The sequence below is a fragment of the Streptomyces sp. NPDC058773 genome (assembly GCF_042746015.1).
In the GTDB taxonomy this organism is placed as follows: domain Bacteria; phylum Actinomycetota; class Actinomycetes; order Streptomycetales; family Streptomycetaceae; genus Streptomyces.
This window is the reverse complement of the sequence record NZ_JBHYPE010000016.1, coordinates 1-113,491: the sequence shown is the minus strand read 5'-3', so window position 1 is coordinate 113,491 and position 113,491 is coordinate 1. Positions and strand designations below refer to the sequence as shown.

At 72.7% G+C, this 113,491-nt stretch carries 97 protein-coding genes and 5 pseudogenes (1 of these 102 cut by a window edge); 53 read left to right on the top strand and 49 right to left on the bottom strand.

Annotated elements, in window-relative coordinates; translation table 11 throughout:
- Together ACFW5B_RS16930 and ACFW5B_RS16925 are read right to left on the bottom strand one after the other, a co-directional pair.
- A protein-coding gene (locus tag ACFW5B_RS16930; RefSeq protein ID WP_386439582.1) for a lipopolysaccharide biosynthesis protein crosses the window boundary here: on the bottom strand, positions 1-1,561 show its 5' portion. 107 nt of this gene lie to the left of the window's left edge; the window shows 1,561 of its 1,668 coding nt (coding positions 1-1,561); the start codon lies at positions 1,559-1,561; the stop codon falls past the left edge of the window.
- Positions 1,558-3,063, bottom strand: a complete 1,506-nt coding sequence (locus ACFW5B_RS16925; protein ID WP_386439580.1) for a hypothetical protein — start codon at positions 3,061-3,063, stop codon at positions 1,558-1,560. Before ACFW5B_RS16925 ends, ACFW5B_RS16930 begins: the two co-directional genes overlap by 4 nt.
- A gap of 185 nt (positions 3,064-3,248) precedes the next feature.
- On the opposite strand from ACFW5B_RS16925, the gene ACFW5B_RS16920 reads away from it, so the two are divergent.
- The gene (locus ACFW5B_RS16920; protein ID WP_386439642.1) at positions 3,249-4,469 is read left to right on the top strand and encodes a glycosyltransferase; all 1,221 of its coding nucleotides are present in this window, start codon (positions 3,249-3,251) and stop codon (positions 4,467-4,469) included.
- A gap of 40 nt (positions 4,470-4,509) precedes the next feature.
- Here the strand turns inward: ACFW5B_RS16920 and ACFW5B_RS16915 are convergent, their stop codons facing one another.
- Genes ACFW5B_RS16915 through gmd form a run of 3 tightly spaced genes read right to left on the bottom strand, consistent with a single transcriptional unit; the run spans position 4,510 to position 7,177 of the window.
- On the bottom strand, positions 4,510-5,634 hold the full coding sequence (locus tag ACFW5B_RS16915; protein WP_386439579.1) for a glycosyltransferase: 1,125 nt from the start codon (positions 5,632-5,634) through the stop codon (positions 4,510-4,512).
- Complete coding sequence (locus ACFW5B_RS16910) at positions 5,631-6,167, bottom strand: DapH/DapD/GlmU-related protein (RefSeq protein WP_386439577.1); 537 nt, start codon at positions 6,165-6,167, stop codon at positions 5,631-5,633. The genes ACFW5B_RS16915 and ACFW5B_RS16910 overlap by 4 nt, the downstream gene beginning before the upstream one ends.
- Positions 6,164-7,177: a GDP-mannose 4,6-dehydratase gene (gene gmd / locus ACFW5B_RS16905; RefSeq protein WP_386439575.1), complete on the bottom strand. Its 1,014-nt coding sequence runs from the start codon at positions 7,175-7,177 to the stop codon at positions 6,164-6,166. The genes ACFW5B_RS16910 and gmd overlap by 4 nt, the downstream gene beginning before the upstream one ends.
- Positions 7,178-7,358: 181 nt before the next feature.
- Between gmd and ACFW5B_RS16900 the strand changes: the two genes are divergently transcribed.
- Positions 7,359-8,303: a GDP-L-fucose synthase family protein gene (locus tag ACFW5B_RS16900; protein WP_386439573.1), complete on the top strand. Its 945-nt coding sequence runs from the start codon at positions 7,359-7,361 to the stop codon at positions 8,301-8,303.
- 64 nt (positions 8,304-8,367) lie between these two features.
- On the opposite strand, the gene ACFW5B_RS16895 is transcribed toward ACFW5B_RS16900, so the two are convergent.
- A complete protein-coding gene (locus tag ACFW5B_RS16895; RefSeq protein ID WP_386439571.1) occupies positions 8,368-9,867 on the bottom strand; it encodes a sugar transferase in 1,500 nt (499 codons plus the stop codon).
- Positions 9,868-10,167: 300 nt separating this feature from the next.
- Between ACFW5B_RS16895 and ACFW5B_RS16890 the strand changes: the two genes are divergently transcribed.
- From ACFW5B_RS16890 to ACFW5B_RS16880, 3 genes are all read left to right on the top strand, one after another.
- The gene (locus tag ACFW5B_RS16890) at positions 10,168-10,845 is read left to right on the top strand and encodes an AIM24 family protein (protein ID WP_386439569.1); all 678 of its coding nucleotides are present in this window, start codon (positions 10,168-10,170) and stop codon (positions 10,843-10,845) included.
- Positions 10,846-10,982: 137 nt separating this feature from the next.
- Positions 10,983-11,717 carry a ribonuclease H gene (locus tag ACFW5B_RS16885; protein WP_386439567.1) on the top strand — a complete coding sequence of 245 codons (735 nt, stop codon included), beginning with the start codon at positions 10,983-10,985 and terminating at the stop codon, positions 11,715-11,717.
- A gap of 511 nt (positions 11,718-12,228) precedes the next feature.
- Complete coding sequence (locus tag ACFW5B_RS16880; protein ID WP_386439565.1) at positions 12,229-13,101, top strand: hypothetical protein; 873 nt, start codon at positions 12,229-12,231, stop codon at positions 13,099-13,101.
- Here the strand turns inward: ACFW5B_RS16880 and ACFW5B_RS16875 are convergent.
- A complete protein-coding gene (locus tag ACFW5B_RS16875; protein ID WP_386439563.1) occupies positions 13,098-14,318 on the bottom strand; it encodes an SGNH/GDSL hydrolase family protein in 1,221 nt (406 codons plus the stop codon). The genes ACFW5B_RS16880 and ACFW5B_RS16875 overlap by 4 nt on opposite strands.
- Positions 14,319-14,431: 113 nt before the next feature.
- Between ACFW5B_RS16875 and ACFW5B_RS16870 the strand changes: the two genes are divergently transcribed.
- Complete coding sequence (locus tag ACFW5B_RS16870; RefSeq protein ID WP_386439561.1) at positions 14,432-15,403, top strand: NAD-dependent epimerase/dehydratase family protein; 972 nt, start codon at positions 14,432-14,434, stop codon at positions 15,401-15,403.
- Here the strand turns inward: ACFW5B_RS16870 and ACFW5B_RS16865 are convergent.
- Positions 15,340-17,736 (bottom strand): FUSC family protein, encoded by a 2,397-nt coding sequence (locus ACFW5B_RS16865; protein ID WP_386439560.1) that lies wholly within the window; start codon positions 17,734-17,736, stop codon positions 15,340-15,342. The two genes, ACFW5B_RS16870 and ACFW5B_RS16865, sit on opposite strands and share 64 nt — an antisense overlap.
- A gap of 353 nt (positions 17,737-18,089) precedes the next feature.
- On the opposite strand from ACFW5B_RS16865, the gene ACFW5B_RS16860 reads away from it, so the two are divergent.
- Positions 18,090-18,641, top strand: a complete 552-nt coding sequence (locus ACFW5B_RS16860; RefSeq protein WP_386439559.1) for a DUF4232 domain-containing protein — start codon at positions 18,090-18,092, stop codon at positions 18,639-18,641.
- Positions 18,642-18,723: 82 nt separating this feature from the next.
- On the opposite strand, the gene ACFW5B_RS16855 is transcribed toward ACFW5B_RS16860, so the two are convergent.
- Positions 18,724-19,680 (bottom strand): NAD-dependent epimerase/dehydratase family protein, encoded by a 957-nt coding sequence (locus ACFW5B_RS16855; RefSeq protein WP_386439558.1) that lies wholly within the window; start codon positions 19,678-19,680, stop codon positions 18,724-18,726.
- Between the two features lie 194 nt (positions 19,681-19,874).
- Here ACFW5B_RS16855 and ACFW5B_RS16850 point away from each other — a divergent pair, with 194 nt between their 5' ends.
- Entirely contained in the window at positions 19,875-20,585 is a 711-nt protein-coding gene (locus tag ACFW5B_RS16850; protein WP_386439557.1) for a TetR/AcrR family transcriptional regulator, read from the top strand.
- Positions 20,586-20,678: 93 nt separating this feature from the next.
- Here the strand turns inward: ACFW5B_RS16850 and ACFW5B_RS16845 are convergent, their stop codons facing one another.
- From ACFW5B_RS16845 to ACFW5B_RS16825, 5 genes are all read right to left on the bottom strand, one after another.
- Entirely contained in the window at positions 20,679-21,263 is a 585-nt protein-coding gene (locus tag ACFW5B_RS16845) for a hypothetical protein (protein ID WP_386439555.1), read from the bottom strand.
- Positions 21,264-21,515: 252 nt separating this feature from the next.
- On the bottom strand, positions 21,516-22,187 hold the full coding sequence (locus tag ACFW5B_RS16840; RefSeq protein WP_386439553.1) for a response regulator: 672 nt from the start codon (positions 22,185-22,187) through the stop codon (positions 21,516-21,518).
- Entirely contained in the window at positions 22,184-23,563 is a 1,380-nt protein-coding gene (locus ACFW5B_RS16835; protein ID WP_386439552.1) for a sensor histidine kinase, read from the bottom strand. Before ACFW5B_RS16835 ends, ACFW5B_RS16840 begins: the two co-directional genes overlap by 4 nt.
- Position 23,564: 1 nt before the next feature.
- Entirely contained in the window at positions 23,565-24,725 is a 1,161-nt protein-coding gene (locus tag ACFW5B_RS16830) for an acyltransferase (RefSeq protein WP_386439550.1), read from the bottom strand.
- Complete coding sequence (locus ACFW5B_RS16825; protein WP_386439548.1) at positions 24,718-25,686, bottom strand: alpha/beta hydrolase; 969 nt, start codon at positions 25,684-25,686, stop codon at positions 24,718-24,720. Before ACFW5B_RS16825 ends, ACFW5B_RS16830 begins: the two co-directional genes overlap by 8 nt.
- A gap of 395 nt (positions 25,687-26,081) precedes the next feature.
- Here ACFW5B_RS16825 and ACFW5B_RS16820 point away from each other — a divergent pair, with 395 nt between their 5' ends.
- The 9 genes from ACFW5B_RS16820 (at position 26,082) to ACFW5B_RS16780 (ending at position 37,825) form a co-directional block, all read left to right on the top strand.
- Entirely contained in the window at positions 26,082-28,658 is a 2,577-nt protein-coding gene (locus ACFW5B_RS16820; protein ID WP_386439547.1) for an AMP-binding protein, read from the top strand.
- A 408-nt stretch (positions 28,659-29,066) separates the two neighbouring features.
- Positions 29,067-29,696 carry a dihydrofolate reductase family protein gene (locus tag ACFW5B_RS16815; protein ID WP_386439545.1) on the top strand — a complete coding sequence of 210 codons (630 nt, stop codon included), beginning with the start codon at positions 29,067-29,069 and terminating at the stop codon, positions 29,694-29,696.
- Between the two features lie 286 nt (positions 29,697-29,982).
- Complete coding sequence (locus ACFW5B_RS16810; RefSeq protein ID WP_386439543.1) at positions 29,983-30,792, top strand: thioesterase II family protein; 810 nt, start codon at positions 29,983-29,985, stop codon at positions 30,790-30,792.
- Complete coding sequence (locus ACFW5B_RS16805; RefSeq protein WP_386439541.1) at positions 30,789-32,399, top strand: MFS transporter; 1,611 nt, start codon at positions 30,789-30,791, stop codon at positions 32,397-32,399. The genes ACFW5B_RS16810 and ACFW5B_RS16805 overlap by 4 nt, the downstream gene beginning before the upstream one ends.
- 279 nt (positions 32,400-32,678) lie before the next feature.
- Complete coding sequence (locus ACFW5B_RS16800; protein ID WP_386439539.1) at positions 32,679-32,942, top strand: acyl carrier protein; 264 nt, start codon at positions 32,679-32,681, stop codon at positions 32,940-32,942.
- The gene (locus tag ACFW5B_RS16795; protein WP_386439537.1) at positions 32,942-34,171 is read left to right on the top strand and encodes a beta-ketoacyl-[acyl-carrier-protein] synthase family protein; all 1,230 of its coding nucleotides are present in this window, start codon (positions 32,942-32,944) and stop codon (positions 34,169-34,171) included. The genes ACFW5B_RS16800 and ACFW5B_RS16795 overlap by 1 nt, the downstream gene beginning before the upstream one ends.
- Before the next feature lie 107 nt (positions 34,172-34,278).
- Complete coding sequence (crtI, locus tag ACFW5B_RS16790) at positions 34,279-35,814, top strand: phytoene desaturase family protein (RefSeq protein ID WP_386439535.1); 1,536 nt, start codon at positions 34,279-34,281, stop codon at positions 35,812-35,814.
- Positions 35,811-36,815, top strand: a complete 1,005-nt coding sequence (locus ACFW5B_RS16785) for a phytoene/squalene synthase family protein (RefSeq protein ID WP_386439533.1) — start codon at positions 35,811-35,813, stop codon at positions 36,813-36,815. Before crtI ends, ACFW5B_RS16785 begins: the two co-directional genes overlap by 4 nt.
- Positions 36,812-37,825, top strand: coding sequence for a DUF5914 domain-containing protein (locus tag ACFW5B_RS16780; protein ID WP_386439531.1), 1,014 nt, complete (start codon positions 36,812-36,814; stop codon positions 37,823-37,825). The genes ACFW5B_RS16785 and ACFW5B_RS16780 overlap by 4 nt, the downstream gene beginning before the upstream one ends.
- An 85-nt stretch (positions 37,826-37,910) precedes the next feature.
- Here the strand turns inward: ACFW5B_RS16780 and ACFW5B_RS16775 are convergent, their stop codons facing one another.
- From ACFW5B_RS16775 to ACFW5B_RS16765, 3 genes are read right to left on the bottom strand one after another with little or no spacing between them, the layout of a single operon-like run.
- Complete coding sequence (locus tag ACFW5B_RS16775) at positions 37,911-39,479, bottom strand: FAD-dependent oxidoreductase (protein ID WP_386439530.1); 1,569 nt, start codon at positions 39,477-39,479, stop codon at positions 37,911-37,913.
- A complete protein-coding gene (locus ACFW5B_RS16770) occupies positions 39,476-39,712 on the bottom strand; it encodes a hypothetical protein (protein ID WP_386439528.1) in 237 nt (78 codons plus the stop codon). Before ACFW5B_RS16770 ends, ACFW5B_RS16775 begins: the two co-directional genes overlap by 4 nt.
- Before the next feature lie 41 nt (positions 39,713-39,753).
- Positions 39,754-40,941 (bottom strand): lycopene cyclase family protein, encoded by a 1,188-nt coding sequence (locus tag ACFW5B_RS16765; protein WP_386439527.1) that lies wholly within the window; start codon positions 40,939-40,941, stop codon positions 39,754-39,756.
- Positions 40,942-41,151: 210 nt separating this feature from the next.
- Between ACFW5B_RS16765 and ACFW5B_RS16760 the strand changes: the two genes are divergently transcribed.
- From ACFW5B_RS16760 to tgmB, 6 genes and pseudogenes are all read left to right on the top strand, one after another.
- Positions 41,152-41,739, top strand: a complete 588-nt coding sequence (locus tag ACFW5B_RS16760; RefSeq protein ID WP_386439525.1) for a sigma-70 family RNA polymerase sigma factor — start codon at positions 41,152-41,154, stop codon at positions 41,737-41,739.
- Positions 41,736-42,482 carry an anti-sigma factor domain-containing protein gene (locus tag ACFW5B_RS16755; RefSeq protein ID WP_386439524.1) on the top strand — a complete coding sequence of 249 codons (747 nt, stop codon included), beginning with the start codon at positions 41,736-41,738 and terminating at the stop codon, positions 42,480-42,482. The genes ACFW5B_RS16760 and ACFW5B_RS16755 overlap by 4 nt, the downstream gene beginning before the upstream one ends.
- Before the next feature lie 5 nt (positions 42,483-42,487).
- Positions 42,488-42,649, top strand: a pseudogene (locus ACFW5B_RS16750) (hypothetical protein); the annotation flags it as partial.
- Between the two features lie 154 nt (positions 42,650-42,803).
- On the top strand, positions 42,804-43,508 hold the full coding sequence (locus tag ACFW5B_RS16745) for an alpha/beta hydrolase (protein WP_386439522.1): 705 nt from the start codon (positions 42,804-42,806) through the stop codon (positions 43,506-43,508).
- Positions 43,509-43,784: 276 nt separating this feature from the next.
- Positions 43,785-43,976, top strand: coding sequence for a putative ATP-grasp-modified RiPP (gene tgmA, locus ACFW5B_RS16740; protein ID WP_026169961.1), 192 nt, complete (start codon positions 43,785-43,787; stop codon positions 43,974-43,976).
- Between the two features lie 4 nt (positions 43,977-43,980).
- Positions 43,981-44,904, top strand: a complete 924-nt coding sequence (gene tgmB / locus ACFW5B_RS16735; RefSeq protein ID WP_386439519.1) for an ATP-grasp ribosomal peptide maturase — start codon at positions 43,981-43,983, stop codon at positions 44,902-44,904.
- Positions 44,905-44,936: 32 nt separating this feature from the next.
- On the opposite strand, the gene ACFW5B_RS16730 is transcribed toward tgmB, so the two are convergent.
- From ACFW5B_RS16730 to ACFW5B_RS16720, 3 genes are all read right to left on the bottom strand, one after another.
- On the bottom strand, positions 44,937-45,434 hold the full coding sequence (locus ACFW5B_RS16730; RefSeq protein ID WP_386439518.1) for a hypothetical protein: 498 nt from the start codon (positions 45,432-45,434) through the stop codon (positions 44,937-44,939).
- 182 nt (positions 45,435-45,616) lie between these two features.
- The gene (locus ACFW5B_RS16725; RefSeq protein ID WP_386439516.1) at positions 45,617-47,002 is read right to left on the bottom strand and encodes an acyl-CoA dehydrogenase; all 1,386 of its coding nucleotides are present in this window, start codon (positions 47,000-47,002) and stop codon (positions 45,617-45,619) included.
- A gap of 155 nt (positions 47,003-47,157) precedes the next feature.
- Positions 47,158-47,616, bottom strand: coding sequence for an RrF2 family transcriptional regulator (locus ACFW5B_RS16720; RefSeq protein ID WP_386439514.1), 459 nt, complete (start codon positions 47,614-47,616; stop codon positions 47,158-47,160).
- 145 nt (positions 47,617-47,761) lie between these two features.
- On the opposite strand from ACFW5B_RS16720, the gene ACFW5B_RS16715 reads away from it, so the two are divergent.
- From ACFW5B_RS16715 to ACFW5B_RS16700, 4 genes are read left to right on the top strand one after another with little or no spacing between them, the layout of a single operon-like run.
- Complete coding sequence (locus ACFW5B_RS16715; RefSeq protein WP_386439513.1) at positions 47,762-48,298, top strand: (2Fe-2S)-binding protein; 537 nt, start codon at positions 47,762-47,764, stop codon at positions 48,296-48,298.
- A gap of 1 nt (position 48,299) precedes the next feature.
- Positions 48,300-49,298 carry an FAD binding domain-containing protein gene (locus tag ACFW5B_RS16710; protein ID WP_386439512.1) on the top strand — a complete coding sequence of 333 codons (999 nt, stop codon included), beginning with the start codon at positions 48,300-48,302 and terminating at the stop codon, positions 49,296-49,298.
- The gene (locus ACFW5B_RS16705; protein WP_386439510.1) at positions 49,295-51,544 is read left to right on the top strand and encodes a xanthine dehydrogenase family protein molybdopterin-binding subunit; all 2,250 of its coding nucleotides are present in this window, start codon (positions 49,295-49,297) and stop codon (positions 51,542-51,544) included. The genes ACFW5B_RS16710 and ACFW5B_RS16705 overlap by 4 nt, the downstream gene beginning before the upstream one ends.
- Positions 51,545-51,586: 42 nt before the next feature.
- Entirely contained in the window at positions 51,587-52,246 is a 660-nt protein-coding gene (locus ACFW5B_RS16700; RefSeq protein ID WP_386439509.1) for an NADPH-dependent FMN reductase, read from the top strand.
- Between the two features lie 148 nt (positions 52,247-52,394).
- On the opposite strand, the gene ACFW5B_RS16695 is transcribed toward ACFW5B_RS16700, so the two are convergent.
- Positions 52,395-52,652 (bottom strand): WhiB family transcriptional regulator, encoded by a 258-nt coding sequence (locus tag ACFW5B_RS16695; RefSeq protein ID WP_190146001.1) that lies wholly within the window; start codon positions 52,650-52,652, stop codon positions 52,395-52,397.
- Between the two features lie 292 nt (positions 52,653-52,944).
- Between ACFW5B_RS16695 and ACFW5B_RS16690 the strand changes: the two genes are divergently transcribed.
- Positions 52,945-54,291, top strand: a complete 1,347-nt coding sequence (locus ACFW5B_RS16690) for a serine hydrolase domain-containing protein (RefSeq protein WP_386439506.1) — start codon at positions 52,945-52,947, stop codon at positions 54,289-54,291.
- 81 nt (positions 54,292-54,372) lie between these two features.
- On the opposite strand, the gene ACFW5B_RS16685 is transcribed toward ACFW5B_RS16690, so the two are convergent.
- On the bottom strand, positions 54,373-55,662 hold the full coding sequence (locus tag ACFW5B_RS16685; RefSeq protein ID WP_386439504.1) for an erythromycin esterase family protein: 1,290 nt from the start codon (positions 55,660-55,662) through the stop codon (positions 54,373-54,375).
- A gap of 309 nt (positions 55,663-55,971) precedes the next feature.
- On the opposite strand from ACFW5B_RS16685, the gene ACFW5B_RS16680 reads away from it, so the two are divergent.
- Positions 55,972-56,961 (top strand): ornithine cyclodeaminase family protein, encoded by a 990-nt coding sequence (locus ACFW5B_RS16680; RefSeq protein ID WP_386439502.1) that lies wholly within the window; start codon positions 55,972-55,974, stop codon positions 56,959-56,961.
- An 85-nt stretch (positions 56,962-57,046) separates the two neighbouring features.
- Here ACFW5B_RS16680 and ACFW5B_RS16675 read toward each other — a convergent pair whose 3' ends face one another.
- From ACFW5B_RS16675 to dacB, 7 genes and pseudogenes are all read right to left on the bottom strand, one after another.
- A complete protein-coding gene (locus ACFW5B_RS16675) occupies positions 57,047-57,613 on the bottom strand; it encodes an SMI1/KNR4 family protein (protein WP_386439500.1) in 567 nt (188 codons plus the stop codon).
- A gap of 122 nt (positions 57,614-57,735) precedes the next feature.
- On the bottom strand, positions 57,736-58,263 hold the full coding sequence (locus tag ACFW5B_RS16670; protein ID WP_386439498.1) for a hypothetical protein: 528 nt from the start codon (positions 58,261-58,263) through the stop codon (positions 57,736-57,738).
- Between the two features lie 161 nt (positions 58,264-58,424).
- Positions 58,425-58,961, bottom strand: a complete 537-nt coding sequence (locus ACFW5B_RS16665; RefSeq protein ID WP_386439496.1) for a GNAT family N-acetyltransferase — start codon at positions 58,959-58,961, stop codon at positions 58,425-58,427.
- Between the two features lie 155 nt (positions 58,962-59,116).
- Positions 59,117-60,364: a globin domain-containing protein gene (locus tag ACFW5B_RS16660; protein WP_386439494.1), complete on the bottom strand. Its 1,248-nt coding sequence runs from the start codon at positions 60,362-60,364 to the stop codon at positions 59,117-59,119.
- A gap of 112 nt (positions 60,365-60,476) precedes the next feature.
- A complete protein-coding gene (locus tag ACFW5B_RS16655; RefSeq protein WP_386439492.1) occupies positions 60,477-60,926 on the bottom strand; it encodes an RrF2 family transcriptional regulator in 450 nt (149 codons plus the stop codon).
- Positions 60,927-61,054: 128 nt separating this feature from the next.
- Positions 61,055-61,177 (bottom strand): annotated as a pseudogene (locus tag ACFW5B_RS16650) (ADP-ribosylglycohydrolase family protein); the annotation flags it as partial.
- Between the two features lie 150 nt (positions 61,178-61,327).
- Positions 61,328-62,935 (bottom strand): D-alanyl-D-alanine carboxypeptidase/D-alanyl-D-alanine-endopeptidase, encoded by a 1,608-nt coding sequence (dacB, locus tag ACFW5B_RS16645; RefSeq protein WP_386439491.1) that lies wholly within the window; start codon positions 62,933-62,935, stop codon positions 61,328-61,330.
- A 278-nt stretch (positions 62,936-63,213) separates the two neighbouring features.
- Between dacB and ACFW5B_RS16640 the strand changes: the two genes are divergently transcribed.
- Both ACFW5B_RS16640 and ACFW5B_RS16635 read left to right on the top strand, forming a co-directional pair.
- Positions 63,214-63,882: a hypothetical protein gene (locus tag ACFW5B_RS16640; RefSeq protein WP_386439489.1), complete on the top strand. Its 669-nt coding sequence runs from the start codon at positions 63,214-63,216 to the stop codon at positions 63,880-63,882.
- Positions 63,828-64,109, top strand: coding sequence for an alpha/beta hydrolase (locus ACFW5B_RS16635; protein ID WP_386439487.1), 282 nt, complete (start codon positions 63,828-63,830; stop codon positions 64,107-64,109). Before ACFW5B_RS16640 ends, ACFW5B_RS16635 begins: the two co-directional genes overlap by 55 nt.
- A 34-nt stretch (positions 64,110-64,143) precedes the next feature.
- Here the strand turns inward: ACFW5B_RS16635 and ACFW5B_RS16630 are convergent, their stop codons facing one another.
- Positions 64,144-65,964, bottom strand: coding sequence for a TIGR03767 family metallophosphoesterase (locus tag ACFW5B_RS16630; RefSeq protein WP_386439485.1), 1,821 nt, complete (start codon positions 65,962-65,964; stop codon positions 64,144-64,146).
- A 416-nt stretch (positions 65,965-66,380) separates the two neighbouring features.
- Here ACFW5B_RS16630 and ACFW5B_RS16625 point away from each other — a divergent pair, with 416 nt between their 5' ends.
- Positions 66,381-67,148, top strand: a complete 768-nt coding sequence (locus tag ACFW5B_RS16625) for an HIT domain-containing protein (RefSeq protein ID WP_386439483.1) — start codon at positions 66,381-66,383, stop codon at positions 67,146-67,148.
- An 88-nt stretch (positions 67,149-67,236) separates the two neighbouring features.
- On the opposite strand, the gene ACFW5B_RS16620 is transcribed toward ACFW5B_RS16625, so the two are convergent.
- Positions 67,237-68,100, bottom strand: coding sequence for a hypothetical protein (locus ACFW5B_RS16620; protein ID WP_386439481.1), 864 nt, complete (start codon positions 68,098-68,100; stop codon positions 67,237-67,239).
- A gap of 387 nt (positions 68,101-68,487) precedes the next feature.
- Between ACFW5B_RS16620 and ACFW5B_RS16615 the strand changes: the two genes are divergently transcribed.
- The 4 genes from ACFW5B_RS16615 (at position 68,488) to ACFW5B_RS16600 (ending at position 73,273) form a co-directional block, all read left to right on the top strand.
- Positions 68,488-70,044: an IPT/TIG domain-containing protein gene (locus ACFW5B_RS16615; protein WP_386439479.1), complete on the top strand. Its 1,557-nt coding sequence runs from the start codon at positions 68,488-68,490 to the stop codon at positions 70,042-70,044.
- A gap of 92 nt (positions 70,045-70,136) precedes the next feature.
- Complete coding sequence (locus ACFW5B_RS16610; RefSeq protein WP_386439477.1) at positions 70,137-70,658, top strand: sugar nucleotide-binding protein; 522 nt, start codon at positions 70,137-70,139, stop codon at positions 70,656-70,658.
- A gap of 176 nt (positions 70,659-70,834) precedes the next feature.
- Positions 70,835-72,742, top strand: coding sequence for a glycoside hydrolase family 5 protein (locus ACFW5B_RS16605; protein WP_386439640.1), 1,908 nt, complete (start codon positions 70,835-70,837; stop codon positions 72,740-72,742).
- A gap of 228 nt (positions 72,743-72,970) precedes the next feature.
- Positions 72,971-73,273: a hypothetical protein gene (locus ACFW5B_RS16600; protein WP_386439475.1), complete on the top strand. Its 303-nt coding sequence runs from the start codon at positions 72,971-72,973 to the stop codon at positions 73,271-73,273.
- Positions 73,274-73,299: 26 nt separating this feature from the next.
- On the opposite strand, the gene ACFW5B_RS16595 is transcribed toward ACFW5B_RS16600, so the two are convergent.
- Complete coding sequence (locus tag ACFW5B_RS16595; RefSeq protein WP_386439473.1) at positions 73,300-74,448, bottom strand: Glu/Leu/Phe/Val dehydrogenase; 1,149 nt, start codon at positions 74,446-74,448, stop codon at positions 73,300-73,302.
- Entirely contained in the window at positions 74,441-77,416 is a 2,976-nt protein-coding gene (locus ACFW5B_RS16590; RefSeq protein ID WP_386439471.1) for an FAD-binding and (Fe-S)-binding domain-containing protein, read from the bottom strand. Before ACFW5B_RS16590 ends, ACFW5B_RS16595 begins: the two co-directional genes overlap by 8 nt.
- A 156-nt stretch (positions 77,417-77,572) precedes the next feature.
- Here ACFW5B_RS16590 and ACFW5B_RS16585 point away from each other — a divergent pair, with 156 nt between their 5' ends.
- Positions 77,573-78,487, top strand: coding sequence for a LysR family transcriptional regulator (locus tag ACFW5B_RS16585; protein ID WP_386439469.1), 915 nt, complete (start codon positions 77,573-77,575; stop codon positions 78,485-78,487).
- A 79-nt stretch (positions 78,488-78,566) separates the two neighbouring features.
- On the opposite strand, the gene ACFW5B_RS16580 is transcribed toward ACFW5B_RS16585, so the two are convergent.
- Together ACFW5B_RS16580 and ACFW5B_RS16575 are read right to left on the bottom strand one after the other, a co-directional pair.
- Positions 78,567-79,964 carry an amino acid permease gene (locus ACFW5B_RS16580; protein WP_386439467.1) on the bottom strand — a complete coding sequence of 466 codons (1,398 nt, stop codon included), beginning with the start codon at positions 79,962-79,964 and terminating at the stop codon, positions 78,567-78,569.
- A 364-nt stretch (positions 79,965-80,328) separates the two neighbouring features.
- On the bottom strand, positions 80,329-81,243 hold the full coding sequence (locus ACFW5B_RS16575; RefSeq protein WP_386439465.1) for a LysR family transcriptional regulator: 915 nt from the start codon (positions 81,241-81,243) through the stop codon (positions 80,329-80,331).
- Positions 81,244-81,423: 180 nt separating this feature from the next.
- Between ACFW5B_RS16575 and ACFW5B_RS16570 the strand changes: the two genes are divergently transcribed.
- From ACFW5B_RS16570 to ACFW5B_RS16555, 4 genes are all read left to right on the top strand, one after another.
- A complete protein-coding gene (locus ACFW5B_RS16570) occupies positions 81,424-82,593 on the top strand; it encodes an NAD(P)/FAD-dependent oxidoreductase (protein ID WP_386439463.1) in 1,170 nt (389 codons plus the stop codon).
- A 29-nt stretch (positions 82,594-82,622) separates the two neighbouring features.
- Entirely contained in the window at positions 82,623-84,014 is a 1,392-nt protein-coding gene (locus ACFW5B_RS16565; RefSeq protein ID WP_386439461.1) for a 2-oxoadipate dioxygenase/decarboxylase family protein, read from the top strand.
- Between the two features lie 44 nt (positions 84,015-84,058).
- Positions 84,059-85,588: an aldehyde dehydrogenase family protein gene (locus ACFW5B_RS16560; RefSeq protein ID WP_386439459.1), complete on the top strand. Its 1,530-nt coding sequence runs from the start codon at positions 84,059-84,061 to the stop codon at positions 85,586-85,588.
- 415 nt (positions 85,589-86,003) lie between these two features.
- The gene (locus ACFW5B_RS16555; protein ID WP_386439458.1) at positions 86,004-87,791 is read left to right on the top strand and encodes a M28 family peptidase; all 1,788 of its coding nucleotides are present in this window, start codon (positions 86,004-86,006) and stop codon (positions 87,789-87,791) included.
- A gap of 309 nt (positions 87,792-88,100) precedes the next feature.
- On the opposite strand, the gene ACFW5B_RS16550 is transcribed toward ACFW5B_RS16555, so the two are convergent.
- The 3 genes from ACFW5B_RS16550 to ACFW5B_RS16540 all read right to left on the bottom strand — a co-directional run bounded on the left by ACFW5B_RS16550 (position 88,101) and on the right by ACFW5B_RS16540 (position 90,583).
- Positions 88,101-88,427 (bottom strand): hypothetical protein, encoded by a 327-nt coding sequence (locus ACFW5B_RS16550; protein WP_386439456.1) that lies wholly within the window; start codon positions 88,425-88,427, stop codon positions 88,101-88,103.
- A 265-nt stretch (positions 88,428-88,692) separates the two neighbouring features.
- A complete protein-coding gene (locus ACFW5B_RS16545) occupies positions 88,693-89,535 on the bottom strand; it encodes a DUF1206 domain-containing protein (RefSeq protein WP_386439454.1) in 843 nt (280 codons plus the stop codon).
- A gap of 154 nt (positions 89,536-89,689) precedes the next feature.
- Positions 89,690-90,583, bottom strand: a complete 894-nt coding sequence (locus ACFW5B_RS16540; RefSeq protein WP_386439453.1) for a virginiamycin B lyase — start codon at positions 90,581-90,583, stop codon at positions 89,690-89,692.
- 330 nt (positions 90,584-90,913) lie between these two features.
- On the opposite strand from ACFW5B_RS16540, the gene ACFW5B_RS16535 reads away from it, so the two are divergent.
- On the top strand, positions 90,914-91,801 hold the full coding sequence (locus tag ACFW5B_RS16535) for a SigB/SigF/SigG family RNA polymerase sigma factor (protein ID WP_386439451.1): 888 nt from the start codon (positions 90,914-90,916) through the stop codon (positions 91,799-91,801).
- Positions 91,802-91,909: 108 nt separating this feature from the next.
- Here the strand turns inward: ACFW5B_RS16535 and ACFW5B_RS16530 are convergent, their stop codons facing one another.
- Positions 91,910-93,163, bottom strand: a complete 1,254-nt coding sequence (locus tag ACFW5B_RS16530; protein ID WP_386439449.1) for a PP2C family protein-serine/threonine phosphatase — start codon at positions 93,161-93,163, stop codon at positions 91,910-91,912.
- Between the two features lie 117 nt (positions 93,164-93,280).
- The gene (locus ACFW5B_RS16525) at positions 93,281-94,039 is read right to left on the bottom strand and encodes an IclR family transcriptional regulator (RefSeq protein WP_386439447.1); all 759 of its coding nucleotides are present in this window, start codon (positions 94,037-94,039) and stop codon (positions 93,281-93,283) included.
- Positions 94,040-94,173: 134 nt separating this feature from the next.
- On the opposite strand from ACFW5B_RS16525, the gene ACFW5B_RS16520 reads away from it, so the two are divergent.
- On the top strand, positions 94,174-94,800 hold the full coding sequence (locus tag ACFW5B_RS16520) for an alpha-ketoglutarate-dependent dioxygenase AlkB family protein (protein WP_386439445.1): 627 nt from the start codon (positions 94,174-94,176) through the stop codon (positions 94,798-94,800).
- A gap of 77 nt (positions 94,801-94,877) precedes the next feature.
- On the opposite strand, the gene ACFW5B_RS16515 is transcribed toward ACFW5B_RS16520, so the two are convergent.
- The 3 genes and pseudogenes from ACFW5B_RS16515 to ACFW5B_RS16505 all read right to left on the bottom strand — a co-directional run bounded on the left by ACFW5B_RS16515 (position 94,878) and on the right by ACFW5B_RS16505 (position 96,887).
- Entirely contained in the window at positions 94,878-95,156 is a 279-nt protein-coding gene (locus ACFW5B_RS16515; RefSeq protein WP_386439443.1) for a hypothetical protein, read from the bottom strand.
- Positions 95,157-95,409: 253 nt separating this feature from the next.
- Positions 95,410-96,174 carry an ankyrin repeat domain-containing protein gene (locus ACFW5B_RS16510; RefSeq protein WP_386439441.1) on the bottom strand — a complete coding sequence of 255 codons (765 nt, stop codon included), beginning with the start codon at positions 96,172-96,174 and terminating at the stop codon, positions 95,410-95,412.
- A 105-nt stretch (positions 96,175-96,279) separates the two neighbouring features.
- Positions 96,280-96,887, bottom strand: a pseudogene (locus tag ACFW5B_RS16505) (TetR/AcrR family transcriptional regulator).
- A gap of 10 nt (positions 96,888-96,897) precedes the next feature.
- Between ACFW5B_RS16505 and ACFW5B_RS16500 the strand changes: the two are divergent.
- A pseudogene (locus ACFW5B_RS16500) lies at positions 96,898-97,320 on the top strand (alpha/beta fold hydrolase); the annotation flags it as partial.
- Here ACFW5B_RS16500 and ACFW5B_RS16495 read toward each other — a convergent pair.
- The 3 genes from ACFW5B_RS16495 to ACFW5B_RS16485 all read right to left on the bottom strand — a co-directional run bounded on the left by ACFW5B_RS16495 (position 97,316) and on the right by ACFW5B_RS16485 (position 101,147).
- Positions 97,316-98,563, bottom strand: coding sequence for a glycosyltransferase (locus tag ACFW5B_RS16495; RefSeq protein ID WP_386439439.1), 1,248 nt, complete (start codon positions 98,561-98,563; stop codon positions 97,316-97,318). The pseudogene ACFW5B_RS16500 and the gene ACFW5B_RS16495 overlap by 5 nt on opposite strands.
- A 133-nt stretch (positions 98,564-98,696) precedes the next feature.
- A complete protein-coding gene (locus ACFW5B_RS16490) occupies positions 98,697-99,755 on the bottom strand; it encodes a class I SAM-dependent methyltransferase (RefSeq protein ID WP_386439437.1) in 1,059 nt (352 codons plus the stop codon).
- Positions 99,756-99,989: 234 nt separating this feature from the next.
- Positions 99,990-101,147, bottom strand: coding sequence for an acyltransferase family protein (locus ACFW5B_RS16485; RefSeq protein ID WP_386439436.1), 1,158 nt, complete (start codon positions 101,145-101,147; stop codon positions 99,990-99,992).
- Positions 101,148-101,715: 568 nt separating this feature from the next.
- Here ACFW5B_RS16485 and ACFW5B_RS16480 point away from each other — a divergent pair.
- Positions 101,716-102,795 carry a S1 family peptidase gene (locus ACFW5B_RS16480; RefSeq protein WP_386439434.1) on the top strand — a complete coding sequence of 360 codons (1,080 nt, stop codon included), beginning with the start codon at positions 101,716-101,718 and terminating at the stop codon, positions 102,793-102,795.
- Positions 102,796-102,970: 175 nt separating this feature from the next.
- Entirely contained in the window at positions 102,971-104,827 is a 1,857-nt protein-coding gene (gene murJ, locus ACFW5B_RS16475; RefSeq protein ID WP_386439431.1) for a murein biosynthesis integral membrane protein MurJ, read from the top strand.
- 72 nt (positions 104,828-104,899) lie between these two features.
- Here murJ and ACFW5B_RS16470 read toward each other — a convergent pair whose 3' ends face one another.
- Complete coding sequence (locus tag ACFW5B_RS16470; RefSeq protein WP_386439429.1) at positions 104,900-105,331, bottom strand: protein-tyrosine phosphatase family protein; 432 nt, start codon at positions 105,329-105,331, stop codon at positions 104,900-104,902.
- Positions 105,332-105,773: 442 nt separating this feature from the next.
- Here ACFW5B_RS16470 and ACFW5B_RS16465 point away from each other — a divergent pair, with 442 nt between their 5' ends.
- The 3 genes from ACFW5B_RS16465 to ACFW5B_RS16455 all read left to right on the top strand — a co-directional run bounded on the left by ACFW5B_RS16465 (position 105,774) and on the right by ACFW5B_RS16455 (position 109,055).
- Positions 105,774-106,448, top strand: coding sequence for a hypothetical protein (locus tag ACFW5B_RS16465; RefSeq protein WP_386439428.1), 675 nt, complete (start codon positions 105,774-105,776; stop codon positions 106,446-106,448).
- A gap of 123 nt (positions 106,449-106,571) precedes the next feature.
- Positions 106,572-107,324 carry an IPT/TIG domain-containing protein gene (locus tag ACFW5B_RS16460; protein ID WP_386439426.1) on the top strand — a complete coding sequence of 251 codons (753 nt, stop codon included), beginning with the start codon at positions 106,572-106,574 and terminating at the stop codon, positions 107,322-107,324.
- Between the two features lie 159 nt (positions 107,325-107,483).
- Complete coding sequence (locus tag ACFW5B_RS16455; protein WP_386439424.1) at positions 107,484-109,055, top strand: IPT/TIG domain-containing protein; 1,572 nt, start codon at positions 107,484-107,486, stop codon at positions 109,053-109,055.
- A 166-nt stretch (positions 109,056-109,221) separates the two neighbouring features.
- On the opposite strand, the gene ACFW5B_RS16450 is transcribed toward ACFW5B_RS16455, so the two are convergent.
- Positions 109,222-110,433: an FAD-dependent monooxygenase gene (locus ACFW5B_RS16450; protein WP_386439422.1), complete on the bottom strand. Its 1,212-nt coding sequence runs from the start codon at positions 110,431-110,433 to the stop codon at positions 109,222-109,224.
- Positions 110,434-110,536: 103 nt separating this feature from the next.
- Here ACFW5B_RS16450 and ACFW5B_RS16445 point away from each other — a divergent pair, with 103 nt between their 5' ends.
- Positions 110,537-111,154 carry a PadR family transcriptional regulator gene (locus tag ACFW5B_RS16445; RefSeq protein WP_386439420.1) on the top strand — a complete coding sequence of 206 codons (618 nt, stop codon included), beginning with the start codon at positions 110,537-110,539 and terminating at the stop codon, positions 111,152-111,154.
- A 62-nt stretch (positions 111,155-111,216) separates the two neighbouring features.
- Here ACFW5B_RS16445 and ACFW5B_RS16440 read toward each other — a convergent pair.
- Positions 111,217-111,654: pseudogene (locus ACFW5B_RS16440) on the bottom strand (serine hydrolase); the annotation flags it as partial.
- A gap of 92 nt (positions 111,655-111,746) precedes the next feature.
- On the opposite strand from ACFW5B_RS16440, the gene ACFW5B_RS16435 reads away from it, so the two are divergent.
- The 3 genes from ACFW5B_RS16435 to ACFW5B_RS16425 all read left to right on the top strand — a co-directional run bounded on the left by ACFW5B_RS16435 (position 111,747) and on the right by ACFW5B_RS16425 (position 113,379).
- Positions 111,747-112,310, top strand: coding sequence for a GNAT family N-acetyltransferase (locus ACFW5B_RS16435; protein WP_386439419.1), 564 nt, complete (start codon positions 111,747-111,749; stop codon positions 112,308-112,310).
- Positions 112,311-112,473: 163 nt separating this feature from the next.
- Entirely contained in the window at positions 112,474-112,680 is a 207-nt protein-coding gene (locus tag ACFW5B_RS16430; RefSeq protein WP_386439417.1) for a hypothetical protein, read from the top strand.
- Between the two features lie 183 nt (positions 112,681-112,863).
- Entirely contained in the window at positions 112,864-113,379 is a 516-nt protein-coding gene (locus ACFW5B_RS16425; protein WP_386439415.1) for a hypothetical protein, read from the top strand.
- Positions 113,380-113,491 lie beyond the last annotated feature (112 nt).

Genomic DNA, 113,491 nt, shown 5'->3' with positions numbered 1-113,491 from the left:
GACGGCCCCGGCCGCGCTTGCGGTGCGTCGGCCCGCCGTCCGACAGCCGGCGCAGCGACGTCCCGCGGCCGCCCTTGTCCAGGACGGCCCCCAGGATGTGCCCGCCGGCGCCGGTGATCAGCTCCCACACCCGGTCCAGATCGTCCCGGCGGACCTCGTTGAGGTCACACACCACCACCACACCGGCCGCCTGCTTGGCGACCGCCAGCCCGTCCGCGTGCGACAGCAGCGGGCCGGTGACGACCACGACGTTCTCGTTCGGGCCCGACGGCGTGTTCAGCAGCCGCGCGAACTGCGGCGAGGACAGCGCACGGGCCGGATGGGGCACCTCCCGGCCGGGCAGCACATCGAACCGCCCGTCCACCCCCGCGTCCACCGCGAGCCGCTCGCCGTCGGCCCAACCGCCCGGCACCGGACGGCCGTGACCGGGGTGCAGCGGAAGCCGCTGGGCCAGCTGCGGAGTGCGCAGATCGGCCTCGACCAGCAGGATGTCATTGCCGATCTCGGCGAACGCACCGGCGAGGTTGACCGCGACCGAGACGGCCTCCTCGTGCTCCCGGGGGGAGACCACCAGCAGGCTGCCACGGCCCGCGAACCGCTGGTCGTGCACCAGCCGGAAGGCAATCGTCCGGTAGGCCTCGGCCCGGTTGCCGCGACCGGTCCGCCCGACCTCCAGCAACTCGGCACCGCCCTGCCGACGCGGCAGGATGCCCAGCACCGGCGCCCGCAGATTGTCCTGCACATCGGCCACCGACCGGACCCGCGGCTCCAGGACCGAGCGGACCCAGGCCGCCAGGATGCCCAGCACCAGACCGACCACCGCCCCGGCCAGCAGCAGCACCACGAGACCCGGGCTGGACGGGAAGGCAGGCGGATCGCCCTTGCGGACGATGTCACCGGGCGTCGTGTCGAGGGACTTCAGGCTGGAGATCCGGCCCTGGAGATCCGCTATCTCCGACACCAGGTTGCTGCGCTCGGACTCATCGGTGGCCCGCCCCCCGCTCCCGCCCGCGATCCGCCGGTCCAGCACCTTGCGCTGCTCCTGCAGCGGCTTGAGTTCGGTGCTGAGCTTGCTGACGGTCTTGTCTATCCGCTGGGTCGCGGCGCGCTGCCGGTAGTCGAGGTACGCGTGCACGAAGGCGTTGACGAGCGCGGACGCCCGGTCCGGGGAGTCCGCGTCGTACTCGAACATCAGGGTCTGGGTCTCGGGCGGATTGCTCACCCGCAGATCCCGCTGGAGCCGGGCCGGATCGGTGTCCAGCTTCAGCGCCTTGGCCGCGCCGGCCGCGACCGAAGCGCTCTGCGCGATCTGCCGCTCGGTGCCCATGCTGATCTGCTTGTCCACCGAGACCCCGCCGGCCTCGAACGGCGCCGTACTGATCGCATGCACCACGACCTCGCCGGTCGCCGTGTAGGTCGAGCCGCCGAGCAGGGACACGGCGCCACCGCCGAGCATGCCCAGCACCAGCCCCAGAACGACCAGGGCCCGATACCGGAAGAGCTGGCGCAGTTGGTCCCGGATCTGGTCCGGCTCCTCCGCGGGCTCGTCGAAGACGCTCACGTACGTGCTCCTCCTGTGGGTAGCGGCAAGGCGGCGCGGTGCGCCGGCGGGGACGAGGTGTTCCCGGGGCCCTCGTCGGACGGCGGAAGGGCCCGCCGTCCCGGTTTCCGGGTGATCAGCAGCGGGATGCAGACCAGCAGCGCGAGCGGGCCCACGATGGCCATCAAACTGCCGCGCAGCAGCACCAGTTGGTAGAAGCCGAAGGCCGGCACCAGCAGCGCCGCGAGGGTCGCCGGGCGCCGCCGCAGCCGGTGCCGCAGATCGTCGATGCGCCGCCCCACCGCGCCGATCAGGCCGAAGACGGCGATGACCGACGGGAAACCGGCCCACATGTACGACTCGATCCACAACGGCGCGGAGAGGTTCTCGAAGGTGTAGCCGGCGTGCCGGGCCAGCAGGATGCCCGCGTCATCGGGCTTGCCGGGCCAGACGGCACGCGGCACGAAGAACAGCGGGGGGCCCAGCGCCGCCGTCGGGGTGAAGCCGTGCTTGTGCACGTAGTCCACGCCCGTCTCGATCTGCTGGAAGGCGTCGTAGTCACCGTTGGAGGTGAACTGCTCGGCGAGCGAGACGACATGGACCGGTTCGCGTTTGTCGTAGCGGAAGTAGTCGCTGTACGGGAAGACCACCAGCACCACGGCCGCCACGCCCGCCGCACCGAACCGGAAGGCCCGCGGGCCGCGCAGCCAGGAGGCCCCGAAGACCAGCGCCAGCAGGACCGTACCGGCCCAGAAACGCGGCTGGCTGATCGGGTTGTTGACGACCACGTTCACCGCGACCATCAGCGGGAGCAGCAGCCACCGTAACCCGCGCAGAGTGCGGTCACCGGCGGTGAACCGCGGTACGTGCACCAGTCCCACCAGCGCCCAGAAGGCCGGCACCGACAGGGCCCAGGCGGCCATCGCCCGGTCCGCCGACGCGGCCGGCGCCGCCTGCGCCGCGGCCTCGTTGGCGGCCTGCCGGCTGAGGAAGAACGCCGACAGCCCGCCCTGCCCCGGGATCAGCGCGACCGCCAGCAGCAGCGCCGCACCGCACAGCAGCAGCACCCGCCCCGGCGACAGCCGCCGGGCCAGCACCGGTTCGAGGACCGTGGAGGTGCGCGCCGAGCGCCAGGACGCCACCGCGGACCCCGCGCTGTAGGCCAGAAGTCCCGCCTCCACCACGGCAGTTGTCGCGAACGCGGTGTGCGCGTCGACCACGAACCCCCGGGGATAGGCGTCCGTCGCCAGCATCGCCAACGGCGCGAGTCCCAGCCACACATAGGAAAACAGCCAGAAACCGAAGGCGATCAGCCGCGCCCGGACATCGGTCAGCACCCGGGCCAGCGCCCCGCCCGTGTGGATCACCACCACACACTGCACCGCCAGCGCGGCACCGAAGCGCGCGTCCAGCGACTGCAGGATCAGCACCGGAAGCAGCACCACCAGCAGCAGCGCCCAGCAGCTCAGCGCGGCGACGCCCCGCACCGGCACCGCGGTGCCCGGACGTTTCCCGTGCAGCACGGCCCACCTCCCCCCAACTCCCCACCAGCGACCACAATCTAAAGGACATCGGGAAAACAAGGTCGGCTTCGGGACACAATCGCAACTCAATTCACAACCCGCGGGCTCCGGTTGACTCCTACGATGACCGCACATCCTGAGGGGGGCCATTCGTGGAAGACTCGTTCGCGGGCCGGTGCGTGCTCCTGGTCTCGACCAATTACGCACCCGAACACACCGGCATAGGGCCGTACTCGACCCAGATCGCCGAGCACCTGGCCGCATCCGGCGCCGACACCCATGTCCTCGCGGGCATGCCGCACTACCCCGCCTGGCGGGTGGCGGACGGCTACCGCGGCCGCTGGCGCGTCCGCGAGCGCCGCGGCGGGGTGACCGTGCACCGCCGGCGGCACACCGTTCCGCCGCACCAGACCGCCCTGCGCCGGGCGCTGTTCGAGGCGAGCATCCTGGCCCACGGCGCCCTGACACCGCCGCGCATCCGGCCCGACGTGGTGCTCTCCCAGATGCCCAGCCTGGCCGGGGGAGTGCTGGGCAGCCGCCTGGCGCGGCAGGCCGGCGTCCCGCATGTCGTGGTCGTCCAGGACCTGATGGGCGCCGCCGCCGCGCAGAGCGGCATCCAGGGCGGGGGCCGGGCCGCCGCAGTGGCCGGGGCCGTGGAGGCGCGGGTGCTGCGCCGGGCGGCCGTCGTCGGCGTCGTGCACGAGTCGTTCGTGGACCGGGTCACCGCGATGGGCGTACCGCGCTCCCGGGTGCATGTGGTGCCCAACTGGACGCACGTACAGGGCCCGAGCGGCGACCGGGACCGCACCCGGGCCCGGCTGGGCTGGTCCGACGACGAGACCGTGGTGCTGCACGCCGGCAACATGGGCCTCAAACAGGGGCTGGAGGTCCTGGTCGAGGCCGCGCGGCTGGCCGGTCAGGAGGCCGCGCCGGTGCGCTTCGTGCTCATGGGGGACGGCAACCAGCGCGCGCATCTTCAACGGCTGGCCGCGGAGGTCCCCGCGCTGGCCTTCCTGCCGCCCGCCGACGCCGAGGACTTCCCCGAGGTGCTCGCCGCCGCCGATGTGCTCGCGGTGACCCAGAAGGCCTCGGTGCTCGACATGAGCCTGCCGTCCAAGCTGACCTCGTACTTCATGACCGGCCGGCCGGTGATCGCCTCGGTGGCCGCCGAAGGGGGCACGGCCCAGGAGGTGCTGCGCTCCGGCGCCGGTACGGTGCTCGCACCGGAGGATCCCAAGGCGCTGCTGGCCGAGGTCCGGGCACTCGCCGACGACCCCGGTCGGGCGGCCCGGCTGGGCGCCCGCGGCCCGGAGTACGTCGAGCAGCGGCTGAGCAGCCGGGCCGGTCTGGAGCGGATCACCGAGCTGCTGCGGACCGCCCGCGCCGGCCGGACCGCCGCACGGTAGCCGCGGGCGGCGGGGGCCGGGCCGCCCCCGCCGCCCGCGGTCAGCCGGCGCCGGGCCGGGCGAGGGACCCGTACCACTTCTCCAGCCGGTCGGCGACGGCCGCGAGGGAGAACTCCGCCTCCACGGCCGCATGACCCGCGCGGGTCACCCGCTCCCGCAGCGACGGGTCCTCCAGGAGCCGCAGCACCGCGTCCGCCAGCTGCTCCGGCGAACCGTCGGTCACCAGCGCGGCCTCGCGCCGCCGCAGCGCATCCGCGATCCCGCAGCTGTCGGTGCAGACCACCGGGGTGCCCACCGCCAGCGACTCCAGCACACTCATCGGGAACGGCTCATCGACGCTGGGCAGGACGTACACGGTGGCCCGCGCCGTCCGTCGCACCGCGGCGTCGTGGTCGAGGGCCCCGCCGTACGTCACCACCTCGCCCAGCCCCTCCTCGGCGATCAGCCGCCGGACCTCCGCCAGCCGGCCCTCGTCCGAACCGTGCAGGGTGAAGGTCACCTCGGGCCGTTTGCGGTGCACCAGCGCGGCCATCCGTACGAAGGCCTCGGGCCGTTTGCGGCTCTGGAGCCGGGCGAGGAAGAGCACATCCGTGTCGCCGCGCGCCGCGTCGGCCGGGCGGGAGCGGACCCCGTTGGGCAGTCTGACCAGCCGCGGTCCGCGGGGGCCCAGCACCCGCCGCAGCCCCGTCTCCTCCTCGTCGGTGAGCACCAGCGCCGCGGACGCCCGCCGCAGCAGCGGGACATAGACCCGGTCGAAGAGCCGGGCCACCGCCGAGCCGCGGGGCTGGACCATGCCATGAGTCTGTACGAGGAAGGGCCGGCGGCGCACCACGGCCACCGCGAGCGCGGCCAGCGACACCAGGTCCCGGCCGGCGTGCAGATGCAGTGCGTCGGCCCGGCCGGTCCGCCGCCAGAGCGTGGGCAGCAGCCCCGGATGGAACAGTCCGAGGAAGCCCTGCCCCGGCACCAGGGTGCGGGCGGTCCGGGCGCGCAGCGGCACCCCGTCCACGGACCGCGGGGCAGCGCTGCGCCCCCGCCACAGCGAGATCAGCTCCACCTCGTGTCCCCGCGAGGCCAGTTCGCCCAGCTGCCCGGTCGCCACGCTCACCGGGCCGCCGTACGCTCCGTCGTCGCTGACCAGCGTCACGACATGGGTGATCCTCATACGGCTCCCCCGGTGGTGTGTACGGCCCCGGCCGGCACATCGCGGTGCGCCACCGCCCCCGCGCCGACCACCGCACCCGCGCCGACGGTGACGCCGCGCAGCACCATCGCGCGGGCGGCCACCCAGGAACCGGGCTCCAGACGGATCGGCGCGTTGTCGAACTCGAAGGTGGGGGAGCGGCGTTGGTGGCTTCCGGTGCACAGCAGGGCACCCTGGGACACACAGACGTCGTGGCCGATGGTGATCGGCTCCAGGTTGATCAGCCAGGACTCCTCACCCACCCAGACGTCATCGCCGATCGTCAGCTTCCACGGCCACTGCACCCGCACCCGGTGCCGGATGAGCACCCGCTCGCCGACCCGGGCACCGAAGGCCCGCAGCAGCGGGGGCCGCAGCCGCGGCGGGCACCACCACTTCATGAACACGACGTTGAGCACGATGAACCAGGCGACCTGGGTCAGCAGCCCCCGGCCCTTGTCGTAGCCGGCGCCGGTGAACCCGCGCAGCCGGCGGTCGGTGGCGGTGACCGTCATCGGTCCACCCGCACCCGGTGACCGGAGAGTTCGTCCTCCAGCTGCCGTATGTCCGACTCCACCATGATCCGGGCCAGCTCGTCGAACTGCACCTTCGCCGACCAGTCCAGCAGGTTCTTGGCCTTGGAAGCGTCGCCGATGAGCGCGTCCACCTCGGAGGGCCGCTCGTACTTCGGGTCGAAGCGCACACTGCGCTCCCAGTCCAGCCCCACCGTGTCGAACGCGGCCTTCAGGAAGTCCCGTACGGTCGCCGCCACCCCGGTCGCCACCACGTAGTCGTCGGGCTCGTCCCGCTGGAGCATCCGCCACATGGCCTCCACGTACTCCGGGGCGTAACCCCAGTCGCGGACCGCGTCGAGGTTGCCGAGGTAGAGGTGCTCCTGCAGGCCCGCCTGGATGCGGGCCACCGCGCGGGTGATCTTGCGGGTCACGAAGGTCTCGCCGCGCCGCGGGCTCTCATGGTTGAAGAGAATGCCGTTGACCCCGAACAGGCCGTACGCCTCGCGGTAGTTGACCGTCGACCAGTACGCCATGACCTTGGCGCAGCCGTACGGGCTGCGCGGGTGGAAGGGCGTCGCCTCGTTCTGCGGCGGCGGGGTGGCGCCGAACATCTCCGAGGACGAGGCCTGGTAGAGCCGGGTCTGCACGCCGCTGGCGCGGATGGCCTCCAGCAGCCGTACGGCGCCCAGCCCGGTCACATCGCCGGTGTACAGCGGAGCGTCGAAGGAGACCCGGACATGGGACTGGGCGCCGAGGTTGTAGACCTCGTCCGGCTGCACATCGCGCAGCAGGTTCACCAGCGCCACCCCGTCCGACAGATCGACGTGGTGCAGCAGCAGTCGCCGGTCCGGGGTGTGCGGGTCCTGGTAAATGTGGTCGATGCGCTCGGTGTTGAAGCTCGACGAGCGTCTCATCAGCCCGTGCACCTCATAGCCCTTGCCCAGTAGCAATTCGGCGAGATACGAACCGTCCTGACCGGTAATTCCGGTGATGACCGCGGTTTTCGGCATGGCTTCCCCCCACGAGAAGTGATGTGCATCGGGTTAGAACTTGCTGGTGTGCCCACGCGCCGGCCGCACCGCGGGGGCGTGGACGCTACCCGCTCCGTCGCCCCCGGTCGAGAGCGAGAAGCGGCAGATATTTCCTGAAATAGCCGGTGGATGTATCGGGTTGACTGCCACAATCCGCCCCATGGATGACTTGCTTCCCACACCCGCCCGTGTCTTCGTCGCGGGCCACCGAGGCCTGGTGGGATCCGCCGTGGCCCGTCGGCTGTCCGCCCGGGGCTACGAGATACTGACCCGCACCCGCGCCGAGCTCGACCTGCGGGACGCCGGGGCCACCGAGGCGTATCTGCGCGCGGAGCGGCCCGATGCCGTGGTCCTGGCGGCCGCCCGAGTCGGCGGCATCATGGCCAACAGCACCTACCCCGTGCAGTTCCTCGAGGACAATCTGAGCATCCAGCTCAGCGTCATCGCGGGCGCCCACACGGCCGGGGTGCGCCGGCTGCTGTTCCTCGGTTCGAGCTGTATCTACCCCAAGCACGCCGCGCAGCCCATCACCGAAGACGCCCTGCTGAGCGGGCCGTTGGAGCCCACCAACGAGGCCTATGCGATCGCCAAGATCGCCGGGCTCGTCCAGATCCGCTCCTACCGCCGGCAGTACGGCTCCTCCTACATCTCCGCCATGCCGACGAACCTCTACGGACCGGGCGACAACTTCGACCTGGAGACCTCGCACGTACTGCCCGCGCTCATCCGCCGCTTCCACGAGGCCAAGGAGCAGGGGCTGCCGGAGCTGACCCTCTGGGGCACCGGCACCCCGCTGCGCGAGTTCCTGCACGTCGACGATCTGGCCGCCGCCTGCGAGGTGCTGCTGCGCCGCTACGACGGTGACGACACGGTCAACGTCGGCTGCGGTAGCGACCTGACCATCGCCGACCTGGCCTCCTGCGTCGCCGAGGCGGTGGGCTACGAGGGCCGGATCGCCTTCGACCCCTCCCGCCCCGACGGCACCCCGCGCAAACTCCTCGACATCAGCCGGATGCGCGCCCTGGGCTGGTCGCCCACCATTCCGCTCGCCGAGGGCATCGCCCGGACCTACCGGGCATGGCGAGCGGAGCCGGCCGCCGTGTGACCGCCCTCGCACCGTGCCGTGCGCCCGGCGCCCGCCTCGCGGCGAGGCGCCGGCCGCACACCTTCTAATAGGCACCGCGCCCGTCCACAACGGCGCGCACGGTACGGACCAGTACCTCTATGTCGCGGGCGTAGGACCAGTTGTCCACATAGCTCAGGTCCAGTGCGACGGTCTCGTCCCAGGAGAGGTCGGAGCGTCCGCTGACCTGCCACAGCCCGGTCAGTCCCGGCTTCACGGACAACCGGCGCAGCTCGGTGCCGTCGTACCGCTCCACCTCCTCCGGCAGCGGGGGACGCGGGCCGACCAAGGACATATGGCCGGCCAGGACGTTGAACAGCTGGGGCAGTTCGTCCAGCGAGAAGCGGCGCAGCAGCCGGCCCACCGGGGTCACCCGTGGATCCCGCCGCATCTTGAACATCGCCCCGTCGTGCTCGTTCGACGACTCCAGGGCGGCCCGCATCCGGTCGGCGGTGACGACCATCGTGCGGAACTTCCACATCCGGAACGGCATCAGATCCTGGCCGACCCGGATCTGCCAGTAGAACACCGGCCCGTTGGAGGTGAGCCTTATGGCGGCCGCCACCAGGGCGAACACCGGGAAGAGCAGCACCAGCAACAGCAGCGCCCCCAGCCGGTCGGTGACCTGCTTCAGCAGGACCGGCATCCCCCGCCGCGCCGCGGGCTCTATGTGCATCACCGTCAGTCCCGCTGCCTTCGCGAGCCTGACACGGTGCTGCGACACGTCGAGCAGGCCCGGAAGTATGGCCAGATTCCGCCCCCCGTCGTGCAGCGCCCAGGCGAGCCGCCGCACCCGCGCGGCCGGCAGCTGGCGCCCCGGCGCCACGAAGACGAGATCGGCGTCGAGTTCGGCGGCGCATCCCAGGACGGTCTCCCCGTCCAGCGCCGCTTCGGGAGCGTTCCCGTCGGACGCCAGCCGGGCGGGGACGGGCACCGCCGAGCCGGTGCCCTCGTCGCCGACGAGACAGCTGCCGACGATGACATACTCATGATCGGTACGGTGCGCCAGCTCCGCCAGCACCACATCGACGGCGCCCGCCTCCCCGACCACCAGCACCCGGCGCAGCGCCTGCGCCCGACGCCGGATGGCCAGCAGATACCGGTGCACGAGCCGGCGTCGGGCCACGCCCACCGCCAGGCACGGCAGCAGCGCCACGACACACAGCTTGAGCGACACCTCGACCCGCGCCGCGACGCAGACCACGGCCAGTACGCCCAGCATGGTCAGCCAGTCCCGTAAGACCGGCAGCGCGGCGTCGTCGGACGGCACCTTACGGCTGTAACGATTCTTCGACGCACCGACGGCCAGCCACGAGGCGCCCGCCAGCACCGCGGTGAGCAACGGCCGGGGCTGCTGTGTCACGGCACAGAGCAGTCCGACCGGCAGCGCGGCGCCGACCGCGTCGACGGCTAACGCCAGCTGCTGCAACCGCCGTTCAGCCGGTTCGTGCCTGCCTTTCGTCGTGCGTTCCGGTATTCGATCCACTTTGGCTGTCCCGGCAGGTGACTCGATCACCCGTGTTCCGGCAGCTTCGAACAACCCCATGGCCCCCCACTTGGTCGTCCCCTTCACTTCCGGTGCGGTTGGAGCCCCCCCGGCCACACAACCGCCCCCGTGTCGGACGTGACGCTAGAGCACGCTGAGCGCGACTGCTGCGGTTTACCTATTTTGAGTGTTCTTGTGTCCCATTGTTTACAAGCACGCGAGCACGTGATCCGGTTTCGGCCGTCGCCCGGGGACGGTGTCCGGCGCGGTGCGCGGTGCGCGGGGCGGCCGTGGCCCGCTGGTACCCGCCGCCGTAGGCTTTCCGGTGCTCCCGGCAATGCCCTGGATAGCATGCCGGCCATGAACAGTGACCTTTTCGCGTCGGAGAACATGGCCGCACCGGCCACCGCACCCGGGATGACGCAGCAGAACGCCAAATCGCTCAAGTACGCGCTGGACGGGGAGTGTTACGCCCGGCAGGGCGCGATGGTCGCGTACCGCGGTGACCTGCAGTTCGAGAAGCAGGGGCAGGGCATCGGTAACTTCCTCAAGCGCGCGGTCACCGGCGAGGGGCTGGCGCTGATGGCCGTTCGGGGCCGCGGTGAGGTGTGGTTCGCGCACGAGGCCGCGAACTGCTTCATCGTCGACCTCGCCCCCGGCGACTCCCTCACCGTCAACGGCCGGAACGTGCTGTGCTTCGACCCGTCCCTCTCCTATGAGATCAAGGTCGTCAAGGGTGCCGGAATGGCCGGCGGCGGGCTCTTCAACTCCGTCTTCAGCGGCCAGGGCAAGCTGGGCGTGATCTGTGAGGGCAACCCCATCGTCATACCCGTGTCCCCGCAGTCCCCGGTCTTCGTCGACACCGACGCCGTGGTCGGCTGGAGCAGCACGCTGCAGACCTCCCTGCAGCGTTCGCAGAGCCTGGGCTCGATGCTCCGCGGCGGCTCCGGCGAGGCCGTCCAGCTCCGCCTCGACGGTGAGGGTTTCGTGATCGTCCGGCCCAGCGAACTCCGCCCGGAGAAGGAAGCCGGCAACTGACCCGGATCAGTCCCGGACGGGCACACCGGCGGCCAGGCGCGCGTCCGTCCGGTCGACCGTGGATGCGCACGCCGGAGCGGGGCGGCCGCAGGGGCGGGCCCGCGGAGGCGGCTTCGCGCGGCGGGCCGTCGCCTGGCATGATCGCGCCCATGGCTGAACGCGTGATCGCCGCCTGTGACGGCGCCTCGAAAGGAAACCCCGGGCCCGCGGGCTGGGCCTGGGTCATCGCCGACGGTGCCGGAACCGTCGTCCGGTGGGAGGCCGGGCCGCTGGGCACCGCGACGAACAACGTCGCGGAACTCACGGCACTGGAACGTCTGCTGACAGCCACCGACCCGGCCGTCCCGATGGAGATCCGGATGGACTCCCAGTACGCGATGAAGGCCGTCACCACCTGGCTGCCCGGCTGGAAGCGCAAGGGCTGGAAGACGGCCGCCGGCAAGCCGGTAGCCAACCAGGAACTGGTCGTCGCCATCGACGCGCTGCTCACGGGCCGCTCCGTGGAGTTCCGGTACGTCCCCGCGCACCAGGTGGACGGCGATCCGCTCAACGACTTCGCCGACCGTGCCGCGAGCCAGTCCGCGACCCTTCAGGAAGCCGCCGGCAGCGCACTCGGCTCCCCGGAGCCGCCGGCGGCCCCCGACACCGTACGGCCCGCCGGCACCCGCCGCCGGACCAACGGCCCCGCGGCGAAGAAGGCCTCCGCGCCCCAGCGACGCACCACGGGAAGCTCGACGCGGACCCTCAAGGCCAAGTTCCCCGGCCGCTGCCGCTGCGGCCGCTCCTACACGGCGGGCGAAACCATCGCCAAGAACCCGGACGGCTGGGGACACCCCGACTGCCGCACGGAGGCGGGCGACGGCGCCTCCTGACTGCGGTCCCGGCGCGCCCTCAGCCGCCTTTCCGCGCTTTCCTCCCTCTCGGGCATCTCACGCTCCTCTGCCTTTAGGCGGAGGAGCTGCCCGAGAGGGTCTTGTTTTTTCCGGTGGCGGATTTCTTCCCTCCAGGTGTCTGTCCGCCGGAATTCCGCCGGCTGAACTGCAGTATGCGCCGGGCATCTCACCGGGAAAGGCCATACCTGAGGCGTAGGCCATCCGACAGATACGGCATTCGCCATTCGAGGTCGTAGTGGCAACTCGCGACACCCTGCGGAAGTTACCGGGAAGTCCGGGGAACCCGCGCTGAGCAGCCGCGCTCTCCCTATGTGCCCGAGGCAGGGAAATCTCCTTACCGCAATCTTCGGGCGAGTTCGGGAACAGGCCGGTGCATCGGCCACCCGGCGCAAGGGAGGAAGAAGAGATGTCACACGACAGAACACACTCGGCCCGCACGTCCCGGAGTGAGCCATTGGCAGGGCGGGGCCGGCGTGCGGCCCTCGTCGCCGTGACCGCGCTCGTCGCGGTCCCGCTGGCCGGCGCCCACGCCACCACGGCCTGGGCGGCCGACAGTACGACCCCCTTCTACAAGAGCGACCAGGAGGTCATCGACTACATCAGTACGTTCGCGCCCCTCAAGGACACCGCGGCCGTCCAGGGTTACCCGGTCACCGGCCAGGACGCCAAGGAAATCACGCTCGAAGACGTGAAGAAGACGGGCTATACGCCCGACCAGGCGGTCCAGGATGCCCAGCAGATGCTGAACGGCTTCACCTCCACCCCTGATGCCGAGAATTTCGGCACGGAAGAACGCCCGAGCAGTAAGGAGGACAAGGACCCCGGCTGGCTGGGCAACTGGGATGCGAAGTCCATCTGCGGTCAGCCAAGTGACCTGCTCGCGAAGCAGAACCACAAACTGACCTGTGGCTTTGTGGGAAAGATCGACAAGAAATACCCGGTGATGAAGACCACGGACCGGGTCCCCGGCGGGACGCATCTCACCTACGTGACGAATGTCAGCATCGGCACGGAAGAAAAAGAGGTCAGTGGCTGGAAGGCGGGCGGCAAGCTCACCTTCAACGCCTCGCCGGAGAACAAGGGCGGCAGCCTGGAGGGCAGCTTCGAGTACAACCAGTCGACCGAGACCACGAAGAAGTGGGCGAGCGTGGACGAGCAGCGCAGGGACTTCTCCGTCCCGAACGATGTGGCCGGTGCAGCGTTCCAGGCGCATGCGAACGCCGGGTGGTACACCGGATACATCGTTCAGAAGGTCGATGACACCGACGCGAAGGCGGAGAAGATCGTCGCGATTCCCGCACGTGTGCTCATCCAGGCGCCGACGGACGACGTTCCCCTTACGTGGGTCGGGCGCCAGACTTAGGCGGACACGCTCCGGGCCCGCTCGCCCGCGAACGGGCCGTCGGCACCGAAAGCCAGGGCGGCGAAGCGTTCGCCGATGCGGCGATGGGTGGCGGCGTCCGGGTGGAGGCGGTCGGGCAGCGGGAGTTCGGCGGCGTCCGCCTCGCCGTAGAGGGCGCGGCCGTCGAGGTGGTGCAGGTGGGGGTCGTCGGCCGCGCGCTGCTGCACGAGGCGGGACAGTTCGTCCCGGATGATGTTGAGGGTCAGCTTTCCGGCGGCCCGTTCCGCGGGGTCGCCCGCGGCCTGGAACCGGAGCTCGCCCGCGGCCAGCTCGCTGAAGTCCGGTGCGCTGGGGCCGGGGGTGTCCTCGTGGATGGGGCACAGGATCGGAGAGACGACCAGCAGCGGAGTGGTCGGGTGGCCCTCGCGGATGGTGTCGAGGAAACCGTGCACCGCCGGCCCGAAGGCGCGCAGCCGCATCAGGTCGGCATTGACCAGGTTGATGCCGATCTTGATGCTGATCAGGTCCGCCGGGGTGTCCCGTATCGCTCGGGCGGTGAACGGGTCGAGCAGGGCGCCACCGCCCAGCCCGAGGTTGGTCAGCTCCACCCCGCCGACGGCGGCGGCCAGCGCGGGCCAGGTGGCGCTGGGGCTCGCGGCATTGGAACCGTGGCTGACCGAACTGCCGTGGTGCAGCCACTTCTTGCGGCCCCCCTCCGGGAGGGGCTCGACGGGGGCATCGGTGCGCAGCGCGATCAGCTCGGTGATCTCGTTGTGCGGCAGCCAGATCTCGACGTCCTTGACGCGGTCGGGGAGACCGGTGAACCGCGCGGTGCCGGGCGGGCCGGGGCGGGTCTCCGCGGTGCCGGTGGCCATATCCATCATCAGCACGTTGCCGCCGCTCACCCCGGCCTGCCCGGTGAGCTTCCCGTCGACGAACAGGTCGTAGACGCCGTCGGGGCGGGGCGGCGCGCCCTGGTAGGCGTTCTTCGTACGCAGCGCGTCCACCTCGATGACGGTGGCGCGGGTGCGGAACACCAGCCGGACGCCCGACGGCTGGGCCTCCGCCATGGCCAGTTGCCCGTCGGCGCACTGGGCGCGGGCGCGGGCGGGCAGCCGGTGGGGAAGGATGCCGTGCCCGGTGTGCTCCAGGTCGAGGGCACCGCGCAGGAGTTCGGCGGTGACGGGTGTGGTGATCCGGCCGGTTGCGCAGGGGGCGGGGTCGTGCTGAGAACTCATGATCCCATCCTGTCAACCGGATACCTGATCCGCACATCATTTTCCGGCCCGCCGCCCGCCGCCCGCCGCCCGCCGCCCGCCTCGTGCCGTAATCGTCGGTAGCGTCGAGGACCATGCGGATTCCGGTACTGGGCGGGACACAGTTCGTGGGCCGCGCCATCGTGGACGATGCCCTGCGGACCGGCGCGGAGGTGACCTTGTTCGGCCGGGGGAGGACCGGGACCGAGCTGTTCCCCGGGGTGCCCCGGCTCATCGGTGACCGGGAGACCGGTGACTACACGGCGCTGCGCCACGGCAGTTGGGACGCGGTCGTGGATGTCAGCGGCTATGTGCCGCGGCACGTCGGGCAGGCGATGGACGCGCTGGAGGACCGGGCCGGGCGGTATCTGTTCGTCTCCAGCCACGCGGTCTACCAGCGCGCGGGGGTGGGCCCGGGAGCGACCGAGGACGCCCCGCGCCGGCCGCCCGTGCGGCACACCGAGCAGCTCAGCGAGGACACCTACGGCCCGCTCAAGGTGGCCTGCGAGGACGATGTGGTGGCCCGGTACGGCGCGCGGGCGACGGTCGTACGGCCGGGAAAGGTGGCCGGGCCGCACGACGCCCAGGACACCTTCACCTACTGGGTACGCCGGGCCGCTCGCGGTGGGCGGGTGGCACTGCCCGCCGACCCCGGGCAGCCGGTGCAGGTCATCGACGCGCGCGATCTGGCCCGGCTGGTGGTGCAGTTGCTGGCCGACGGGCGTCCCGGTGCGTTCCACGCGGTGGGGCCGGACGAGCCGACCACCCTCGGCGGGCTCATCGAGACCTGTGCGCGGGCGGCGGGCAGCGAGATCGAGATCGTTCCGGTGTCGTCCGAGGGGCGGCCGCCATTGTTCCCGCTCGTCCGGCCGGACCGGTCGACACAGCAGCGCAGTCCGGCGCGCGCCCGCGTGGCGGGCCTGCCCGCGACCCCGCTGGCGGTCACCGCGGCCGACGTCCTGGCCTGGGACCGCGGGCGGGGTGAGCCGCCGCTACAGGTCGGCTACACCCCGGAGGAGGAGCGGGCGGTGCTCGCGCGGCACGACTCCGGGGCCCTCGACGGGTGACCTGCACGGACCGGGGCGCAAGACCACCGCCCGGCGCCGCTCAGCCGGCCTTGCCCCCCCCTGGGCCCGGCCACCGGTACATCGAGCGGACGGGCCAGACCCACCACACCCTCGTCGAGCCGCTGGAGATGCCGCAGCACGCGGAAGGTGACGGTGCCTGACTGGAGCGCCCCCGAGCCGGCCGCTTCCAGCATCGCGGCGATGCTGAAACCGGAATCGATCTCGCCCTCGGTGCTCTCCTCCAGCACCCGGGCGACGAGCAGATCGATGTTCTGGCCGATGCGCCGCCCGGCGCGGGCCAGCCGCGGATCGGCCGCGACCGTCCTGCTGTACGGCACGAGTTCCGCCGTCGCCGCCAGGGAGCGGGCGTGATAGGCACAGGTCTCCAGGAGCGCCACCAGGTAGCGGACGGTCCGCCGGCGGCCGCGGAGCGGGGTGATCGGGTGCGTCAACGGCTGGGTGGAGGAGCGCAGTTCGTCCAGCGCGGTGTCCAGATCGCGCGCCTTGCCCAGCAGGTCGACGGCGGGCCCGCCGCTGAGCTGCTCCACCGCGGCGGACACCACGTCGCGCAGCCGGACCAGTACGGTGCCCAGCAGCTCGTCCGTTCGGCGGTCGGTGTGCACCGGCAGCACCACCACGGCGCCGATGATCCCGCAGGCCGCGCCCAGTGCCGTCTCCTCGATCCGCAGTACCAGTACGTCGAGGCTGTAGGTGTTGAGCAGGGTGTAGAGCAGCCCGAGCATCGCGGTGGTGAAGAAGGACATCAGCGCGTACGACAGCGGCGCGGTGAACCACATCCCGAAGATGCAGAGCAGCACCAGCGCGAACGCGGCCCAGGTGTGGTCGCCGACCAGCCCGGCCAGCGCCACACCGGCGACCACGCCGAGGACCGTGCCGACCAGCCGGCGGTAGCCCTTCACCATGATCTCGCCGGTGGACGCGGTGTTGAGGAAGACCACCCAGCAGGTCAGCACCGCCCAGTACCAGCGCTGGCTGGACAGGAACTCACCGCCGATGACGGCCAGCGTCGAGCCCACCGCGACCTGGAACGCGGCCCGGGTGGTGGGCCGTTGGAGCCCGGTACGGTCGTCCTCCGGTTCCTCGCTCTCGTCGGTCCCGACGATCGAGAGGTCCTCGGCGTCGAACTCCTCACGCGAGCGCGTGGTGGCGGGGGAGTCGTCCGACTCGTCCTGCGGCCCGTCCAGCGCCAGCCGCAGACCCAGGACGGCGCGAGCGGTCTCACCGAGGCCACGGAAGACGTCCTGGACGGCGGCCGAGGCGGGCGGCAGGTTGTCCTCCTCCCGGTAGCCGAGCAGCCGGTTGCGCACCATGGCCAGTGCGGTGCCGCGGTCGTCGGGCGCGCGCCGGGCGACCAGCAGCAGCAGCGCGTTCAGATCCCGGTGCAGGGTGACGAGTGCGTCGTCCTCGGTCCGCGTCCGCTTGGCGGTGGCCGGCACCGGGGCGTCCGGCAGATGCATGGTGATGGTGTCCGCGCGCTCGGCGGTGCGGGCGTTGAGGACCAGCATCCCCAGCCGCTCGGCGGCGATCTCGGCGTCCGCGACGCGGCGCTGCACCAGCCCCGCCGTGGCCGCGTCCCGGGTGCCCTCCTCCAGGTGCCCCTGGACCATCAGCGCCGCTTCGTGCAGCCGGGCGGTATGCCGCCGCAGGTCGTCCACGACCTCGTCGAAGTCGTCGGAGCCGGCGTCCAGCAGCTCCAAGTGGGTCGCCATCAGTTGGGCCAGACGCGCCCGGAAGGCTTCGCGCAGCCGCCGCAGGGTGCGGGTGGGGGTCTCCGGGACGACCGCGAACCGGACGACCGAGCTGCAGGCGAAGGCGATGCCCAGCGTCAGATACAGCCCTGGCAGGGCGGGGCCGGTGGCCTGCACGAACAGCGAGACGAAGTAGACCTGGAAGCCGATCAGCCCGAGCGCGGTGCCGCGGTCGCCGAACCGCCGGCAGTAGACCGCGCCGAAGATCAGCAGGACGAAGAACAGATCGCCGGGGACGACCAGGGTGTGCAGCAGCGCCGCCAGCGACATCGCGGCGAGCGCGACGGGCAGGCCCAGCGCGAGCGTGACCGCCTGGCCGCGTACCTCCTTCTCCTTGACCGCGAAGGTGGCCACCATGGCGGTCATGGCGCCCGCGACCATCAGCGTCACATCGGTGTGCAGCAGCGCCAGGACGACGAGGGTGAGCACGATGGCTCCGACCGTGCGCAGTCCCGCCATCAGCCGCAGGAGCCCTGGGTCGGATGCGGCGAAGCGCTCCCAGGTGTGCGTCCCCGTCCGACGTATCGCTGCCAGCACGCTGCCGTACACCCCAATTTTTGCCATGATCCGGAGTGCCCCAGCATCGCACGCCTGCTCGGACCGGGTTCCGGCGCACCGTCCCCGGCCCTCCCGAGAAGCCTCCCTCCGGCCCCCAACTCCCCATATACGTCTCATTGCAGGCACTCTTCGCACTCCCGCCATTCCGGGGCGTCCCGTGTTAGCGAGGCGTTAGCCGATCATCAGTGGCGGCGCCGAGGGTGGGAGGTGCACAAACGAACGAGGGTGCACCGGCCGGTTGCCCGGCCCGGCCCGGTCCGCTCCCGAACCCTTCCCGGGGTGCGGGCGGAGCCGGGGTGCGGCCGGCCGGCGTGCCGATGACGTTCTCCGGGTGCCGGAGAAGAGGGAGTTGATGACTGATGTCGATGCGTGCTCTGCGAACCGCCGCCACCGTTGCGGCCGCCGTCGTGCTGGCCGCGGGCGCGAGCGCCGGGATGGCCTCCGCCGCGGGTGCCCCGGGCGCTACGGGGGCCGGTGCCGCGGCCGCCGCGTGCGCGCCGGGGACGCTGAAGGTCACCACCACCGACGCGGGTTCGAGCCAGGCGGGAATGAACCACCAGGGCACCTATCTGCGGGTGACCAACACCGGCGGCAGCACGTGCGCGATAAGTGGCTACCCGGGGCTCGCGCTGGAGGGGGCCGGGCACACGGCCCTGAAGACCCGGGCGCAGCACGGTGACACCTACTTCGCCAAGGACCCGGGCGTGCAGCAGGTCACCCTGAAGCCGGGCAAGAGCGCCTATGCGGACCTGGTCTGGTCGCACGCCGGGCCGTCGTCCGCCCAGGCCAAGTATCTGCAGGTCTCGCCGACGGGCGGCAACGCGCACGGCGTCGTGGCGTTCGACAACGCGGTCGACGGCGGCAAGCTGGAGGTGACCGCCTGGTCCGCGACGCCCCCCGGCGCCAACTGACCGCTGCCGGAGCGCACCGAGGGCCGACGCACCACGCGTCGGCCCTCGGTGAGGTGCGGCGCCGGCCACCGGCCGGGCCGGGTCAGCTGCGGGTGCCGGCCAGCAGCGCGCGGTACCACTCGACGGTGGCGTCCAGGGTCTCGTCCAGCGGAGTCGGGCGGACGCCGAAGGCCTGCTCGAAGGCCGTGGAGTCGACGATCTGCGGCTCGGTGTGCTGGTAGAACATCTCCGCGTACTCCGCCATGAACTCCGCGTCGAACGGCCCGAAGGGGCGGGGTTCGGAGAGGACCACCCGCTGCAACGGGCGCCCCACCCGCCCCTCGATCATCGCGTGGATCTCGCGGGTGCTGACGGCGGGCGCGGTGGGCAGGTGCCAGACCCGGCCGTCGCCCTCCGGGTGCGTGCCGAGCGTGGCGAGCCCGGCCGCCACGTCCCGGATGTCCGTGTAGCTGTGCGGCAGATCGATATCGCCCATGGCGAGGACCTCGCCGCCGCTGAGCGCGGACGGGAAGACCGCACCGCCGAGCGTCGAGTTGAGCACTCCGGGACCGACGAAGTCGGCCGACCGGCCGAGGACGACCCGGGCCCGCCCGGCACCGTCGGCGGCGAGATAGCGCTCGTCCAACAGCGCCCGCATCCGCCCCTTGCGGCTCGTCGCCCGCCACGGGGTGTCCTCCGTCATCACCTCACCGTGCGTCTCGCCGTACGGATACAGCGTGTCCAGGACGACCAGCCGCGCCCCGGTCGCCTCGACGGCGCCCAGCACCGCGCACTGGACCCGGGGCATCACCTCGACCTGCAGGTGATAGGCGACATTCACACAGTGGTAGACGACCTCGGCGCCCGCGACGGCGGTCAGCGCCCCGTCGGCCGTGCTCACGTCGGCGGTGAACTGCTGGACACCCTCGGGGGCGTTCGCCGGCGCGGTGCGGCTGACCAGCCGTACGGCGTGGCCGCGGCGCGCGAGCTCACCGGCGAGCGTGGTACCTGCCGGGCCGGCGCCCAGTACGACGTGCAGCGATTCCGAGGCAACAGACATGGCCGTTCCTTCTCTCCGGGCCGAGGGGCCGCAACGCGGGTGAACGACGAGCGGGCCGGGCTTCGAGCGTTGGCCCCTCGCTTCTGTTAGGGACCATAACTCTTGTGATGAGGTATCGCAACAGATGGGTTGGCTAGGATCAGCGATGACCCTTCACGCATGCTTGAATCCGTCACGAACGCAGGAGGAGAACCATGGCCGCCGAGGCACGGAGCCCCCGGGCCCGCTACCGCGAGCAGAACCGCGCGGAGATCAAGGCGGCCGCGCTCCAGCAGCTCGCCGAGGGCGGCGTCCAGGCCGTCGCGCTCACCCGTATCGCCAAGGACATGGGGCTCTCCGGCCCTGCCCTCTACCGCTACTTCGCCGGCCGGGACGACCTGCTGAACGAGCTGATCCGGGATGCCTACGACGACATGGCGCAGGTCGTCGGGCGGGTCGGTGCGGTGCGGGCGGACGGTGCGCGCGCCGCCCTGCACGCCCTCGCCGCCGCCTACCTCGGCTGGGCCGTCGAGCAGCCGCACCGCTATCTGCTGGTTCAGGGCACCTCGCTGCCCGGATACGCGGCGCCGCCCGACACCCTGCTGCGCGCGCGGGCCGTCCTGGCGCCCTTCCTGAAGGTGTTCGCCGCGGGTGTCCCCGCCGAGGCGCTGCGGCCGCTCGTCGACGAGACGGCCGCATGGGTACGCAAGGAGCGCGACGTCGCCGACTGGCTGGCCCAGCACACCGGGCTGGCCCCGCAGGACGACGCCGCGGGGACCGCCCTCGCCGGCGCGATGCTGGTCTGGTCGCAGCTGCACGGCACGGTCAGCCTGGAGGTGTCCGGTCAGTACGCCGGGATGGGACACCGGGCGCAGACGCTGCTCGCCGCGCAGATCGACACCCTGGCCGACTCCTTCCAGCTGTAGCCGCGGGCGACGCCGGGGCGGGGCCGGGCCCCGGCGTGACACGACCACCAGGCGCCGGGCGCCTCGGCACCCGGCCCGGTCCGCGGCGGTGCCTCAGTGCCGGGCGGCCCCGCGCGGCGGCATCCAGTGGTGGACGGTGAAGTCGCCCTTCTCCAGGGTCTCGATCGGTGCCGAACTCAGGCACTTGCCCACGCTGTTCTTCGGCAGGCCGTCCACCGCCCAGCTGTAGCCCATCCGGTCCTGCTTGCCGTCGTCCAGCACGGTGAAGCCGAACCGCTTGCCCCTGAGGTCCCCGATCTTCGGCATGCCCGGTGCGTTCCGGAAGCGCATCTCGGTCACGACGCCGGTGGCGACGGCCGTCGGCCCGCCGGTCAGCAGGCAGTCGATACGGCCCTTGAAGTAGCCGCCCCACTCCTTGCCGATGTGGTGGCTGACGTAGACCGTCCCGTGCGCCCCGCCGGCGAAGCCACGGGCGGCGATGCGGAAGTGCACGTTGTCGCCGGGCTGTCGCGCGAGCTTGGCGGAGCCCGTGAGCGACGGCTCGTCGGCGGTGTGCCGGGCGGCCGTGGTCCCGGTCCCGGCCGCTGTGGCGGGACCGGTCGTGCCGGGGATCAGCGCGGTCGCGGTGCACACGGCGAGAGCGGCGGCCACCGCGAACGGGCGTCGGATGCGGGGCATGGGGTCCTCCTGCGGATGCGGTCGGCACCGGAACCGGTGCGGCAGGGCGTCGAATCCCCGCTGCTCACCACGGTCCCGTCCACCGCGCCGCCGGGCATCGCTCCCCAGGCGGGTCCCGCTCCGCCCCGTGGCGGAGCGGGAAGGGGTACCCGGGGCCGATGCCGGGCGACGTCACAGGCCGCAGGATGGCCGCCCGGTCCGGCCGCGGCGACGCGCCCGCCGGACGGCTCGGCATCCGGCCCGGGGCGCGGCTCAGTAACCGGCCGGCCGGACCAGCCCTGTCTCGTACGCGAAGACGGTGGCCTGGGTCCGGTCGCGCAGGCCCAACTTGTGCAGGATCCGGCCCACATGGCTCTTCACGGTCTGTTCCGCCAGCACCAGCCGCTCCGCTATCTCGCCGTTCGTCAGACCCTGCGCGACGAGGGACAGCACCTCCGTCTCGCGCTCCGTCAGAGCGCCGACGCGCTCCTTGAGCGGGGTGCGCGGCGAGCTGGTGACCCGGGAGAACTCGGCGATGAGGCGCTTGGTGACGTTTGGCGCGAGCAGCGCGTCGCCGGCCGCCACCACCCGTACGGCATGGGCCAGTTCGTCCGCCGAGGCGTCCTTGAGCAGGAAGCCGGAGGCACCCGCGCGCAGCGCCTCATAGACGTACTCATCGAGGTCGAAGGTGGTCAGGACGAGGACCTTGACGGTGGACCCGTCCGGTCCGGTGAGCCGGCGGGTCGCCTCGATACCGCCGAGCCGCGGCATCCGCACATCCATCAGTACGACGTCCGGCGCGAGCTGACCGACCTGGGCGACGGCGTCGAGACCGTCCACGGCCTGGCCGACGACCTCGATATCGGGTTCGGCGTTGAGCAGCACCGTGAAGCCCTGCCGGACCATCATCTGGTCGTCGGCGATCAGCACGCGGATGGTCGTCATGGGGCAGGGTCACCGGGCTCGGGATCGGCAGGCCGCGCGGCCTGGGCGGGCAGAATCGCGGTCACTTCGTAACCGCCGTCGGGGGTGGGGCCGGTGGCGAGTTCGCCGCCGAGCATGGTGGTGCGCTCATGCATGCCCAGCAGACCGTGACCGGCGCCCGGTGAGGGCGGAGTGGGCCTGACCGGCGCGGAGTTGGCGACCCGGACGGTGACACCGCCGGACCGGTACCCGATGGCCACCCGCACCTCCGCGCCGGGCGCATGCCGGATCGCGTTGCTGAGCGCCTCCTGAACGATACGGAACGCCGACAGCTCGACCCCCGGGGACAGCGGGCGCGGCTCACCGGTGACCTCGGTGCTGACCGTGAGCCCGGCCCCGCGCACCGGGCCGACCAGCTCGTCCAGCCGGGCGAGGGTGGGCTGCGGGGCGTGCCGTACCCCGTCCGCCAGGGCGTCCTCCGAGCGCAGCACGCCCAGCACCCGCCGGAGTTCGGTCAGCGCCTCGACGGCGCTGCCGCGGATGCCCGCGAGGTTCTCCTTGAGCTCGTCGGTGGGTTCCTTGACCAGATGCGGGCCGACCTGCGCCTGGATCGAAATCACCGACATGTGGTGGGCGACCACATCGTGCAGCTCCCGGGCAATTCGGTTGCGCTCCTCCAGCAGCGTGCGCCGGCCCCGCTCCTCGGCGGTGACCACCTCCAGCTCGACGAGTTGGGTACGCGCCACCCGGCGGCCTCGCAGCGAGGTGCCCACCACCACAGCGAGCACGAAGATCACGACCTCCTGGGCGACCGTCACGTCCTGGGAGGAGGTTTCGAGGACCGGAGTGGCCGCACCCGGCAGGAGGGCCTCCTCCGGTACCGGTGCCAGGAACGCCAGCGCGGCCACCGCCGCCAGGAGGGAGAGCACCAGAGCCTCGGCCGCCGCGCGGGGGCGGACCCGCAGTGCGAGCAGGAGCAGCACCAGGGCGTGCAGGGCGGTGCCCGGGACGCTCCAGGACCACAGCGGAGCGTGGCTGACCTGGAGCGTGCCGGTGTTCCTGGCCAGGAAGAGCGCGATCGTCGACAGCCACCAGGCGGGCACCGGACGGGACAGTGCAAGGACCACGGCGCCCGATTGGAGCACCGCGAGCACCAGGACGGCCGTCATCGTGGCCGGCCCGGAATACCCTTCACCCTGCACCGCGTTGAGCCAGCCCAGCAGCACCGCGGCCAGCACCACATGGGCGTGCGGCAGCCGGCCCAGCCAGCGCATCCTGGGCAGCGGGTCCCGCGCCACCGTCCACAAATCCTCGCGCAGGGTACGCGGATACCGCCGCACGGCCGCCCACAGCCGTGGCCCCCCGGTTTTCCCGCCCCCCTGGCTCACAGGGTGCATCCTAAGCACGCCGCACCGCCCTGGCCTCCACGGGACGTCCGGTACGCACCACCGTGCTGCCGGCGCGCCGCCCCTGCTCGTACATGTGGAACGCCGACCGGCACACCAGCAGCGCCAGCGCGAACACCGGGAGCCAGGCCAGCCGGGCGACGACCCAGCCCACACCGTCGGGAACGGTGTGCAGACCGGGCAGGAACCCGCCCGTGAGCAGTCCGACCGCGGTGACCGCCATCATCGCGGTCTGGTGCCACAGGAACAGCGTCATCGCCGACAGGTTCATCAGTGCCACCGCCGCCCAGACCGCCGGGCGGCACATCAGCCGCCGCAGCGGGCCGAGCAGCAGCAGCGCGGCCCCGCACTGGGCCAGACCGAAGGTGGCGGCCGCGAGGGTGGGCGGGTTGAGGTTGGACAGGGCGGCACCGGGCACCCCGACCATGGAGGCCGGGTAGCCGCCCCACAGGACGAGTGCGGCGGTGGCGACGGCGCCGCCGAGCAGCAGCACCCATCCGGTCGCCCGGCCCCGCAGCCCGCCCCGGGACCAGGCCGTACCCAGGCAGTACGGCACCAGCCAGCCGGCCGCCACATTGACCCAGCCGAGCCAGACCGGCCCGCCCAGGCCGAACCGGATCAGATCGATGTGCAGGACGACGGCGAGCGGCCACAGCGGATGCAGCCGGGCGACCAGCGGAGTCGCCGCCGTCAGCACCGCGAAGACCAACAGGAACCAGAGCGGGGACAGCGCCAGTCCGCCCAGCGCGCCGACGGTCTCCAGACCGGCCCCGGCGACGAGCAGCCCGCCCGCCACCAGACTCCAGACGACCAGTACGGCCACCACCGGCCGGAACAGCCGGGCCGTCCGGGCCCCGAGCCACCGGCGGTAGGTTCCGCCCCGGGCACGCGCTGCGGTGAAGCTCTGCGCCGCCATCCGGCCGCCCACCAGGAAGAACACCGCCAAGGTCTGGAAGAGCCAGGAGGCCGGGGTGAGTTGGGGCAGCAGGCCGAGGGGGCTGACGGCGCGCACCCGCCCGCTGTCGGCGACCAGGGCGGTCACCAGCCAGTGTCCGAGCATCACCCCGAGCATGGCGAACGCACGCAACGCGTCCACACCGCGGTCCCGGTCCTCCGGCGTCGCGGCCTCGATCCGCCTGATGAGCTCACGCATGGCGACTCCCCTCGGAGGGCGCCCGACCCGAGACGATCCGGGCGAGATTGCGCAGGGACACGGAACCGGGCCTGAGATAGTCGCTGTGGCCTCCGGGGCCCGCCGGGAAGACCCGGGCGCCGAAGCCGGGTGCCACCGGATCGGCCCCCAACCCGACCGTCCCGAACGGAAGGTGGACCTGCCCGTGCGGCACATCGGCGATCCAGTCGTCGTCACCCCGCCCGGCCCACACGGTCGCCCGGGTGTGCAGCGCCGCGACGCTGTCGGCGCCCGCGCCGGGACTGCCGAACAGCACGAGGTCCGTGGCCTCCAGCCCCGGTGCGGCCCGGCCGCAGACCACGGCCGCGTAGGAGTGGCAGAGCACCGAGATCCGGGCCGTGGGCCGGAGCGCCGCCACCGCACCGGTGAAGGCGCGCAGCCCGGGAGCGGCCTCCGCCGCGAGCCGGGGGGTGAGGACCTCCGGGCTCACCGTGCTCGGCGTCCGGTACCCGAGCCAGGCGACGACGGCGGACCGGCCGCCCAACTCCCGCTGCAGCGCCACGGCGCCGTCGAGGAGACGCTTGTACCGGTCGAGGCTGGTGTCCGAGCCCGGCACCAGTACGGCGATCCGCTCGGCCCGTGCCAGATCGCCGAAGACCTCGGTGGTACGGCCTCCGTCGCGGCCGTCGAAGAACAGGAACTGCCGCTCCGGACGGGCCATTTCGCGCAGCGCGTGGGCCCGTGCCCGGTCACCGTGGCCCTCGGCCATCCGCTCCGCAGTGCGGATGCCCGCGCGGTTGACGGCGTACCGCCCGGCGAGTGAGCCGGGCCCGGCGTCCCGCAGCGGGGCGAGGGCCCTGGGGGCAGGTGCCGGGACGGCCGCGGGACGGGCCGCACCCGAGACGGGCAGCACCACCGAGGTGACGACGAGAGCGGCGAGCAGGGTGCGCAGCGAACGGCTGCCGCGCGGGCGGGACGCCATGTGGAAGGTCCTTCCGTACCGGAAGCCGGTCGTGCTTCCGGCATTGACGTTATGGAGCCCGGTACTTGGCCGACGTCCCGCCGGGGAGCGTACTTGCGGCCTAGCTCTCAGGTATCAGGGGTAGGGGGCCGGTTCCGGGCGGTCTGTGCTCCGAACCGCTACTGGATCTTCCTTGAGGCCGATCTGCTAGCGTTTGCGTCCCGCAAGCGCAAAATGCTTGCGCGTCGGGGGCACACGAGGTCATCACCCGGAAAGCAGCCCCGCACCCTCTCCTATGCCGTGGCGCGGAACATCGCACATGACCGCATCGGTTGCCCGGCAGCCTCAGCAATGCGTGGACGGCGCCGCATGCCTCGTTCCTCCGTGACTCCCCGTCCGCGAAAGGCGAACGTCTGATGACTTCGAAAACCGGTGCCCTGCTGTCCGCCGCGATCGCCGCGCAGGCGAGCGACCGCCCCGAGAGGACCGCGCTGTCCTGCGGGGAGCACAAACTGACGTATCGTCAACTCAACAGGTCCGTGGACACCTTGGCCACCCGGCTGCGCGCGCTCGGCGTCGCGGCGGAGCAGGTGGTGGTCATCGATCTGCCGGTCGGCTTCGACACCGTGATCGCGATGGCCGCGGTCAGCCGGGTCGGCGCGGCCTTCACACTGCTGGAGCCGGATCTGCCGGACGCCCGCAGGCAGCTGATCATCGACGACTGCCGGCCGGCCGCGCTGCTCACCGAGGCGGGCCCGACGCCTGGCCCGCGGCCGGGGCCGCCGCTGGACGAACGGCTGGTCCGCCGTACCTCGCCCGCCGCGTACGTCGGCTACACCTCGGGGTCGACCGGCGTTCCCAAGGGCGCCGTCATCGAGTGGGCCGCCCTGGAGAACCACGTCCGGCGCACCATCGACCGGTACGGCCTGACCTCGGCCGACACCCGGCTGCTCTTCTCCTCGATCGCCTTCGACCTCGCCCTCGAACAGATCTGCACCACGCTGGCCGTCGGCGCGGAACTCGCCTTCCGGGACGAGGCGTTCGTCTACGGCGGCGCCGAGGACTTCCTCCACCACTGCCGCCGGCTCGGGGTCACCGTGCTGAGCCTGCCGACGGGTGTGTTCAACCGCTTCGGCGCCGAACTGGCCGGGTCCGCCGCGCACCTCGCACCGGACCTGCGGCTGGTGATGGCCGGCGGCGAGGCGCCGACCCGGGCTGCGGTGGCCTCATGGGCGCAGGTTGCGCCGGGCGGCACCCGTGTGGTGAACGGCTACGGCCCGACGGAGACGGCCGTCGTGGTCTGCTACCGGGACCTGTTGCCCGGCGACCCCATCGCGATCGGCGCACCGATCGACGGTGTCCGCTTCCGGCTGGCACCGCTCGACACGGAGGGCAACGCGTCCGAACTGGTCGTCCAGGGCGTCGCGGTCGGTCGTGGCTACCTGGGGCGGGCGTCGTCGGCGGCGGCGTTCTGTGTGCTCGACGGCGAGTGGTCCCATCGCACCGGCGACGTGGCCACCGCGCGGCCCGACGGCGGCTACGACCTGCACGGCCGGTTCGACGCCCAGGTCAAGGTGCACGGCGGTTTCCGGGTGGAGCTCGGAGAGATCGTCGCCCGGCTCCTGGCCCTGGACTTCGTCCTCGATGCGGTGGTCGTGCCGTTCGACGGGGCCGGCAGCCGGCTGCTGGCCGCGTTCGTCCGGCTCGACGGCGGACTCGCGCCGCCCCAGGACCCCGAAGCGGCCCTCGTGCGGCACCTCGCGTCCGTGCTGCCCGACTACATGGTGCCCTCGCAGGTCACCGTGCTCGACGCGTTCCCGCTGACCTCGCGCGGCAAGGTCGACCGGGCGGCGCTGACCGACCGGGCACAGCACCGGCCGGACGGGGCCGCCGAGGAGGACGCCGATCCCGCGGACGTCACCGCACAGCTGCGGCTGGCCTGGCGTCAGGTGCTGGGCAGCCCGCCGCAGGACGGGGCGACGAGCTTCTTCGCGGCCGGCGGCAACTCGGTCCGGGCGATCGAGCTGATCAGCCGGATCCGCACGCGGCTGGACGTGCGGCTGCGCGCCGCCGAGCTGTACCGGACCCCCGGATTCGACGCCCTGGCGCGGCTGCTGGCCGACCGCCGGGACGGGATACCGACCGCGCACCACACCACCGGCACCACCCTCGTCCCGATGCGTCCGGCGGGCGACGACCGGCTGTGGGTCTTCCTCCCGCCGCTGTCCGGCGCGGTCACCCGCTACGCGTCGCTGTCCCGGCTGCTGCCCGCCGACGACACCGTGTGGGCCATGGAGACCCCGCCCGAACTCTCCGGCAAGGGCATGGCGGCGCTCGCCGACGGGCTCGCCGAGGTGCTGCTCGCGCATGACGTCGACCGGTTCGGCACCATCTGTGTGTCCGGCTTCTCGCTGGGCGGGGTGTTCGGCTACGAGGTCGCCCGCCGGCTGTACGACCGCTGCGGCGACAAGGTGCGCGCCCTGCTCCTCGACCCGCCGGACCCCGGCGCCCACCGGGTGCGGGTGCAGGACGCGTTCGACATCTTCGTCCGCGTCGGCTGGTCGATCCCGGTGCCCGCCGAGCAGTTCACCGACGAGCGCGGCGGGTTCGACCTGGCCGCGGTCACCGCGGCGGCCAAGGACGCAGGGACCCTGGCGCGGGACGCCGGCCGGCAGGAGATCGAGGACGCCTGGACCGTGTACGAATCCAATGCCCGGGTTCTCGACGGCTTCGAGCTGAGCCCGCCCGGCGGACTGCCGGTGCGCATCCTCCAGGGCGACACCGGGGGCGAGATCGACTACGCCCGCCGTGGACCGACCGCGGTCGACGCCGGCGGCGACCTGCCGTGGACGGGCGGACGCGCCCTCGGCCAGTGGCGGGACATCCTGCCGGACGACGCCGTGGACCGGCTGCCGGTCGATCACTTCGCGCTGCTGGAATCACCCAACGACGAGTTGGTCCGCGACTGGCTCGACGTCCGGGCACGGGAGTGACCCGCGACGGCGGCCGCTGACGCGCGCGGGCGCACGGCCCGGGGGCGCGCCCCGGCGGGCATGCCGACGGCCGCCCGGCGCGCCGCCGGACCACGCAAGTCACCGCGGGCGTCGCGCTGGGCGGCTCCCTGCCGGCCGCGGCCGGCAGCTTCACGGCCGGGCTGCGGACCTCCATGGCCACCGGCGCGGCGGCGTATCTGACGGCCGCCGTGCTCGCGTTCCTCTGCCTCGCGCCGAAGGAGCCCCGTCAGGGCACCGGCTGACGGGCGCGGGCGCCGATGTACCGCGCCCGCGGCGACTTGTCATGGTATGTACCCAGGACCGGCCGATCGCGCGGCGAGCGATGAGTTCCCGCCGCTCCGGGAGTCACCCCTGAGACCGAGGATTCCGCACCCGAAGGGCACCACCATGAGCACACTGATCGTCACCGCGTTCGTCACCCTTGACGGCGTCATGCAGGCCCCCGGCGGCCCGAACGAGGACGTCGACAAGGGCTTCGCGCACGGCGGCTGGCAGGTCCCGTACGTCGACGAGGACTTCATGGGCCTCATGACCGGGATCTTCGAGCAGACCGCCGACCACCTCCTGCTCGGCCGCAAGACCTACGACATCTTCGCCACCTACTGGCCCCGCGTCACCGACGAGAACAACCCGATCGCGGTGAAGCTCAACACCATGCCCAAGTACGTCGCCTCACGCACCCGGAACAGCCTGGAGTGGAACAACTCCCATCTGCTGACGGGCGACGCCGCACAGGCCATCGCGCGCCTCAAGGAGCAGCTCGACGGCGTGCTCATGACGCAGGGCAGCAGCGACCTCATCCGCACCCTCCAGCAGCACGACCTCGTCGACGAGTACCGGCTGCTGATCAACCCTGTGATCCTCGGCACCGGCAAGCGGCTCTTCGCCGAGGGGGCCGCCCCCACCGCCTGGCGGCTCAGGGAATCCCGCACCACCAAAGCGGGCGTCCAGTACTGCGCCTACGAGCGGGCGGGGAAGCCCGAGTACGGCACCTTCGAGCTCGACGAGGAGGGGTGAGGACACCCGGCGCACCCGACGTGCCCCCGCTGCGCTGAGGCCCCGCGAGCGGCCGGGCCCGGCGACCCGGCTGCCGCCGTTGGTGTCAGAGGGAGGTGGCGCCGTGCGTGGTGTGTGGAGTGCGCGGGCGGCGGAGGGCAGGGTCGGCGTGGGCACCGGACCGGTGCCCGGCCGGACCTCTCCGGGCCCGTCGGCCGGCCGGGCGCGCCGCCGGCATGCCCCGGGCGCGACGGCCGCGCACGGGCGGAGCCCCGGTCAGTGGAGCGCGAGGCGAAGGGCGTGTGTCGTGGGTGTCGGATTCACAGCGGAGCCGCCGTCGGCAACGGCGTCGGCGGTGCCGGAGCGGGTCGTGCTGGCAGCCCGTCCGCAGGCGGCGCTGCGCCTGTACTGCGTGCCGCCCGCCGGGGCCGGACCGGACTGCTATCTGCGCTGGGCGCCGTTGCTGCCGTCGTGGATCGAGCCCTGCTCCGTGGCGCTGCCCGGCCGCGGCACCCGCGCCGCCGAGCCCTCGCTGACCGACCCCGGCTACCTCAGCGCCCGGCTCGCCGCGGTGCTCGACGACTGGACCGACCCCCGCCCGTTCGCGGTCTTCGGACACAGCGCGGGCGCGCTGCTGGCCTACGAGGCGACCCGCCATCTGCGGCGCACCCACGGCCGGCTGCCCTCGCTGCTGGCGGTCTCCTCGCTGTCGGCGCCGCACCTCGACGCGTACAGCGCGGGCCTCCCCCCACGGCTGACCGCCGGGCTGGACGGCATCCGCGAACTCGTCGGCCCGATCCCCGACCAACTGCTGGCCGACGCCCGCCTGATGGCCGCCGCCTGCACCCCACTGCTGGCCGACTGTCTGCTGCTCCTGCACTACCGGCACCACCCCGAGCCACCGCTCGACGTGCCGCTGGCCCTCTACGGCGGCGAAGGCGACCCCGTCACCCTCGTACCGGACCTGAAGGCCTGGAACGACCTGGTCACCACACCCGCCCCGGCCCAGCTCTTCCCCGGCGGGCACACCTATCTGCAGACGGAGACGAAGGCCCTGGTCGGCCACCTCACCGGGACCCTGGACGCTGCCCGCAACCGCCCCGTGGCGACGGCATGACGGCCGCCGCACCGGCCCGTCCCGGGGCCGCCCCCGCGCACCGCGCGGCAGCGGCCGCCGTGGTGTGCCTCGGGCTGTTCATGCTCGGCCTGGATCTGACGGTCCTCAATGTCGCGGTGCCCGATCTGCAGAGCGGCCTGGACACCTCCACCGCGCAGGTCCAGTGGATCGTCGACGGCTACGCCCTGGTCCTGGGCGGAACGGTGCTGGCCGTGGGCGCCTTCACCGACGCCTGGGGCCGGCGGCGTTCCTTCGTCTGCGGTGTGGCGGCCTGCGCGGGCGCCTCCCTGGGCGGCGCGCTGGCCGCGCAGCCGTGGCAGGTGATCGCCGCGCGGTGCACCATGGGGGCCGGGGCCGCGCTGCTGATGCCGGCGACCCTGGCGGTCCTTCACCATCTCTTCCCCGAGGCCCGGTTGCGCAGCCGGGCGATCGCCGCGTGGGCCGCGGTCGGCGGCATGGGCGGGCTGTGCGGTCCGGTCATCGGCGGCTGGCTGGTGGAGCACTTCTCCTGGCGCGCCGCCTTCTGGATCAACTTGCCGCCGGCCGGGGTCGTCATCGCCCTGGCCCTGCTGCTGGTCCCCGAGTCCCATGCGCGGCGGCGCAGCGGCTTCGACGTGCCCGGCGCCGCCCTGTCCGCCGCGGGACTGCTGGTCCTGGTGTGGTCGATCACCGAGAGCCCGCACCGCGGCTGGACCAGCCCGGCCGCCCTGACCGGATTCGCCGCCGCCGCGGTGCTGCTGGCCGCCTTCGTCCACCGGCAGCTGCGCACGCCCGCCCCGATGCTCCCGCTGTCCCTGCTGCGGGTGCCGGCCATCGGCGTGGCCGCGGCGGCCCTGGCGCTGATGTCCTTCGCCATGTTCGGGGCGCTGTTCGTGCTGACCCTCTACCTCCAGGGTGTGCTGGGCTTCAGCCCCTGGCAGGCCGGACTGCGGACCCTGCCGCTGCCGGCCGGACTGGCGCTCGGCGCGGTGTGCGCGGTGCCCGTACGGGCCCGGCTGGGCGGCCGGGTCCCCGTGGTGGGCGGCCTGGCGCTGGTGACGGCCGGCTTCGCGATCCTGGCGACCACCACCCCCGACTCGGACTACCCGCACTGCGCCGCCTTCCAGCTGGTGGCGGGCGTCGGCGCCGGGCTGGTGGCGGCCGCGGCCACCGAATCGGTGATGGGCTCGGTCGCCACCGAACGCGCCGGACTCGGCTCGGCCATCAACGACGCCACCCGCCAGGTCGGCTCCGCCCTCGGGGTGGCGGTCCAGGGCTCCCTGCTCGCGGCCGTCTTCACCTCCCGGCTCTCCGCCTCCCTCACCGATCTGCACGCCCCCGCACCCGTGGCCGCGGCGGCCCGGCACAGCATGCTGTCCGTCCCCGCCCAGGCGATGCGGCTGCCCGGCCCGCTGCGCCACAGCGTGCTGGCCGCCGCCCGCCGGGCCTTCACCGACGCCATGACGCTCACCGCCGTCGTCGCCGGAGTCGTCACCCTGCTCACCGCCGCGGCCGCCGCCCGCTGGCTCGGCCGGCCGGACCGTCCCGGCGGCGCCCACGAGGACGGCCGCGCCCGGTTCCCCGGACCGCACCTGGTACCCAGGGAAGAAGAGCGCCCGGCGCTATAGAGCGACAAGTCACTCGTTCAGAGGTGCCTTCAGGTCCCTGGCCCGCGGACCCGGTCGGCGACAGTAGACCGCGAGCCCGCCCCCTGCGCACCGGCTGCCTCCCCGCCCGTCTGGAGCCGCGATGAACCCCCCGCCCGCACCGCCACCTCTCACGGTGCCCCGGGCTCCCGCCGCGCGGACCTGCGGTGCCCGTCCGCGGCGACCCCTGGGACGCGTCTCCCCGGGACGGCGCCCCGTCCGCGGCGGCCGGCCCCACCACCCCAACCGAAGGAGTCACCCGTGCCCACCAGTGCAGAGCTGATCACCAGCACCCTCACCGAAACCTTCGACCTCGACCCCGCCGAGGTCACCCCCGAGCGCACCTTCGAGGAACTGGGCCTGGACTCCCTCGCGCTCGTCGAGATGGGCCTGATGCTCCAGGAGCGCACCGGGATCTCCCTGGACGACGTCCCGATGCGGACGACCATCGGCGAACTCGCCGCGCTGATGGACCGCAGCGAGGCCGACAAGGCCCTGACCACCGCGCCGAACAGCGGCAGCTGATGCCCGGCCCGTGCCGTGAGGTCGCCGTCACCGGCCTGGGCGTGGTCAGCCCGGCCGGGATCGGCGTGCGGGCGACCTGGGACACCCTGCTCACCGGCCGGTCCACCGCCGCCCGGGACCCGGGGCTGGCCGGACTGCCGGTGGACATCTCCTGCCGGGTGCCCGACTTCGACACCGCACGCCTGGTCGGCCGGAAGGCCGCCTGGCGGCTGGACCGCTTCGTCGCCATGGCCCTGCTCGCCGCCCGGCACGCCGTCGCCGACGCGGGCCTCGACCCCACCGACTGGGAGTCCGCACGCGTCGGAGTGGTCATCGGCACGGGCACCGGCAGCATGGAGCGCTATGCCGGCGAGTTCGCCAAGCTCGCGGCAGGCCGCCCGCTGGACATCTCGCCGCTCGCCATCACCCGCAGCGTGCCCAACATGGCGGCCGCCGAAATCGCCCTCGATCTGACCGCCACGGGGCCCAACTTCGCCGTCTCCACCGCCTGCGCCTCCGGCAGCAGTGCCCTCGGCGTCGCCCGCGATCTGCTGCGCGCCGGGACCTGCGACATCGTGCTGGCCGGCGGCGCGGAATCCGCCCGCCACCCCATCCCCGCGGCCTGCTTCCACCGCATGGGCGCGCTGTCCCGGCGTACCGACGACCCCGCGGCAGCCGGCCGCCCCTTCGACGCCGCGCGCGACGGATTCGTGCTCTCCGAAGGCGCCGCCGTCCTCGTGCTGGAGCGCCCCGAGCACGCTCGCGGCCGCGGCGCGAACCCACGTGCACAGCTGGTCGGATACGGGGCGAGCTGCGACGCCTACCACTACGCCGCCCCCGACCCCGAGGGCCGGGGCGCCGCGGCCGCCCTCACCGCGGCCCTGGCCGACGCGGAGCTGACGCCCCGGGACATCGACCATGTCAACGCGCACGGCACCGGAACCCGCCTGAACGACCTCGCCGAGGCCCGCGCGCTGCGCACCGTCTTTGCCGAACCCCCCGCCGTCACCTCCCTCAAGGGCGCGCTCGGCCACGCCATCGGAGCGGCGGGCGCCATCGAGGCGGCCGTCACGGTCATGAGCCTGCAGCAGGACACCATCCCGCCCACCGCCAACCACGAGGACCCCGACCTCGACATCGACCTGGACATCGTGGCCAAGGCCCCGCGCCGCACGCCGCTGTCCGCCGCCGCCAGCACCTCCTTCGGCTTCGGCGGCCAGAACGCGGCCCTCGTCTTCCGGTCCGCCTGACCGCCGGACCGGGGACGTACGGCCGCCGTGAGCCACCCCGTCGCACCCGACACCGCGAGCCGACCACCTCACCCGTCCCCGCCCGGGGCGACCGAAAGGGGCACCGTATGAGAACCGTCCAGGGCCCCACCGACCACGTGGTGGTGGTCGGAGCCGGTCTCTCCGGGCTGTCCGCCGCGCTCCATCTCCTCGGCGCCGGACGGCAGGTGACGGTCGTCGAGCGGGCGGCGCGGCCCGGCGGCCGGGCCGGCCGGATCGAGAGCGGCGGTTACCACCTCGACACCGGCCCGACCGTGCTGACCATGCCGCACCTCATCGACGAGGCCTTCGCCGCGGTCGGCGAACGGCTCACCGACCGGATGGAACTGCTCGCCCTGCACCCCGCCTACCGCGCCCGTTTCGCCGACGGCAGCGAACTGGACGTGCACACCGACGCGGAGGCCATGACGGCCGAGGTCGAACGGTTCGCCGGGCCCCGGGCCGCTGACGGCTACCGCCGGCTGCGCCACTGGCTCCAGCAGATCTACACGGTCCAGCGCCACCGCTTCATCGACACCAACTTCGACTCACCGCTCCAGCTGCTGCACCCCGACCTGGTCCGCCTCGCCGCCCTCGGGGGATTCGGCCGGCTCGACGACCGGATCGGCCGCTTCCTGCCCGACGCCCGGCTGCGCCGGATCTTCTCCTTCCAGGCGCTGTACGCCGGGGTCCCGCCCGCCCGCGCCCTCGCCGCCTACGCCGTCATCGCCTACATGGACACCGTCGCCGGGGTGTACTTCCCCCGCGGCGGGATGTACGCCCTGCCCCGGGCCATGGCGGACGCCGCCGCCGACGCCGGTGCCGCCTTCCGCTACGGACACCCCGTCACCCGGCTGGAACGCACCGGAGACCGGATCACGGCGGTGCACACCGCACACGAGCGCATCCCCTGCGACGCGGTGGTCCTCACCCCCGACCTGCCGGTGGTCCACCGGCTGCTCGGCCGCCGGCCCCGCCGCCCGGTCCGGCTCCGCCACGCGCCGTCCGCGGTGATCCTGCACGCCGGCACCGACCGGACCTGGCCGCGGCTGGCGCACCACACGCTCTCCTTCGGCGCCGCCTGGGAGCGGACCTTCGACGAACTCACCCGCACCGGCCGGCTGATGAGCGACCCTTCGCTGCTGGTCACCCGCCCCACCGCCTCCGACCCCCAACTCGCCCCACCCGGCCGCCACTTGCACTACATCCTGGCCCCCTGCCCCAACACCGAGACCGGCCCCGGCGCCGGCGCGTGGCACGACCTCGCCCCCCGGTACCGCGACAGCCTGCTCACCGTTCTCGAACGCCGGGGGCTCACCGGCATCGGCGCCGCCATCGAGGAGTACCGCATGGTCACCCCGGCCGACTGGACCGCGCAGGGGCTCGCCGCCGGAACGCCGTTCTCCGCCGCGCACACCTTCGCGCAGACCGGCCCGTTCCGCCCCCGCAACCTCGTCCGCGGCACGGAGAACGCCGTACTGGCCGGCTGCGGCACCACCCCCGGCGTCGGCGTGCCCACCGTCCTGATCTCCGGCAAGCTCGCCGCCGCCCGGATCACCGGGCTGCGGCCGCCACGCCCCCTCGCCGGTTCGTCCCGCCCCGTCACGAGAGGCATCCCGGCATGACCGCACGCGAACTGGATGCCGCCGGCATCACCGATCCCCGCCTCCGCGCGGCCTACGCCCACTGCCGCCGGCTCAACGCCCGGCACGGCAAGACCTACTTCCTCGCCACCCGGCTGCTGCCCGCGGCCCGCCGGCCGGCCGTCCACGCCCTCTACGGCTTCGCCCGCTGGGCCGACGACATCGTCGACGACCCCGCCACCGGCCACTCCACCGCGGACCGCGCCCGCGCCCTCGACGCCCTCGGGCAGTGGCTCGACGAGGCGCTGCGGGGCGGCGAGAGCCCCGAACCCGTGGTGCGCGCGGTGGCGCACACCGCCGCCGTCCACCGCATCGACCACCGCCACTTCGCGGACTTCATGGCATCGATGCGCAGCGACCTGACCGTCACCGACTACCCGTCCTACGCCGACCTGCGGCGCTATATGCACGGCTCCGCCGCGGTGATGGGACTGGAGATGCTGCCGGTGCTCGGCACCGTCGTCCCCCAGGAGGAGGCCGAACCGTACGCCGCGTCCCTCGGCATCGCCTTCCAGCTCACCAACTTCCTGCGCGATGTCGGCGAAGACCTCGACCGGGGCCGCGTCTACCTCCCCGCCGACCTGCTCGCGGCGCACGGCGTCGACCGCGCGCTGCTCCACTGGAGCCGGGACACCGGCCGCCCCGACCCGCGGATCACCGCGGCCCTGACGGCGGCCGCCGAACTCACCCGTGGGGTCTACCGCGAGGCGGCCCCCGGCCTCACCATGCTCGACCCGGCCGCCCGCCCCTGCATCCGCACCGCGTTCGTCCTCTACGGCGCCATCCTCGACGCCGTGCGCGACGACGGATACGCCGTGCTGCACCGCCGCGCCGTGGTCTCCCGCCGGCGCCGCGCGGCCACCGCCCTCGGCGGCCTGGCCCGCCTCGCCGTCACCCGAATCACCGTCAGCCGCCGCACCGCCCGGTCGCCCGGCGTACCGGGGGGCCGGGTGCCGCACCGTGCGCAGGAGGAAACCCCATGACCCGGGAGGCCCGCCGCCCCCCGCGCCTCCCGCTCCGGCTGCGCCGCAGGCCCGAGTCCTGGGAACGCCAGCGCCCCACCTGGCGCGACGCCGGCCCCGTGCGCATCGCCGACGCCGTCAAGGCCGCGCTCGCCCGCCCGTCCGGCAACTGGTTCGTCCTGGGCGCGGCCCGCGACATCGGCGCGGACCGTCCCGTCGGCCGCACCGTCGCCGGGGTCGAGGTGGTCGCCTGGCGGGACGCCGCCGGACGCCTGGTCGCCGGGCCGGGGGCCTGTCCGCACCTCGGCGCGCCCCTCGCGCAGGGCCGCGTACACTGCGGCGTCCTCCGCTGCCGCTGGCACGGACTCGCCCTGGACGGCGCCCCGTTCGCCGGCTGGGAGCCGTTCCCCGCCCATGACGACGGGCTGCTGGCCTGGGTACGGCTCGACGCGGTGGGCGGCGAGTCCCCGCTGCCGCGGCCCGTGCTCCCGGCCCGGCCGCGGCCGTCGGGCGCCGTCGCCGCCGTCTACACCGGCATCGGCGGCTGCGAACCCGAGGACGTGGTGGCCAACCGCCTCGACCCCTGGCACGGGGCCTGGTTCCACCCCTACTCGTTCGTCGACCTCACCGTGCTCGACACCCCCGCGGAGTACGACGGGGAGCCGTCCGGCGGACTCACCGTCGAGGTCTCCTTCAAGGTCGCCGGGCGTGCGGTGGTGCCGGTCACGGCGCTGTTCACCGCACCCGGGCCCCGTACCGTGGTGATGCGCATCCTGGCGGGCGAGGGGGAGGGTTCCGTGGTGGAGACCCATGCCACGCCGCTGGGGCCGGACGGCCGGGGACGCCCGCGCACCGCGGTCGTCGAGGCGATCGTCGCCACCTCCCGGCGCCCCGGATTCGCCCTGGCCCGCGCGGCCGCGCCCGCGCTGCGTCCGCTGATGCGGGCCGCCGCACGACGGCTGTGGCGGGACGACCTGGCCTACGCCGAACGCCGCTGGGAACTGCGCAGCAGCGGGCGCCACTTGGGCTGACTTCGGCTCAAGCCGGCTGTGGGGAGAGCTGGTCAGGGCCGTGCGGCGACCAGGTCACGTCCTGGCCCGCCCCGGCCCGACCCCGTCACTCCCCGGCCCGCCCGGCCACCCACCGCAGGGCCGCCGACCGTCCCCGGTCCGGCACGGTCCACAGTGTCTGGCCGCGGACGCCCCACCGCGCCAACAGCGCGTTCGCCGCGAGGAATCCGGTCGTCGCGGCCCGCTCCATCAGCGCCACCGGGAGCGAGGTCCGCACCGTGTCGCCGGCGACCACGACCCGGGGGTCGGGGGTGCGCACGGTGGGCCGGTCGTCGAAGCCGCCCACCGGGAACAGCGGACAGTCCGCGCGCCACTCATGGCGCCGGTCGACGACCCGGACACCGCGGGTCTCCGGATAGACGGCGTGCAACTGCCGCTCCAGAAGGCGCTGTTCGCGCTCCCGGTCGGCTCCGGGGGAGAGGGCGTAGGCGTGCAGTTCGAGCACCGAACCGCCGGTACGGGCCGACCAGCGCGCCGCCTCGCCCTCCCAGCGCTCCAGCACACTGACATTGTCCAGCGACCCGAAACCACTGGTACCCAGGAACCCCGGCCGGTCCGCGGACACCCGCCCCGCCAGCCAGAGCCGCGACACCAGGAAGGGCGGCGCGGTCCGCAGCCGCCCGATCCGCGTCCGCCAGGCGGCGTCCCCCAGCCCGGGCGACGCGGCCACGAGCCGGCGCAGCCCACCCGGGTCCAGGGCCAGCACCACCGCGTCGAACCGGCGGTCCGCGCCGCCCCCGGCGACGTGCACTCCGCAGCCCGCCACCGGCTCGACCCGCGTCACCTCCGTTTCCGTGCACAACTGGACGCCGTGCCCGGCCAGATATCGGCCGAGGGGCTGCCACAGCGCCTGCGGAAACGGCTCGTCGGGTACATCGAACAGCAGCCCCTCACTGGAGCCGAGAAAGTAGATGTGGAACATCAGCGCCAGTTCCGCGGCCGACAGTTCCCGCGGGTCCGCGAAGAAGCTCCGGGAGAACACCTCGAACGCGAGATGACGCGCGGCCTCCGGGAACCGGATACGGGCGAGGAAGTCCCAGGCGCTGACGCGGTCCAGCCGCCGGTAGACCTCCGGCACCCGAACGTCCAGCAGCGGCAGGGCCGCACCGGGGCGCATCCGTACGAGGTCCCGCCAGGTGAAGGTGGGACTGAGCGCCACGAAGCCCAGCGCGCTCCAGGGCGGTGTCCGGGGTACCCGGGCGAAGCTGTCCCGCAGCCCCGAACGGTGGTGCAGCGGGTAGTCCGGCAGCCGCCGGAGCATCCCGAGCCCCGGATCGACCCGGCGCAGCAGCCCCCGCAGGTTGTAGTACTGGGGGAAGAACGCATGGAACCCGCGGCTCATGGTCGCCGCCGAGCCGTCCGCGAGCCGCACCGGCCGGCCGGCCAGCCGGCCGCCGAGGACCCCGGCACGCTCGTACAGGGTCACCCGCACTCCGCGCTCGGCCAGCCCGGTCGCGGCGGCGAGGCCCGCGATACCACCGCCGATCACCGCCACCGCCGGACCGCCGGCGCCGTCGGCCGCCGCCCGGTCCCGCCCCGGCGGCCCCGGCACGGTCCGGGCCCGCCGGTCGCGCCCGCGCCGCGCGGCCTCGCCGCCGTCGCGCCGGGGCGTCATGCCGCCTCCTCGGGGGCGCCGGCCGGGCCGGCGACGAAGGTGTGGGTGATGCCGGTCTGCCGGTCAGGCAGCGGCAGCGCCCGGCCACCGCGGCCGTCGCCGGGCAGCCCCAACCGCCTTGCGGAGCACCGGAGTTGACTGTGGAGGCCGAGGTTCGCCGCCACCGGTGGGTCGTAACGGCGGGACGCGTGGTCGCAGGCGGCGGCCGGCTCGCCGTCGTACAGCAGGGCCATGGATGTCTCTCCTCCGGTGCGGTGGCGCAGGGGCGGGCGGGTCACGGTGCGGTGGCGCGGCGCGGCAGCAGCGGGAGTTCGGCGACGGTGCGGAGCATGGGCAGCACAGGGGTGCGCAGCCCGATGCCGAGGTCCTCCCACAGCCGGGAGCGGCCGTCGAGGAACCGCAGCAGCCGCTCCATCGGCACCGTGCGGAACAGCCCGGTGAAGAACTCCGCGCCGTCCACCCGGCCGCTGTCCAGCGCACGCAGCAGCACGGCGTCCATGGCCCGGTGCCGGGCGGAGTGCGGGGGAGGGGGGACCGGCGGCCGGCCGGCCCGCAGCGCGGCCGCGATGAGCGCCGACTGCCGTTGTACGGAGGCGAAGGTGTATCCGGTGGACGGGCGGGTGGCGCCCCCCGCGGTCCCGATGCGGAACACCGCGCGGCCGGCCCGGCGCGGGAAGCGGCCGTCGGTCATCGGGATCACGCCCTGCTCGGCCGCCGTGACGCGGAAGGCGCCCAGCCGCAGCACCCGGTCGGTGTAGTGGCGCAGGGCCCGTTCGTACCCGGCGGTCTCCAGGGGCCGGCGGGAGAACTCCGTGTACTCCACCAGCGCCGCGCAGTCGCTGACCGGCAGGACGTAGCCGAAGGACAGACCATGGCCGGGCTGCGGGGTGCGGAAGTCCATCAGGTCTGCGGTCGAGGGGTCGAAGGCCGGGCGCCGGGTGCGGACGAACCAGCCCCGGAAGTGCTGCTGGAGGGTGGTCCGCGCCGGCGGGAGCGGGCCGGGCCGGGAGTCGAACACCCAGCGGGCCCGGAGGACCACCGGCCGTCCGGTCGCGTCGTGCCCCCGCACCTCCGCCCCGCCGGGGACATCCCGTACGGACTCCACCGTCGCCTCGGCCCGTCGCACCGTGTCCTGCCGGGCGAGCCGGGCGTCCACCAGGGCCGCGAAGTCACCGGACCGCAGCATCTTGTAGCGGAAGGGCTCGGGCCGTCCCGCCGTCACCGCACCGCCGGGAGCGTGCACCCGCAGCCGTTCCCACGAGGCGGTCAGGGCCTCGTCGTACGCGCCGCCGGGCGCCTCCCAGAAACACCAGGTCCGCTCCGGAGCGGTGTGCGGTCCGGGCGGGGCGTCTACCAGCACCACCCGCGGCGGCCGTCCGCCGTCCGCCGGTTCGCACAGCCGGTGGGCGAGCGACAGCCCGGCCGCTCCCGCACCCACGATGACGGCATCCGCGTCCCGCACGCCCAGTCCTCTCGCCGCCTCGGTGCCCCCGCGGCGATCCTTGCGCAGTCCCGGCCCGGGAGGCGGCATCCGACGCGCGGGAATCCGGTGGTCCGCCGGCCGCCCCGGCTGCGCTGCCCCGCGGCGCGTCCGCGACAATCCTCACCCGACCAATCCAGGTGTCGCACGGCGCCGAATCACTCGTGACCACGTCGCAGTCCGGAGGTGTCCATGCCCGTCGCAGCCCGCGGCGACCGATCCCCAGCACCGCACACCGGTGCCCTGGAAGCACTGCTGCACCGCGTCTCCCGCGGCGACCAGCACGCGTTCGAGAGTCTCTACACGGCGGTGGCAGGCTCCGTACTGGGCCTGGTGCGCCGGGTGGTCCGGGACCCGGCGCAGTCCGAGGAGGTCGCGCAGGAGGTGCTGATCGAGGTGTGGCGGTCCGCGGCCCGCTTCGACGCACGGCAGGGCAGCGCCATGGCCTGGATCATGACCCTGGCCCACCGCCGCGCGGTGGACCGGGTGCGCTCGGCCCAGGCCGCGGCCGACCGCGACCACCGGGCCGGGCTGGGTGCCTACACCGCCCCCTTCGACGAGGTGAGCGAGCAGGTCGAACGACGCCTGGAGCGCGAGCAGGTGCGCCGCTGTCTGGCCCAACTCACCGATCTGCAACGGGAGTCGGTGACACTCGCCTACTACCGCGGCTATACCTACCGGGAGACCGCCGACCTGCTGGGCGCGGCGCTGGGCACGGTCAAGACACGACTGCGGGACGGTCTCATCCGGCTCCGCGACTGCCTGGGGGTGTCGGCATGAGCACCATCGATCTGCACACACTGACCGGCGCCTACGCACTGGGCGCGCTCTCCGAGCAGGAGTCCGCCGAGTTCACCCGCCACCTGGCCCACTGCCAGGCCTGCACCCAGGAGGTGCGCGAACTCCAGGAAACCGCGGCCCGGCTCGCCCTGGCGGTGGCCGAGGTCCCCCCGGCCGGGCTGCGCACCCGGGTGATGGCCGCCCTGCCCGAGGTCCGGCAACTGCCCCCGCGGGGACGCCATGCGAGCGTGGTCCCGATGCGCCGCGGACCACGCCACCGGCTGCCCTATCTCGCGGCCGCCGCCTGCCTGGTCGTCGCCGCGATCGCCGGCGGGCTGGCCGTCAAGGCCCGGAACGACGCCGACCAGCAGCGGGACCGCAGCGTCCGCGCCGAGCAGCAGGCGGCGGCGGTCAGCGCCCTGATGGCCGCCCCGGACGCCACCTTCCACACCACCGCGCTCAAGGGCGGCGGCAGCGGAACGGTCGTCGCCTCCCGGCAGAGGGGACAGACCGCGTTCCTCTACCACGGCCTGCCGGCGCTCTCCGGCCGCCGGGTGTACGAACTCTGGTACAGCCGCAACGGCACCATGGAACCCGCCGGACTGGTCGAGACCGGCCGCTCCTCCGGCGCGATGCTGCTGACCGGCGGACCCCGGGGCGCGGACGGCGTCGGCGTCACCGCGGAACCCGCGGGCGGCTCCAGCCGGCCCACCACCGCGCCACTGGCCGTCCTGCGGATCTGACCTCAGTGGCCCACCCGGTCCGATCCGACACCGGCACCGCCACGGGCCGGCGGCCCGGTTCGGCATGCCCGTCCCTCAACCACTTCGGCGACTTCCTCGTCTGGTGGGGACCGTTCCTGCCGGCCGGCGCCACCGCACCGGCCGCCGCCCTTGCCGTGGCCTCCCCGCTGGTGATGTCCTTACGGCTGACCTGCGGCAGCGGCAGACGACTGCCGGAGAACCGCGCACCCACCGCTCGGGCCACGCCGCGTACTGTGCCCGCACCAGCGGTTTCGTACCGCTGCCACCCCGCCGCCGCCCGCACCCGGAGGACCCCCGCTCATGACAACCGGCACGGACCGGCCCACGGACCCCAGCAGCGGCGGACGAGAGCACCGGCCGCTGGTGGTCCACCGCGGTCCCGGCACTCCGCGGGCGGCGGTGCTCCTGCTGCACGGAGGACGGGCCGACGGCCTCGGCCCGCCGCCGCGGCTCAACCTCCCCGCGCTGCGGATGCGGCCCTTCGGGTCCGCGGTGTCCCGGGAACTGCGCGGCCGGGAGGTGCTGCTCGCGTCCGTGCGCTACCGCTGCCGGGGATGGAACGGGCCGCGGGCGGACGCCGCCCGGGACGCCCGCGCCGCCCTCGACGAACTGGCCGCCCGCGCGCCGGACCTGCCGGTGGTGCTCGTCGGGCACTCCATGGGCGGCCGGGCGGCCCTGCTCACCGGCGGCCATCCGGCGGTCCGCGGCATCGTCGCGCTCGCCCCGTGGTGCCCGCCCGACGAACCCGTCGCCCATCTGCGGGACCGGACCCTGGTGCTGCTGCATGACGCGGACGACCGGGTCACCGACGCCGAGGGCTCCTGGCTCCTCGCCGACCGCGCCCGGCGGGCCGGAGCGCGGGCCCACACCGTCGTCATGCCACGCGGCGGACACACCATGCTGCGGGGCGCCCGGCGCTGGCACCGGCTGACCGTGGATCTCGTCGCCGCCCTCCTGGACGGCCGGCCCGTGCCCGAGGCCGCCGCCGGGGTGCGCCCGGGGTAGCCGCCCGGACGGCACACCATTCCCATGACTCTCTGTCAGCCCCGCCCGTTCGGGCGGGGCATGCCGCGTTTCCGGGGCCGGTTGCCTACGGGGTGGCACATCACGGAGACAGTGCGTACGCGCCGGCCGCTTTTCAGTCAAGTGGAACGCTGGAAACGAGCAAAAGAGGCAACTAACTGACCAGATTGTCGCGTCTTCCGTGCAGAGTCATAAGTAGGGGCTTTCCACCCCTGCCCCGTGCCCAGTGCTCGGAAACCGGTCTTTGAAGGAGATGTAATGCGACCGTTTGCGTTGAGCTACGCCCGTCCGGCGGCGAAGTCATCGACCAGCACGCCGTACAGCTACGACGCCACGCGGCAACTCAACGTCCTGCCCGACGGACGCCCGGCCACCTGCAGCCGTGCGGTACTGCTCGCCACCGGCACCACCGCCTCCACCGCCGGTTCCAAGACCCACTTCGACGACTGAGCCCATGACCGTCCTGGTCCTGACCTGTGAAGAAGATCTGACGGCGGACATGGTGGTGGCGACGCTGCAGGACCACGGTGTCCCGCTCGTCCGCCTCGACCCCGCCGACCTGCCCGGCAGGGTCTCCCTGTCGGCGGAGTACGCGGAGCACGACTTCCACGGATACCTGAAATCCGGGGAACGCATGGTGAGCCTGGGCAGCCTGCGCTCGGTCTGGGTGCGCAGGCCCGGCGTCCCCGGTGCCCGCACCGCGGAGCAGTCCGCCTGGATCGCGGCCGAGGCCGAGCAGGCGCTCTACGGCATGCTGACCAGCACCCCGGCGCGCTGGATGAACCACCCCGTGGCCGCCGCGCAGGCGCGCTACAAGCCCTGGCAGCTCCATCTCGCCCACCGGAGCGGCTTCCGGGTGCCCGCCACGCTGCTCACCACCTTCCCGGCGATGGCCCGGCAGTTCGCCGCCGCGCACCCGGACCTGGTGGTGAAGTCGGTGAGCGGAAAGCACCCCGGTGACCCTCCGATGGTGCTGCCCACCACCCGTATCAGCCCGGACACCGACTTCTCCGGGGTCGCGGCCGGGCCCACCCTGCTCCAGCAGCACGTCCCCAAGGAGGCCGATATCCGGCTGACCTGTGTCGGGGAGCAGCTCTTCGCCGCCCGCAAGAAAGCCGACCCGGAAGAGGTGGACAGCCGCTTCACCCCCCACGGCACCTGGGAGCCCGTCGAGGTCCCGGACGCCGTACACCGTGCTGTGCATGCCTATATGAGTGCTGCTCAACTTGCCTACGGCGCGTTTGATTTCGCCGAGGACCCGGACGGCTGCTGGTGGTTCCTGGAGTGCAACCAGGGCGGCCAGTTCGGCTTCGTCCAGTTGGAGACCGACCAGCCCATCGCCCAGGCCATCGCCACCTGGCTCGCCGTGGAACCCTGATCCCGGGGCGGCGGCCCGTACGCCTGCCGCCCCTAGTGGATCACCATGTTCGCGATCACGATGAGCAGACCGATCAGCACATCCACCCCGCCGGCCCGGAAGGAGCCCGCCCAGCGCCGGCCCGCTACCCGGGCCGCCCAGACCCCCCAACCGAACAGCGCCACCATATTGATGGTCAGGGCGACCTCGACCGCGCCGTCCTCGCCCCACCATTCCGCATAGGCACCGAACAGCGCGAACATCGTGGGCGCCATCGAGGCCACCAGCGGCCATTCCATCAGCACCGAACGCACCGCGCTCACAGTGACCTTGCGATCGCCACTCGTCCGGTGCGCGATGGAGTGCGCATAGCCGTGTGCCGCGGCCGACGCCACGGCCGTCAGCGCCACCCACAGCGCGTCGTAGCCGGGGTCCGGCGGCCTGCCCTCGTGGCCCAGCGCGGCCACCAGAGCGCTGGCGAGCACCGAGCCGTACACCCCGCCGAACAGCAGCCGCTGCAGCGGTTCCTCTCGTCCGGGCGGCGGCTGCACGGGTACGCTCCGGCTTTCTGACAAGGCGCCACCTCACAGGACCGACGGGCTTCCCGGCTTCGGGACGAACATCCGAGATGTAGCAGCCCCCGGCACCGATCCGTACGAAGCTGCGCCGACAGCACCGGCGATTTACCTCCGTGCGGGGCGCCGCGCCCGCCGTACCCACCGGGCCGCCGCGGTCAGCCGTGCAGCGTCAGCGGCGGGTGCGTCCCGTTCAGGTAGTGGTCACCGATGTCGCGCAGCCGGTGGACGGGGGAGGCCTGCGCCGTCAGCACACGGGCGTTGCGCCAGAACCGGTCGAAGCCCAGCGGGCCGGCGACGGAGCCGGCGCCCTCGGTGAGTTCCAGGACGCGGGTGGTGAGGCGCACCGCGGCGCGGCTGGTGACGGCCTCGGCGGCGGCGACCAGCACCGCGATGTCGGCCCGCTGGTCGACCCCGAGCTCCGGCCCCGCGAGGAGTCCCCGCGCCATGGCCTCCGACGCCGATTCGACCACGGCCGCGGCGGTGTGCGCCTCGGTCGCCAATTCCCCGTACGCGAGGAGGAGATAGGGGTCCGCATCCGGGCGGTCCGCATACCCGCCCTCGTCCCGCCCGGGGACCGGCCGGCCGCGCGGTGCGGCCCGGGTGATGTCCCGGGCCTCGGCCAGCGCTCCTTCGGCGATGCCCAGGCCGACGTGCACCAGGGCGAGCCGGAGCGCCAGGGGAGCGAGCGTGGCGAACGGGGCGAGTGCGTGCTCATCGCGCGGGACGGCGCCGAGCACCTGGTCGGCGGGGACCGGGACCCGGTCGAAGCCTACCCGGCCGGCCGCGGCGAGCCGCTGGCCGAGACGGTCGTTCTCGGGGTCGGCCGCCACGCCCGGATGCGCCGGGTCGACGTACACCACCAGGGACTCACCGCTCTCGGAACACACCGCGCCGAGCACCAGCCGGTCGGCGACGGTCACGCCCGCGGCGACGTACTGACAGCCGCTGAGGAGGTATCCGCCCTCGGCCGGGGTGAGGGTGAGCGCGGGTCCGGTCACCGGCTCAATGTCCGGGAGCGCGATACCGCCGCCCCAGAGCCACTGCTCCGCGCTCGCCCGGAGTTCGAGCCCGTCGGCCCGCTCCTGCGTGCTGAAGAACCGTGCACTCCACGCCAACACATGGTGCCGGGCGAGCAGTTCGCCGATGGAGCCGTCCGCCGCGGCGATCTCCCGGATGACCGCGCAGGCGGTGCGCCAGTCGGTACCCCGCCGGGCGGGGCCGGGAGGTGTCAGCAGCGCGGGCAGTCCGGCCTCGCGCAGCCGGGCGAGTTCGTCGAACGGGGGCTTGCCGGCCCGGTCCCGGTCGAGGGCGTCGACCGCGAGATCCTCGGCGACCTCACGGGTGACGCGCAGCCAGATCTCCTCGTCGGCATCGGGCTTGGCCTGTGGGGGAGCGGGGCGGACGGGGGCCTTCGGCAGCACCGGGGCCGGCTCCTTCCGGTCGGCCGGGTCCGGTGCGGGCCGGTCCTCCGCGGCCGGGTCCGGTGCGGGCGGGCAGATCACGCCACCGGCCGACGGAACGGAACGCATCGGAGCGCGCACGCCCACCTCCTGGCTTCCCCGGTTTTCCCACTGGATTGATAGGGAAAGGATGCTTCCGGGGATGAGGGAGGATCAAGGGGCGTTCAAGGCGCGGACAGCCGCGTCTTGGTATCCGGAACGGAAGGGGTCCGGCAGGTGCGTTCCTGCGGACGCTCCTAAGGGTTCGTCCAGGAAGCCGGGTTCTCGGTCAGCTCCGCCACCTGCGGCGGCAGCTCCGCGGCGGCGACATCGGCCAGTGACACCCCGTCGAGGATCTCGCGGACGTTCGCCCGCAGCGCGATCCACAACGGCAGCAGTGAACGGGCGGGCCCGGTGTAGGACAGCTCCGGCGGGCGGACGCCGCGTACCGACACCAGCGGTCCGTCCACGACCCGGATGACATCCGCGATGCTGATCTCCGCCGCCGGCTTGGCCAGCCGGTATCCGCCGTTGCCGCCGCGCCGGCTCCGCACCAGCCCGCCGCGGCGCATGTCGTTCAGGATGCCTTCGAGGAACTTGTGCGGAATGTCCTGGGCCTGGGCGATCGCCTCCGCCTTGAGCGGTTCCGCGTCCCCGGCGGCGGCGAGTTGCAGCGCGGCACGCACGGCATAGTCCGCTCTGGCTGAGATCCGCATGCCCCGCATTATCCCGCAGCGCACCCGGCACCGGCCCGCCGGGTGCACCGCCGTACGAAGCCCCGCAGCGCCGCCGCCGTCCGGTTGCGAGCCCGGCGGACCGGACGGACGCTCGACATACGGCATCGACTCCGAGGTGAGTGTCGTGGCAGACAAAGGCGTGCCGATATCCGTCACCCAGCCCTCGACCCTGGAGACGCGGGGGCCCGGCAGCGTGAACATGACCCTCGTCGTCAACGGCGTCACCCGGGTCCTGAATCTGGAGCCACGGGTGAGCCTGCTGGACGCACTGCGCGAGCAGATGGCCCTCACCGGCTCGAAAAAGGGCTGTGACCAGGGAACCTGCGGAGCCTGCACGGTCTGGGTCGACGGGCGCAGGGTGCTGTCCTGTCTGATGCTCGCCATCAGCTGCGAAGGCCGCGAGGTGACCACCATCGAAGGGCTCGCCGAGGGCGACGCACTGCACCCGATGCAACGCGCCTTCCTCGAACACGACGCCTTCCAGTGCGGGTACTGCACACCCGGCCAGATCATGTCGGCCGTCGCGCTGCTGGACGAAGGGCACGCCGGGACCGATGCCGAGATCGCCGAGTGGATGAGCGGCAACATCTGCCGGTGCGCGGCCTATCCCCACATCCGCTCCGCCATTCGCGAGGTGCGGGACCGGAAGACAGGACAGTGATGTGCGTGCCATCAGCTACACGCGTCCGACGGATGTGCACAGCGCCGTCGCGGCGGTGACCAGTGACCCCGGCAGCTCCTTTCTCGCGGGCGGCACCACGGAAGTCGACCTGCTGCGGCTGGACGTGCTGCGCCCGCACCGGCTGGTGGACATCAACCGGCTGCCGCTGACCGGCGTCGAGGAGCGCCCCGACGGGTCGCTGCTGATCGGCGCGCTGGCCCGGATGAGCGAGGTCGCCGAGGACCGGGCGGTCGTGGAGCGCTTCCCGATGCTCGCCCAGGCACTCCTGCTCGGGGCCTCCGCACAGTTGCGGCACATGGCCTCCATGGGCGGCAACCTGATGCAGCGGGTCCGCTGCGCCTACTACCGCGACCCCGAATCCGCGTGCAACAAGCGGGTTCCGGGGAGCGGCTGCTCGGCACTGGACGGCGTCCACCGCGGCCATGCGATCCTCGGTACCAGCGACCACTGCATCGCCACCCACCCCTCGGACCTGGCGGTCGCCCTCGTCGCCCTGGACGCCGTGGTCCACCTGGAAGGCATGGACGGCACCCGCACCGTTCCCGTCGATGACTTCTTCCTGCTGCCCGGTGACACCCCCGAGCGCGAGCATCCGCTGACCCCCGGCGAACTCATCACCGCGATCGAGGTGCCCGCACTCCCCGTGGCGCGCAACTCGCTGTACCTCAAGGTGCGCGACCGCGAGTCCTACGAGTTCGCGCTCGCCTCGGCAGCGGCCGCGCTGGCGCTGGAGGACGGCGTGATCCGCGAAGTCCGGCTCGCCCTCGGCGGGGTGGCGACCACACCGTGGCGCGCCCGCCGGGCCGAGGACCTCCTCCTGGGAGAGCGCGCCGACGACGCCACGTTCACCCGGGCCGCGGCCGCCGAACTGGCCCCCGCCGTCACCCGCCCGATGAACGGGTTCAAGGCCGAACTCGCCCGGCGGACCGTTGTCCGTGCCCTGCGCACCACCGCCGCGACAGGAGGCGGGACGGTATGACCACGGGCGCCACCCTCGAAGCCGTCGGCCGCCCTGTCGACCGCGTCGACGGCCCCGCCAAGGTCACCGGCCGCGGCCGTTACTCCGCGGAGATCACCCTGCCCAACACCGCGTATGCCGCCCTGGTCGGCGCCCGTACGGCCGGCGGGCGGATCGCCGCGATCCGCACGGAGGCCGCGGAGCGCGCCGACGGGGTGCTCGCCGTGCTGACCCACCGGAACCTGCCCAGGATCCCCGGCCGGCCCCAGCTGCTGCCGTCCCTGGCCGGTCACGCCGCCCCGGGGGAGAGCTTCTTCCCGATGCAGGACGACATCGTCCACTACTTCGGCCAGCCGGTGGCCCTGGTCATCGCGGACTCGCTGGAACGCGTCCACCACGCGGCCCGGCAGCTCCATGTCGACTATGACCGGAGCGCCTCGGTCACCACCCTCGACGAAGGCCGGGAGCAGGCCTATGAACCCGAGGCGATCTTCGCCGGGTTCATCCCCGCCCGCAGTGTGCGCGGCGATGTCGAGGCCGGCTTCCGGGCCGCGACCCAACACCTCGACGCCACTTACCATTTCGCAGCGAACCATCACAACCCCATCGAGCCGTCAGCCACCACGGCCGTCTGGGACGGCGACCGGCTCACCCTCTACGACGCCACCCAGGGCATCGCGGCGACCCAGAACACCGTCGCGGCGCTGCTGGGCATCCCCCCGTCGAAGGTGCGGGTCCGGGCGTCGTTCGTCGGCGGCGGCTTCGGCTGCAAGGCCATGATCTGGCCGCATGTCACCCTCGCCGCCCTGGCTGCCCGGGAGGTGGGCCGGCCGGTCAAACTGGCGCTCACCCGGGAGCAGATGTTCACCTCCTGCGGCCACCGCGAGGAGCAGGAACAGCGCATCGAACTCGGCGCCACCGACGACGGGCGGCTCACCGCACTGCGCCACCACAAACTCTCGCTGACCTCACTCTTCGACGAATGGGCCGAACCCTCCCTCAGCATGTCCTCGCAGACCTACGCCTGCCCCCATTACGAGGGCGTCTACCGGCTCATCCGCAGCAACACCATGACCCCCACCTTCACCCGCGGCCCCGGCGAGACCACCGGCATGTTCGCCCTGGAATGCCTGATGGACGAGCTCGCCCACCGCATCGGCGTCGACCCGGTGCAACTGCGGCTGCGCAACCACGCAGAGGCCGACCCGAACACCGGCCACCCCTGGTCGAGCGACGGCGCGGCGGAGTGCTACCGCCGCGGCGCGGCCCGCTTCGACTGGCAGTCGCGCAACCCCGAGCCCCGCTCCGAGCGGGACGGCAACCGGCTGATCGGCAAGGGCATGGCCACCGCCGGCTACCCGGTTTTCTTCCCCATGCAGCCACAGCGCGCCCGTGCCCGCCTCTACGCCGACGGCACCGCGGTGGTCCAGGCCGGCACCCAGGAATTCGGCACCGGAACGGGCACCGCCATGACCCAGGTCGCCGCCGACGGCCTGGGCATCGCCCTGCGCAACGTCCGGTTCGAGTACGGCGACACCGACCTGCCCAACGTCGCGGCCGCGGTCGGCTCGGCGGGCGCCGGAATGATCAGCGCCGCGGTCCACACGGCCGCCACCGCACTCCGCGACCAGATGATCGAGCAGGCCGTCGCCGACCCCGGTTCCCCGCTGCACCACGCCGACCCCGCCGGCGTTGTTGTCCGCGAGGGACGGATGCAGCTGCGGGACCGGCCCGAAACGGGGGAGACCTACGGCGCCCTGATGCGGCGTCACTTCATGACGGACCTGGAGGCGCTCGGCAGCTGGACCCCGCCCCCACAGAACCTCCCGTACGGGCTCGCCACCTTCGGCGCCCAGTTCGCCGAGGTCGCCGTCGACCCGGACCTCGGTACGGTCCGCGTGCGCCGCATGGTCGGTGCCTTCGCCCCGGGCCGCGTCCTCAACGCCAAGACCGCGCGCAGTCAGGCCGTCGGCGGCATGCTCTGGGGCCTCGGCCAGGCGCTCCTCGAAGGCAGCCTCACCGACACCCGCGACGGCCGCTGGGCGAACGCGAGCCTCGGCGAGTACCTGGTGCCGGTCAACGCCGACGCACCCGACGTCGCCGTCGAGTTCGTGGAAGTGCCGGACACCGTCGTCAACCCGCTGGGCGTCAAGGGCCTCGGCGAGATCGGCATGGTCGGCGCCGCGGCGGCCATCGCCAACGCCGTCTTCCACGCGACCGGATACCGCGCACGGGAACTGCCGATCAGGATCGAGCACCTGCTGTAGGAACCACGGCCCGGACCGGCCCGGCCACGGAAGGACGTCACCATGACCACGGATGGACACCCCGGCCCGCTGCGGGTCTTCGTGCTCGGCGCGTCACTGCGGGCCGGATCGGCCAATGCCCGGCTGGCCTCCCTCGTGGCCCGCATCATGACCGACGCCGACGCCGACGTGGATCTCGCCGCGATGCGGGAATTCGTCATGCCGCTGTACGACGGTGATGTGGAGGAGGCGGAGGGGCTGCCGGACGGCGCACTGGCGCTCCGCGACCGCCTCGAACGCTGCGACGCCTTCGTCCTCTCCTCACCCGAGTACAACGCCTCCGTGCCCGGCGTGGTGAAGAACGCCATCGACTGGGTCTCCCGGGTCCGCCCCCAGCCGTTCAAGACCAAGCACGCGCTGCTGGTCTCCGCCTCCCCGTCCCTGGTCGGCGGCAACCGGGGACTGTGGGCACTGCGGGTGCCGCTGGAACATCTCGGCACCCGCGTCTACCCCGACATGTTCAGCCTGGCCGCGGCCCACCAGGGCTTCACCGAGGACGGGCAGCTGTCCGATCCGGCGCTGCAACAGCGGCTGGAGGAGACGGTCACCGCGTTCCTCCGTCTCGTCGAGGCCGATACCCGCTTCGTCTGTCTCCAGCGGCGCTGGTACGAGTTCCCCGGGGACCGCACCGGGGCCCCCGTCACCCAGCGGGTCGAGGACTGAAACGGCCGTCCGGCGGTGGCTCGCCGGCTCGTTGCCGGACCAGCGAAAAGGGGCGGTAGCGGACCTCGTTCCGCTACCGCCCCGGTTGATGCGCGGGGTCGCCGGCCCGGTGCGGCACCCGTGGGAACGGGCGCCGGAACGCCGTCCCCTAGGCGGACGCAAGGCGAGCCCGGTGCCGCGCGGCCCGACGCCGCATGGCCCGCCGCTCGTCCTCACTCATCCCGCCCCAGACGCCTGTGTCCTGCCGCGATTCGAGCGCCCACTGAAGGCACTGCCCCATCACCGGGCAGCGGCGGCAGACGGCCTTGGCCTCCTCGATCTGCAGCAGCGCGGGGCCGGTGTTGCCGACGGGAAAGAACAGCTCCGGGTCCGCTTCGCGGCACACCGCGTCATGACGCCAGTCCATGAGTACCTCCGTTCTCCGCGGCGGGGCGCGGTCGATGTGCAGTGCTGATACGGGCGCCCGGTCGGCCGGCTGCTCAGGCAGCCTCCACGGCGGCCGGACACCTGCTGTCCTCGCGTGCCCGATCCTGCGCAACCAATGCATCGCCGTCCCCAACAATCACATTCCTCCACAAAGTGATCACAATGGGGCTCGCTCAACGCCGCTCCCGGCCAAGTCCCCCTCCAAGCCGGCAACTTGACCTGCAGGAACAACCGTGAACGGATGGGGGACACCTACGACAGGGGAGGGCGACATGCCGGACGGGCTGATGCCGGACGGGCTGCGTGAGTACTGCATTGAGGCGCTGGCGGAGCACGGATGTCCCTCGGTCTCCGTCGCGGTGGCCGAGCGCGGCGAGGTGGTCTTCGCCGCCGCCCACGGGTCGGCCGACACCGCCACCGGCCGTCCGGCCACGCCCGAGACGGCCTACGGGCTGGCATCCGTCACCAAGCCGATGACGGCAATCGCCGTCTGCCGCGCTGCCGACGAAGGCCTCCTGGACCTGGACGCACCCGTGCCGCTCCCGGGCGACGCCCCCGGGCCGGCCCCCACCGCACGCCAACTGCTCCGGCACCGGGGCGGCTTGGGCCCGTACTACGACTGGGACTACGGCGACGGCGCGCGGGTGCCCGACGCGGACCGCTACGCCGTACCCCACCGCACCCCCGGCACCGGCTTCGGCTACGCCAACCTCGGCTACCGCCTCCTCGGCCGGCTGCTGGAGCAGGCCACCGGCCAGGACCTGGGTGCCTGCGTTCGCGAGCGGGTCTTCGCACCGCTCGGGCTCGACGGCTGCCATATCGGGCGGGCGTACCCGGGCCCGGCGCCGTCGGCCCTGAAGTACACGTCCGACGGCCGCGCCTACCCCGATTACGACTGCAGCCACCCGGGCGCCACCCTCGGCTGGGCCCCGGCCGGCGAGCTGGCACTGTTCGCCCAGTCGTACGACCGTCTGCTGAAGCCGGAGACCGCGGCCGCCGTACGGGACGCGCTGCCGGTCAACGAGCATCTGGGGTACGGGCTCGGCTGGTGCCTGTCCTCGGGTGACGGCCCGCTGGTGCAGAGCCATGGCGGGGGCGGGCCCGGCGTGGCCGCGATGACCGTCGCGCTGCCCGAGCGGCTGCTGTCCTTCGCGGTCCTCACCAACTCCACGAAGAAGGCCGCCCGCGACGCGATCCTCCGGTACGTCCTGGGGGAGCTGGCCCCGGACGTCAGCACCGATGCGATCACACCCGCGAGCGCCGATCCGCCCCGCCCGATGACGCTGCCGGAGGGCGACTGGACGGGCCGGATCAGCGCCCCGGAAGGGGAGGTGCCGATCACCCTCCGTGTACTGCCGGACCGCCAGGCCGAACTGCGGCTGGCCGGCGCAGTCGCCACCACCACGGCCGACGCCTCCGCGGCCTGGGACCTGCGCGCCTCCTTCCCGCTACAGCTCCCGACCGCGGACGCCCGGATCAACAGCCCCGAATCGGTACTGGAACTCCGGCTCGCGGAGGAGGGCGCGCTGACCGGTGTCGCCTACGCCTACAAGAACGGCGACGCCGAGGGCAGGCTCGGCAACTTCCTGAGCCACCCCTGCACTCTGGAACGGGCCTGAGCCGCCGCCCCGCGCGCCCGCCTTCCGCGGGGCTCCTCGTTCACGGCTGTATTACCCCGTGCCGCTGCTCGGTCCCAGTGCTCAGAGGCCGAGATCGGTCCCCACACCGGAGACCGGCACGGAGAGAATGCCGTCGAAGGCGTCCAGCACCGGCGTCTTCAGGAAGGTGCTCTGCATCCGGATGCGGTCAGGGCCGGTGGGCACCCCGGCCGCCGGGCGGCGGGCGGGACCCAGCGCGGCGAGGGCGATCCCCAGCCCGGCGTCGGCGAAGGCGGCCTCGACGCTGCCCGGCTCGGGCGGCTGCAACGGGGTCTCCTCGACGGTGAAACCGAACCGGGCGCTCTCGTCCAGGCACATCTCCGCCGTGTGCCCGCCGACGCTGGTCAGCCCGAGGGCGAAGTAGTCGTCGCCCAGGGCGCGGTGCAGATGCTGCCCCATCGGGAACGCCGTGGGCCCGTTGCCGAAGCGCAGCTGCGTCTTCTGGATGTGCGCGTTGTGCGCGACCAGCACGATGCGGCCCCCGGGCGCGGTGCGTTCCAGATGCCAGCGCACCGACCCGGCCATATAGATCTCGCGGGCCGAGGGATCGGCCTCCAGCCCGCGCCCGGCGAAGAGTTCGGACATGGCGCGCAGGGTGTAGTCCGTGGTGCAGGCCCCTTCCAGCCGCCGCACCGCCGTGTCGTACCCCAGTTGGTCGCTGCGGCCGACGTAGAGCGGTTCCACGGCGCGGAACCGGGTCAGCAGCCGGCCCAGCGCCGCGCTGAGCGCGTCCTGCTCGGCCTCGGCCAGCCGGGCCCAGGCCGGCCCCGCCACCGCTCCGGACTCCCCGGCGAACCGCTCGGCCCGCTGGATCGCCGAGCCGATCAGCGGCAGCAGCGCGGGGTCGACCTCGCGGAGGTAGTCGGCGACCGGGAGCAGCACGGGCAGCAACGAGCCGCCCGCCGCGGGAAGATCGACGCCCGCGAACCGGACGGGCCGCTGCGCGGTGGTGTTGTGCCGGCGCAACCGGTGCAGCGGCTCACCCATGCCGAACGGGACGGCGGCCGGGGCATACCGCTCAAGGTCCCCCTCCCCACCGGCCCCCTGCACCCAGGTGTCGAGGGTGAACCCCTCGCTGAAGCCGTACTCGAAGGCCAGCACGGTGAATCCGCAGCGTTCGACGAGGAAGCGGATCAGCCGTCGGCGGGCCAGCGCGAACTCCTGGAGGAAGTGGGCGTTCTCGCCGATCGCGACCACACGTGCGTCGCCGATCGCGGCCCGCAGCGGCTCCAGGTCGTCGAGCGGAGCCTCCGGGTCGAGGCCGGTGAGGGGAGTGGCGTGGTCGCGCAGCCAGGACGCGAACCCGTCATGGCGAAGGGGAGAGGCAGACATGTCGAGGGCTCAATTCTCGCGGAGGGACCTGCGGTCGGCGGAGCGGGGACACAGCCGTGGTCTGCATGGATGCATGCGCGCAGAACAACGGACCCGTGGCGGGGCCGCGCGGGCCCGCGGCGCAACGGGAGGTGTCACCCGGAAAGGACCTCAGAGAAAGCGACTGCCAGTAGCCATGAGCTCACCGTATCAAGCCCTCCGGACGGTCCGGGTGTCTGCGGGGAGTGCGGGAACGCGCCGCCGGGGACTACGGTCGACGCCTCGGGCCCGGTGGTCCGCCGGGCAGCTCTGATCTGGAGGTGGGGCCGGATGCTGGTACTCGGGCGTTCGCAGGTCGAGGCGCTGCTCGACCTGGACGCGCTGATCGACGCGCTGGCGTCGGCGATGACGGACCTCAGCGCGGGCCGCGCCTCCAGCCCGGACCGCGTCGCCGCGACGGTGCCGGAACGGGACGGCTTCCTGGCGGCCATGCCGGGCTACGTACCGTCGGCCGGGGTGCTCATGAGCAAGCTGGTCTCCGTCTTCCCGCACAACGGCGGCACCCCGGTGCCGACCCACCAGGCGCTGATCGCCGTCTTCGATCCGGACACCGGGGAACCCACGGCGTTGCTCGACGGTACGGCGATCACCGCGGCACGGACCGCCGCCGGCTCGGCGCTCTCCGCTCGTCTGCTGGCCCGCGAGAACGCCTCGGTGCTGGCCGTACTGGGCACCGGAGCGCAGGCCCGGTCGCACGCCGCGGCGATGTGCCGGGTGCGCCCGATCCGGCAGATCCGGGTGGCCGGCCGCGACCGGACGAAGGCGAGCGCGCTGGCCGACGAACTGTCCACCACGCTGCGGGTATCGGTCGAGGCGACGGCGGGGTACGCCGAGGCGCTCGACGGAGCCGATATCGCCGCCGCGGCCACCCACGCCACCGACCCCGTGATCCGCCGCTCCTGGCTGACACCGGGCGTGCACATCACCTCGGTGGGCTTCAACCCGGAGGGCCGGGAGGTCGATGACGCCACGGTCGCCGAGGCGCTGGTGTGCGTCGAATCGCGGCAGGCGGCGCTGGCACCCTTCCCCGCGGGCAGCAACGATCTGCTGAGTCCCCTGCGCGCCGGTGTCATCACCGACGGCCATGTCCACGCCGAGCTGGGCGAACTCCTCACCGGCAGCGAACCGGGCCGTTCCTCGGACGACCAGATCACCCTCTACAAATCCGTCGGCGTGGCGGTGCAGGACGCCGCGGCGGCGGCCCTGGTCGTGACGGCCGCCCGGGAGCGGTCGGTGGGGGCGGAGATCCGGCTGGTGTGACGCGGTGTGCCGCGGTGCTGCCGCGCCCGCACGCCGGGCGTCGGCTCACCGCCCGTGGCACCGGCGCCCGGGGCCGTGTCCCGGCTCACTTCCGCAGCCAGGACAGATACCAGACCCGGAAGTCGGGGCCGGGCACGAGGTGATCCCAGGTCATGTCGTCGTACCACACCTGTCCCGCGAGCGGCCCGGTGACGACCAGCCGGACGAACTCCCCGCACCCCGCCTCGGCGATGACCAGCGACCCTGCCACCCTCGCCCGCTCCGCCTCGTCGTCGAACCGCTCGCCCGGGTTCCCCCGCCACTCCCCGCAGAGCGGGAAGGGCGTCGCCAGAAAGCCCGGACGCCGGTCCTGTTCCCGCACATCGTCGACGGCGTCCTCGCTGTCGTCGGGGAGCGGCTCGTCGAGCGGCAGCAGTCCGTAGTGGGGACCGGCCCCGGAGCCGCCCACCCGGGCGAGGAACTCCCGGTAGGAACGGGGAAGTTCGATGGCGTACCGCTCCTCGAAGGTGCTGAGCGCCCTCTCGGGAAGCGGCGGGGTCAGCCGGTAGCGGTGGTCCTCGGAGCCGAACCGGGTGTACTCCGGGTCCCGCCGCGCCAGTTCACCGAGCCGGGCCCGTACGGCCTCCCCGTCCCAGCCCCCAGCCTCTCCCACCGGACAGTCCGCGTCGCTCCTCCGCCCCATTCGCTGCATCGCAGCATTCTCTCCCGCCCACCGCCACGGCCGCGTCGGCGCACGGCTGAACCGGCGGCCGGGGCCGTCCCACCCGCGCCGCCTCAGCGGCCATACGTCCGGTGGCACAGCCGCAGCAGATCCCCCCGGACCCGGCCGGCGGCCATCCGGCACACCACCGCGGGGTCGACCGTCGAACGGGGCCGTGGCGGCCGCCGGAGCGTGCGCGGCGGCGCCTCCGCCTGGTGCCGCTGCTGCGGCACCGTGCGTACCGGCACCGGACGCGGCCTCGACGGTGCGGAGCGCGGGCGCCGCGGCACCGGGCGTCCCGCGGGCCGCCGTTCCGCCCGCTTCCCCGGCGCGGTGTGCCGGCGAGCACCGTGTGCCTTCCCCGACGCCGCCGGCCGCTTCGCCCGCTTCCGTGCGGACGCCACATCCACCAGCCGCTCACGCGACGTCCCCTGAGTGGGCATCAGCAGCGGTGAGGGCCGGGCCGGGGCGACCGTGCGCCCGCCCGGTGCGGGGCCGGGGTCGTGCGGGGAGCCGTCGGGGTGCAGGGCCACACAGCCGCCGACGGTCAGCAGAACGGCCGTCGTTGCGACGAGGCGAAGGAGGAGAGGCAGAGGGCGCACGCCTTCACGGTGTCGGAGGCCCGTGAGCTGTCCAAACGACGCGCCGCGCGGCCACGCGGACGAAGGACCTGTACGAACTCCCGTGGCAGTCCCGCGCCGACGGGGAGGGCCCCGGACTCGCGGACGCGGGTGGGCCGCGCCGGGACCTCAACGGCCATGGCTCACATGGGCAGCGACCGCAGCCGCACCGGCCCGGCCGGCCAGTGCGCCCCCTCGCGCAGCGGCGTCCACATGGTCTCCAGCGGCATGACCGCGCTGGTGTCCCCGGGCTGCTCGACCTCGACGTCCTCCGTGAGCCGCTGCCAGCCGAGCCGCCCGTAGAAGGGGACGAGATGCGGCCGGCAGAAGAGGAGCCCGTACTGCGGTCCGAGCGTGCGGGCGTGCTCCAGGGCGGCGGTCACCACGCTCCGTGCCAGGCCCTGTCCGCGCAGACCGGGAGCGACGATCACCCCGCCGAAGCCGACCGCCCGGGTCTCCACCGGGCCGATGCACAGCGGAACCGTCACCAGACCGGTGTGCGCGAGCAGGCGGCCGTCCCGTTCGATGCCGAAGTGCTCCTGCTTGGCCCGCCAGGTCAGCCCGGTCCAGGCGACTCCGAAGGCGTCCTCGCCCTCCCCGGCGATCTCGGTCAGTTCGGTCTCGGTGAAGTGCGTCAGCCGGATCACGGCCGGTGAGGCGGAAGGCAGATGTGCTGTCATCCTCGCATCCTGCTGCCCGCACCGGCCGGTGGCAATCCTTCCCTGCGTCACCGGCCGCCGCCGATGGGCCAGTTCAGAGGTGCAGCGGCGGACGAGGGCGGCCCGGACCCGGCGCTCCCGGTCCCGTACCGCTCCGGGGCCGTCCGCCACGACAGCTACAGCACGGGACCCGGGCCGAAAACCTCATAGTGGATCGCCCCGGACGGCACGCCGGATTCCAGCAGTTGGGTCCGGACCGCCTTCATGAACGGCACCGGCCCGCACAGATACGCGGTGGTCCCGGCCGGAAGGGCCAGCTGCGTCAGATCCATCAGCCCGCGGCGCACGGTCACCGTGTCCACCGCGCTGCCGCCCGCGCCCTGTCCCGCGCCCTCGTTGTCGTCCGGGGCGCCCTCCTCGTACCAGAGCTCCGCGGTCGCGTGGGCGAGCTTGCCGGTGAGCCGGTGGAGGTCCGTACGGAACGGGTGGGTGGCCGGCGAGTGGTCGGCGTGGGCGGTGATGATCCGGCGCCGGGAGCCGGTGGCGGCGAGGTGTGTGAGCATGCCGACCATCGGTGTGCAGCCGATACCCGCCGAGGCGAACAGCAGCGGGCCGTCGCCCTCTTCGGGCAGTACCACGTCCCCGAACGGCGGGCTCACCTGCAGAATCTCGCCGCCGTGCACCTGCGCGTGCAGATACCCGGACACCTCACCCGCGGGTCCGTCGTCCGGGGCGCCGGCCCGGCCCGTTACCCGCTTCACCGAGATCTGCAGCCCGCCGTCCGGCTCCCCGGACAGGCTGTACTGACGTATCTGCCGTGCGCCGTCCGGGAGTTGGACCTGTACGGAGACGTACTGGCCGGGCCGGAACGCCGGGACGGGACCGCCGTCGGCCGGCCGCAGCAGGAAGGTGGCCACCTCGTCGGTCTCCTCGATCCGGCCGGCCACCCGATAGGGGCGCCACACCACGCCGTCCCGTACGCCCGCTTCCGCCATGAGCCGCCGCTCGACGGCGATCAGGGCCTGTGCCATCAGCCAGTACACCTCGTCCCAGGCCCGCACCACGTCGTCGGTCACCGCATCGCCCAGCACCTCGGCGATGGCCGCGAACAGGTGCTCCCGCACGATCGGGTACTGGTCCGCACGCACCCCGAGCGAGGCGTGCTTGTGCGCGATCCGCGCCAGCAGGGCGTCCGGCCGGCTGTCCGGGTGGTCGAGGAGGTGGCCCGCGAAGCCGGCGATGGACCCGGCGAGGGCCTGCCGCTGGGTGCCGTTGGCCTGGTTGCCGCGGTTGAAGAGGTCACGCAGCAGCTCGGGGTGGGCGGCGAAGAGCTTCCGGTAGAAGAGCGCGGTGATTTCCCCGAGGGCTCCGCTCACGGCGGGAAGGGTGGCACGAACGGTCTCGGCGGACTTCGGCGACAGCATCGACGGCTCCGGATTCTCAAGGGGTGGGGGAGCGAGAGGCGGCGAAACTTGCATCTGAGATGCGCATTTTCGCGCGCGAAAAGAGTGCGGTGTGCGGGCGGAGTTGAGGGGTTCAGTCCCGGTGCGGTGCGGGCGTCAGGCTGAGCAGTAGCGGCCCGGTCGGGGATTCGACCAGGTCGGCGACGGAGAGCGGATCGAGCGAGGCGTAGAACGCTTCCTGCGCCACCCGCAGCGCACCGCGCAGCCGGCAGCCGCCGCGCAGCGGGCACGGCGGATCGTCCTCGCAGCCCACGACATCATCGGCCCCCTCCAGCTCACGCACCAACTGCCCGAGCGATCCCGTGCGCCCCGCCGCCGTCAGCGTCAGCCCGCCACCGCGCCCGCGCCGCGCTTCGACGGCGCCGAGGTGCTGGAGCTTGCTCACGACCTTGGCTGCGTGGGTGTACGGCACCTGCACGGCGCTCGCCACCTCGCGGGTGGTGGGCGCGTCGCCCGCGTCGCTGAGCGCCGCCAGGCGCATGGCGATACGGAGGGCGATGTCGGTGCTCTTGGTGAGTCGCACAGTGGCACTCTATAGAAGTTGCATCCAAAATGCCAATTAAAGGGTCAGGTCCCCGTGAGGCGGTGGGCGAGCGCGCGCAACTGCGGCGCGGTCAGCACGCGGTCACCGAAGCCCGGCAGCGGCACGTGCAGCCGCGCGGTCCAGCGGGCGGCCTCCATGGTGGCGTGCTGTCCGGCGCGGGCGACGTGGACCGCGGAGGTGGCCGCCCGCATCAAGGAGCCGTTGCCCGCGGCGCGTTGGGTGACCTGGAAGCGCCCAGGGCGTCGCCCACCGCCGAGCCGAGGACCGCCCCGGCCGCCCGTTCCGTACCTCGCGTGTGCTGCATTCCCGCAGGCTATCGACGGGGTCTGACAGTTACCCGTGCGGGTGAGCCGGGAGCCGTGCCCGCCCCTTGTGTTCGCTCAGCGCCCGCCGCTCGCCTGTTCCTGGAGGTGGGCGGCGACGTCGGCCACGTCGTTGGCGATGGCCAGGATGCCGGTGACGTCGGCGGAGGGGGTGGCGGCGCCGTTCACGCCGGCGAAGAAGACATCGAAGTGGTTCTTGCGGGTCTCCAGGTAGCCGGCGGTGGTTTCGGCGCCCACGGCCAGCCGGTCGTTGAGGAAATCGCCGCCCGCCGCGGTGCCGGTCTTGGCGAAGACCTTGCCGCGTGCGGGGCAGCCGCGGCAGGAGTCCGCCAGGGAGCCGTTGACGCCCAGGACCGGCAGCGCATCGCGGAAGCGCCGTGCCTCGGGGGTGCGCAGCCAGTACGTCAGGATCTGTGCCACGGCGCGCGGGGTGGTCCGGTCGGCGGGGTTGCCGCCGCGGCCGTCGGCGAGCTGTACGGCCTTGCGGTCCACCCGGGCGCCGTCCAGGAATGTCGCGAGTACGGGGAATCCGTCCGCGCAGTCGGTGCTCCCCGTGCTCGTGGCCATCAGGCACATCCCCAGGTTCGCCCCGAGGTTGTGGCTCACCTTGAAGATGAGCTTGGCGTACTGGGCGTACACGGGGGAGGTGTAGCGGGCGACGGTGGGGGCGCCGTGGTAGGTGCGTGGCAACTGGCGGACGGGGTTGGCGCCGACGGCCTTCGCGCGGACCTCGACACCGGCCCGTTGCAGCGCCTCGATCAGGGCGGTGCGGCCGAAGGCGTTCGGGTCCTTGACGGCCGAGATCCGCAGGACGGGGGCCGAGCCGGCGGCGATGGTGCCGGACAGGCGGATGCGGGTGCCGTCGGGGGAGCTGTGCACGGTGATGTCGGACGGTTTGCCCGCTGCGACCGTGCGGACGGCGGAGGTGACGTGGTACGGCGCGACCTTGGGGCGCCAGTCCAGCCCGGCGGGGGCGCCCGGCTCGGCGCCGGGGGAGGAGAGCAGGTCGATGACGTTGTCATTGATGATCAGCGGGGTCGGGACCGGATCGAGCGCCGGGTCCGGCCGGAACAGCCGTGGGTCGACGACCACATCGCCGTCGACCCGGCGGATCCCCGCGGCACGTACCTGCCGGGCCAGCTGGTCGAGGCCGGCCAGCGGGTTCTCCGGGGTGAGGGTGGCCCCCGGGATGTCGTTGGCGTAGGTGTGGTCGATGGTGGTGTAGGCGACGGTGCCGTCCTTGCGGGTTCTGCCGCCGAGGGTCAGATCGCCCTGGGCGACCAGGTCCAGATCACCCGTCAGCGTCCCGTTCCGGCGCTGTCCGACGGCATGCACAGGGGTGACGAAGCGGTGGTCGCCGCCCAGGGTGTGCCAGGTGCCGCTGACGCTGAAGAGCTTGGCCGTCGAGCCGGGGATGAAGAACTGGTCCGCGTACCGGGACAGGGGCACCTTGCCGGTCTGCGGGTCCTGCTGGAACAGCCCCCACTGGGCGTGCCGGTATTCCGGCTTTTGCATGATCGCGGTGATCCGCGGGTCGAGCGTGCGGGGCGTGGCGGAGGGCGCCGCCTGGACCAGGCCGGTGATGACGACGCCGACGGCCAGCAGTACGCACAGGGTGCCGGCGATACGCCGTCGGGCCGGGCGCGGTGTGACGGAGGGGGACATACAGACTCCACCAATGGTGTTGTTCTGCGGCATATCTGCCGATATGCACGTCCTGACGGTACTGCCCGCCCCTCTCGCGCGGCGGCAGCACGTCGGCCGGGGTCCCCCGGACGCCCCAACCCGCGCCGGACGGCGGACGCGGGGCGGCCCCAGGTCTCCACACGCGGGGTGGTGCTGGTGCCACCCCGGGAACGGGTACCAGCGTGATCGACCGCGAGCCGCGGGACGCCGAGGATTTCCGTCGTGGCAGCGCACTCCGCGCGCCGACGGGAGGATCGATGTCCGCGTTCAGAACACCCCGGTGGCCCAGGGCCACGCTGTCGGGGCTGGCCGCCGCCGCGCTGCTGACGGCGGCACTGCCCACCGCGCCACCGGCCCGCGCGGCGGACCGGCCGGGGGCCGTGCCACCGGTACCGGTCCGCTACACCCGTCAGCAGCTCAACTGGCAGCCGTGCGCGGCGAAGCCGTCCCTGGAGTGCGCACGGATGACCGTGCCGCGCGACTGGCATCATCCGGACACGGGCGCGGACCTCACCGTCGCGGTCTCCCGGCACCGCGCGGACGGCTCCGCCCGGTGGCGCGGGGTACTGATGATGGCGGCCGGCGGCCCGGGAGCCTCGGGGCTCATCCGGCCCGCGGACTTCGTCGCACGCTCACCCGCCGTGGGCGCCGCGTACGACGTGGTGAGCTTCGACCAGCGCGGCGTCGGCGGCAGCAGCCCCGTACGGTGCCAGACCGACGCCGAGTTCCAGGACTTCTACGCCCACGACTTCCGCGACCGTTCGCCCGCGGCGCTCCGCGGCGTCCTCGACCGCTCCCGGCGGCTCGTCGCCGGCTGCCTGCGGCACAGCGGCGCTCTGCTGCCCTGTCTGACCACCGAACAGGCGGAGCGGTGCCCGCCGCGCCCCGCGTACGGGTCACCGGCAAGGGCCTGCCGGCCACGCTGATGCTCAACTCGGTGCACGATCCCGCCACGTACTACGAAGGAGCGCTCAAGGCCCACCGTGCGCTGCGCGGTTCCCGGCTGGTCACCGTGACGGGCGGCGGCGACCACGGCCGGTACCGGAACGGCAATGCCTGTGTGGACGGCATCGTGGACGCCTATCTCCTGGACGGGACCGCGCCGGAGAGGGATGTGGCCTGCGCGGCCGGGCCGTTGCCGGCGCCCGGCTGACGCCGGACCGGCTGACGGGGCCCGGTCGGCCGGGTCAGGCCCGGCGGACGAGGAGTTCGGTGTTGCGGTCCGCCGCGGTGCCCGCCATCCCTGCGTGGACGCCGCCGTTCATGCCGGCGGCGAGATGGGGTGCGTTGTAGGACAGCTCGCGGTAGAGGGACGCGAGCCCGACGGCCGACAGGTCGTCGAAGTCCGTGCGGTGCGGCGCGGCGGACTCGATGAGGGTGGTGAAGAGCGACAGCGTCCCGTCGTGGTTGTCGACGAGTTCGATGACCCGGGCGTGCTGCGGATAGTCCACATGCGAGGCGGTGTTGACCTCCCAGAACGAGCGGGTCGCCGTCGCGTGGGCGTGCGGGGTGATGCGGTTGATGTGGCTGTGACCGTTGATCCACGCGACCACGTTCGGGAAGCGGCTCAGCAGGGCGATGACCTCCTCGCCGTCGTGCCGCTTCTCCTCCGCGCGGGCCGCGTCGGGCCGCCGCGTCATGCTCGGGCTGTGGTGGTGGCTGAACACCAGGATGTGCGCGTCATCGGCGCCGGCATTGCGCACCAGCCGGCCGTCCGCGTCGTGATGCCGCGAGCTGTGTGCGGCCAACGTCCGCTCCAGCCAGCGGAGTTGCTCGGTGCCCAGCGACCCTTCGTAGTGGCCGCTGCGGTAGGTGGTGTCGATGCTGATGCCGATGACACCCTCCGCGACGGCGAAGGAGTAGTACATCCGGTCGCCGTCGAGGTGGTTGTCGGTGTAGCCGTGACCGACGGGCCCCGCACCGGCGAAGGCGGGGTCGAGATGGGCCCGCAGATACTCGTGCGGTGTGGCCATGCGCCGGCGTTCGTCCGGCGTCACGGTCCGGGCGCGGGCGGCGTTGCGGGCGAGGAGGTCCTTGAGCACCGTGCTCTTGGGGTCGTCGCCGGAATCCAGCACCTTCGCGAACGCGGCGACATCGCTGTCAGGTACGGAGAACAGCTTGCGCGCGCCGGTGATGTACTCCGTCAGCACCGGGTCCTGCGGGGCCAGACAGCCGCCCGGCAGATCGTCGTGGTTGCCGGGCGTCGAGTACCAGGGCATGCGCAGACCGGGACTGACGACCGGCCGCATCGCGGCTTCCAGATACCCGGGAATCCGCGGCAGCCCCCGCCTCTTGTCCTGGTCACGCAGGCTGTCGTCCGGGTGCCAGTACAGCGCGAGGCCGGAGTTCTGCACACCTTCGAAGGACGTCGGGTCCCCGGTGTTGGGGGTGATGCGCCCGCCGCTCATGAGGGCGAGGAACCACTCCAGCTCCACCATGGAGTGGTTGTCGATGTTGTCGCCCGTGGACATGACGAACGCCGGCGGCCGGCCCGTGTGCGGTCCGCCGCCGAGCGCGTTGGCCTGCTCCACCAGCGAGACCGAACCGGCCACCGACAGCGCCTCCTGCGCCCGCCACGACCCCGGCGAGCCGGCCCGCAGGAACTCGGTGCGCAACGGGCTCTGGACGTCGGCCACATGGAGGTCGGTGAACTGGAGGAAGCACGCCAGGGCGGTCCGCCGGTCCTGACGTCCGGCCGCCGCGGAGGCGAGCTCACCCCGGACGACCAGCGGCCAGCCCGGACCGGAAGTGAGGCGCCGGTAGCCCCCGTTGCCGACCGGGCGCGCCGCGGTGTCCAGGGTGGTGACCCCGTACGGTGCCGCCCGGTGAGCGGCGGGGCGGGCCGGCGCGGCGCCGGGGCGTGCCCCCGTATGCCCGGCGCCCGGGGCCGCGCTGCTGCCGATGCGCTGGCTGGGCAGTGCCCATGCGGCGCCGGCCGCGGCGACGGCGGCACCGGAAGTCCGGAGAAAGTGACGACGGTTGGTGGGGAACTGGGTCATACCGGCCATGCGGCCCTCCGAGCCGTGTCCGGGTACCCGGCACACAGCGGTGTCACCAAGCGGAATGTCTCATTCCAGAGAGTGGGCGGCGCGCGTGACCGGTAGCTGAACGAACCCGGAACGCGGTACGCCGATTGCCTGTCGGTTACCGTGCGGGACTCGGGTGGCCGGGGGAGTGGGCCGGGAGGGGCGGACGTGGCGGGAGCTGGAGCCGGGTCGGCTGGGTGAGACATGGCGACCGGTGCGGCCGTAACGACCGGGATGGACGGGGCGACTCGGTCCGAAGTCGCCGCACGGCCGCGCGGCGTCCGGTACATCTGTCGGTGGAAAGCGGGGGAGCCTGCCGTCCGCCGACGGTACCGGCGGCGCAGCGGAACAGGTCCCCCGCAGCGCCCCGCCCTCGCCGTCACACCGCAGGAGAACCCATGACCGGCAGCGTCGCCCCGATCCGGATCACGTCCTACGGCGCCCGCTGGGGTGCCCCGCCCCGGCATGACACCGGCGCACTCGTGCTCGACGTCCGCGACCGGATGTGGGACCCGGCCGAGACCGCGGTCACCGCGTCACTGGTCGCGCTGACGGGGCTGGACCCCGAGGTCCGCGACTACGTCCTGTCCACTCCGGACGCCCGGCACACCGTCGAGCACACCGGCCGTCAGCTGCTCGCCCTGCACCGGGCCGGCGCCGGTGAGGCGGTGCACCTCTACGTCGCGTGCTGGTACGGCCGCCACCGGGCCCCGGCCGTCGCCCGTGCCGTCGCCGACTGGCTCGCCGAGCGCGGGGCCGCCGCCGATGTCGAACACCGCGACATCGCCCGCCCCCTCATCCACCGCGAACCCGCCAGACAACTGGAGGCCTGCGCCTTCTGCCGGATGGCCGCCGGCACCGAGCCCACCCCGCTGGTCCGCGACTGGCCGGACGCCTTCGCGATCGTGCCCCGCCGCCCGGTCACGCCCGGACACCTGCTGGTCATTCCGCGCCGCCATGTCCGGGACGCGACGACCGACCCGGCCGTGACCGCCGCGGTGATGCAGCGCGCGGCGGAACTGGGCGCGGAACTCACGGGGGACCTGAACATCCTCACCGCCGTCGGCCGGGCGGCGACCCAGACGGTCTTCCACGCCCATGTCCATCTGGTCCCCCGGCGCCACGGCGACGGCCTGCCGCTGCCCTGGACCCCACAGCAGCAGTGAACTCCGCCCCGGCCCGCCAGGGGCACCGCCCGGATGGTTCTCCGTGACCAGAGCCGTTGCCCGGGACGCCGACCGGCCCGCCGGCGGGTCACCGCCCCGACAGCTCTCCTTCACCCGAGCCGCTGCCCGGGACCCTGGCCGGTGCGCCGCCCGGCACGCGGGCCGGGACATCGACGGGGGCACCGCCCGCGTCCGGGCCCCGGACACCTTCCGGGCGCCGGCCCTCGTCGGCCGGGGCATGGGCCGTCCGGTGCCCCAGGTTGAGAGCGGTGTCGAGGTCGACCGACGGGTCGAGCGCGGCGTCGATACGGGCGTGGAGCAACGGGCCGCCGCCGGTGAAGCCGGTCGTGCCGAGCGCCGCGTTGAGCTTGGCCGCGGCCGCCGCAGTGGCCGTGATGCCGGTGTTCATCCGCAGCATCGCGGCACCGGTGTCGATGGAGGAGGCGATGCCGGGCCGGGTGAACGTCCCCACGGTCATGCTCGGGCCGCCGTCCACCCGGGCGCGCAGGGCGCCCTGGCCGAGGTCGACGGTGAAGCCGGTGACCTTGACGACCTTCTTGGCCTTGCGGTTGACCAGCGCGATCCCGGAGTCGGCGAACCGCAGCTCACCGCCGACCTTGCCGCCGCTGTTGGTGACCGCTCCGCCCTTGACGGTCAGGCTGATGCCGTCGGCGTCGTGGTGCGGAGTGACCGTGCCCTGGGTGTCGACGTCCGAGATCGCCACGCCGTGCGCCTTGAGGGCGTTGAGCAGGACGGGGGGAGTGGCGAAGCGGGCCGAGCCGCCCTCGACGGGGACCTCGGTGTGGCCGGCCGGACGGTCCGCGGTGGCCCGGCCGCCCGGCGCCGGCGTGGCGTCTGTGGCCTCGGCGGACCGTGCCGGGGCCGGGCCGGCGGTGAGCAGAGCGGTGGTGAGCGCCAGAGCGGCAGCTGTGGCGAGACGGCGAGCGCGCATACGAGTCCCTTTCTCCGGTGCGACCGAGTGCCGGAGTCGGATGCCGGGAGGCCGGCCGCCGACTCCCCGACGGCGGCGAAGCATCCGATCCGTGATCGTTCCGTCACCCTAGGTGCTCGGTGCGGGAATGTGCGGAGCCGGCCGGTGCGGTGGGGGCCGACGTCACGCGGCCCGGCCCGGGACTGGGCCAGGCGCCTGAAATCCGCGGCTCCGCAGCGCAGTGAGCCCTCGGGTGGCCGAATGCCGCAAATCGGGATGAATACGATCACCGCGACAGTCGGAGTGGCGCACACCCGCCGGGACGCGGGTCCAGCGGCCCGGGGCCCTGGAGATCCGTACGAGCGGCCGCCGTGGCCCACTTCCCCCGGTGACACGCAAGGAGAACCCATGACGAATGCGCCCCGGTCCAACGCGACCCCCGCCCAGGTCACCATGACCCTCTCCGCCATCGCCGCCACGGCGGCGACCCCGCGCCCGTCCGGCGAAACCCTTCAGGAGCAGGGCCGGCGCGCCATGGTCGGCATCGCCGCCCAGCTGCACAACCCCGGACTCGCCACGGGCGGCACCTGGGACCTGATGTGGCTGGGAATCAGCCCGGACAACGCGAACCTCGCCTACATCGCCCGGAACTCCACCGGCGCCAACCAGTTCGCCGTGGTCGTCCGCGGCACGATCAGCAATCCGACCGACATGATGGAGGACCTCGACGTCGGCACGGTGGTGCCGTTCACCCCCGGCGGCTCGTCGAACACCGCGGTCTCGGCCGGCGCCATGGCCGCGTTCACCCAGGTCGCCAGCGCGCGCGGGATCACCTGGGCGCCAGGCCGGCAGGTACCGGACGGCGGGCCCGCAATCCCGGACCTCGGTGACGCCGCGGGCGGGACCCTCCACCAGGCGCTCGCCGGCCTCCTCGCCTCCGCACCGTCCAAGCCCACGGTCTATGTGACGGGCCACAGCCTCGGCGGCTGCATCGCCACCATGCTGGCCACCTACCTCCAGGCCCAGACCTGGACCAACCAGCCGCAGTTCGCACTCCTCACCTTCGCCGCGCCCACCGCCGGCCTGAAGAGCTTCGCCGACTACGTCAACTCCCGGCAGTGGGCGCTGAACGAGCGCTATGTCAACGCCTACGACGTGATTCCGCGGGCCTGGTCCGACCTGGCCACGGCCAAGGGCTGGTACCCGGGCCCCGGCCCGACGGCCACCGAAGACGTGAAGATCCTGCTGACGGAGATCGATGTGCTCCGCAAGGGCAATGTCTACGTCCAGCCCTCCGCCCAGAGCACCAAGACGATGAACGGGGACTACGGGAAGTACAACAAGGATCTCGTCAACAAGACCACCAGCGACTTCCTCGGGCAGATGGCCTACCAGCACGCCAACTCCACCTACCTGTACCTGCTGGACGCGGCCGAGGTCCCCGCCGGTCCGGTGGTGACATCGGTGACCCCGACCATCGGACAGGGCGGTACGCAGGTCGTCATCGACGGCAGCGGATTCACCGAGGACAGCTTCGTCGACTTCGGCCCGATCCCGTGCACCAACGTCACCGTCGACAATTCCGGAAACCGGATCACCGCGACCGCGCCCGACGGGACCGGCCTCGTCGACATCCGCGTCACCAACACCCTCGGCACCTCGCCCGCCATCCTCCTGGGGCGCTTCGCCTACGGCGGCCCCGCGCCCGTGGCGGTCAGCGCCGTCTCCCCGCGCACCGGCAAGGCCGGCAGCCAGGTCACCATCGACGGCTCGGGCTTCGCCCAGGGCGCGACCGTACGGTTCAAGGACACCGTCGCGGCCTCGCCCACCATCAAGGGCCCGACCCAGATCGTCATCAATGTGCCGGCCCGGCTCCCCGACCCGAAGACGGTGGACGTCACCGTGACCGTCGGCGTGGCCACTTCGTCCACGGGCCCGGAGGACGAATTCACCTACGCGCTGTGAGCGCCGGGGAACCGTCCTTCGTCGGCCCTTGACCGGCCGATGCCTGGCTTCCGGTGCCCGAGCGGTGCCGGGCTGCCCTACCGTAAGGCGCCATGAAGGTACTGATCACCGGCGGCAGCGGGTTCCTGGGGACGGAACTCGTGGCCCAGGCGGCGGCCGCGGGCCGGGAGACGGCCGCGACCTGTCACTCCCGCCGCGGCGGTGTCCCCGGAGTCGCGTGGTATCAACTCGACCTTCGTCACCCCGGGGACATCGACGCGGTGCTGGCCGAGGCCGACCCCGGCACCGTCATCAACGCGACGAGCGGACAGAGCGATTGGGCGGTCACGGCCGAGGGCTCGGTCCGGGTGGCGATGGCGGCGGCGCACCGTGGCTGCCGCCTGATCCATGTCTCCAGCGACGCGGTGTTCTCCGGTTCCCGGGTGCACTACGACGAGACCAGCCTGCCCGACCCGGTCACCCCGTACGGCGCGGCAAAGGCCGCCGCCGAGACCGCGGTGCGGCTCCTGGCGCCGGCCGCCGCGGTCGTACGCACCTCATTGATCCTCGGGCACGGCCGGTCCGTACACGAGCGCAGTGAGCCACGCTGCAACGCCAACACGGCTCTCCCATAAGCAAATCGATCCCTCGCAGGTATGGCTCCCGCACCCGCCCCTGGGTAGCTTGTCCCTGGCCCGGCGGTGGTGGCTCTGCCGTGGGGCCGCTCGTCGGACGGAGCCGGCGAGTACCCGCGACGAAGCAGGCCGATGACGTGCAGCCGTTCTTACGCTTTGTGTGCCGTGTTCTGGTGATGGGTCTCGTACTGGCGGGGCTTGCCGCGCCCGGTGCGGTCGCGGTGCCCGCGGTGCCCGATGTGGCCGCGGCCGGGCAGGCGGGGACGGGAAAGGCCGCCGAGGCGTGGACCGCGCCGCTCTCCACCAGGGGCCGCTACATCGTCGACGCCGACGGCAGACGGTTCCGGCTGAAGGCCGCCAACTGGGACGGGGCGCAGGGCTCGTGGAGCGGTTCGGGCGATATCAAGGACCCGGCGAACCACCACGGCGGTCAGGACACGCACGGCATCCCGGTCGGTCTCGACCGCGTCCGGATCGGCGCGCTGCTGGACGACTTCCGTGCCCTGGGCCTCAACAGCATCCGGCTGCCGTTCTCCAACGAGATGATCCATGCCACGGCCCCGGTCCCGGATGCCGCGGTCGCCGCCAACCCACACCTACGCGGCAAGACACCGCTACAGGTCTTCGACGCCGTGGTCGCCGCGCTGACCGCGGGCGGCTTCGCGGTCGTTCTCAACAACCACACCAACACCACCCGGTGGTGCTGCGGCCTCGACGGCAACGAGCGGTGGAACAGCCGCCAGTCCACCCGGCAGTGGGCCGACGACTGGGTCCTCATGGCCCGCCGCTACCAGGACAACAGGCGCGTCGTGGGAGCCGATCTCTACAACGAGGTGCGCCGTGACGTCCTGGACGACCCCAACTGGGGCCTGGGTGACGGGCATGACTGGCAGGCCGCCGCGCAGGAGGCCGGGGACCGGATTCTCACCGAGGCCAACCCCCGTCTCCTCATCGTCATCGAGGGCATCAACTGGACCGGCCTGCCCGTCGACGGCTTCCCGCACGGCCGCCCCACCCTCACCCCGGTCCGTACGCTCTCGCACACCCTCGTCACCTCGGGGAAGCTCGTCTACTCGGCCCACTTCTACGGCTACACCGGTCCGCACCACAGCGGCGCCACAGGGGTGGGGGAGACCAGCGATCCCCGCTACCAGGACCTGAGCCGCGATCAGCTCCGTGCCGTACTGCACGACCAGGCGTTCTACGTCTCCGAGGAGAGCGGGCGGCACTTCACGGCACCGTTGTGGATCAGCGAATTCGGTACCGGCTCCGACGAACCGGGCCCGGCGGCGCGCGCCTGGTTCGGCAATTTCACCGACCAGCTCGCCGACACCGACACGGATTTCGCCTACTGGCCGCTCGTCGGCTGGAGCACCGACGGCCAGGGGCGGCCGGTCGGCGACAGCTGGGCCCTGCTGCGCTACGACAACGCCGGTCACCGCACCGGAATCCTCGACGGCGACGACTGGCGGGCCCCCGCCTGGCACCGGCTCATGAACGCCGCGCAGAAGACGGGGCCGGTGCCGCCGACCCCCGCCTGGCATCTGCTCACCACCGACCACCGCGACTTCGTCCAGTCCCTGAGCGCCCGGTCCCTGGGCGACTGGGACAACGGTGCCCGCAAAGCGGCCTGCCCCGACGGCGAACGCCTCATCAGCCTCAGCCACACCCGGGGCCGCGGGCTGTGCACCGACGCCCCCACGGCCCGCGACCAGGGCAAGCCCGGCGGCGCCCCCGTCGTGGTGCGCGACGAGCGCCATGTCCCCGCCGGCGGGGACTGGGCTCCCGGCTACAGCAAACTGCAGTGCCCCGACGGGCACTTCCTCACCGGCTACAGCCTGCGGGGCGAGAAGGTCTCCGCCGCCCTGTGCGCCCCGGCCCGCACCACCCTGGGCACGGCAGGAACCACGGTCTGGTTCGACCGCGGGGACAACCGTCCGCCCGGTGACCCCGGCGGCGACTTCGCGTACGGCCACTTCAAAGGCCAGTGCCCCACCACCGCCTACGCGGCCGGCATCGCCTACACCAACCGCCTCGGCCACCTGGGCCGCCCCGACGCCCTGCTCTGCAGGCCCCTGAGCTGACGAAACACAGTCGTGAAAGCGGAGTTGACGAAGCGAAGTTGACGACGCGCGGTCGAGGAAGCGGAGTCGAGGAAACGGAGTCGACGCGGAGGGTCGGCCGGAGTATCACGAGGTGTCAACGGACGCCGTCCACGACACCGATGAACGAGCAGGAGCCGCAGGCCGCCGTCTGAGCGCGGAGACGGGTCCGGCCCGGAGGTGACCGTTGCCCGTACTGATCGTTCTCAGGTGGTGAAACGCTTCCTCACCACCTCGTTCCTTGTTCTGTCCTGCCTGGTCACGGCCGCTCCGGCGGAGGCCGACGGCCCCGAGCGGATGCCGCGGGTGGCAGGCCAGGGCCTGGTCTCCGCCTACCAGGCCCTGAACTTCGACACCTCCGTCCGGCTCAGGGACGGGCGCGGCGCGGGCCGCCATGTGCTGTGGCCGGCGAGCTGGAAGGTCTGCTCGCAGACCCCGGAGGCCGGCACACCCCTGCAGGGCCGGCCGGCCACGCTCACGGTCGTCAAGACCCGTGAGCAGTGTCCGGCCTGACACCCGGCGACGGCGGCCCGGCCGGCTCAGCCGCGCGGGATACGGCCCTTGCTCTCCATGGCGGCGCGGACGCGCTCCTCGGCGAGGCGGCGGCCGGCCGCGTGCGGGGTGATGTCCTGGTGCCGGGCCTCGTCCAGGACCGTCACCGTGTTGGCCCGCAGCCGGGTCGAGACCGATTCGAAGATGCTCGCCGTGCCGGGCCGGAAGCCGGAGTAGCGCGCATCCATCGCGAAGGCGGCCGCGACCACGCCGCCGGCGTTGGCCACGAAGTCGGGGAGCACGGTGACACCCCGCTCGGCGAGGATGCTCCGGGCCTCCGGTGAGGTGGGCAGATTCGCGCCCTCCACGACGAGCTTCGCCTTGATCTCGTGCGCGGTGCCGCGGGTGATCACGTCCTGGAGCGCGGCCGGCACCAGGACCTCGCAGTCCACGGTGAGTTCGGCCCCCGCGGGCAGCGCGGTCCCGGCGGAGTGGCGGGTGACGAAGTGGTCGCCGTGCTCGTCCCGCGCCGCCAGCAGAGCTGCCACGTCGAGACCGCTGGGGTCGTACCGCACGCCGTGGGCGGTGGACACCGCCACGATCGTGGCGCCGAGTTCCGCGAACCGCTGGGCGGCCGCGCCGCCGACCGCGCCGAAGCCCTGCAGTGCGACCCGGGCTCCGGCCAGCGGCAGACCCTGGTGGCGCGCCGCGGCGTCGGCCGCCTCCGCCACGCCGTAGCCGGTCACCCCGAGCTTGTCGTACGCCACCCCGCCGAGATGCCCGGGGGTGCCGACGGCGGCACCGCGGTCGCCCAGCTCGTCCTGGATGATGGCGGCATCGCTCTCGGTCAGGCCCATGTCGAGGCCCATCACATACTCGCGGGGCACCTCGTTGGACAGCGCGCGGGCGAAGGCCCGCAGCACCACCTCCTTGTCCCGGGCGGCCGGATCGGCGACGATGCCGGCCTTGGCGCCGCCGTAGAAGAGGTCGACGGCCGCCCACTTCCACGTCATGACCCGGGCCAGCCGGGAGACCTCCTCGACAGTCACGCCGGGGCTCATCCGGGTGCCGCCCTTGCCGAGGCCGCGGGCGGTGTTGTCGATCACCAGGACGCCCTTCATGCCGGTGCGCCGGTGCGAGACGACAACGGTTTTCTCGGGGCCCCACTCGTCGACGAGAGAGAGTGCGTCAGTCACGGGTGTGTTCCTTGTCGGTAGGAAGCGAAGGGAAGCCGGAGCGGGCGGTGGCGTCGGCCGGGGGCAGCGCCCCGGCGATCAGCTGGGCGAGGTGGGTGGCGCCGCGTGAGGTCTGCTGGGCGATCTGGGTGCGGCAGCTGAAGCCGTCGGCGAGGATGCGGGTGTCCGCGTCGGCCGCACGCACCGCGGGCAGCAGCACCTGCTCGCCCGCGGCGACGGAGACGTCGTAGTGTCCGCGTTCGAAGCCGAAGTTGCCGGCCAGGCCGCAACAGCCGGAGTCCAGCGCGGTGTTGTCGACGCCCATCCGGGCCAGCAGCGCGCTGTCGGCGCTGAAGCCGGAGGTGGCGTGCTGGTGGCAGTGGGTCTGGCTGAGCGAGCGGGCCTCGGTCCGCGGGGGCTGCCAGTCGGGGGCGTGGTGGACGAGGAGTTCGGCGAGGGTGAGTGTGGCGCGGGAGAGGGCGCGGGCATCCGTGTCGCCGTCGAGGAGTTCGGGGAGATCGCTCTTGAGGGCCGCCGTGCAGCTCGGCTCCAGTCCGACGACGGGGAGGCCGGCGCCGACGGCGGGGGCCAGGGCCGCGGTGGTGCGCCGGGCGATGCGGCGGGCGACGCCGAGCTGACCGGTGGTGAGCCAGGTGAGTCCGCAGCACTGGGTGCCGTCCGGGACCCGCACCCGGAATCCGGCGTGTTCCAGCACGGTCACACCGGCCTTGAGGACCTCGGGGCTGAAGTGGTTGTTGAAGGAGTCGACCCACAGCACGACCGGGCCGCGCCGGCCGTCGCCCTGCGGCGCGCGGCGGCGGAACCAGGCCAGGAAGGTCTGCCCGGCGAAACGGGGCAGGTCCCGCTCCGCGGCGATCCCGCCGAGGCGTTTGACGGCCGGGGCCAGCCGGGACGAGGTGAGCGCGTTGACCAGCCCGGGGGCCCGTGCGGCCAGCCGTGACAGCAGCGGAAGCCAGCCCATGGTGTAGTGCGAGGCGGGCCGCAGCCGGCCCTTGTAGTGGTGGTGCAGGAACTCCGACTTGTAGGTGGCCATGTCCACCCCGACCGGGCAGTCCGTGCTGCACCCCTTGCAGGACAGGCACAGGTCGAGGGCGTCGCGGACCTCGGTGGAACGCCAGCCGTCGGTGATCACCTCGCCCTGGGTCATCTCGTACAGCAGCCGGGCGCGGCCGCGAGTGGAGTCCTTCTCGTCCCGGGTGACCCGGTAGCTGGGGCACATGACGTCGCCGCGGTGGTCGGCGGAGCGGCACTTGCCGACGCCGACGCACCGGCGGGTGGCCTTGGCGAAGTCCCCGTCGTCGGCGTGGAAAGGGAGGACGGTGGTGAGCGGCAGCGGGGCGCGGTGCGGGCTGACCCGGAGATTGCCGTCGACCGGCAGCGGCCGCACGATCATGCCGGGGTTGAGGCCGTTGTCGGGGTCCCAGAGGTTCTTGAACTCCTCGAACAGAGCGATGACCTCGGGGCCGTACATCAGTGGCAGCAGCTCGGAGCGGGCCTGTCCGTCGCCGTGCTCACCGGACAGCGAGCCACCGTGGGCGGCGACCAGCCGGGCGGCATCGGTGACGAAGGCGCGGAAGACGGTGGTGCCCTGCTCGGTGTCGAAGCCGAAGTTGATCCGTACGTGCAGACAGCCCTCGCCGAAGTGTCCGTAGACGGCGCCCTGGAGCCCGTGCCGGTCCAGCAGCTCGGTGAACTGGCGGAGATACGAGCCGAGTTGCTCGGGCGGGACGGCCGCGTCCTCCCAGCCGGGCCAGGCCTCGGAGCCTCCCCCGGCCCTGCGGGGCTGGGCGGTGCCCTCAGGCAGCCGGGTGGCCAGGCCCGCGCCGTCCTCGCGGATCCGCCACAGCGTGCGGGCCCGTACCGGATCGGTGATGATCTCGCTGCCGGTGCATCCCGTGGCCCGCCGCGCGGTCCCGGCCAGCGCCTCGGCCTGGCGGGGCAACTCCTCCGCGCTACCGCCGAGTTCGGCGAAAAGCCAGGCCCGTGCGGCCGGCAGGGTGTCGATGGCGGCCCGGGTCGTCGGCCGGGTGACGATGTCGGTCAGTGCGTGGTCGAGCCCCTCCAGCGCCAGCGGCTGATGCTCCAGCAGTGCGGGCACCGCGTCGGCCGCGGCACAGGCGTCCGCGAACCCGAGGACGACCAGGGCCCGCGCCGGGGGAGGGGACACCAGTCGGACGGTCGCCGAGAGGATGACGGCCAAGGTGCCCTCGCTGCCGACCAGGGCCCGTGCGAGGTTGAAGCGCCGCTCGGGCAGCAGCTGTTCCAGCGCGTAGCCCGACACCTGCCGCGGGAACCGCCCCAGCCCGGTGCGCAGGGTCGCCAGATTGCGCTGGGCGAGACGGTGCAGCGACCCGATCAGCTCACCGCGGTCGTCTCCCGCGGCAATGGCCTCGTCGATCTCCGCCGCGGTCATCTCGCCGAGCCGGACCACCGTGCCGCGGTAGGTGACCACGTCGAGTTCCAGGATGTTGTCCGCGGTGCGTCCCCAGGCGAGGGAGTGCGAGCCGCAGGCATTGTTGCCGATCATGCCGCCCAGCGTGCAGCGGCTGTGGGTGGACGGATCGGCGCCGAACAGCAGGCCGTGCGGGGCGGCCGCCCGCTGCAGATCGTCCAGCACGATGCCGGGCTCGACGGTCGCGGTCCGGGCCTGCGGGTCCAGCGCGAGCAACCGGTGGAAGTGCCGGGAGAAGTCCAGCACCACGCCCGGCCCGACGGCCTGCCCGGAGGTGCTGGTGCCCGCGCCGCGTGCGGTGACCGGCACGCCCAGGCGACGGCAGACGGCGAGCGCGTTCCGGATGTGCCGCCGCTCGGCGGGGAAGACGACGGCCAGCGGGATCTGGCGGTAGTTGGAGGCGTCGGAGGAGTACTGCGCCCGGCGGCCGGCGTCACCGGCGACCTCCCCGCAGTCCCCCGCGTCCAGGGCCTCGGCCACCGCTGCCGCGTCGAGGCCCTGCGCTGTTGTGGTCACCGTGCTTGCTCCTTCGTCCTGACCGGTCGCGTTCCGCCTGGTGGGACCACGATGTGGGTCGGGCGGGGCGGTGGACAAGGCCCAGCAGGACGAAAGAATTGACGCTTGAGGCCAAAGATTGCTTATGCTCACCTCCCGCCTCCCTGGGAGCCCGCCGTGCTGAAACCCCTGCATCTGCTCACCCTCAAGGCCGTCGTCCGCAGCGAGTCGTTCGCCCTCGCCGCCCGTGACCTCGGCTACACCGCGTCCGCCATCTCGCAGCAGATCTCCGCCCTGGAGAAGGAGACCGGACTGGTGCTGTTCGAGCGGGAGGCGCACGGCATCCGCCCCACCGCCGCCGCCCACCGGCTGGTCGACCTCAGCACCCATGTGCTGGCCGCCATGGACGATCTGGACCACCAGGTGCAGCGGCTCGCCACCGGCGCCACCGGCCGGCTGCGGCTGGGCAGCTTCCCCACGGCCGATGTCCGGCTGGTGCCCTCGGCGCTGTCCGCCCTCGTCGAGACCCATCCGCACGCCCGGATCCAGCTGGAGGAGGCCGAACCCGAAGAACTCCTCAGCGCGCTCAGCCACGGAGACCTGGACGTCGCGCTGGTCTACGAGTACGGGCTCAGCCCCCGGCAGTGGCCCGCCGGACTGACCCGGCATCACCTGCTGCGGGAGGACCTCCTCCTGCTCCGGGCCCACGGCAGCGGCCTGGGCGCACAGCTGCCCCAGCTGTCGCGGGCCCGCTGGATCACCAGCCGGGAGGACACCGCCGGGGCCCGGTCGTTCGTCCGGCTGTGCGCGGCCGCGGGCTTCGAGGCCTCCGTCGCCTTCCGCAGCAACAACTACGCCGTGGTGCGGGAGCTGGTGTCCGCAGGCCTCGGCGTGGCCGTGGTCCCGGCGCTGGGACACCTGCCCAGCGAGGGCGTCGAAGCCACCCGGCTCACCCAGCGCGCCGCCCACCGCCAGGTGATGGCGCTGCACCGCAGCGAGAACAGCAACCCGCTGCTCCCCGCCGTGCTCGACTGTCTGCGCCGCGCGGTGCCGTCCGGCGATCCGCATCTGCATCCGGCGGGGGAGAGGTGACGGACCGGACGGAGGCGCGCTCCGTCCCTCCCGGGGAGGGGGGAGGGACGGAGCGCCGCCAGGGACGGCCGGCCGCCCGTCACGGCACGGGCGCGGCCTCGGCCTCATCGGAATCGGACATCTCGTCCAGGGCATCGAGATCCACCGAACCGCCCGGCATGACCTGCCGGGTGCGCCGGTAGCCGTACGCGGCGTAGATGACCAGGCCGACGACCAGCCAGGAACCCAGCCGCGCCCAGGTCTCCCACTGGAGGAACGACATCAGCCAGACGGAGAAGGCGATCCCGAGGACGGGCACCACCGGCATGCCCGGACACCGGAACCCGCGCTTGAGGTGCGGCTTCTTGTAGCGCAGTACCAACACCGAGGCGGAGACCACCACGAACGCCAGCAGCACGCCGATATTGGTGAGTTCGGCGACGGCGTTGATCGGCAGCACCCCCGCCAGCACGGCGGAGACCACACCGATCAGCCAGGTGGCGCGGTGCGGAACCTTGCGCTTGGGGTGGATGGCGCCGAACCAGGCGGGCATCAGACCGTCCCGGCTGAGCGCGTACCACAGCCGCGAGGCGCCCATCATGAACGAGAACGTCACGGTGACGATCCCGATCACCGCACCGACGGCGATCACATTGGCCAGCCCGCTGAGCCCCACGCTCCGGAACGCGCTGGAGATACCGCTCTTCGGATTGATCTCGCTGTAGTGCTGCATCCCCGTGAGCACCACGCAGACCAGCACGTAGAGCACCATGGAGACCGCCAGCGACAGCATCATCGCCTTCGGCAGCTTGCGCCGGGCCTCCAACGACTCCTCCGCGGCGGTGCTCAGCGCGTCATAGCCGAAGACCGCGAAGAAGACCGTCGCCGCCCCGGTGAACGCCCCGCCGAGACCGAACGGCGCGAAGGGCTGCAGATTGTGGCTGTCGACCTTGGTGAAGCCGACCACGATCACCAGCAGCACGATCGCGATCTTGACGATGGTCAGCACCGTCTCCACCCGGGCCGAGGTACGGGTACCACGGGTCAGCAGCCAGGCCACACCGAGGCAGATCGCCACCGCGAGCAGATCGATCTTGTGCCCGGCCCCGGTGCCGGGAGCGCCCAGGGCCCAGGCCGGCAGATGGATGCCGACGGCGTCGAGCAGGAATCCCAGATAGCCCGACATCCCGATCGCCACGACGGCGACGATGGCGGTGTACTCCAGGAGCAGGTCCCAGCCGACGATCCAGCCCACGAGTTCCCCGAGCACCGCGGCGCAGTAGGTGTAGGACGAGCCGGCCTTCGGCACCATCCCGGCGAACTCGGCGTAGGCGAAGGCCGCGCAGAGCGACGCGGCGCCGGCCACGAGGAACGAGATCAGGACAGCGGGACCGGCAACGTCCCGGGCGACGGCCGCGGCCAGACTGAAGATGCCGGCCCCGATGATGGCGCCGATGCCGATCATCGTCAGCTGGGTCAGGCCCAGCGTGCGCACCATGCGGGCACCGGTGGGCTGTTCATGGGGAAGCGTTCGCCTGAAGACCCCCTGGGGGCCTCTTCCCAGCAACGCGGGGAGTGCAGATTTCGAGGTGTGATGAGGGGACATCGATCGCTCCCTGTCAGGCAGCGGCGGCACGACGGGCCACCGTCGTGGCGTGGGTCACCACTGGCCTGAAACCATCACTCACGAGGCGCCCCGGCAAAAGGGACCGCAGCGCGACAACTTGCGGTGCTGAGGGCAAGGAAAGCTGGTGCAGCCGCGCCGCAGGGCGAGGAGGGCGACCTCTCGTGTAAGCAGCACCTTGTCGCCCGGGAAGGCTCAACTCGCCCTGCTCGCAAGGGTGTTGTACGTGCCGGCCCGGCTAGTCGCCGGGCGCGTTCCGGTCCCCGGCCACCGCTCGCAGGACATCGACCAGAGCCGTCACCGTGGGCCGGTGCTCGACCGCGGAACGGAACATCACCACGATGTGCCGCTCGATCCGCTCCCGTAGCCGCACCACGTCCAGCCGGGACGCCCGCAGGCCGAGCATCAGATCCGTCACCGTGCTCACCCCGATCCCCGCCTCGACGAGCGCCAGCGTGGCCGCGGTGTCGGTGACCTCGTGCCGGACCCGCGGTTCGACGCCCGCGCGCCGGCAGGCGGTGCGCACCGCGCGCCCGTAGTAGCTGTCGGCCGACGGCAGAATCCAGCCCAGCTCCTGGGTCTCCGCCAGGCCGATCACCTCGCGCCCCGCCAGCGATCCGGCCGGCACCGCCAGCGAGAAGCGCTCGCGGTACAGCCGCCGCACCCGCAGCGCGGGCTCGCGCGGAATCGGCACATCCGGATAGTCCAGACCGAGCGCCAGATCCACCGCGCCGGAGGCGACGGCGTCGTACACCTCGTCCACATCCATGTCGCGGCTCTGCACCGTCAGCCCGGGATGGGCCTGCCGGGCCTCCTGGAGTGCCGGCGGCAGCAGCTCGGCGGCCGCCGTGGCGAACAGCCCCACCTGGAGGACACCGGAGATCTCGTGCCGGGTGCGCTCCAGGGCCTCGACGGCCTCCGCCTCCGCGGACAGGATCCGCTCCGCGTGCCGCGACAGCGTCCGGCCCGCATCGGTCAGCTCCACCCGCCGCCCCACTCGTCGCAGCAGCTCCGTACCCGCGGCCCGCTCCAGCGCGGCGATCTGCTGGGAGACCCCACCGGGCGTGTATCCCAGGGCCTGCGCCGCCGCGGTGATCGTGCCCCGCCGGGTCAGTTCCACCAGGGACCGCAGCTGGGCACTCGTCCAATCCATATAGAGATCCTAATAGATCAGACGCAGTAACTGTTCGTAGACGTCAACGGTTGTGTTGCTGCACGATGACGGACAGCTAGCTGATCAGCTCTTCTCGCCATGCACTGACAGCCCAGCCGGCCTGCCGGACGGAGCCCACCGGCACCGGCCGGGCCTATGGAAGGGATCGGCCTCTTGTCCATGTCATCCACCTCCCGCACCGTCCCGCCCACGGCCGACGTGGTGATCGTCGGCGGCGGTGTGATGGGCACCAGCATCGCGTTCCACCTGGCCGAGGCCGGGGTGCACAACATCGTCGTCGTCGAACGCGGTGAGCTGGGCAGCGGCAGCTCGGGCAAGCCGATCGGCGGCGTGCGGGCGCAGTTCTCCGACCCGCTCAACATCGCACTGGGCAGCCGGAGTCTGCGCGCCTGGCAGGACTTCCCGCGGCGGCCCGGCGCCGACATCCGGCTGGACAGCGTCGGCTACCTCTTCCTGCTCACCAGCGACCGGCAGGCCGCGGACTTCGAGGCCGGCGTCGGCATCCAGAACGACCTCGGCGTCCCCAGCCGCATGATCGGCCCCCGCGAGGCACAGCAGCTGTGTCCCTACGTCACCACCGACGGGCTGGTGGCCGCCGCCTACTCCCCGGCCGACGGCCACGCCCGCCCCGGCCTGGCCGTCCAGGGCTATGCGCGTGCCGCCGCGAAGGCGGGCGTGGTCTTCGCCCCGCACACCGTCGTCACCGGCCTCGACACCACCGGCGACCGGGTCACCGCCGTGCACACCGATCACGGCCGGATCACCTGCTCCACGGTCATCTGCGCCGCGGGCGCCTGGTCCGCGCGGATCGGCGAGATGGCGGGCGTCCACCTCCCGGTGCGCCCGGTGCGCCGTCAGCTCGCCTTCACGGCCCCGCTCACCCCGCGCGCCCCGCGCATCCCCTTCACCATCGACTTCGCCACCACGGCCTACTTCCACAACAGCGACGACGGACTGCTCTTCGGTCTCGCCGACCCCGACCAGGCCGAGGGCTTCGACACCAGCTGGACACCGGACTGGCTCGACCTCTTCCGCGCCGCCGCGCGCCGCCGGGCCCCCTCCCTCGCCGACATGGAGACCCAGGGCGGCTGGGCCGGGCTCTACGAGGTCACCCCGGACCACAACGCACTGATCGGACGCTCCGGCACACTGCCCAACTTCCTGTACGCCACCGGATTCTCCGGCCACGGCTTCCTCCAGGCGCCCGCCGTCGGCGAGATCATGCGCGACCTCCACCTCGACCGCACCCCGTTCGTGGACATCACCCCGCTCAGCGCAGACCGGTTCACGACCGGTGCCGAAATCCGCCCCGAAGCCCACGTGGTGTGAGTTTCCCCGACCGAAAGGCAGACCCGTCGATGTTCAGCCAGTGGCAACTGCGCGCCGCGTTCGCGCGGCGGCTCTCCGAGATGTACGGACGGGAAGTCCCCGCGTACACCACGCTCGTGGACGTCTCACGGGAGGTCAACGAGGAGGTGCTGCGCGAACAGGGTGCCGGCGCCGAGCGCCTCGGGTCCATCCGCCGGGTGACCGCGGAACGGCACGGCGCCATCCGGGTCGGCACCCCCGAGGAACTCGAACAGGTCGCCCGCATCTTCGGCGCCCTGGGCATGCACCCGGTCGGCTTCTATGACCTGCGGGAGGCCGCCGCCAGCGCGGTCCCCGTGGTGTCCACCGCCTTCCGTCCCGTCGACGGCGAGGAGCTGGCCCGGAACCCGTTCCGGGTCTTCACCTCCATGCTCACCCCGGCGGACCCCCGGTTCTTCGACCCCGGACTGCGGGCCCGGCTGGAGACCTTCCTCGCCGGACGGCAGCTGTTCCCCCCGGAGCTGCTCGCCCTCGCCGACCGCGCGGAATCCGCCGGAGAACTCTCCGACACGGACGCCGAGCGGTTCCTTCACCTCGCCGTGCAGGCCTTCGAACTGTCCCCGGAGCCCGTCGACAAGGCGTGGTACGAAACCCTGGAACAGGTCTCCGCCGTCGCCGCGGACATCGGGGGCGTCCGCAGCACCCACATCAACCACCTCACCCCCCGCGTCCTCGACATCGACGCGCTCTACCGGCGGATGACCGAACGCGGCATCGAGATGATCGACACCATCCAGGGACCGCCCCGGTGGAACGGCCCCGACGTCCTGCTGCGCCAGACCTCCTTCCGCGCCCTCGCCGAGCCGCGCGCCCTGCGCACCCCGGACGGCAGCGTGATCAGCGGCGCCCTGCGGGTGCGCTTCGGCGAGGTCGAGGCCCGCGGGATCGCCCTCACCCGCCAGGGCCGGGCCCGTTACGACGCGCTGCTCGCCCGCGTCGACGAACTGTCCGCCCGCGACCCGCAGGCCGACCGGGCCGATGTCGCCCGCGCACTCTGGGGCACCGAACTCCCCGACACCGAGCGCGGTCTCGCCGCCCGCGGCCTGGCGCACTTCACCTACCACGTCGCGACCGACCGGCCCGCCGACGGCAGCCGCCCGCCCGCCCGCCTCGACGACCTGCTGGACCAGGGCTGGGTCCGGGCCGAACCCATCGTCTACGAGGACTTCCTGCCGCGCTCCGCGGCCGGCATCTTCCAGTCCAACCTCAGCGACGAGGGCTCCAGGAACAACGACCGCACCGGCATCGCCTACGACAGCGCATGGCTCTCCGGCGCCATCGGCCGCGAGGTCCACGACCCCTACGACCTCTACGAGGAGCAGCAGAACCGCTCCCTCGGGCGAGTCGCCCGGGAACTCGCCCTGGACGGTCTGCCCGGCTGACCCGGCCGCGCCGTCACCCCACCCCTCCCCACCCGAGGAGCACCATGACCGCCACCGCCCTCCCCACCACCGAGGACCTGCGCACCCGCGCCCTCGCAAGCCTCGCCCGCGTCGGCGTCACCGTCGAGGAAGGCGGCGACTTCCACGCCCGCAGCCCCATCACCGGGGACGACCTCCTCGGCCTGCGCGCCGCCACCGCCGCCGACACCGAGGACGCCCTCGCCGCCACCCGCGCCGCGTTCCTCACCTGGCGCACCACGCCGGCACCCCGCCGCGGCGAACTCGTACGCCGCCTGGGGGAGCTGCTGCGTGATCACAAGAGCGACCTGGCCGACCTCATCACCATCGAAGCGGGCAAGATCCGCTCCGAGGCGCTCGGCGAGGTCCAGGAAATGATCGACATCTGCGACTTCGCCGTGGGCCTGTCCCGCCAGCTCTACGGCCGGACGATCGCCTCCGAGCGCCCCGGACACCGCCTCGCCGAGACCTGGCACCCGCTCGGCGTGGTCGGGGTGATCTCGGCGTTCAACTTCCCCGCCGCCGTCTGGTCGTGGAACACCGCCATCGCCCTGGCCTGCGGCGACACCGTGATCTGGAAGCCCTCCGAACTCACCCCGCTGATCTCCCTCGCCTGCGACCGGCTGCTGGACCGGGCCGCCGAAGAGGCCGGCGCCCCACGCGATGTGCACCGCCTGCTGCTGGGCGACCGCACCGTCGGCGAAAAGCTGGTGGACGATCCCCGGGTCGCCCTGGTCAGTGCCACCGGCTCGACCCGTATGGGACGCGAGGTCGGCCCCCGCGTCGCCGCCCGCTTCGGCCGCAGCCTGCTGGAACTCGGCGGCAACAACGCCGCCGTCGTCGCCCCCTCCGCCGACCTCGATCTCGCCGTCCAGGGCATCGTCTTCGCCGCGGCCGGCACCGCGGGCCAGCGCTGCACCACCCTGCGCCGGCTCATCGTCCACCAGGACATCGCCGACACCCTCATCGCCCGGCTGACCGCCGCCTACCGGAAGCTGCCCATCGGCGACCCCTTCGACGAGGGCACCCTCGTCGGGCCCCTCATCACCCCGCAGGCCCTGGAGACCATGCAGGACGCCCTCACCCGCGCACAGGCCGAGGGCGGCAAGATCCTGGCAGGCGGCAACCGGCGGCTCGCCGACGCCGCGCCCCGCGGCGCTTACGTCGAGCCGGTCATCGTCCGCGTCGACGAACAGACCGGCGTCGTCCGCCAGGAGACCTTCGCCCCCATCCTGTACGTGCAGACCTACGAGACCCTGGAACAGGCCATCGCCCTGCACAACGACGTCCCGCAGGGTCTCTCCTCCAGCATCTTCACCCGGGACCAGCAGGAGGCGGAGCTCTTCCTGTCCGCGGAGGGCTCCGACTGCGGTATCGCCAACGTCAACATCGGCACGTCCGGCGCCGAGATCGGCGGCGCCTTCGGCGGCGAGAAGGAGACCGGCGGTGGCCGCGAGTCCGGCTCCGACGCCTGGCGCGCCTACATGCGCTCCGCCACCAACACCATCAACTACTCCAGCCGCCTGGCCCTCGCCCAGAACGTCAGCTTCCTCTGACGTCACGGCGCTTGGCGCTTCGTCCGGCTTGACGCTGCGCCATCCGTCTGAGCGGAACCCGAGCCCCCGCCCTGCTTTCGAGTCAAGGCGGGGGTTCGCCGTGTCTCACCGAAGGTCGCGCCGGTGACGCCGAGGGGCGCGCCGTTCGCGTCCGGCAACGGCCACGAGCGCCGGGAAGTGCCCGGATATCGGGCGTCACCTGCCGTTTTTCGTCAAACACCGCTCCGTGCCGGGACATCCGTTGACGCCGTGGGTGCCGCGGTGTGATGGTACGGCGGCTTGGGTCATGGACATGCCCGCTCCGGCCGCGAACGAGCCCCACCTCGTCGGCGCCGGCCGGACGACACGGCGCCGCCACGGCCCGGCGCTCCACCAGAACCTCCGTCGGTAGCACTCCCTACCCCCTCAAGGAGCCATGGTGTTTCGAAGATTCGCGGTGGCCGGGATATCCCTGGCCGCCACCCTCGGAGCGGCCGCACTGGCCGTAGCCCCCACGGCCGCGGCCACCTCCCGGAACCACCCGCCCGCGTACGCGACATCGGCCGGCCGGGCCGCGGACACCCCACCCGGCGCCACCGCGGCCGCCGACGCACCGGACGTCGATGTGGCCAAGGTCCAGGCACATCTCACCGAGCTGAACGCCATCGCCACCCGCAACGGCGGCACCCGCAAGTCCAGCGGACAGGGCTACCGGGACTCCGTCGCCTACGTCAAGAACAAGCTCCAGGCGGCCGGCTACACCGTCACCGAACAGCCCTGCACCTCCGGCTGCGCCACCGGAGCCGGCCCCAACCTGATCGCCGAATGGCCACAGGGCGACGCCGGCAAGGTGTACATGTTCGGCTCCCACCTCGACAGCGTCGGCGCGGGACCGGGCATCAACGACAACGGCTCCGGCTCGGCCGCCCTGCTGGAGACGGCGCTCACCCTCGCGCAACAGCACCCCGCCATGGCGGCCCGTGCCCGCTTCGCCTGGTGGACGGACGAGGAACAGGGCCTCAACGGCTCCGACTTCTACGTCGGTTCCCTCTCCTCCACCGAACGGTCGAAGATCAAGGCCTACTACAACTTCGACATGATCGCCTCCACCAACGGCGGCTACTTCATCAACCACGTCACCTCCACCGCCGCCCAGCCGATGAAGGCGTACTGGGACTCCCTCGGCCTCCAGCCCGAGGAGAACACCGAGGGCGCCGGCCGCTCCGACGACTACTCCTTCGAGCGAGCCGGCATCCCGACCTCCGGATACGCGATGGGTGCCAGTGCGAGGAAGACCTCGGCGCAGGCCGCCAAGTGGGGCGGCACCGCCAACCGCGCCTACGACCCCTGCTACCACCAGTCCTGCGACACCACCGGCAACATCAACGCCACCGGACTGAACCGCAGCGTCGACGGCATCGCCTACACCCTCTGGCAGCTCGCCGTCAGCAACTCCACCCCGGCGAACGACTTCTCCCTGGCCACCAGCCCCACCACGGGCAGCGTCGACCCGGGCTCCTCGGCCACCGCCACCGTCTCCACGGCGACCACCAGCGGATCGCCCCAGACGGTGAAGCTGTCGGCCACCGGCGCTCCGTCCGGCGTGACCGTTTCCTTCAGCCCCGCCTCGGTGACCTCCGGCAGCAGCTCCACCATGACCATCGCCACGACGTCCAACGCGGCACCCGGCACCTACCCCCTCACGATCACCGGGACCGGGTCCGTCACCCACACCGCGACCTACACCCTGACCGTCAAGGGGACCGGCAGCTGCACCGGTCAACAGCTCCTCACCAATGGCGGGTTCGAGAGCGGCACCACACCGTGGACGGGCGACACCGGGGCGATCGGCGCCCACGCCGGCCAGTCCGCCCACAGCGGCAGCAGATTCGCCTGGCTGGGCGGCTACGGTTCCTCCGCCACCGACACCCTCAACCAGTCGGTGACCGTGCCCGCCGGATGCACCAAGGCCACCCTCACCTACTGGCTGCACATCGACACCGACGAGAACGAGCGCGTCGCCTACGACACCTTCAAGGTCAAGGTGGGCAGCACCACCCTCACGACCCTCTCCAACACCGACGCCGCGAGCGGCTACACCCAGCGCACGCTGGACCTGAGCCCGTACATCGGGCAACGCATCACGCTGACCTTCACGGCCACCGAGGACAGCAGCCTGCAGACCAGCTTCGTCGTCGACGACGCGATACTGCAGACGGGTTGACGGTCGCGGTGGACGGCAGACGGTTGACGGGTTGAACGGCCGGACGGTGATCGGCTCGCCGACGGTCTGGCCGGCCGGGATACGGCAGACCAACTGACCGGCACATCGGTCGGCGGGCCGGCCGGTTGACCGGCTGGCCAACTGACCAGTTGACCGGCTGACCGGTGCCGGAGGGGTGAGGCTTGTGTGCCTCGCCCCTCCGGTGGCTGTTGGCAGGTCCTCACTGTCCAGTGCCGTGGACCGCCGGGGACCGCCGTCCGGCACCGTGGAGCGCAGTGGGCAACGGAGATGCCGGGCGAGCGGGAGGTGTCAGACCGTCCTCCCGCCCGTCGGGAAGCACGCGGCGGCGTAGTGGCCCCGTTCCCCGGTGGGAGCCCAGCCGCCGGTGCCGTGATCCGGGTCGGCGAGGCCGAAGCCGTTCTCGCGCAGTCGGCCGCGGAGCGCGGCCGCCGGGAAGCCGGTGCCGTCGGGGGTGTCCTCGACGGGCCACAGGGTGACGAGCAGCGCCTCGGTGTCGCCGGTCTCCGGCTCGCGGTCGAGGCTGGCGATCTCGAGGTGCCAGCGGCCGTTCCGGACGAAGGCCTCCGCGCGGAAGACCGCACGGACCGTCCGGGCGTTCTCATGGGTTTCGGTCATACGAGGTGAGCTCCTGTCGTGGGGCGGGGGAGTGGTCGGCGTACGGTGACGCTTCCGGCGGGGCCGTCCGGCGGGGCCGTCCGGTGGGGCCGTTCGGCGGGGCCGTCCGGCAGGGCCGAGTGGCGGGGCCGAGTGGCGGGGCCGAGTGGCGGGGCCGTCCGGCGGCACGGGATCTGCGCCGCGTCGCGCAGTGTGGCCTCGTCCTCGGATAGTGGCCTACAGCACACGTTGGTCCTCAGACGTTGCGAGGTCGGACGGTGCTCCCTCAGACGTTGCGCCACCGGGCCATGGTGAACGAGAAGAGGCCGAACAGTGCGAGCCCCGCGGCGATCGTGGCCAGCAGCCAGGGGCCGGCCGAGGTGTCCGCGAAGGAGCGGAGCGTGTCATCCATGCCTTTGGCCCGGCCGGGGTCGAAGGTCACCGCGGCCTTGACGACGAAGACCCCGGCGACCGCGAACACCCCGCCCCGCGCGACACCACCGGATATCCCCAGCACATCGACGCCACGCTGCTGCCGTGCCGACATCCCGCTCCGGTCGAGATGCTTGTGGAACCTGCGGCGCACGGCGCGCACCGCGATCCAGGCCCCGGCCACGGCGATCCCCACCCCTGCGGCCGCCACCAGCCAGGGGCCACCCGGCAGGCCCAGCGCCTGCGCCGTGGCATCCCGGGACTGCTGGTCGCTGGCTCCGCTGCCGCTGCCCTTCTCCCCTGCGGCGAAGGACATGACGGAGAACGACACCACGGCGTAGAACACGGAACGGGCCAACGACAGCAGCCGCTTACCGGCCTTGTGCCCGTCGGGCCCGGCCGCGCCGAAGCCCGCCTCGGACAGGCGCCACAACGCCATCCCCGCCAGGCCCAGGCCGAGCGCCCAGATCAGCACGCTGCCGAACGGCCGGGCGGCGAGCTCCGCCAGCGCTCCGCCCCGGTCGGCCTGTTCACCGGAGTCACCGAACGCGATCCGCAGCGCCAGCGCCCCCACGAGCAGGTAGATCACGCCCCGTGCCACGAAACCGCCGCGCGCCGCGGCCCGGACCACGGAGCTACGGGCCGCGCGGCGCGCCGTGACTCGTCCGACAGGGGGTACCACGGTGGTCGGGTGCATGCAATGCCTCCAGAGGCTTTCGGGCGCCGTCGAGGGTGAACTCCGTTTGCCCCTGGCCGCCGACCAGAAACCACCGGGGCGAGCGGCTTCCCCCCTCCCGCCCCTCCCTCCCCCACCCCCCTCTCGCCCCTTTCTCCCCCCGGCCCCTCGCTGACTAGACCGCCAGTCGGACCACCACTCCGACCTCCAGCGCCACATACAGCACACCGTCCGGTCCGAAGGTCAGGCCGTGTGGTTCGGACGAGGCGATCGGCAGCTCGTACTCCTCGATGCGGCCGTCAGGGGTGATGGACCCGATGCGGTTGGCTCCCCATTCGGTGAACCAGCAGTCACCGGCCGGCCCGGCGACGATCGCATGGGGCCGGGACGCCGGATCAGGGAGCGCGAACTCGTCGATCCGGCCGTCGGTGGTGATCCGGCCTATCCGTCCGGCACCTGTCTCCACGAACCAGAGTGCCCCGTCCCCGCCGCGGGTGATGCCGACCGGCGCGGCGTTCTCGGTGGGGAGGGAGTGGAGAGTGATCTCGCCGTCGAGGCTGATACGGCCGATCGCATGCGCTTGATTGAGGGTGAACCACAGGGCGTCATCGGGGCCGGTGGTGATGGCTGAGGGGAATGCGCCGCTGACGGGGAGCGGAAATTCCGTCACTTGGCCGTCCGTGGTGATGCGGCCGATCCGGTCGGCGTGCAACTGCGTGAACCACAGCGCGCCATCGGCAGCGGACACCATGCCGAAAGGGCCACAGTCCGGAGTGGGGAGGGCAAACGAGGTCGCCTCACCGGTCACGGTGATCCGTCCGATGCGATGGTCGCGGCTCCGGGTGAACCACAACGCTCCGTCGGGACCCGGGGTGATGACCGACGGTCCGGAGGACGCGGAGTCGAGTCCGTGGCGGTCGAGTTGGCCGTCCGGTGTGAGGCGGACGATCTGCCCGGCGTGGACCAGGGTGCACCACAGTGCGCCATCGGGGCCGGTCGTGAGGGCGTACGGGCCCGCGTCGGCGTCGGAGACGGGGATCTGCTGGAACGAGGCGCAGCGGTGGAGCATCGGCGGGACGGGTCCTCTCGACGGGGCGGGACTGGAGAAACTGTTATCGCTACATCGGTTGCATTAATGATGCTGACACGGTGCGGCTGCGGAGGCAACAACTTTTTTGGCGCGGCCCGCGCGCGACTCCAACGCCGGTGACAGCGCCAACAGTTGACTCTGCGGGGTGTGCCGGCTCCAGGGCCTGACCGCCGCGAATGAGTCGTGCGCCGGAAACCCCGGGTGCGTCGCACGCCCAAGTCAAAGCATGGGAAAAACCGGACATGCTTGGGACGGCGACGGGTAGGGGATCGTGCGACGGGGGCTCAGCAATAGGCAGGAGCCAAGAGCATGAGGAGCAACAGCACCATGACGGCAGGAATGGAGCCGGAGACCATGTCGAAGGTGTGTGCCGTTCCGGCTCCGACGGTGCTGCCGCATGTCCCCGCCCCGCAGCGCGTCGCCCCGTCCGACGCCCGGGAGTTGTCCAAGCTCTTCCTCCAGCGGCTGGAAGAGGTGGACGAGGGCACGCCGGAGTACCAGTACGTGCGGAACACCCTCATCGAGATGAACCTCTCCCTGGTGCGCTATGTCGCCCGCCGTTTCTCCAGCCGCCGGGAGTCCATGGAAGACGTCCTGCAGGTCGGGACCATCGGTCTGATCAAGGCGATCGACCGCTACGACCCGTCCCGCGACGTGGAGTTCACCACGCTGGCCGTCCCCTACATCCAGGGTGAGATCAAGCGGTTCTTCCGCGACACCACCTGGTCGGTGCGGGTGCCGCGCCGCCTCCAGGAGCTCCGGATCGACCTCTCCCGGGCCCGGGAGGAACTGGAGGGGCAGGGCAGCCACGAACCGTCGGTCGCGGAGCTCGCCGAGCATCTCGGCATGGCGGAGGACGAGGTGGCGGAGGGGCTGGTGGCCTGCAACGGCTACGACAGCGACTCCATCGACCGGCCCATCCAGGCCGGCGGTGGCGGCAAACAGCAGACGGGTCTCGTCGCCGACCTCATCGGCACCGAGGACCCCACCCTCGCCCTGGCCGAAGACATCCAGGCCCTCAAGCCGCACCTGGCCAAGCTCGACGACCGCACACGCACCCTGCTCCGGCTGCGCTTCGGGGCGGAGATGACGCAGGCCGAGATCGGCGAGGAACTGGGCCTCTCCCAGATGCATGTCTCGCGCCTGCTCGCCCGCGCCTGCACCACCCTGCGCAAGGAGCTACTCGCCGAGGCGTGAACGGGCCGAGGCGCGAACGGCCCGCGGAGACGGTCGTAGCCGGTAAGCCGGAGGACCCACGACCAGCCCTCCGCCCGGCGGTCCCACGCACTGCCCCGCCCCGGTGCCCTACTCGGCGGCCACCGTTCGCGACGGGCACCGGCCGGCCGGCTCGTCGACGCCCTCCGGCGCCTCCGCCGCAGCCGATGCCGCCGGGGCGGCAGCCGGCTTGCGGAGCAGCAGCAGCGCGGCGTCGTCGTGCAGTTCACCGCCCACATGCGTGAGCAGATCCTCGTGGAGTGCGGCGAGGGTGCGGGACGGCTCCTCCGAGAGGTGCCGGGCCAGCCGTTCCTGCAGCGGGTAGAACTCCCGCTCGTGGTCGCGGGCCTCGGTGACGCCGTCGGTGTAGAAGAGCAGCTGATTGCCGTCGGCCAGCGCCACTTCCTGGAGGCCCGGCGCCTCGTCGGCCAGGGCCCGCAGGCCGAGCGGCGGGGCCGGCCGGAGAGGCTCCACGGGCAGCACGCTCGCTCCCTGGACCAGCAGCGGAGGCGCATGCCCGCAGTTGACCAGCTCCATCCGGTCGGCGTCGGGGTACCCCGCGATCACCGCGGTCACGAAGTCGTCCGGCCCGAGGTTGCGCGCCAGGCTCCGTTCGATGCGGTGGACGACATCCAGCAGATCCGGCTCGTCGTACGCCGCTTCCCGGAAGACGCCCAGCACCAGGGCGGCGACCCCGACCGCCGGCAGCCCCTTGCCGCGTACGTCGCCGACGATGAGCCGGATACCGAACGGGGTGGGCACCAGGGCGTAGAGGTCACCGCCGATCCGTGCCTCGGCCGCGGCGGCGCTGTAGCGGACCGCCGTCTGGAAGTGCCCCACGGTCGCGGGCACCGGCTTGAGGAAGGCGTGCTGCGCGGCCTCGGCGACCGAGCGGACCGCGGCCAGCACCCGTTCACGACGCCGGCGCAGGGCGCCGGCCAGACTGCTGGCCAACGTCACGGCGAACAGCGCGGCCAGCACGATCGCCAGCTCACGATCCGGCGTACCGGCATGCACACCGATACCGGCGCCCAGCCCCACGGCCAGCCCGCCGATGCGGAGCACGCCCCACGGCCCACTGGTGGCGGCGGCCAGCGCGGGGCCGACGGCGAGCAGCGGCAGCCAGCCCATCCCGGTCCCGCCGCTCAGTGCGAGGCATGCGACGGCCGCGATGATCAGAACCGGTACTACGGCGGCGAAGTGCCGGCGGACGCCCGCGCCGCCCGACGGCGCGTCGCCGCGGCCCCGGCCGGGGCGCCGGGCGGTCAACCGCAGGGCGGAGACGGGATGCGCACGCTGCGACCGCGGCCGGTGTTCGTGGTGGTGGATTCGGGCTGGGCGCATGTCCTCGTCCGCGGCTCGCTTCCCTGCTCATGGCACGCACTCATGACACGTACGTGCCTAAATGTCCGTTTCATCTAGGAAACGGGGAGTGGAGCGGCCGTCGCAAGGACCGGGATTTCAGATAGTGAGCGACAGTCCCCTGGTCACCCGGCCCGCAGCCGGGATCAGCCGGTTCCGGATCTCGTCGATACGGGAGATCCGGTCCGCCCGGAGCGACACCCCTAGGGAGCCGAGCGTGTCACCGCAGTACACCGGTACCGCGACGCAGAACGTCCCGAGGGCGTACTCCTCCATGTCCGTCACGGCCGGCGTCAGCGGTGTCGTGCCGAGCCGCCGGAGGAGTTCGGCGCGGCCGGTGATCGTGCGCGGGGTGAGATCGGCGAGCGGGTGCCGTGCGAGGTAGTCGTCGCGGGCCGCGTCGTCCAGCTCGCGCAGGACGCACTTGCCCAGCGCCGTGGCGTGTCCGGCGTCCTCGAAGCCCACCCAGAGGTCCACCCGTGGCGCGCGGGGGCCGTCGACGATCTCGACCACCCGGATCTCGCCGTCCTCGTAGAAGGTCAGATAGGCGGCCGCTGAGAGGTCGTCCCGCAGCGCCGCGAGCGCCGGACGGATCCGGCTCAACAGCGCCTGACTCTGTCCGCCGGCGTGCAGCGTGCTCAGCTTCTCGCCCAGGACGAAGCCGCCGTCGTCCAGCTTCCGGATGTACCCGTCGTGCGCCAGCGTGCGCAGCAGGTGATACGTGGTGGCCAGGGGCAGCCCGGTCTCCCGTGCCAGCTGCTTCGCCGGTGCGCCGCCCTCGTGTGCGCCGACAGCCTCCATCAACCGGAAGGCCCGCTGGACGGAAGCGATCAGCGTGGGGCCTTCTGCGTTGCCCATACGTTCAGCCTGCTCCTGGTGTCCCGCCCGGGCAAGGCCTGCTCGCCGTGGGCCACACCTTGGGTGTGGACGGTGTGCGCGCCGCCCACCCACAAGGGCAGAACAAATATTCGATTACGGCGTACCCTGGCGGCATGGCCACGCACCTTCAGGGCTCGCTCTTCGACCAGACCGACGACATCCGGCTCGGCCCGCTGTGCGGGATGCGCCGGTCCGAGCTCGGGGACGGCGCCTGGGCCGATCTGCTGCCCGGGTGGCTGAGCGGGGCCGACGCCCTCTTCGAGCTGCTCGCCGCGGAGGTTCCCTGGCAGGCCGAGCGCCGGCGGATGTACGAGCAGGTGGTGGACGTACCGCGGCTGCTCGCCTTCTACGGGGCCGACGACGCCCTGCCGCACCCCGTCCTGGACGAGGCCAGGGGCGCGCTTTCCGCCCACTACGCCACCGAACTCGGCGAACCCTTCACCACGGCCGGCCTCTGCTACTACCGGGACGGCCACGACAGCGTGGCCTGGCACGGCGACCGGATCGGCCGGGGCGATCGGGAGGACACGATGGTCGCGATCCTGTCCGTGGGGGCGCCGCGCGATCTGCTGCTGCGTCCGCGGCGCGGTGGCGGCACGGTACGGCGCCCGCTCGGACACGGCGATCTGCTCGTGATGGGCGGCTCCTGCCAGCGGACCTGGGAGCATGCGGTCCCCAAGAGCACCCGGGCGACCGGGCCCCGGATCAGCATCCAGTTCCGGCCGCACGGCGTGCGCTGAACGCGGCCGTACGACGGCAAAGGCCCCCCGAACCGCAAGCGGCTCGGGGGGCCCGGCAACTGCTGGGGCCGCCGTGATCAGTGTCTGTGGCAGACGAGGTGGCCGCGGTGCCAGGTCCGGATCCAGTGGCCCGGGTGGCGGTGGCCGTTCCGGTCCCGCCACGACGGATGCCAGACGCGCACCCAGTGGCCGTGAACCATGTGACAGCGGCCCCGGTCGAGGTGCTTGGTGGGGGAGTGGTCGCCGTGCGGCGACGGTGTGGCCGAGGCGACTCCCACCGAGGAGAGGGCAGCACCTCCGGCCAGGGCCACGGTGGCGGCGCCGAGAGCGAGGGCGCGCTTGAACCCGTCAATCATTGTGGATCATGCCTTTCTGCGTTGCCGTGATGTTGGCTGCCCCGCCTACGGCCGGGCAGGAATGACCATGCACCGGTGACGCGCGCTCCATCCCGGCAATGCCCATGGTTTTACGCAATGCAGACAGAGGCTGAAGAAAAGCAGAAATGCAGAGAAGGGGAGTGAAAGGCGTGAAGTCGCAGGATGCGGGCCCGGCCCGGTCCGCTCGGCCGGGGCGTGCGCGGGGCGTTGGGCGCCCCCGAGCCCGGCGGCCTCACTCCCGCGCGTTCTCCTCCAGCAGGGCCACGATCGCGGCGTGCCCCGTCTCCCGGTGGTACTCGGCCCCCGGCAGTCCGTCCGGCCTGTAGACGACCAGCTCGACCAGTTCGGTGCCCTCGGGACGGGGGCTGCGCCGGATCTCGCACCGGGAATCCGGAAGCGCGCCCACCTTCCGGCGCAGCTCGCTCTCGACGTCCTTGCCGCTCTCGTCCCGGGCCAGGTCCAGGGCCGTACGCCCCTGCGGATCGGTGAGCCGCGGGTCGGCCCCGTGCTCCAACAGGGCCCGCACCACCGCGATCGAGCCCCGTTCGGCCGCTGCCATCATCGGGGTGCGCCGCGGATGGCCCGCGTCCGGATCGGCCCGGCCTTCCAGCAGGAGCCGGGCGGTCCGGTGGTGGCCGTTGGCCGCCGCCCACATCAAGGGGGTGGCGGACGTGCCGTCGTCCTCCCTCAGATCGGGGTCGGCGCCGTGTTCGAGCAGTGCGCGCACCGTCTCGTCATGACCCCAGCAGGCGGCCGCGCACAGCGGCAGCCCTTCGCTTCCCGGTTCGCCCCTGCTCTCGGTGTCGGGTGCGGCTCCCGCTTCGAGCAGCCGTCGCACGATGTCCGACCGTCCCGACACCGCGGCCAGGTACAGCGGCGTCGCCCCGTCGGCGTCCGGTGCGGACGGGGAGGCCCCCTGCCGCAGCAGCGCCGCCACCGTGTCCACCTCGTCCCCGTAGAGGGCGGAGATGAGTTGTGACGTCAATGCCTCGGTCATGCGCGGCCCTTCCTCGGGGGCCGGTTCGGGCGAAGCGTATGACGGCCTGGCCGGGGGTGCGGCGGTCGTGGCGCGGTCGGCAACGGCGGGTGGGGCAGGGGATGTTCATCCGCCGGCCGGGAAGAGCCGGTCCAGGTGATGACGGAGGACCGCCGTGGCGGCCTCCGGGGTGCGCTGCCCGACCAGGACGCTGGTGCCGAGACCGGCCGACAGGGCGAGCAGGCTGACCGCCTCGGTGCGTACCTCGATGCCGGGCGGGGTGAGACCGGCCTCGCGTGCCCGCTCCAGCTGGTCGGCCAGCGCGTCCTCGGCGGCATCGGGGCCGTCGGTGAACGGCTGGGCGGCGAGCGCCTCGTCCGTCACGGCCAGCACGGCGTAGGCGGTGTGGACGAGGTGGAAGGTCCGGCTCTCCTCGTCGGTGGGCAGCGATTCCATGAGCACCGCCTCGATCACGGCCCGCGGGCCCGGAGCCTCCCCGGCGGCCCGCACCCGGTCGGCGATACGGGCGCTGAGCCCGGTGATCAGCCACTGCAGCCCATGGAGCAGCAGCTTTTCCTTGGTCTCGAAGTAGTACTGCACCAGCCGCAGGGACCCCCCGCCTCGGCGGCCACATCGCGCATCCCGACGGCGTGCAGACCGCGCCGTCCGGCCACCCGGACCAGCGCCTCGGTGATCTGTGCGCGCCGCTCCTCGTGGTCCACCCGCTTCGGCATCGGCTCTGCCCTCCCGGTGTACGCGGTCGACACCGTCGGCGACCCGCGCCGCAGCGTGCAGCGCGAACCCATTCACCGGCCCGAACGCGCCGCCCAGCGGCTGGACGAGACGCTCGACGGCATCGGGCTCGGCCACGTCCACCTCGTCGGCGCCTCCTACGGCGGATGGCTCGCGCTGAACCAGGCACTGCACCGGCCCGGCCGGCTCGCCTCGGTCACCCTGCTGGACCCGGGCGGGCTGGAGAAGGTGGGGGCCCGGTTCTTCGGCTGGGTCTTCGTCAGCTTCGCGGCGACGATCGCGCCGAAGGCGATCCGCCCGCGCCTGGCCGCCTGGCTCGAACAGCCGGTCCTGGTGGTGCCGGAACCACAGGCGATGGTGCGGCTCGGCGTCCGCGCCTACCGCATCCGCCGCCCCGCGCCGCTCCCGCTCACCGCCCCGCCAGGTTCTCCACCGCCGTCAGGACCCGGCCGGCGCCGTCCTCGGCGCCGATCAACGTCGCGACCTGTCGGGCGCGATGACGGTACCGGGGGTCGTGCACGGCCTTCCGCAGCGCCTCCGCCAGGTTCTCCGCGGACAGCCGCCGGAACGGCAGCCTGCCCGGACTGACCCTGAGCGCGGTCAGGCGCTCCGCCCAGAAGGGCTGGTCCAGCATCATCGGCACCGGGACCGCCGGCACCCCCGCACGCAGACCGGCAGCCGTGGTGCCGGCCCCCGCGTGATGGACGACCGCCGACATCCGCGGGAACAGCCAGGCGTGCGGCACCTCGCCCACGGCAAGGACGTCGTCCCCGTCCACCGCCGGACCGGCCCAGCTCGCCTGGACGACACCGCGTACCCCGGCGAGCTTCAGGGCCCGTGCCACGAGACGCCCCAGCCGCTCCGGATCGGCGGGCTGCATACTGCCGAATCCCACGTACACCGGTGGCGGACCGGACCGCAGGAAGTCCGCGAGCCGGGGCTCCGGCGTCCAGTCCGGGGTCTCTGACGGCCACCAGTAGCCCGCCACCTCCAGCCCCGGCCGCCAGTCGACCGGCCGGGGAACCACCACCGGGCTGAAGCCGTGCTGGACCGGCCAGGTGGCCCGCCGCCGTTCGAGAACGGCCGACGGTACGCGCAGTTGCCGCTGCAGATGACGCACACCGGGGGCGAAGGCACGCGCCAGCAGGGAATCGGCGCACCGCGCCGCGGCCCGGTTGGTGAACGGTCCCATCGACGGCATGTCGAAGATGACCGGCGGGAACTCCCGGGTGGGCGCGAGGGGTTGCAGGAAGACACCGAGACCGGGCAGCCCCAGCCCCGCCGTCGCCACCAGCCCCAACGGAGCCAGACTGCTGGACAGCAGCACGACTTCCGCCCCCGACGCACAGGCCTCCGCCACCGCGTCCGCCATCTCCGGCGCCAACTCCCGTGCCAGCCTTATCTGTTCGACCTTGGAGAGCTGGGTTCCGGCGCCCTCCTTCCCCGACTCGCTCCCCCGCGGCGAGCCCGTGCCGGAGGCGGCGTACTTGTCGAGCGGAAGCGGGCGGAAGCCGAGGCCGCTGCGGCGGACCATCCCGGCCGAGCGCTCATGGGTGGCCACCACCACCCGGTGCCCGGCTTGCCGCAGCCGGGCACCGAGGCCGGTGTAGGGAGCCACGTCCCCGTGCGAACCCGCGGTAGCGATGAGGATGTGCATGGTCGGCAGTGTTCCGTTCCCTGAGTTCCGGCGATTCCGACCGCGTACGGCTTCACCCGGGTGGGTTAGCCGCCGCGGTGCCGTGCAGCCGAAAGCGCTTGTCGCCCCGCACGGTTGTGCCGGGCGGAGCCCGTCAGTCCCGGCGGGCGATCACCCGGTAGGCGTTGGAGAGGCGGGTGCGCCGTGTGACGGGTGCCAGCAGGATGTCGAGCCCGCAGAGGACGAGGAGGGCGGGCGCCGCGGCCAGCAGGGCCAGCCTGCGGACCCAGCGGCTGACCGGACCGGGCCTCCTCGGCAGCCAGGGCAGGTCTTCGCCCGGCAGCACGAAGTTGAGCACGTTCACGGCCGCGGAGGTCAGATCGGTGGGAATGTGCGGCTCCCGCCGGTTGGTGGCCACCACGGTGAAACCCTGCTCCCTCAGCGCGCCGCAGAGGTTGTCCAGCGGGATGAGGTGCAGATGCTGCGGCTGGAGCCACGGGCCCCACCAGCGGCCGAGCAGCCGGGCGGCGGCGGACTGCGGATCGGGGACCTCGATCAGCAGATGCCCGCCCCGCCGCAGCGCCGTGTGCGCGGCGGCCAGTTCCTGCCGGGGCGCCAGCGTGTGTTCCAGGTAGTGGTACATGCTCACCACGTCGTACTGGCTGGTGAGCTGCCCCGCCAGCCCGGCGAAGGAGCCCCGGTACGCACGCGAGATACGCCCGTTGCGCACGCCGATCTCGACGCCTTCGCCCCAGTCGAGCCCGTGGAACTCGGTACGCGGATGGATGCGCTGGGCCTCGGCGCAGAAGTGGCCGTGGCCGGTCCCGACGTCCAGCCAGCGGCTCGGGCGGCTGAACGGGAGCAGCGCCCGTGCGCGGGCCCGGTGGAGCCGGACCGCGAGGGGCGAGGCGGCCATCCGCGCCATCGTGGCCTCGCCCAGCCCGTCGTAACAGTCCCGGTAGTAGAAATCCAGCCCCTCGGCGCTCAGCCGCGGGTTCTGGAACACATGCCCGCAGTTGCGGCACTGGTCGAGTACGAAAGTTCCCGGTTTTCGCTGGGGATGATTGGTGGTGCGCAGCCTTCGGCGCAGCCGGGCGGAGGTGCACCAGGGGCAGGTGGTGCGCTCCGGATCGAAGAACTGCTCCAGCCCGCGCGCCAACTCCTCCTGGTAGCGGGGTCGGTGGGCGGCGATCTGTGTGCTTCGCTTGTTCATCACGGGAGCCCCTTTCTCAGTTGTCGTCCTGGTGGCGTGGGCGTGGCTGTCGACGCTGACGGTGGGCGCGGTACACGAGGCCTGCCTTCCCCGGCCGCACCGCGCGCCGGCCGAACCGGACCGGCCGGCCGAGCCGCGCGGCAACCCTCCGGTGCGTCACCCCGGACACGCACCACGGCAGAAGCGCCCGGCGGGGCAGGTCCGCCCGCCACCGGCCGGGACACCGTCCGGCGCTCATGAGGCCGCTGCCGCACGGCTCCGGGCGCGGGCGCGGGACGTGGAGAAACGGCGCACACAGGGCCGCTCCACCCCCGCGTACAACAGCCACGACGCCAGCAGCACCAACGGAAGGCCGGTCAGCACCACTTCGAGAGTGCTCCAGCCGTGGCCCCGCAGCCCCAGGTACAGCAGCCCCAGCACCAGGAAGTGGACCAGATACATGGCGTAGGACATCTCCCCGAGCACCACCAGGGGCCGGGTCCGCAACAGCGAGCGCCGGCCGCGCAGATCCAGCTCCGCGGTCGCGTACACCAGCGTGACGAGCGGGGCCACCGTCGAGGCCGCGTACAGGAAGCGCTGCGGCAGGATCTCGGGATTCATGACGACCGCGCCGATGACACCCAGCGCCGCCGGAATGACGCCTATCCGTGGAACCCGCAGGCCCGACGAGGCGATCCGCGCCGCCAGCATCCCGAGGACGAACTCGGGCAGCCGGGTGACCGGCAGCATGTACAGGAACCAGTACTCCGGAAATGACGCCCCGTCGGGGTTGACCACCAGCGCACAGAACACGGGCCACGCCCAGACGACCGCGATCGCCGCTGCTGCGCCGGTCAACAGCCCGCGCGGCGACAGCCGTTTGACCCAGGGGAGCAGCACGGGGAAGAGGAGGTAGAAGAAGACCTCGGCCGCGAGGGACCAGGAAACGGGGTTACCCGCCGAGACGAAGAGATGGCTGGGGACCCAGGTGTGCACCAGGAAGAGACTGGAGAGACCCGCCGCGATCCCCGCACCGCCGGTGAAGACCGACGCACCGGAAGCGGCGAGCGCGCCGACGACCAGGCACCAGATGAGGGCATGATTGGGAAAGATCTTCGCGGCCCGCCGTCGCCAGAAGGCCCGCGCGGTGTCGTCCGGCCGGGCGGAGTGCGTCAGCACATAGCCGCTCAGAATGAAGAAGAGCGAGACCGAACTCCCGCCCACCCACACCTCCGGACCGAGGGTCTCGGCGAGATGCGGATTGATCATCAGCATGCTGTGCGTATAGAGGACCCCGACCGCGGCGGCGAAGCGCAGACCGGACAGTGAGGACAACCGCTGGGGGGCACCGGGCGCGCCGTCCGGTCCCGGGGACTTCGCCTCGCCGGGACCGGCAAGAGGGTTTCCCGCCATGGCGGTTGACTCGGACGACGGACCGGGAAGAGGGTGCACGTGGCCTCCTGCGGGGAACACCCGGGCCCGTGGCACCACTCATTGACGTATGGCTGCGCCGGTGGGTCGCCCGGGATCGGATGGGAAGGACTGCTCCTTGCCCGTGCGGAGGAATGGGCGGCCCGTCGCGCGGATAGCACGATTCACCCACCGCGGCACGCCCCGTGCATAGGGCAGTGACCCGATTTCACTCATACGGTGCAGCGTGCGGCGATCGCTTCGGCACGACGTGAACCGGCGCGCAGAGCCGCTCCCCACGGGCGGCCGGACCGGAACGGAGCGCTCCGGGAGCCACGCCCGCCGGAGTCCCCGCACCGCGGCGGACGCTGCGCCCGGCCGCCGCCGTACAGGTGATTCCTGCGGCCCGCTGGCCGGGCGGGTGTGGTGCGCGGCGCGGCCAGGAAAAGATACGTCCGCGCCGCGATGTCCCGTCCTCGGGCCGCAGGCGGTGCCGACAGGGGCAGGCGACGCAGCAACCGCATCCGGGCCGGACCCCCTGGCCCGGACCGACCCCACCAGAGGTTCCGAGTTGAAGCACACCCGCGTACCGACGCCCCGCACCGTCCTCACCGGTGCCGGTCTGATGGCGGCCCTGACCGCCGCCACACTCACCCCGCAGACCGCCGACGCGGTCTCCGCCAAGGCCCCCGACCCCCCGACGGCCAGCGCGGCCGGACAGCGCGCCAAGGGCATCAGCTCCACTCTGGGCGCCGACGGGGCAGGCGCCTACTACGACGCCCCGCGCCACCGGCTCGTCGTCAATGTGACCACCGAGGCCGCCGCGGCCAAGGCGCGGGCGGCCGGCGCCGACGCCAGGGTCGTCAAGCACTCGCTCGCCTCGCTGGACGCCGCCCGCGCCACCCTCAAGAAGCAGGCGACGATCCCCGGCACTTCCTGGGGGATGGACCCCAGGACCAACAAAGTGGTCATCACCGCCGACCGCACCGTCCGGGGCGACAAACTGGCGCGGCTCAAGCGGGTCGCCGCCTCACTGGGTGACCGGGCCACCGTCCGGCGGTCGGCGCGCACCCTCCGGACGCTGATCGCCGGCGGCGACGCCATCTGGGGAACCTTGGCGCGCTGCTCCCTCGGCTTCAACGTCACCAAGGGCGGCAAGCCGTACTTCCTGACCGCGGGGCACTGCACCAATGCCGTACGGACCTGGTCGGCGACGCAGGGGGGCGCCGAGATCGCGGTGACCGAGACCGGCACCTTCCCCGGTGACGACTTCGGGCTCGCGAAGTACACCGACGCCGATATCGCACACCCCGGCGAGGTGGACCTCTACAACGGCAGCATGCAGTCCATCGTCCGGGCGGGCGATCCGATCGTGGGTCAGAAAGTACAGCGCAGCGGCGGTTCCACACAGGTGCGCGACGGTGACGTCACCGCGCTCGAGGTGACCGCCAACTACCAGGAGGGATCGGTCGACGGTCTGATCCAGACCACCATCTGCGCGGAGGCCGGGGACAGCGGCGGCGCACTCTTCGACGGGGAGACCGCGCTCGGCCTGACCTCCGGTGGCCGGGGTGACTGTTCCGCGGGTGGGGTGACCTACTACCAGCCCGTGCGTGAGGCCCTCGAAAAGACCGGAGCCAAACTCGGCTGAGCCGCCCGGAGTGCCCGGCGAACGTCCGGACTCACACTCGCCGTTCGCCCCCTGCCCCGGACCGTCGCCGCCCCTGAGCAGGCCACATGTGAGGACGTCGGCCGACAGGTGAAAGAGTGTCCCGTCGAACGACGACGGGCCCTTCGACGGGCCGGGGCGGACGGGTGGGGAAGCCATGAACGCGCAGGAGCAGCAGAACGCGGGCCGGGAACCGGGGGGTGGGGCCCTCTCGGACGACACGGTCCCGCTGCGGCCAGGTCTGGGGGACCGGTACGCGACCACGCCGCGCGGAACGTACGACGGCCCGGCGGTGCGCGGCGGGGGGCCCGCCGTGGCGGTGCCGCCGGTTCCGTCCCCGGCCGGTGAGCCGGTACCCGGGCCGGAGCGGTCCGGCGGCCGCGCGTCGAGCCTGCTCAAGTCCAGCGCCGTCATGGCGGCGGGCACCATCGTCTCCCGCCTCACCGGATTCCTCCGCACCCTCGTCATGGCCGCCGCGATCGGCGTCGGCACCCTCAACGACACCTACCAGGTCGCCAATGTCCTGCCGACGATGATCTACATCCTGGTCGGTGGCGGTGCACTGAACGCCGTCTTCGTGCCGCAACTCGTGCGTGCCATGAAGGAGGACGACGACGGCGGCGAGGCGTACGCCAACCGTCTGATCACCCTGGTCATGGTGGTGCTGGCCGGTGTCACGACGCTGTGTGTGCTGGCGGCGCCGCTGCTGGTGCACATGATGTCGCCGGACATCGCCGCCGATCCGCGGCGGATGGACGTCACCGTGACCTTCGCCCGCTACTGCCTGCCCACCATGTTCTTCATGGGCGCACATGTGGTGCTCGGACAGATCCTCAACGCCCGGGGCCGCTTCGGCGCGATGATGTGGACCCCGGTGCTCAACAACATCGTGATCATCGCGACGTTCGGGGCTTTCATCTGGGCCTTCGGCGGCTTCACCGACTCCCGCGTCGGCCCCGCCACGATCACCCCCGAAGGGGTACGGCTCCTGGGCCTCGGCACCCTCCTCGGCCTCGCCGTCCAGGCGCTGGCGATGCTGCCGTACCTGCGCGACGCCCGGTTCCGGCTCCGCCCGCGCTTCGACTTCCGCGGCCATGGTCTCGGCAGGGCCCTGGGACTGGCCAAATGGACGCTGCTGTTCGTGCTCGCCAACCAGCTCGGACTGATCGTCATCACCCAGCTCGCCACCGAGGCCGGTTCCCTCGCCGCACGGGCCGGCTACACCGGTGCCGGTATCACCGCTTACAACTACGCCCTGCTGCTCTGGCAGATGCCACAGGCCATCATCACCGTGTCCGTCATGACCGCGGTGCTGCCACGGATGTCCCGCGCGGCCCAGGACGGGGACGTCACCGCGATCCGCGACGACATCTCCCACGGCCTGCGGACCTCCGCCGTCGCCATCGTGCCCTGCGCGTTCGCCTTCCTGGCGCTGGGCGTGCCGATGGCCACCCTGCTCTACGGCGGCAGCGATGCCGAGGGCGCCCGGGGCATCGGCCTCGTCCTCATGGCCTTCGGCCCGGGGCTCGTGCCCTACTCGGTGCAGTACGTCGTCCTGCGCGGCTTCTACGCCTACGAGGACACCCGGACGCCCTTCTTCAACACCGTCATCGTCGCCGCGGTGAACGCCGCCGCGTCCGCGGCCTGTTTCGCCCTGCTCCCGCCGCGCTGGGCCGTCGCCGGTATGGCCGCCTCCTACGGGCTGGCCTATGCGGTCGGGGTCGGCACCGCCTGGCGCCGGCTGCGCGGGCGGCTGGGCGGCGATCTGGACGGGGCGCGCGTCCGGCGTACCTATGCCCGGCTGATCGCCGCGGCGACCCCGGCGGCGCTGGCCGGCGGCGGGGTCGCCTGGGCGGTCACCCGGGCTGTCGGGAGCGACGCCCTGGGCTCGCTCGTGACGCTGCTGGCCGGGGGCGCCGTCCTGATCGGGGTCTTCGTGCCGCTCGCGCACTGGATGCGGGTGTCGGAACTCAGCGCCATGACCGGCATGGTCCGGGGGCGGCTCGGCCGCTGACCGCGCCAGCTGGCCGCCACGGCCGGCCGCGGACCGCTGACCGCGGGTGAGGCGGTCGGCCGCGCTGAGCGGTCAGCCGGTGAAGCGGCGCACGTAGCGCTTCTGCCAGGGGGTTTCGACGGCCCGGGGATCGTAGTTCCGGCGTACGAAGTCCACCGCCTCGTCAGCCGGTACGCCGTCCAGTACCGCGATACAGGCCAGTGCGGTGCCGGTCCGGCCCCGGCCGCCGCCGCAGGCGACCTCGACGCGTTCGGTCTGGGCACGCGTCCAGGCCGTACGGAGCACCGCTCGGGCCCGGTCAGGGCTGCTGGGCAGCCGGAAGTCGGGCCAGCGCAGCCACTCGTGCTCCCAGGGGACTTCGGGTGGCTGCTTGCCGAGGAGATGGACGGCGAAGTCCGGCGTCGGACCGGACGGCAGCGGTCGGCGCAGGCCCCGGCCCCGGATCAGACGTCCGGAAGGAAGCTGCAGGACCCCGGTGCCGGTGAGGTTCCAGGTGTCGGTCATGCGTTCACCGTAGTGGCCGGGACGATCAAGTGAGGGGCTTTCAGACGTAGTTGGCGGAACCCGCCTCGAGGGGCGGCGGTGGTGGCTGCAGCCCGGTCTATCAGGGGCGCGGCCCGGCGGCGCCGGTGTTTTGCGCCGCCGCCGATGTGCGCTCTGCCATTCGGGTGAGGGGGTGCCAGGGCCCTTGCAGGCGCGCTCACCCCAATGGATAACTGGTCATATTCCAATCCGGTGGGCTGCCCATTCCTCTCGGGGGAGTCTCAACTGGCCTGCCATTGCGTCCGATTGAGAGTGCAGGCGGTGATGCGGCCCTGGCATCGCGGCAGGCGCGCTCCCACGTTCTGAGGAAGTGCCTTCACCACCCGTGCCCGCTCGTGGGTACCGGCTGGTGCGGTAGCTCACGTCACCTCTTTCTGGGGGCGTCATGCGAACTGTCCGCACGTTGCGATCCATCCTCGGGATCTGTGCGCTGACCATGGGACTGAGCGTGGCGCTGGCCGCGGCTCCGACCACGGCGCACGCGCAGACCCCGGTGCTGTGCAGTGAGGCCTCGCTGGTCAACGCGATCAATGCGGCCAATGCGGCCGGCGGGGACACCCTGGCCCTCGTTCCGTTCTGCACCATCCAGCTCACCAGTGCGCACGGCAGTTCGCCTCACGGGCCGGTGGGGCTGCCGCCGATCACCACCCCGATCACCATCGTGGGGCTGGGCGCCACCATCACCCGCGCCCCGAACGCGCCGGCCTTCCGGATCATGCAGGTGGAGGGCGCGGCGAACGTGCCCGGCACGCAGGGCCAGTTGAGCGCGGTGGGGATCACCATCCGCGGCGGCAGCGCGGTGTCCCCGTACCCGGGAGGCGGCCTCTCGAATCTGGGCGGCACCGTCTCGCTGCTCTCCAGTGCCGTCACCGGCAACACCGCCGTCGCCGGGGGCGGACTCTACAACGACAACGGCAGCATCACACTGACCACGAGCTCCGTCACCGGGAACACGGCGACGGCCAGCGGGGGCGGCATCTACGTCAACTCCGGTGGCGTGTCGCTGCTGGGCACGGCGGTGCGCAACAACACCCCGGACAACTGTGCTCCGTCAGGCAGCGTCATGGGCTGCACCTGACGGTCCGGCCGAGGTCTCGGCCGGCTGCTCCACCAGGCAATACCTCAACCGACGACGGCGAACGCGGTCATCCGGTTTCGGTTCGGCTCTCCCTCTCACACACCTCATCGAAGGAGCATCAGCATGCCCATCTCCCCCAACCAGGGATCTACCGGCGGCGGGACCACGGTCACCATCACCGGTACCAACCTCGCCGGCGCCACCGCGGTGAAGTTCGGCACGAAGAACGCCACCATCACCGCGAACACGGCCACCTCGGTCACCGTGATCTCGCCGTCCGGCTCGGGCACCGTAGGGGTCACGGTCACCACCCCTGGCGGGACCAGCAACCCGCTGCAGTTCTTCTACGTGAGCGCGCCCTTCAAGTCCACCCTGTCGCCGGTGAGCGGCGTCACCGCGGGCGGTAACACCGTCACCATCACCGGGACCGGACTGAGCACCGCCACAGCGGTCAACTTCGGCGCCACCGCCGCGACCCCGACCGTGGTCAACGACGGCCAGCTGACCGTCACCGTTCCGGCGGGCGCGGCACCGGGTCCGGTGGGCGTCTCGGTCACCACGGCCGGCGGCACCAACAACGGCTTCTCGTACACCTACATCGACGCGCCCACGGTCACCACCCTCAACCCCGACTCCGGTCCGGCCACCGGCGGCACGGTGGTGACCATCACCGGCACCAACCTCAGCACCACCCAGTCGGTCGCCTTCGGCGCCACGCTCGCACCGTTCTCCGTGCTCAGCGACACCAGCCTCTCCGCCGTCGCCCCGCCCACGCCTGACGGCGCTCCCGGTCCCGCCGACGTCACGGTGACCACCAGCGGTGGCAGTGCCCTCGCTGCCGGCGCCTTCACCTACCTCGCCGGACCCGGCATCTGACCGGACCCTGAGCCGCCGATGGCCTGGTCCTGCGACCAGGGGGCGGACCACCTGCCCGGACAGGGGCACCGTCCCTGTCCGGGCTCTCTCCCTTCCCATGACGAGCCTCGGCCCGGTATCTCTCCTCGGAGCCGGCCGGGGCTCATGCCACGAAGGACCATGGCCGTGAATCGCTCCGCACACCCGCCCACCTCCTCCGCCGCGCCGTCCCTGGCGGCCACGCCCACCGTCACGTCCGTCTCTCCCACGTCCGGTTCCACCGCGGGTGGCACGGCGGTGACGGTGACCGGCACCGGCTTCACCGGCGCCACCGCCGTCCGCTTCGGCGCCACCCACGCGGCATCGTTCACCGTCAACTCCGCCACCCAGATCACCGCCACCAGCCCGGTCGGCAATGGAACGGTGCAGGTCACCGTGACCACCCCGAGCGGCACCAGCAACCAGTTCGTCACCTACACCTATGTCACCGCCCCCGTGCCGAGCCTCACTTCGGTGAGTCCCAATTCGGGCCCGGCGGCGGGTGGGACGGTGGTGACGTTGTCGGGGTCGGGGTTCTCGGGTGCGACGGCGGTGCAGTTCGGTGGTGTGCCGGCGTCTTTCACGGTGAATTCGAGTACGCAGATCACGGCGACGGCGCCGGCGGGTTCGGGGACCGTTCAGGTGACGGTGACGACGCCGGGGGGAACGAGCAGCGGTGTGCCGTTCACCTACGTCTCGGCGCCCGTTCCGGTTTTGACGTCGGTGAGTCCCAACTCCGGTCCGGCCGCGGGTGGGACGACGGTGACTCTGACGGGGACGGGCCTGGCCACGGCCACGGCGGTACGGTTCGGTGTCACCTCCGCGACCTCGTTCACCGTCGTCTCCGACACCCAGATCACCGCCGTCGCCCCGCCCGGAACCGGCACCGTCCAGATCACCGTGACGACCCCCGGGGGCACCAGCAACGGCGTCTCCTACACCTACGTCGGGGCCCCCACGCTGACCGCCATCAGCCCCAACCAGGGGAGTACCGCGGGCGGGAACACCGTCAGTCTCACCGGCACCAACCTCTCCGGAGCCACCGCGGTCACCTTCGGCGGCACCCCGGCGACCTCCGTGACGGTGGTCTCCGCGAACCAGATCACCGCCGTGGTCCCGGCGGCAGTCGCCGGGCCGGTCGATGTCACCGTCACCACCCCCGGCGGCACCAGCACCCTCCCGAAGTCCTACTTCTATGTCGGCGCCCCGGTCCTCGTCGCGGTCACCCCGCTCTCGGGCCCGCTCTCCGGCGGGAACACCGTCACCCTCACCGGCACCCACCTCGTCGAGGCCACCGCGGTGCGCTTCGGGGCCGCCCCCGCCACGACGTTCACGGTGGTCTCGGACTCCCAGATCACCGCCGTGGTCCCGGCGGGCGTCGCCGGCCCGGTGGGGGTCACCGTCACCACGGTCGGCGGGACCAGCAGCCCGGTCTCCTACATCTACCTGGCGGCGCCCGACATCACTTCTCTGGCCCCGCCCCAGGGCCCCACCTCCGGCGGTACCACCATCACCCTCACCGGCAGCAACTTCGCCCAGACGACCACGGTGCTCTTCGGCGGCGCGCCCACCGGGTTCACCGTCGTCTCCGACACCCATCTCGTCGCCGACGTCCTCGCCGGCCCCGCCGGGCCGGTCAATGTCACCGTCACCGCCCCCGGCGGCACAAGCACCCCGGCGATCTACACCCGCGTCGCGTCCCCCGGCATCTGACCCGGCCGCGATCCGCGACGCCAGCAGCCCTTCTCCCACCGGCCGCAGATACGCAGAGCCGGCGGTGCGTCCCCTCCTCTCCCAGGCCCAGGGGACGCACCGAAGGGGGGATGACGGCCGGTACGCGCTGACGTGATGTGTCCAGCAGGTGAGTTGGCGGCGAGGGTTAGCCGGCCGTGCCGGGGCGCGGCGCCGGCCGGACCGTCTCGTCCCATGCGATCCGGTGGAAGTGGAGCGGGCGGAGCATCTCCTCCGGTGCGGGGAACGCCGGCGGGTGCTCGCTCTTGCCGGCCTTGACCCGGTTCACGGCCGCCGCGTTGCGGCCGATCGCCTCCACCCGCGGGCGGCGCAGAGCCTCGTAGGCGGTGAACGCCTCGTCGTGCGTGGGCAGATCGCGGAGACAGCGGGCCAGTTCGACCGCGCTCTCGATGGCCAGCGAGGCCCCCTGGCCGGAGCTGGAGGAGGGGGCGTGCACCGCGTCGCCCACCAGCACCATCCGGCCGCGGTGCCAGTGCGGCACGGACGGCATACGCTCCATCCGGCCCACCGCCATCAGCTCGTCGGGGCCGGTGTGCCGCAGCATCCGCTCGCCCGGTACATGGCCGGCGTACAGCTCGCGCAGCCTGGTGAGCCACTCGGTGGCGGGCGTCCGGTCCGGTGCGGCCGCGCTCGGAGGGGTGTCCGTCGGCAGACCGGCGAACCAGATGAGCCGCTCGTCCGGCCCTCGCCAGTAGCCCATGAAGGTGCGGCCGAACGCGAAATGCAGGGTGCCGGGCTCGGCCTCGACCCCGCTGTCCGCCGCCGCGTAGCCACCGAAGCTCAGCAGGCCGCCGTACTCGGGAGCGGGCGCCTGCGGGTCGATCAGGGTGCGGACGGTGGAGCGGATGCCGTCGGCGCCGATCAGCAGGTCGCCGGTCGCGGTGGTCCCGTCGGCGAAGCGGGCGGTGACGCCGTCGGGCGTCTCCTCGGCGGCGACCAGCCGCTTGCCGTGGGCGAACCGTACGCCCTCGGCGACCGCGTGATCGGTCAGCGCCCGGTACAGCCGGTCCCGCCGCATCATCACCGTGGCGGGAAGTTCGGGGAAACCGCCGAAGGCGGCCAGGCGACGGCCGGCGCCGTCCGCCATCACCATGCCGGGCACCGGTTGCCCGATGGCCCGCACCGCGGCGTCGGCACCGACCACCGCCAGACCGGCCAAGCCGTTCGGCGCCAGCCCCAGCCAGGCCCCGACACCGTCCGCCGCGGTCGGGTACGCCTCGTGAACCGTCGCCGCGATGCCTGCCTTCCGCAGCGCGAGCGCCGCCACCGGGCCCGCCACCCCGCCCCCTATGACCAGGGCCGTCCGTAACCCGGTGCCATGACTGCCGTTGATGCCCATGTTCGTTCCCTCCCGTGGCCGTGGAAATGCTCTCTCCGAAGGGATAGTTGCAAAGCAACTAGTGTGAACGCAACTAGTTTCCGTGCTGATTACGATTCCGGGTATGACCGCCCCCGTGAAGAGCTCGCCGCTCGGCCTGACCGTGCTCGCGCTGCTGCACCACCGGCCGCTGCACCCGTACGGCATCCAGCAACTGCTCAAGCGGTGGGGCAAGGTGCACGTCGTCAACGTCGGCCAGCGGGCCGGGCTTTACCGCACCATCGAGCGACTGCAGGCCGGCGGACTGATCGCCGTCCGGCAGACCGAGCGCGACCAGCAGTACCCCGAGCGCACCGTCTACGCGGTGACCGACGCGGGCCGGGCGGCCACCCGCGACTGGCTGGAGCAGATGCTCGCGGTCCCCAAGGCGGAGTTCCCGGTGTTCCCGGCGGCGCTGTCCAACATGCTCCTGCTCGGTCCGGCTGAGGCGCTGCCGATCCTGGAACGGCGTGCCGCCGGACTCGCGCACCAACGCGCGGAGCTGGAGCGCCAGATGGCCGACGCCGAGGCCGGACTGCCCCGCGTCACGCTGATCGAGAACGAGTACCTGCTGGCCGTCCTCGGCGCCGAGGAGCGGTGGCTCCAGGGGGTGCTGAGCGACCTCAGGGACGGCAGCCTGACGTGGTCCCCGGAGATGCTCGCGGCGTTCCAGGAGGCGTCCGAGTCGCATCCGGGGGAGTAGGGCACACGCCGTACCGCGCCGCGCCCCTCAACCGTCGGCCGCACACCGCCAGAAGTCCCGCGCCCGCCGGAGCCGGACGGGAACGCCGGCCGGTGGCTCCACTGCCCGTCAGGGGCGTCGACCAGCTCCAGGCCGCCCGCCGGATCGGCCCGGTAGTAGCCGGCTAACCGGTCGAGTCTGCCCGGCGGCACCGCGAATCCGGTGTCCACCATGCCGAGCGGCTCGAACAGCCGCTCCGCCAGGAACTCGGGCAACGGCCGGCCGGCGACCCTGGCGATCAGCACGCCCTGGATGTCGGACGAGGTGTTGCAGAGCCAGCCGTCGTCCGGCGGTGCAGCAGCGGAATGCGGGACAGCGCCGCCAGCCAGGCGTCCGGCGCCGCGACCCAGCCGCGGCTGCGGCGGCCCCTGCTTCAGCTCGCTGAACAGCGGCCCGACGGCCGGCAGCGAGAAGTCGGCCGGGAAGCCGTGTCCGGCGCGGGAGGTGAGCAGATCGGACACGGTGATCGGCCGGACGGCGGGGAGCACGGTCCGTGTGGGACGATTTCGGGCGCTGCGCACGAGCACGGTCGTGCCGAACAGGGGGTAGCCGGGTGTTTGCGATATCGCTGGGTGAGGACGGCGCGGAGCTGCGGCCGCTGGAGCCGTGGAACGCCGGGGAATTCCTCGCGCACATGGACCGGGGCCGCGAGTACATCGGCCGGTACATCGCGCTGCCGGACCGTTGCACCGATCTCGCATCCGCCACGGCCGTCCTCCAGATGTACGCGGACAAGGCGGCTGCCGACAGCGGTCGTCTCCACGGCATCTGGAGCGACGGCGTGCTCGTCGGCGGAGTCCTGTTCCGGACGTTCGATGTCACCGTCGGCAGCTGTGAGGTCGGCTGCTGGCTGGAGGAGGCGGCGGTCGGGCGCGGGCTGATCACACGCGCGATCCGGATACTCATCGACTGGGCCGTCGACCGGCGCGGTATCCACCGCGTGGAGTGGATCGCGGCCGCGGCCAACACACCCAGCATCAAGGTCGCCGAGCGGCTCGGCATGGTGCGCGAGGGAGTACAGCGGGAGAGCTACCCGCACCGAGGCGTACGGCACGACATGGAGGTCTGGTCGGTGCTGGCCCCCGAGTGGCGGCGGCAGCGGGACACCGCGCGCTGACGCGAACGGTGCGCTTCCGGCTGCCGGGGAGTGAACCCCGCACGTCGGCGATGTACGGGGCGGGTAACTTCGCCGGTCCGGCCCTCGGCGGCCGGTTCGCCCAGTTCGGCTCGTGGCGGCCGGAGTTCGTCCTGCTGGCGGGGGCCGCGGCGGTGTGACGACGGTGTCCACCGCGTCCGGCACCGCCGTCGCCGGGGTTCTCGTCAGCCTGGGCGGACGGTCCACGCTCGACTCGGCACGATGGCTGCTGTTCGGCTTCGCCGCCCTCTGTGCCCTCGGGGTCTTCACCGCGCGCGCCGCGGACCGCCCGAGCCGCACCGGGCGCCCGGCGGAGGCGGCCGGCCGCGGCCCGGTCACCCGGAGCCGATGACGTGGTGAGCGGGACGGCCCGGCGCCGCCCGGAAGAACGCCGACGGCCGTATATGCGAAATTTGCCTGCGCCCGTCTCCCTGATGCGGAATTATGTGGCCAGCGCGCCGGGCCCCGGGCCGGTTCACGACGAGGCGACGGCGCATCAGGTACGCCCCAACGGGCGCTACACAGGGGGAATTTCATGAGGACTGTTCAGCGAACGCTGCTTTCCGGAGCTCTGACCGGTGTCCTGGCGGTGACCATGGCAGCGGGCTCCGCCGGTGCCGCGACACCGGCCGGCACGGGACCCGACACCGCGACCGGCGCCACCACCGTACGCACGATGGACGCCCGCAGCGGCGACGTGATCACCTGCAAGATCACCACGCATCTGCCGCACTACTCCCACCACGCCCACGCCGACAACCGGCACATGGTCAACGTCACCGCCGACATCAAGTGCACCAAGCCGGTCGCCCAACTCGCCCTCCGCGTCGGCCTGTACAAGAACGGAAGGCTGTACAAGCAGAGCGGCGCCAAGGTCAACGCCGGGCGGAACAAGGTGAGCCAGAATGCCGCGCGCCGCTGCATCAAGCGGCAGAACTACACCGGCTACTCGGTCGGCGTGGTGACCTTCCCGCCCGGGTACACCCCGCGCACCAAGACGGTGAAGCACACCAGCGCGACGGCCCGCATCAACGCCTGCAAGAAGCGCTGACCCAGGCCGGCCCCGCGGGCCGGACGGACGCCCGCCCGGCCCGCCCGGTGGGGGGCGCGACGACCCGGTGAGCCCGGGCCGGGGGCGTATAAACAAAAGAGGCGGCCGCCGA

Bases quoted from the DNA above. Each gene is read 5' to 3' on its own strand.
- ACFW5B_RS16820 (WP_386439547.1), top strand. From the start codon at position 26,082: ATGACTTCGAAAACCGGTGCCCTGCTGTCCGCCGCGATCGCCGCGCAG.
- ACFW5B_RS16455 (WP_386439424.1), top strand. From the start codon at position 107,484: ATGGCCGTGAATCGCTCCGCACACCCGCCCACCTCCTCCGCCGCGCCG.
- ACFW5B_RS16850 (WP_386439557.1), top strand. From the start codon at position 19,875: ATGGCCGCCGAGGCACGGAGCCCCCGGGCCCGCTACCGCGAGCAGAAC.
- ACFW5B_RS16860 (WP_386439559.1), top strand. From the start codon at position 18,090: ATGTCGATGCGTGCTCTGCGAACCGCCGCCACCGTTGCGGCCGCCGTC.
- ACFW5B_RS16720 (WP_386439514.1), bottom strand. From the start codon at position 47,616: ATGCGGATCTCAGCCAGAGCGGACTATGCCGTGCGTGCCGCGCTGCAA.
- ACFW5B_RS16425 (WP_386439415.1), top strand. From the start codon at position 112,864: ATGAGGACTGTTCAGCGAACGCTGCTTTCCGGAGCTCTGACCGGTGTC.
- gmd (WP_386439575.1), bottom strand. From the start codon at position 7,177: ATGCCGAAAACCGCGGTCATCACCGGAATTACCGGTCAGGACGGTTCG.
- ACFW5B_RS16780 (WP_386439531.1), top strand. From the start codon at position 36,812: ATGACCCGGGAGGCCCGCCGCCCCCCGCGCCTCCCGCTCCGGCTGCGC.
- ACFW5B_RS16640 (WP_386439489.1), top strand. From the start codon at position 63,214: ATGTCCGCGTTCAGAACACCCCGGTGGCCCAGGGCCACGCTGTCGGGG.
- ACFW5B_RS16690 (WP_386439506.1), top strand. From the start codon at position 52,945: ATGCCGGACGGGCTGATGCCGGACGGGCTGCGTGAGTACTGCATTGAG.
- ACFW5B_RS16555 (WP_386439458.1), top strand. From the start codon at position 86,004: ATGGTGTTTCGAAGATTCGCGGTGGCCGGGATATCCCTGGCCGCCACC.
- ACFW5B_RS16665 (WP_386439496.1), bottom strand. From the start codon at position 58,961: ATGACAGCACATCTGCCTTCCGCCTCACCGGCCGTGATCCGGCTGACG.
- ACFW5B_RS16470 (WP_386439429.1), bottom strand. From the start codon at position 105,331: ATGACCGACACCTGGAACCTCACCGGCACCGGGGTCCTGCAGCTTCCT.
- ACFW5B_RS16895 (WP_386439571.1), bottom strand. From the start codon at position 9,867: ATGGGGTTGTTCGAAGCTGCCGGAACACGGGTGATCGAGTCACCTGCC.
- ACFW5B_RS16825 (WP_386439548.1), bottom strand. From the start codon at position 25,686: ATGGCGTCCCGCCCGCGCGGCAGCCGTTCGCTGCGCACCCTGCTCGCC.
- ACFW5B_RS16795 (WP_386439537.1), top strand. From the start codon at position 32,942: ATGCCCGGCCCGTGCCGTGAGGTCGCCGTCACCGGCCTGGGCGTGGTC.
- ACFW5B_RS16900 (WP_386439573.1), top strand. From the start codon at position 7,359: ATGGATGACTTGCTTCCCACACCCGCCCGTGTCTTCGTCGCGGGCCAC.
- ACFW5B_RS16775 (WP_386439530.1), bottom strand. From the start codon at position 39,479: ATGACGCCCCGGCGCGACGGCGGCGAGGCCGCGCGGCGCGGGCGCGAC.
- ACFW5B_RS16550 (WP_386439456.1), bottom strand. From the start codon at position 88,427: ATGACCGAAACCCATGAGAACGCCCGGACGGTCCGTGCGGTCTTCCGC.
- ACFW5B_RS16525 (WP_386439447.1), bottom strand. From the start codon at position 94,039: ATGGGCAACGCAGAAGGCCCCACGCTGATCGCTTCCGTCCAGCGGGCC.
- ACFW5B_RS16530 (WP_386439449.1), bottom strand. From the start codon at position 93,163: ATGCGCCCAGCCCGAATCCACCACCACGAACACCGGCCGCGGTCGCAG.
- ACFW5B_RS16610 (WP_386439477.1), top strand. From the start codon at position 70,137: ATGAAGGTACTGATCACCGGCGGCAGCGGGTTCCTGGGGACGGAACTC.
- murJ (WP_386439431.1), top strand. From the start codon at position 102,971: ATGAACGCGCAGGAGCAGCAGAACGCGGGCCGGGAACCGGGGGGTGGG.
- ACFW5B_RS16680 (WP_386439502.1), top strand. From the start codon at position 55,972: ATGCTGGTACTCGGGCGTTCGCAGGTCGAGGCGCTGCTCGACCTGGAC.
- ACFW5B_RS16760 (WP_386439525.1), top strand. From the start codon at position 41,152: ATGCCCGTCGCAGCCCGCGGCGACCGATCCCCAGCACCGCACACCGGT.
- ACFW5B_RS16815 (WP_386439545.1), top strand. From the start codon at position 29,067: ATGAGCACACTGATCGTCACCGCGTTCGTCACCCTTGACGGCGTCATG.
- dacB (WP_386439491.1), bottom strand. From the start codon at position 62,935: ATGTCCCCCTCCGTCACACCGCGCCCGGCCCGACGGCGTATCGCCGGC.
- ACFW5B_RS16695 (WP_190146001.1), bottom strand. From the start codon at position 52,652: ATGGACTGGCGTCATGACGCGGTGTGCCGCGAAGCGGACCCGGAGCTG.
- ACFW5B_RS16520 (WP_386439445.1), top strand. From the start codon at position 94,174: ATGGCCACGCACCTTCAGGGCTCGCTCTTCGACCAGACCGACGACATC.
- ACFW5B_RS16535 (WP_386439451.1), top strand. From the start codon at position 90,914: ATGAGGAGCAACAGCACCATGACGGCAGGAATGGAGCCGGAGACCATG.
- ACFW5B_RS16870 (WP_386439561.1), top strand. From the start codon at position 14,432: ATGCGGATTCCGGTACTGGGCGGGACACAGTTCGTGGGCCGCGCCATC.
- ACFW5B_RS16700 (WP_386439509.1), top strand. From the start codon at position 51,587: ATGACCACGGATGGACACCCCGGCCCGCTGCGGGTCTTCGTGCTCGGC.
- ACFW5B_RS16540 (WP_386439453.1), bottom strand. From the start codon at position 90,583: ATGCTCCACCGCTGCGCCTCGTTCCAGCAGATCCCCGTCTCCGACGCC.
- ACFW5B_RS16630 (WP_386439485.1), bottom strand. From the start codon at position 65,964: ATGGCCGGTATGACCCAGTTCCCCACCAACCGTCGTCACTTTCTCCGG.
- ACFW5B_RS16875 (WP_386439563.1), bottom strand. From the start codon at position 14,318: ATGAGTTCTCAGCACGACCCCGCCCCCTGCGCAACCGGCCGGATCACC.
- ACFW5B_RS16565 (WP_386439461.1), top strand. From the start codon at position 82,623: ATGTTCAGCCAGTGGCAACTGCGCGCCGCGTTCGCGCGGCGGCTCTCC.
- ACFW5B_RS16845 (WP_386439555.1), bottom strand. From the start codon at position 21,263: ATGCCCCGCATCCGACGCCCGTTCGCGGTGGCCGCCGCTCTCGCCGTG.
- ACFW5B_RS16545 (WP_386439454.1), bottom strand. From the start codon at position 89,535: ATGCACCCGACCACCGTGGTACCCCCTGTCGGACGAGTCACGGCGCGC.
- ACFW5B_RS16445 (WP_386439420.1), top strand. From the start codon at position 110,537: ATGACCGCCCCCGTGAAGAGCTCGCCGCTCGGCCTGACCGTGCTCGCG.
- ACFW5B_RS16835 (WP_386439552.1), bottom strand. From the start codon at position 23,563: ATGCACCCTGTGAGCCAGGGGGGCGGGAAAACCGGGGGGCCACGGCTG.
- ACFW5B_RS16615 (WP_386439479.1), top strand. From the start codon at position 68,488: ATGACGAATGCGCCCCGGTCCAACGCGACCCCCGCCCAGGTCACCATG.
- ACFW5B_RS16745 (WP_386439522.1), top strand. From the start codon at position 42,804: ATGACAACCGGCACGGACCGGCCCACGGACCCCAGCAGCGGCGGACGA.
- ACFW5B_RS16785 (WP_386439533.1), top strand. From the start codon at position 35,811: ATGACCGCACGCGAACTGGATGCCGCCGGCATCACCGATCCCCGCCTC.
- ACFW5B_RS16885 (WP_386439567.1), top strand. From the start codon at position 10,983: ATGATCGCGCCCATGGCTGAACGCGTGATCGCCGCCTGTGACGGCGCC.
- ACFW5B_RS16855 (WP_386439558.1), bottom strand. From the start codon at position 19,680: ATGTCTGTTGCCTCGGAATCGCTGCACGTCGTACTGGGCGCCGGCCCG.
- ACFW5B_RS16490 (WP_386439437.1), bottom strand. From the start codon at position 99,755: ATGAACAAGCGAAGCACACAGATCGCCGCCCACCGACCCCGCTACCAG.
- ACFW5B_RS16660 (WP_386439494.1), bottom strand. From the start codon at position 60,364: ATGCTGTCGCCGAAGTCCGCCGAGACCGTTCGTGCCACCCTTCCCGCC.
- ACFW5B_RS16685 (WP_386439504.1), bottom strand. From the start codon at position 55,662: ATGTCTGCCTCTCCCCTTCGCCATGACGGGTTCGCGTCCTGGCTGCGC.
- ACFW5B_RS16625 (WP_386439483.1), top strand. From the start codon at position 66,381: ATGACCGGCAGCGTCGCCCCGATCCGGATCACGTCCTACGGCGCCCGC.
- ACFW5B_RS16580 (WP_386439467.1), bottom strand. From the start codon at position 79,964: ATGGTGCGCACGCTGGGCCTGACCCAGCTGACGATGATCGGCATCGGC.
- ACFW5B_RS16460 (WP_386439426.1), top strand. From the start codon at position 106,572: ATGCCCATCTCCCCCAACCAGGGATCTACCGGCGGCGGGACCACGGTC.
- ACFW5B_RS16560 (WP_386439459.1), top strand. From the start codon at position 84,059: ATGACCGCCACCGCCCTCCCCACCACCGAGGACCTGCGCACCCGCGCC.
- ACFW5B_RS16830 (WP_386439550.1), bottom strand. From the start codon at position 24,725: ATGCGTGAGCTCATCAGGCGGATCGAGGCCGCGACGCCGGAGGACCGG.
- ACFW5B_RS16450 (WP_386439422.1), bottom strand. From the start codon at position 110,433: ATGGGCATCAACGGCAGTCATGGCACCGGGTTACGGACGGCCCTGGTC.
- crtI (WP_386439535.1), top strand. From the start codon at position 34,279: ATGAGAACCGTCCAGGGCCCCACCGACCACGTGGTGGTGGTCGGAGCC.
- ACFW5B_RS16915 (WP_386439579.1), bottom strand. From the start codon at position 5,634: ATGAGGATCACCCATGTCGTGACGCTGGTCAGCGACGACGGAGCGTAC.
- ACFW5B_RS16770 (WP_386439528.1), bottom strand. From the start codon at position 39,712: ATGGCCCTGCTGTACGACGGCGAGCCGGCCGCCGCCTGCGACCACGCG.
- ACFW5B_RS16510 (WP_386439441.1), bottom strand. From the start codon at position 96,174: ATGACCGAGGCATTGACGTCACAACTCATCTCCGCCCTCTACGGGGAC.
- ACFW5B_RS16890 (WP_386439569.1), top strand. From the start codon at position 10,168: ATGAACAGTGACCTTTTCGCGTCGGAGAACATGGCCGCACCGGCCACC.
- ACFW5B_RS16840 (WP_386439553.1), bottom strand. From the start codon at position 22,187: ATGACGACCATCCGCGTGCTGATCGCCGACGACCAGATGATGGTCCGG.
- ACFW5B_RS16570 (WP_386439463.1), top strand. From the start codon at position 81,424: ATGTCATCCACCTCCCGCACCGTCCCGCCCACGGCCGACGTGGTGATC.
- ACFW5B_RS16910 (WP_386439577.1), bottom strand. From the start codon at position 6,167: ATGACGGTCACCGCCACCGACCGCCGGCTGCGCGGGTTCACCGGCGCC.
- ACFW5B_RS16865 (WP_386439560.1), bottom strand. From the start codon at position 17,736: ATGGCAAAAATTGGGGTGTACGGCAGCGTGCTGGCAGCGATACGTCGG.
- ACFW5B_RS16575 (WP_386439465.1), bottom strand. From the start codon at position 81,243: ATGGATTGGACGAGTGCCCAGCTGCGGTCCCTGGTGGAACTGACCCGG.
- ACFW5B_RS16705 (WP_386439510.1), top strand. From the start codon at position 49,295: ATGACCACGGGCGCCACCCTCGAAGCCGTCGGCCGCCCTGTCGACCGC.
- ACFW5B_RS16620 (WP_386439481.1), bottom strand. From the start codon at position 68,100: ATGCGCGCTCGCCGTCTCGCCACAGCTGCCGCTCTGGCGCTCACCACC.
- ACFW5B_RS16495 (WP_386439439.1), bottom strand. From the start codon at position 98,563: ATGCACATCCTCATCGCTACCGCGGGTTCGCACGGGGACGTGGCTCCC.
- tgmA (WP_026169961.1), top strand. From the start codon at position 43,785: ATGCGACCGTTTGCGTTGAGCTACGCCCGTCCGGCGGCGAAGTCATCG.
- tgmB (WP_386439519.1), top strand. From the start codon at position 43,981: ATGACCGTCCTGGTCCTGACCTGTGAAGAAGATCTGACGGCGGACATG.
- ACFW5B_RS16485 (WP_386439436.1), bottom strand. From the start codon at position 101,147: ATGGCGGGAAACCCTCTTGCCGGTCCCGGCGAGGCGAAGTCCCCGGGA.
- ACFW5B_RS16605 (WP_386439640.1), top strand. From the start codon at position 70,835: ATGGGTCTCGTACTGGCGGGGCTTGCCGCGCCCGGTGCGGTCGCGGTG.
- ACFW5B_RS16515 (WP_386439443.1), bottom strand. From the start codon at position 95,156: ATGATTGACGGGTTCAAGCGCGCCCTCGCTCTCGGCGCCGCCACCGTG.
- ACFW5B_RS16755 (WP_386439524.1), top strand. From the start codon at position 41,736: ATGAGCACCATCGATCTGCACACACTGACCGGCGCCTACGCACTGGGC.
- ACFW5B_RS16805 (WP_386439541.1), top strand. From the start codon at position 30,789: ATGACGGCCGCCGCACCGGCCCGTCCCGGGGCCGCCCCCGCGCACCGC.